General features: G+C 70.7%; 98 protein-coding genes, 3 tRNA genes and 1 pseudogene (2 of these 102 only partly in view). 50 read left to right on the forward strand and 52 right to left on the reverse strand.

Annotated features, from left to right (window positions below; all coding sequences use genetic code 11):
* The 3 genes from ACFY10_RS04170 to ACFY10_RS04180 form a co-directional block, all read left to right on the forward strand.
* Positions 1 to 560 carry the 3' portion of an AAA family ATPase gene (locus tag ACFY10_RS04170; protein ID WP_390663485.1) on the forward strand. It extends 445 nt beyond the left edge of the window, so only the last 560 of its 1005 coding nucleotides appear in the window; the start codon falls outside the window, past its left edge; it ends in the stop codon at positions 558 to 560.
* The gene (locus ACFY10_RS04175; RefSeq protein WP_390663486.1) at positions 550 to 4650 is read left to right on the forward strand and encodes an SAV_2336 N-terminal domain-related protein; all 4101 of its coding nucleotides are present in this window, start codon (positions 550 to 552) and stop codon (positions 4648 to 4650) included. Before ACFY10_RS04170 ends, ACFY10_RS04175 begins: the two co-directional genes overlap by 11 nt.
* A 145-nt stretch (positions 4651 to 4795) precedes the next feature.
* The gene (locus tag ACFY10_RS04180; protein ID WP_390663487.1) at positions 4796 to 5833 is read left to right on the forward strand and encodes a rod shape-determining protein; all 1038 of its coding nucleotides are present in this window, start codon (positions 4796 to 4798) and stop codon (positions 5831 to 5833) included.
* Positions 5834 to 5854: 21 nt separating this feature from the next.
* On the opposite strand, the gene ACFY10_RS04185 is transcribed toward ACFY10_RS04180, so the two are convergent.
* The 5 genes from ACFY10_RS04185 to ACFY10_RS04205 all read right to left on the reverse strand — a co-directional run bounded on the left by ACFY10_RS04185 (position 5855) and on the right by ACFY10_RS04205 (position 11449).
* The gene (locus tag ACFY10_RS04185; protein ID WP_390663488.1) at positions 5855 to 7156 is read right to left on the reverse strand and encodes a hypothetical protein; all 1302 of its coding nucleotides are present in this window, start codon (positions 7154 to 7156) and stop codon (positions 5855 to 5857) included.
* A 57-nt stretch (positions 7157 to 7213) separates the two neighbouring features.
* Positions 7214 to 8443, reverse strand: a complete 1230-nt coding sequence (locus ACFY10_RS04190; protein ID WP_390663489.1) for a sensor histidine kinase — start codon at positions 8441 to 8443, stop codon at positions 7214 to 7216.
* Positions 8433 to 9110: a response regulator transcription factor gene (locus tag ACFY10_RS04195; RefSeq protein ID WP_390663490.1), complete on the reverse strand. Its 678-nt coding sequence runs from the start codon at positions 9108 to 9110 to the stop codon at positions 8433 to 8435. Before ACFY10_RS04195 ends, ACFY10_RS04190 begins: the two co-directional genes overlap by 11 nt.
* A 331-nt stretch (positions 9111 to 9441) precedes the next feature.
* On the reverse strand, positions 9442 to 10560 hold the full coding sequence (locus ACFY10_RS04200) for a DUF2235 domain-containing protein (RefSeq protein ID WP_390663491.1): 1119 nt from the start codon (positions 10558 to 10560) through the stop codon (positions 9442 to 9444).
* 13 nt (positions 10561 to 10573) lie between these two features.
* Positions 10574 to 11449: a DUF6424 family protein gene (locus tag ACFY10_RS04205; protein WP_390663492.1), complete on the reverse strand. Its 876-nt coding sequence runs from the start codon at positions 11447 to 11449 to the stop codon at positions 10574 to 10576.
* Between the two features lie 182 nt (positions 11450 to 11631).
* Between ACFY10_RS04205 and ACFY10_RS04210 the strand changes: the two genes are divergently transcribed.
* Genes ACFY10_RS04210 through ACFY10_RS04230 form a run of 5 tightly spaced genes read left to right on the forward strand, consistent with a single transcriptional unit; the run spans position 11632 to position 15987 of the window.
* Positions 11632 to 12261 (forward strand): hypothetical protein, encoded by a 630-nt coding sequence (locus tag ACFY10_RS04210; RefSeq protein ID WP_390663493.1) that lies wholly within the window; start codon positions 11632 to 11634, stop codon positions 12259 to 12261.
* Positions 12258 to 12857, forward strand: a complete 600-nt coding sequence (locus tag ACFY10_RS04215) for a toxin (RefSeq protein WP_390663494.1) — start codon at positions 12258 to 12260, stop codon at positions 12855 to 12857. Before ACFY10_RS04210 ends, ACFY10_RS04215 begins: the two co-directional genes overlap by 4 nt.
* On the forward strand, positions 12857 to 14059 hold the full coding sequence (locus tag ACFY10_RS04220) for an MAB_1171c family putative transporter (RefSeq protein ID WP_390663495.1): 1203 nt from the start codon (positions 12857 to 12859) through the stop codon (positions 14057 to 14059). The genes ACFY10_RS04215 and ACFY10_RS04220 overlap by 1 nt, the downstream gene beginning before the upstream one ends.
* Positions 14052 to 15455, forward strand: a complete 1404-nt coding sequence (locus tag ACFY10_RS04225) for an NAD(P)/FAD-dependent oxidoreductase (protein ID WP_390663496.1) — start codon at positions 14052 to 14054, stop codon at positions 15453 to 15455. The genes ACFY10_RS04220 and ACFY10_RS04225 overlap by 8 nt, the downstream gene beginning before the upstream one ends.
* 43 nt (positions 15456 to 15498) lie before the next feature.
* Positions 15499 to 15987 carry a hypothetical protein gene (locus ACFY10_RS04230; RefSeq protein ID WP_390663497.1) on the forward strand — a complete coding sequence of 163 codons (489 nt, stop codon included), beginning with the start codon at positions 15499 to 15501 and terminating at the stop codon, positions 15985 to 15987.
* Between the two features lie 8 nt (positions 15988 to 15995).
* On the opposite strand, the gene ACFY10_RS04235 is transcribed toward ACFY10_RS04230, so the two are convergent.
* The 4 genes from ACFY10_RS04235 to ACFY10_RS04250 form a co-directional block, all read right to left on the reverse strand.
* Positions 15996 to 16160, reverse strand: coding sequence for a hypothetical protein (locus ACFY10_RS04235; protein WP_390663498.1), 165 nt, complete (start codon positions 16158 to 16160; stop codon positions 15996 to 15998).
* Between the two features lie 381 nt (positions 16161 to 16541).
* Positions 16542 to 16618 (reverse strand) — tRNA-Ile (locus tag ACFY10_RS04240).
* Positions 16619 to 16784: 166 nt separating this feature from the next.
* Positions 16785 to 16857, reverse strand: a tRNA-Asn gene (locus ACFY10_RS04245).
* A 5-nt stretch (positions 16858 to 16862) separates the two neighbouring features.
* Positions 16863 to 16935 (reverse strand) — tRNA-Asn (locus tag ACFY10_RS04250).
* A gap of 135 nt (positions 16936 to 17070) precedes the next feature.
* Between ACFY10_RS04250 and ACFY10_RS04255 the strand changes: the two genes are divergently transcribed.
* The 4 genes from ACFY10_RS04255 to ACFY10_RS04270 all read left to right on the forward strand — a co-directional run bounded on the left by ACFY10_RS04255 (position 17071) and on the right by ACFY10_RS04270 (position 22711).
* The gene (locus ACFY10_RS04255) at positions 17071 to 17376 is read left to right on the forward strand and encodes a YtxH domain-containing protein (RefSeq protein WP_390663499.1); all 306 of its coding nucleotides are present in this window, start codon (positions 17071 to 17073) and stop codon (positions 17374 to 17376) included.
* A gap of 89 nt (positions 17377 to 17465) precedes the next feature.
* Entirely contained in the window at positions 17466 to 18908 is a 1443-nt protein-coding gene (locus ACFY10_RS04260; protein WP_390663500.1) for an FGGY family carbohydrate kinase, read from the forward strand.
* Between the two features lie 114 nt (positions 18909 to 19022).
* Positions 19023 to 20756 (forward strand): ABC transporter ATP-binding protein, encoded by a 1734-nt coding sequence (locus tag ACFY10_RS04265; RefSeq protein WP_390663501.1) that lies wholly within the window; start codon positions 19023 to 19025, stop codon positions 20754 to 20756.
* Positions 20756 to 22711, forward strand: coding sequence for an ABC transporter ATP-binding protein (locus tag ACFY10_RS04270; RefSeq protein WP_390663502.1), 1956 nt, complete (start codon positions 20756 to 20758; stop codon positions 22709 to 22711). Before ACFY10_RS04265 ends, ACFY10_RS04270 begins: the two co-directional genes overlap by 1 nt.
* 233 nt (positions 22712 to 22944) lie before the next feature.
* Here ACFY10_RS04270 and ACFY10_RS04275 read toward each other — a convergent pair whose 3' ends face one another.
* The 5 genes from ACFY10_RS04275 to ACFY10_RS04295 all read right to left on the reverse strand — a co-directional run bounded on the left by ACFY10_RS04275 (position 22945) and on the right by ACFY10_RS04295 (position 30111).
* Positions 22945 to 24246, reverse strand: coding sequence for an RNA polymerase sigma factor (locus ACFY10_RS04275; RefSeq protein ID WP_390663503.1), 1302 nt, complete (start codon positions 24244 to 24246; stop codon positions 22945 to 22947).
* A 258-nt stretch (positions 24247 to 24504) separates the two neighbouring features.
* On the reverse strand, positions 24505 to 26403 hold the full coding sequence (dnaG, locus tag ACFY10_RS04280; RefSeq protein WP_390663504.1) for a DNA primase: 1899 nt from the start codon (positions 26401 to 26403) through the stop codon (positions 24505 to 24507).
* A 47-nt stretch (positions 26404 to 26450) separates the two neighbouring features.
* A complete protein-coding gene (locus ACFY10_RS04285) occupies positions 26451 to 27716 on the reverse strand; it encodes an NAD(P)/FAD-dependent oxidoreductase (RefSeq protein WP_390663505.1) in 1266 nt (421 codons plus the stop codon).
* A gap of 168 nt (positions 27717 to 27884) precedes the next feature.
* A complete protein-coding gene (locus ACFY10_RS04290; protein WP_390663506.1) occupies positions 27885 to 29138 on the reverse strand; it encodes a deoxyguanosinetriphosphate triphosphohydrolase in 1254 nt (417 codons plus the stop codon).
* Positions 29139 to 29208: 70 nt separating this feature from the next.
* Complete coding sequence (locus tag ACFY10_RS04295) at positions 29209 to 30111, reverse strand: sirohydrochlorin chelatase (protein WP_390663507.1); 903 nt, start codon at positions 30109 to 30111, stop codon at positions 29209 to 29211.
* A gap of 230 nt (positions 30112 to 30341) precedes the next feature.
* On the opposite strand from ACFY10_RS04295, the gene ACFY10_RS04300 reads away from it, so the two are divergent.
* Positions 30342 to 31031 (forward strand): vancomycin high temperature exclusion protein, encoded by a 690-nt coding sequence (locus ACFY10_RS04300; protein ID WP_390663508.1) that lies wholly within the window; start codon positions 30342 to 30344, stop codon positions 31029 to 31031.
* Here ACFY10_RS04300 and ACFY10_RS04305 read toward each other — a convergent pair.
* From ACFY10_RS04305 to ACFY10_RS04315, 3 genes are read right to left on the reverse strand one after another with little or no spacing between them, the layout of a single operon-like run.
* Complete coding sequence (locus ACFY10_RS04305; RefSeq protein WP_390663509.1) at positions 31018 to 31785, reverse strand: enoyl-CoA hydratase-related protein; 768 nt, start codon at positions 31783 to 31785, stop codon at positions 31018 to 31020. The two genes, ACFY10_RS04300 and ACFY10_RS04305, sit on opposite strands and share 14 nt — an antisense overlap.
* A 21-nt stretch (positions 31786 to 31806) precedes the next feature.
* Positions 31807 to 33054: a hypothetical protein gene (locus ACFY10_RS04310; protein WP_390663510.1), complete on the reverse strand. Its 1248-nt coding sequence runs from the start codon at positions 33052 to 33054 to the stop codon at positions 31807 to 31809.
* Positions 33051 to 34574, reverse strand: a complete 1524-nt coding sequence (locus ACFY10_RS04315; RefSeq protein WP_390663511.1) for an amino acid adenylation domain-containing protein — start codon at positions 34572 to 34574, stop codon at positions 33051 to 33053. The genes ACFY10_RS04310 and ACFY10_RS04315 overlap by 4 nt, the downstream gene beginning before the upstream one ends.
* Before the next feature lie 343 nt (positions 34575 to 34917).
* Between ACFY10_RS04315 and ACFY10_RS04320 the strand changes: the two genes are divergently transcribed.
* Positions 34918 to 37002: a molybdopterin oxidoreductase family protein gene (locus ACFY10_RS04320; protein WP_390663512.1), complete on the forward strand. Its 2085-nt coding sequence runs from the start codon at positions 34918 to 34920 to the stop codon at positions 37000 to 37002.
* Here ACFY10_RS04320 and ACFY10_RS04325 read toward each other — a convergent pair.
* Complete coding sequence (locus tag ACFY10_RS04325; RefSeq protein WP_390663513.1) at positions 36995 to 37405, reverse strand: gamma-glutamylcyclotransferase family protein; 411 nt, start codon at positions 37403 to 37405, stop codon at positions 36995 to 36997. The genes ACFY10_RS04320 and ACFY10_RS04325 overlap by 8 nt on opposite strands.
* Positions 37406 to 37535: 130 nt before the next feature.
* Between ACFY10_RS04325 and ACFY10_RS04330 the strand changes: the two genes are divergently transcribed.
* Positions 37536 to 39191 carry a M4 family metallopeptidase gene (locus ACFY10_RS04330; RefSeq protein WP_390663514.1) on the forward strand — a complete coding sequence of 552 codons (1656 nt, stop codon included), beginning with the start codon at positions 37536 to 37538 and terminating at the stop codon, positions 39189 to 39191.
* Positions 39192 to 39253: 62 nt separating this feature from the next.
* On the opposite strand, the gene ACFY10_RS04335 is transcribed toward ACFY10_RS04330, so the two are convergent.
* Positions 39254 to 39838 (reverse strand): NADPH-dependent FMN reductase, encoded by a 585-nt coding sequence (locus ACFY10_RS04335; RefSeq protein ID WP_390663515.1) that lies wholly within the window; start codon positions 39836 to 39838, stop codon positions 39254 to 39256.
* A gap of 279 nt (positions 39839 to 40117) precedes the next feature.
* Between ACFY10_RS04335 and ACFY10_RS04340 the strand changes: the two genes are divergently transcribed.
* Positions 40118 to 40639, forward strand: a complete 522-nt coding sequence (locus ACFY10_RS04340; protein WP_390663516.1) for a hypothetical protein — start codon at positions 40118 to 40120, stop codon at positions 40637 to 40639.
* A 135-nt stretch (positions 40640 to 40774) separates the two neighbouring features.
* Positions 40775 to 41395, forward strand: coding sequence for a class F sortase (locus ACFY10_RS04345; protein ID WP_390663517.1), 621 nt, complete (start codon positions 40775 to 40777; stop codon positions 41393 to 41395).
* Here ACFY10_RS04345 and cpt read toward each other — a convergent pair.
* A complete protein-coding gene (gene cpt, locus ACFY10_RS04350) occupies positions 41379 to 41912 on the reverse strand; it encodes a chloramphenicol phosphotransferase CPT (protein WP_390663518.1) in 534 nt (177 codons plus the stop codon). The genes ACFY10_RS04345 and cpt overlap by 17 nt on opposite strands.
* Before the next feature lie 270 nt (positions 41913 to 42182).
* Between cpt and ACFY10_RS04355 the strand changes: the two genes are divergently transcribed.
* The 5 genes from ACFY10_RS04355 (at position 42183) to ACFY10_RS04375 (ending at position 47850) form a co-directional block, all read left to right on the forward strand.
* Positions 42183 to 43409, forward strand: coding sequence for an NAD(P)/FAD-dependent oxidoreductase (locus ACFY10_RS04355; RefSeq protein ID WP_390663519.1), 1227 nt, complete (start codon positions 42183 to 42185; stop codon positions 43407 to 43409).
* Entirely contained in the window at positions 43409 to 45997 is a 2589-nt protein-coding gene (nirB, locus tag ACFY10_RS04360) for a nitrite reductase large subunit NirB (RefSeq protein WP_390663520.1), read from the forward strand. Before ACFY10_RS04355 ends, nirB begins: the two co-directional genes overlap by 1 nt.
* Positions 45994 to 46344, forward strand: coding sequence for a nitrite reductase small subunit NirD (gene nirD, locus ACFY10_RS04365; RefSeq protein ID WP_390663521.1), 351 nt, complete (start codon positions 45994 to 45996; stop codon positions 46342 to 46344). The genes nirB and nirD overlap by 4 nt, the downstream gene beginning before the upstream one ends.
* Positions 46345 to 46412: 68 nt before the next feature.
* A complete protein-coding gene (locus ACFY10_RS04370; RefSeq protein WP_390663522.1) occupies positions 46413 to 46997 on the forward strand; it encodes a TetR/AcrR family transcriptional regulator in 585 nt (194 codons plus the stop codon).
* Between the two features lie 67 nt (positions 46998 to 47064).
* On the forward strand, positions 47065 to 47850 hold the full coding sequence (locus ACFY10_RS04375) for an SDR family NAD(P)-dependent oxidoreductase (RefSeq protein ID WP_390663523.1): 786 nt from the start codon (positions 47065 to 47067) through the stop codon (positions 47848 to 47850).
* A gap of 4 nt (positions 47851 to 47854) precedes the next feature.
* Here the strand turns inward: ACFY10_RS04375 and ACFY10_RS04380 are convergent, their stop codons facing one another.
* Positions 47855 to 48781, reverse strand: a complete 927-nt coding sequence (locus ACFY10_RS04380; protein WP_390663524.1) for an oxidoreductase — start codon at positions 48779 to 48781, stop codon at positions 47855 to 47857.
* A 188-nt stretch (positions 48782 to 48969) separates the two neighbouring features.
* Here ACFY10_RS04380 and ACFY10_RS04385 point away from each other — a divergent pair, with 188 nt between their 5' ends.
* From ACFY10_RS04385 to ACFY10_RS04395, 3 genes are all read left to right on the forward strand, one after another.
* Positions 48970 to 49503, forward strand: a complete 534-nt coding sequence (locus ACFY10_RS04385) for a DUF4232 domain-containing protein (RefSeq protein ID WP_390663525.1) — start codon at positions 48970 to 48972, stop codon at positions 49501 to 49503.
* A gap of 215 nt (positions 49504 to 49718) precedes the next feature.
* On the forward strand, positions 49719 to 51053 hold the full coding sequence (locus tag ACFY10_RS04390; protein ID WP_390663526.1) for a S8 family serine peptidase: 1335 nt from the start codon (positions 49719 to 49721) through the stop codon (positions 51051 to 51053).
* A complete protein-coding gene (locus ACFY10_RS04395; RefSeq protein WP_390663527.1) occupies positions 51050 to 51298 on the forward strand; it encodes a hypothetical protein in 249 nt (82 codons plus the stop codon). The genes ACFY10_RS04390 and ACFY10_RS04395 overlap by 4 nt, the downstream gene beginning before the upstream one ends.
* A 135-nt stretch (positions 51299 to 51433) precedes the next feature.
* On the opposite strand, the gene ppdK is transcribed toward ACFY10_RS04395, so the two are convergent.
* Both ppdK and ACFY10_RS04405 read right to left on the reverse strand, forming a co-directional pair.
* Positions 51434 to 54154 carry a pyruvate, phosphate dikinase gene (gene ppdK, locus ACFY10_RS04400; RefSeq protein ID WP_390663528.1) on the reverse strand — a complete coding sequence of 907 codons (2721 nt, stop codon included), beginning with the start codon at positions 54152 to 54154 and terminating at the stop codon, positions 51434 to 51436.
* A gap of 405 nt (positions 54155 to 54559) precedes the next feature.
* The gene (locus tag ACFY10_RS04405; RefSeq protein ID WP_390663529.1) at positions 54560 to 55756 is read right to left on the reverse strand and encodes an ROK family protein; all 1197 of its coding nucleotides are present in this window, start codon (positions 55754 to 55756) and stop codon (positions 54560 to 54562) included.
* Between the two features lie 120 nt (positions 55757 to 55876).
* Here ACFY10_RS04405 and ACFY10_RS04410 point away from each other — a divergent pair, with 120 nt between their 5' ends.
* The 3 genes from ACFY10_RS04410 to ACFY10_RS04420 all read left to right on the forward strand — a co-directional run bounded on the left by ACFY10_RS04410 (position 55877) and on the right by ACFY10_RS04420 (position 61281).
* On the forward strand, positions 55877 to 57340 hold the full coding sequence (locus tag ACFY10_RS04410) for a trehalase family glycosidase (RefSeq protein WP_390663530.1): 1464 nt from the start codon (positions 55877 to 55879) through the stop codon (positions 57338 to 57340).
* On the forward strand, positions 57337 to 59274 hold the full coding sequence (locus ACFY10_RS04415; protein WP_390663531.1) for a glycogen debranching N-terminal domain-containing protein: 1938 nt from the start codon (positions 57337 to 57339) through the stop codon (positions 59272 to 59274). The genes ACFY10_RS04410 and ACFY10_RS04415 overlap by 4 nt, the downstream gene beginning before the upstream one ends.
* 255 nt (positions 59275 to 59529) lie before the next feature.
* A complete protein-coding gene (locus ACFY10_RS04420) occupies positions 59530 to 61281 on the forward strand; it encodes a CDP-alcohol phosphatidyltransferase (RefSeq protein ID WP_390663532.1) in 1752 nt (583 codons plus the stop codon).
* A 16-nt stretch (positions 61282 to 61297) separates the two neighbouring features.
* Here ACFY10_RS04420 and dusB read toward each other — a convergent pair whose 3' ends face one another.
* On the reverse strand, positions 61298 to 62464 hold the full coding sequence (gene dusB / locus ACFY10_RS04425) for a tRNA dihydrouridine synthase DusB (protein ID WP_390663533.1): 1167 nt from the start codon (positions 62462 to 62464) through the stop codon (positions 61298 to 61300).
* Between the two features lie 98 nt (positions 62465 to 62562).
* Here dusB and ACFY10_RS04430 point away from each other — a divergent pair, with 98 nt between their 5' ends.
* Positions 62563 to 64008, forward strand: a complete 1446-nt coding sequence (locus ACFY10_RS04430; RefSeq protein WP_390663534.1) for a DHA2 family efflux MFS transporter permease subunit — start codon at positions 62563 to 62565, stop codon at positions 64006 to 64008.
* Positions 64009 to 64094: 86 nt separating this feature from the next.
* On the opposite strand, the gene ACFY10_RS04435 is transcribed toward ACFY10_RS04430, so the two are convergent.
* Entirely contained in the window at positions 64095 to 64976 is an 882-nt protein-coding gene (locus ACFY10_RS04435) for a helix-turn-helix transcriptional regulator (RefSeq protein WP_390664132.1), read from the reverse strand.
* A gap of 110 nt (positions 64977 to 65086) precedes the next feature.
* Here ACFY10_RS04435 and ACFY10_RS04440 point away from each other — a divergent pair, with 110 nt between their 5' ends.
* From ACFY10_RS04440 to ACFY10_RS04455, 4 genes are all read left to right on the forward strand, one after another.
* Positions 65087 to 66514 (forward strand): MFS transporter, encoded by a 1428-nt coding sequence (locus ACFY10_RS04440; RefSeq protein ID WP_390663535.1) that lies wholly within the window; start codon positions 65087 to 65089, stop codon positions 66512 to 66514.
* A 109-nt stretch (positions 66515 to 66623) separates the two neighbouring features.
* Complete coding sequence (locus tag ACFY10_RS04445) at positions 66624 to 66830, forward strand: hypothetical protein (protein WP_390663536.1); 207 nt, start codon at positions 66624 to 66626, stop codon at positions 66828 to 66830.
* An 81-nt stretch (positions 66831 to 66911) separates the two neighbouring features.
* Positions 66912 to 68066 (forward strand): serine hydrolase domain-containing protein, encoded by a 1155-nt coding sequence (locus tag ACFY10_RS04450; RefSeq protein WP_390663537.1) that lies wholly within the window; start codon positions 66912 to 66914, stop codon positions 68064 to 68066.
* Positions 68067 to 68189: 123 nt separating this feature from the next.
* Positions 68190 to 68933, forward strand: coding sequence for a hypothetical protein (locus ACFY10_RS04455; RefSeq protein WP_390663538.1), 744 nt, complete (start codon positions 68190 to 68192; stop codon positions 68931 to 68933).
* 27 nt (positions 68934 to 68960) lie between these two features.
* Here the strand turns inward: ACFY10_RS04455 and ACFY10_RS04460 are convergent, their stop codons facing one another.
* Both ACFY10_RS04460 and ACFY10_RS04465 read right to left on the reverse strand, forming a co-directional pair.
* Complete coding sequence (locus ACFY10_RS04460; protein WP_390663539.1) at positions 68961 to 69551, reverse strand: TetR family transcriptional regulator; 591 nt, start codon at positions 69549 to 69551, stop codon at positions 68961 to 68963.
* Positions 69552 to 69576: 25 nt separating this feature from the next.
* Complete coding sequence (locus tag ACFY10_RS04465) at positions 69577 to 70587, reverse strand: aldo/keto reductase (RefSeq protein WP_390663540.1); 1011 nt, start codon at positions 70585 to 70587, stop codon at positions 69577 to 69579.
* A 165-nt stretch (positions 70588 to 70752) separates the two neighbouring features.
* On the opposite strand from ACFY10_RS04465, the gene ACFY10_RS04470 reads away from it, so the two are divergent.
* Complete coding sequence (locus tag ACFY10_RS04470; protein WP_390663541.1) at positions 70753 to 71799, forward strand: chitinase; 1047 nt, start codon at positions 70753 to 70755, stop codon at positions 71797 to 71799.
* On the opposite strand, the gene ACFY10_RS04475 is transcribed toward ACFY10_RS04470, so the two are convergent.
* Positions 71796 to 72407 (reverse strand): LysE family translocator, encoded by a 612-nt coding sequence (locus ACFY10_RS04475; protein ID WP_390663542.1) that lies wholly within the window; start codon positions 72405 to 72407, stop codon positions 71796 to 71798. The two genes, ACFY10_RS04470 and ACFY10_RS04475, sit on opposite strands and share 4 nt — an antisense overlap.
* Before the next feature lie 246 nt (positions 72408 to 72653).
* Entirely contained in the window at positions 72654 to 74036 is a 1383-nt protein-coding gene (locus ACFY10_RS04480) for a glycine--tRNA ligase (RefSeq protein ID WP_390663543.1), read from the reverse strand.
* 183 nt (positions 74037 to 74219) lie between these two features.
* On the opposite strand from ACFY10_RS04480, the gene ACFY10_RS04485 reads away from it, so the two are divergent.
* The 4 genes from ACFY10_RS04485 to ACFY10_RS04500 all read left to right on the forward strand — a co-directional run bounded on the left by ACFY10_RS04485 (position 74220) and on the right by ACFY10_RS04500 (position 77367).
* The gene (locus ACFY10_RS04485; protein WP_390663544.1) at positions 74220 to 75182 is read left to right on the forward strand and encodes a metal ABC transporter substrate-binding protein; all 963 of its coding nucleotides are present in this window, start codon (positions 74220 to 74222) and stop codon (positions 75180 to 75182) included.
* Entirely contained in the window at positions 75179 to 75976 is a 798-nt protein-coding gene (locus ACFY10_RS04490) for a metal ABC transporter ATP-binding protein (protein ID WP_390663545.1), read from the forward strand. The genes ACFY10_RS04485 and ACFY10_RS04490 overlap by 4 nt, the downstream gene beginning before the upstream one ends.
* A gap of 10 nt (positions 75977 to 75986) precedes the next feature.
* Positions 75987 to 76889, forward strand: a complete 903-nt coding sequence (locus ACFY10_RS04495; protein ID WP_390663546.1) for a metal ABC transporter permease — start codon at positions 75987 to 75989, stop codon at positions 76887 to 76889.
* A gap of 61 nt (positions 76890 to 76950) precedes the next feature.
* The gene (locus ACFY10_RS04500) at positions 76951 to 77367 is read left to right on the forward strand and encodes a Fur family transcriptional regulator (RefSeq protein ID WP_390663547.1); all 417 of its coding nucleotides are present in this window, start codon (positions 76951 to 76953) and stop codon (positions 77365 to 77367) included.
* A 3-nt stretch (positions 77368 to 77370) separates the two neighbouring features.
* Here the strand turns inward: ACFY10_RS04500 and ACFY10_RS04505 are convergent, their stop codons facing one another.
* The 6 genes from ACFY10_RS04505 to ACFY10_RS04530 form a co-directional block, all read right to left on the reverse strand.
* On the reverse strand, positions 77371 to 77871 hold the full coding sequence (locus tag ACFY10_RS04505; protein WP_390663548.1) for a YcxB family protein: 501 nt from the start codon (positions 77869 to 77871) through the stop codon (positions 77371 to 77373).
* Between the two features lie 79 nt (positions 77872 to 77950).
* Positions 77951 to 79291, reverse strand: a complete 1341-nt coding sequence (locus ACFY10_RS04510) for a histidine-type phosphatase (RefSeq protein ID WP_390663549.1) — start codon at positions 79289 to 79291, stop codon at positions 77951 to 77953.
* A gap of 37 nt (positions 79292 to 79328) precedes the next feature.
* Positions 79329 to 80180 carry an isoprenyl transferase gene (locus ACFY10_RS04515; protein WP_390663550.1) on the reverse strand — a complete coding sequence of 284 codons (852 nt, stop codon included), beginning with the start codon at positions 80178 to 80180 and terminating at the stop codon, positions 79329 to 79331.
* Positions 80181 to 80213: 33 nt separating this feature from the next.
* On the reverse strand, positions 80214 to 80963 hold the full coding sequence (gene recO / locus ACFY10_RS04520) for a DNA repair protein RecO (protein ID WP_390663551.1): 750 nt from the start codon (positions 80961 to 80963) through the stop codon (positions 80214 to 80216).
* 205 nt (positions 80964 to 81168) lie between these two features.
* A complete protein-coding gene (locus tag ACFY10_RS04525; RefSeq protein WP_390663552.1) occupies positions 81169 to 81792 on the reverse strand; it encodes a DUF1266 domain-containing protein in 624 nt (207 codons plus the stop codon).
* A gap of 15 nt (positions 81793 to 81807) precedes the next feature.
* Positions 81808 to 82023, reverse strand: coding sequence for a hypothetical protein (locus ACFY10_RS04530; protein WP_390663553.1), 216 nt, complete (start codon positions 82021 to 82023; stop codon positions 81808 to 81810).
* Positions 82024 to 82179: 156 nt separating this feature from the next.
* Between ACFY10_RS04530 and ACFY10_RS04535 the strand changes: the two are divergent.
* Positions 82180 to 82272: pseudogene (locus ACFY10_RS04535) on the forward strand (transcriptional regulator); the annotation flags it as partial.
* Between the two features lie 90 nt (positions 82273 to 82362).
* Here the strand turns inward: ACFY10_RS04535 and ACFY10_RS04540 are convergent.
* From ACFY10_RS04540 to ACFY10_RS04565, 6 genes are all read right to left on the reverse strand, one after another.
* Complete coding sequence (locus ACFY10_RS04540) at positions 82363 to 83355, reverse strand: DUF6879 family protein (RefSeq protein ID WP_390663554.1); 993 nt, start codon at positions 83353 to 83355, stop codon at positions 82363 to 82365.
* Positions 83356 to 83434: 79 nt separating this feature from the next.
* Positions 83435 to 84406, reverse strand: a complete 972-nt coding sequence (locus tag ACFY10_RS04545; protein ID WP_390663555.1) for an SCO2521 family protein — start codon at positions 84404 to 84406, stop codon at positions 83435 to 83437.
* Position 84407: 1 nt separating this feature from the next.
* The gene (locus ACFY10_RS04550; RefSeq protein ID WP_390663556.1) at positions 84408 to 85394 is read right to left on the reverse strand and encodes an SCO2522 family protein; all 987 of its coding nucleotides are present in this window, start codon (positions 85392 to 85394) and stop codon (positions 84408 to 84410) included.
* Positions 85391 to 86308 carry an SCO2523 family variant P-loop protein gene (locus ACFY10_RS04555; protein WP_390663557.1) on the reverse strand — a complete coding sequence of 306 codons (918 nt, stop codon included), beginning with the start codon at positions 86306 to 86308 and terminating at the stop codon, positions 85391 to 85393. The genes ACFY10_RS04550 and ACFY10_RS04555 overlap by 4 nt, the downstream gene beginning before the upstream one ends.
* A gap of 4 nt (positions 86309 to 86312) precedes the next feature.
* Positions 86313 to 88166: an SCO2524 family protein gene (locus tag ACFY10_RS04560; protein ID WP_390663558.1), complete on the reverse strand. Its 1854-nt coding sequence runs from the start codon at positions 88164 to 88166 to the stop codon at positions 86313 to 86315.
* A gap of 104 nt (positions 88167 to 88270) precedes the next feature.
* Positions 88271 to 89065: an SCO2525 family SAM-dependent methyltransferase gene (locus ACFY10_RS04565; protein ID WP_390663559.1), complete on the reverse strand. Its 795-nt coding sequence runs from the start codon at positions 89063 to 89065 to the stop codon at positions 88271 to 88273.
* Positions 89066 to 89341: 276 nt separating this feature from the next.
* Here ACFY10_RS04565 and ACFY10_RS04570 point away from each other — a divergent pair, with 276 nt between their 5' ends.
* The gene (locus ACFY10_RS04570) at positions 89342 to 89881 is read left to right on the forward strand and encodes a GNAT family N-acetyltransferase (RefSeq protein ID WP_390663560.1); all 540 of its coding nucleotides are present in this window, start codon (positions 89342 to 89344) and stop codon (positions 89879 to 89881) included.
* Here the strand turns inward: ACFY10_RS04570 and ACFY10_RS04575 are convergent.
* Entirely contained in the window at positions 89847 to 90509 is a 663-nt protein-coding gene (locus tag ACFY10_RS04575) for a response regulator (protein ID WP_390663561.1), read from the reverse strand. The two genes, ACFY10_RS04570 and ACFY10_RS04575, sit on opposite strands and share 35 nt — an antisense overlap.
* Positions 90506 to 91702: a sensor histidine kinase gene (locus ACFY10_RS04580; protein ID WP_390663562.1), complete on the reverse strand. Its 1197-nt coding sequence runs from the start codon at positions 91700 to 91702 to the stop codon at positions 90506 to 90508. The genes ACFY10_RS04575 and ACFY10_RS04580 overlap by 4 nt, the downstream gene beginning before the upstream one ends.
* A 133-nt stretch (positions 91703 to 91835) precedes the next feature.
* On the opposite strand from ACFY10_RS04580, the gene ACFY10_RS04585 reads away from it, so the two are divergent.
* From ACFY10_RS04585 to ACFY10_RS04595, 3 genes are all read left to right on the forward strand, one after another.
* Complete coding sequence (locus ACFY10_RS04585; protein WP_390663563.1) at positions 91836 to 92750, forward strand: ABC transporter ATP-binding protein; 915 nt, start codon at positions 91836 to 91838, stop codon at positions 92748 to 92750.
* The gene (locus ACFY10_RS04590) at positions 92747 to 93580 is read left to right on the forward strand and encodes an ABC transporter permease (RefSeq protein ID WP_390663564.1); all 834 of its coding nucleotides are present in this window, start codon (positions 92747 to 92749) and stop codon (positions 93578 to 93580) included. The genes ACFY10_RS04585 and ACFY10_RS04590 overlap by 4 nt, the downstream gene beginning before the upstream one ends.
* A gap of 92 nt (positions 93581 to 93672) precedes the next feature.
* Positions 93673 to 95148 (forward strand): alpha/beta hydrolase, encoded by a 1476-nt coding sequence (locus tag ACFY10_RS04595; RefSeq protein WP_390663565.1) that lies wholly within the window; start codon positions 93673 to 93675, stop codon positions 95146 to 95148.
* Here ACFY10_RS04595 and ACFY10_RS04600 read toward each other — a convergent pair.
* Positions 95136 to 96254 carry an abortive phage infection protein gene (locus ACFY10_RS04600; RefSeq protein ID WP_390663566.1) on the reverse strand — a complete coding sequence of 373 codons (1119 nt, stop codon included), beginning with the start codon at positions 96252 to 96254 and terminating at the stop codon, positions 95136 to 95138. The two genes, ACFY10_RS04595 and ACFY10_RS04600, sit on opposite strands and share 13 nt — an antisense overlap.
* Before the next feature lie 107 nt (positions 96255 to 96361).
* Between ACFY10_RS04600 and bla the strand changes: the two genes are divergently transcribed.
* Positions 96362 to 97279, forward strand: coding sequence for a class A beta-lactamase (gene bla / locus ACFY10_RS04605; RefSeq protein WP_390664133.1), 918 nt, complete (start codon positions 96362 to 96364; stop codon positions 97277 to 97279).
* On the opposite strand, the gene ACFY10_RS04610 is transcribed toward bla, so the two are convergent.
* Both ACFY10_RS04610 and ACFY10_RS04615 read right to left on the reverse strand, forming a co-directional pair.
* Entirely contained in the window at positions 97276 to 97728 is a 453-nt protein-coding gene (locus tag ACFY10_RS04610; protein WP_390663567.1) for a protein-tyrosine phosphatase family protein, read from the reverse strand. The two genes, bla and ACFY10_RS04610, sit on opposite strands and share 4 nt — an antisense overlap.
* Positions 97725 to 98423, reverse strand: coding sequence for a FadR/GntR family transcriptional regulator (locus ACFY10_RS04615; RefSeq protein ID WP_390664134.1), 699 nt, complete (start codon positions 98421 to 98423; stop codon positions 97725 to 97727). The genes ACFY10_RS04610 and ACFY10_RS04615 overlap by 4 nt, the downstream gene beginning before the upstream one ends.
* Positions 98424 to 98563: 140 nt before the next feature.
* On the opposite strand from ACFY10_RS04615, the gene ACFY10_RS04620 reads away from it, so the two are divergent.
* The 5 genes from ACFY10_RS04620 to ACFY10_RS04640 are packed head-to-tail and all read left to right on the forward strand — an operon-like array spanning position 98564 to position 105233.
* The gene (locus ACFY10_RS04620; RefSeq protein ID WP_390663568.1) at positions 98564 to 100222 is read left to right on the forward strand and encodes an ABC transporter substrate-binding protein; all 1659 of its coding nucleotides are present in this window, start codon (positions 98564 to 98566) and stop codon (positions 100220 to 100222) included.
* A gap of 10 nt (positions 100223 to 100232) precedes the next feature.
* Positions 100233 to 101195, forward strand: a complete 963-nt coding sequence (locus ACFY10_RS04625; RefSeq protein WP_390663569.1) for an ABC transporter permease — start codon at positions 100233 to 100235, stop codon at positions 101193 to 101195.
* A complete protein-coding gene (locus tag ACFY10_RS04630) occupies positions 101192 to 103249 on the forward strand; it encodes a dipeptide/oligopeptide/nickel ABC transporter permease/ATP-binding protein (protein ID WP_390663570.1) in 2058 nt (685 codons plus the stop codon). Before ACFY10_RS04625 ends, ACFY10_RS04630 begins: the two co-directional genes overlap by 4 nt.
* Entirely contained in the window at positions 103246 to 104298 is a 1053-nt protein-coding gene (locus ACFY10_RS04635) for an oligopeptide/dipeptide ABC transporter ATP-binding protein (protein WP_390663571.1), read from the forward strand. Before ACFY10_RS04630 ends, ACFY10_RS04635 begins: the two co-directional genes overlap by 4 nt.
* On the forward strand, positions 104298 to 105233 hold the full coding sequence (locus ACFY10_RS04640) for a dihydrodipicolinate synthase family protein (protein ID WP_390663572.1): 936 nt from the start codon (positions 104298 to 104300) through the stop codon (positions 105231 to 105233). Before ACFY10_RS04635 ends, ACFY10_RS04640 begins: the two co-directional genes overlap by 1 nt.
* Positions 105234 to 105476: 243 nt before the next feature.
* Here the strand turns inward: ACFY10_RS04640 and ACFY10_RS04645 are convergent, their stop codons facing one another.
* The 6 genes from ACFY10_RS04645 to leuA form a co-directional block, all read right to left on the reverse strand.
* Positions 105477 to 106667 (reverse strand): exo-alpha-sialidase, encoded by a 1191-nt coding sequence (locus ACFY10_RS04645; protein WP_390663573.1) that lies wholly within the window; start codon positions 106665 to 106667, stop codon positions 105477 to 105479.
* Between the two features lie 38 nt (positions 106668 to 106705).
* Positions 106706 to 107371, reverse strand: a complete 666-nt coding sequence (locus ACFY10_RS04650; protein WP_390663574.1) for a response regulator — start codon at positions 107369 to 107371, stop codon at positions 106706 to 106708.
* Complete coding sequence (locus ACFY10_RS04655; RefSeq protein WP_390663575.1) at positions 107368 to 108603, reverse strand: sensor histidine kinase; 1236 nt, start codon at positions 108601 to 108603, stop codon at positions 107368 to 107370. The genes ACFY10_RS04650 and ACFY10_RS04655 overlap by 4 nt, the downstream gene beginning before the upstream one ends.
* Positions 108603 to 110684 carry an MMPL family transporter gene (locus tag ACFY10_RS04660; protein WP_390663576.1) on the reverse strand — a complete coding sequence of 694 codons (2082 nt, stop codon included), beginning with the start codon at positions 110682 to 110684 and terminating at the stop codon, positions 108603 to 108605. The genes ACFY10_RS04655 and ACFY10_RS04660 overlap by 1 nt, the downstream gene beginning before the upstream one ends.
* 159 nt (positions 110685 to 110843) lie before the next feature.
* Entirely contained in the window at positions 110844 to 111539 is a 696-nt protein-coding gene (locus tag ACFY10_RS04665; protein ID WP_390663577.1) for a TerB family tellurite resistance protein, read from the reverse strand.
* A gap of 196 nt (positions 111540 to 111735) precedes the next feature.
* Positions 111736 to 113457 (reverse strand): 2-isopropylmalate synthase, encoded by a 1722-nt coding sequence (leuA, locus tag ACFY10_RS04670; RefSeq protein ID WP_390663578.1) that lies wholly within the window; start codon positions 113455 to 113457, stop codon positions 111736 to 111738.
* Positions 113458 to 113776: 319 nt separating this feature from the next.
* On the opposite strand from leuA, the gene ACFY10_RS04675 reads away from it, so the two are divergent.
* A protein-coding gene (locus tag ACFY10_RS04675) for a M4 family metallopeptidase (RefSeq protein ID WP_390663579.1) crosses the window boundary here: on the forward strand, positions 113777 to 113999 show its 5' portion. 854 nt of this gene lie beyond the right edge of the window; 223 of the gene's 1077 nt are visible here — the first part of the coding sequence; it begins with the start codon at positions 113777 to 113779; its stop codon lies beyond the right edge, outside the window.

The raw sequence follows: 113999 nt of genomic DNA on the forward strand, positions 1-113999 counted from the left end.
CCCTGGGCACCGCCCTCCTCCCCTACGCCCGCCCCCGCGCCCTGCTCATCGACGAGATCGACAAGAGCGACCTGGACCTGCCGAACGACCTGCTGAACGTGCTGGAGGAGGGCCAGTACGAGATCCCGGAGCTGGTCCGCACCGCCCGCAGCACCCCCGAGGCGGAGGTGCTGGTCGACGGCACCGACGAGCGCGTCCCCGTCCGGCGCGGCCGGGTCCGCTGCAAGGCGTTCCCCTTCGTCGTGCTCACCAGCAACGGCGAGCGCGAGTTCCCGCCCGCCTTCCTGCGCCGCTGCGTCACCCTGCGCCTGCGCCAGCCCGACGACAGCCGGCTCGCCGACATCGTCCGCGCCCACTTCGACGAGGAGCCCGACGCGGACGCGCAACGGCTGATCGGCCGGTTCCTGTCCCGGGTGGGCGGCGGCGACCTGGCCACCGACCAGCTCCTCAACGCGATCTACCTGGCCCGCTCCTCCGACCTGCCCGCCGAGAACCTCGACGAGCTCGCCGAGCAGCTCATGCCCTACCTCGGCGAGAGCCCGCAGAGCGATGCCTTCTGAGCCCTCCGGCGCCCCGGAACCCCTCGCCCGCCTGGCCGACGTACTGACCCAGGCGGCCGACGGCACCCGCCCGACCCCGCTCGAACTCGCCGAACTCCTGTGGCTGGCCGGCCACATGGAGCCTGCCGCCGAGCCCGGCCCACCCCCGACGCCGGAGCCTCCCGCCCCGGAAACCCGCCCCACCGAGACCGCAGAACCCCCGCCCCCACCACGACCACACCACCGCGACCCGGCCACCACCCCGCCGTCGCAGCCCCGCCGCGTCCCCCTGCACCTCCCCGGCCCCGGACCGGCGACGAGGCCGCACGCCGCCCTCCTGGCCCCCGCACCCCCGATGCTGCGCCACCCCCTGCCCCTGCAGCGCTCCCTGCGCCCCCTCAAGCGCCGTATCGACGCCCCCGTACGCCTCGAACTGGACGAGCAGGCCACCGCCGACCGCATCGCCCGCCTGGGCGCGGCCCCCGAATGGTGGCTGCCGGTCATGCGCCCCGCCCGGGAACGCTGGCTGCGCCTGAACCTGGTCTACGACGACGGGCCCACGATGCCGGTCTGGCGCCCCCTGATCCATGAACTGCACACGGCGCTGGCCCAGTCGGGCATCTTCCGCACGGTCGTCCTCCACCGCGCCGACCCCGACGGCACGGTCCGCCCCACCACCCCGATACCCACCGACGGCCGCACGGTCACCCTCCTGGTCAGCGACTGTATGGGCCCGCAGTGGCGGGAGGGTCCCGCGGGCAGCCGCTGGTACGGCATGCTGCGCCGCTGGGCCCGGCGGATGCCGCTGGCCGTCGTACAGCCACTGCCCGAGCACCTCTGGCCGGACACCGCCCTGCCGACGGCACCCGGACGGCTGTCCGCTCCGTACCCGGCGGCCCCCACCGCCGCGCTCGCCTTCACGCCGTACGACACGACGGTCGGCTCCGATGGGGACGGCGCCATCGCGCTCCCCGTGCTGGAACCGGGCCCGGAGTGGCTGGCGAACTGGGCGGCGCTGATCGCGACACCGGGAGGAACGGAACACCCCGCCTCGGCCGCGCTGCTGACCGGCCCCCTCCGGGGGGACTGTGACGACCGCACGGATGTCGCCCTCCTCTCCGCCGAGGACCTGGTGCTCCGGTTCCGGGCGACCGCCTCCACGGAGTCCTTCCGGCTGGCCGGGCACCTGGCCCTCGGCCGCCCCGACCTGTCGGTCATGCGGCTGGTCCACGCGGCCCTCGAACCGCGGCCGCGTCCCCAGCACCTCGCCGAGGTGATCCTGAGCGGCATGCTCACGGCACTCCCCAGCTCGCCCGGTTCGTACGCCTTCCGCCCCGGCGTGCGCGATCTGCTGCTGCGCGGCCTGCCCCGGACGGCCCGGGTGCGCACGGCCCAACTGCTCGCCCGGATGGGCGAGTTGATCGACGAGCAGGCCGGGTCGGCGCCCGGGAAGATCCCGGGCGCGGTGCCCGTGGCGAACGGGACACCGACGGCCGTGGACCACGAGCCGTTCGCGACGGTGAGTCCGGAGAGTGCACGGCAGCTGACCGGGGAGGGCAGGGCACAGTTCCCGGTCCCGGAAGGCCTCGGCAGCCGCTACCGGGTGATACGGCGGCTCAAGCCCGCCAAGTCCCTGTGGCTGGCGCAGGACACCGAGGAGAACCGTACGGTGGCGCTGCGCCTGCACGAGCCGGTCACGGATCCCGCCTGGCGCGAGGCGTTCCTCCGGGACGCGGGGCGGCTGCGGGACCTGCACCACCCCAATGTGGTCACCGTCCACGACTTCGGCATCGACGACGACGTTCCGTACATCGTCATGCAGCACTTGGACGGTCTCGCCCTGAACAGCCTTGCGGCGCCCAACGGTTACCGCCTGCCGACGCCGCTGACGGTGTCGATCGGGAGCCAGCTCGCCGACGCCCTATCGGCCATCCACACGGCAGGAATCACGCACGGCGCTCTCGGTATGTCCCGAGTGGTGCTCCTTTCCGACGGAACGGCGAAACTCAGCCTCTTCGAACCGGGGCAGACCTCGGGCCCGCCGGGACGTGCGGAGGATCTGCGGGCACTGTGCGAGCTGCTGCTGCAACTGGCCTCGGGCACGTCACGGCTGACGCCGCCCATCGAGCACAACTGGCTGGGACACGTGCCGTTCGCCGTGCAGGGGACGTACGCACGTGCCTTCAACATGCTGATGGCCCGGTCCCTGTGGACCCAGCAGCAGGGCCTGAAACTGCTCATGGATCCGGAGTTGCGGCCCAGCGCCCGGGAGGCGTACGAGCAGCGCTTCTACTACGTCCTGGGCCCGCTGAGCGTTGAGCTTCCGCACCGGTCTCCCGTTGTCGAGTTGAAGCCGGATGAAGGGGCCATGCTCGCCATGCTGTTGCTCAAGACCGGCCACACCGTGACCCACGACGACCTCAGGGCGGGCATCTGGAACCGCGGCGAAGAGCCGAAGGACGCCATGGCTGCCCTCGGCCGGATCGCGTCCCGGCTGCGGACGGTGCTGGGCCCCGGCGTACTGGCGACCCGCCCCGACGGCTACGCCGTGCACACCAGCGCGGACTACGTGGACCTGGTCCACTGCGACGAGTTGGTGTGGCGGGCCGACGTGCTGCGCACGGAGAACGCCCTCACCGAGGCGCACGAGGCGGTCACCGAAGCCCTGAGCCTGTGGCGCAGCGGCGATCCGCTGGCGGGTGTGCCCGGCCCCGCCGCCAGAACCGCCCGTACCCGCCTCCTCCAGCTCCGCCTCGGCCTGCACCGCACCCGCGCCGAACTCGACCTGGACCTGGGCGAGTTCGAGCGAGCAGCACACGACCTTGCCGAACTCGTCGACGCCCACCCGTCCCGCGAGGACTTCCGCCGCCTGTACCTGATCGCCCTGAAGCGCCAGGGCCGTATCGCCGAAGCCCTGGAGGTGTACGAGGAGTACCGGCTCTCCGGCGGCACCAACCCCGAACTGGTCCTCCTGGGACGGGAACTGCGCGAGGAGTTCGGCGAGACCCCCGACGACGCGCCGGAGCCGGAGTACGAGCCGGGCCCGGACCAGAACACCAGCTTCGGCCTCTTCGCCCCGGACGAGACACCGGAGGGCAGCTTCCACCCGGAGGAACTGCCTTCGCTGCTCTATCCCGACGAGGAGTCCACGCTCCGTACCGGCCATCCCGACGAGGAGTCCGCCGAGTCCTCGCCCGGCCGGGCGGCTTTCGCCGTCTTCGACCTCGCCGACGGCCCCGAGGACCAGGACTCCCTTCCGGCGCTGGGCCGTTGGGTGCTGCGGCTGCTCACGGCGAGCGGAGGACTGCAGGGGACGCGCTACGTGAGCATGCGCGAGAAGGGATACGCCGTGTCCCTGGATTCCAGTGCCGTACAGCCCCTTCTCCGCGCCACCTTGGGTCAGTTGGGGAACAGGCTCGTCGAACTGTTCGACGCTCGGCTGGCCATCAGCTTCCACACCGAAGAGGACGAAGAGCCCGACTGGGCGGCGGCCCGGCAGCTCCTGGACAGGGCCGGTGCGCCCGGCGTCATCACCGTGTCGCCCGCCCTCCGTGCCGAGCTGGGCGAGGCCTCCGACCCGGTGCCCGGCTGGCGGTACCTCCCCCATATGCCGAGCACGTCTCACGACGGCACCCTTCCCCCGTCTCCCGCGCTGGGCCCCTACCCCCTGCCCACCGCACAGCCCCTCCCCAAGCCCCACGGCATGACACGGAACGTCGTCTACGCCCTCCCCGGCGGCGAGCTGAGCCTCACCCGCACCCCGGAGGCCGAGAGCTACTACGAGGTCGACCTCACCATCCACCACGCCGCCCGCGAGGTCCCTCTGCCGAGCTTCGGAGGCGGCACCTTCGTCGCCTCCGTCGAACTGTCCTGGCACGTCGACGACCCGGTCGCCCACGTCCGCGGCGCGACGACGGACGTCCCCGAACGCCTCCTCGCCCACTTCACCGAGGAAGCGCGCCGCATCACCCGCCGCCACCCGGTCACCCGCGCCGGGGCGGCCCAGAGCGCCGTACGCAACGCACTGCACGACTGGCCGGTGCCGGGGCTTTCGGTGGCGTGCTCGATTCGGCTGACGGCGCTCGGCGAGACGCCAGGACCCCCGTACTGACGGGCATAAACCACAGAACGCCCATTCAGCTGCACCCCGACCGGCCCCCCACAAAAGGCGCCACCCGCCTCCGGCACCGCACGATGCCAGTGGGACCCGCTGCCCGGCGGCCCCTCACGGTCTGCGTTTTTCTGGAGGACCCTGCATGACCGCACGTCTGGAGCAGCTGCGGCGCTGCCATTTCGCCGTTGACCTGGGGGCGTCCCGGACCCGCGTCTATGTCAGGGGCGCCGGCCTGGTCGTCGACCAGCCGTCCGTCGCCGCCGTGAACACCCGGACCGGCGCGCTCATCGCCGTGGGCGAGTTCGCCGAGCGGATGAAGGGCCGTACTCCGCACTACATCCGTGTCGTGCGCCCGGTGTCCGGCGGCACCGTCGTCGACATCGAGATGGGGCAGCGCATGCTCCGGGGCCTGCTCGGCGACAAGATCCGACGTGCCCTGCGCCGCAAGCCCTACCTGCGGGCCGCGGTCTGCACCCCGCACGAGGCCGACCCGCTGGCCCGCCGGGCGGCCGTCGAGACGCTCGTCGGGCTGGGTGCACGGCGGGTGGAGCTCGTCGACACGCTCATCGCCGCCGCCGTGGGGTGCGGACTGCCCGTGCAGCAGCCCGAGGCGACCATGATCATGGCGTGCGGGACCGCGACCACCCAGGTGGCGGTGCTCTCGCTCGGGTCGAGCGTGGCCGCCGAACGCATTCCCGTCGGCGGCGAGGCCGTCGACCACGCGATCGTCCAACACCTGCGCCACCAGCACGAGTTGGTGCTCCCCGGCCAGTCCGTACGTCCCCTGCACATCGCCCTGTCCAACATGGGGCTCACCCCTCAGGGGCCGGCCTCGACGGAGATCCGGGGGCGGGACGTCGTCACCGGGCTCGCCCGTTCGGTGCAGGTCGACACCGCCGCCGTGCGCAACGCGATCGAGACCCCGCTGACCGCCGTGCTCGACGGCATCGGACGGGTGCTGCGGGAGTGCCCGCCCGATCTGGTCGCCGACCTCGTAGACCGGGGGATCATGATGGTGGGCGGCAGCGCGCTGCTGCCGGGCCTCGACCAGATGCTGCGGGAGGCCACCGGGATGCCGGTGCACATCGCCGAACAGCCCGACGTGTGTGCCGTGCGGGGCCTGGGCTACATGCTGGAGGGCAGGATCGAGCCGCTGGTGCTCGCCCCGATCGGAGCCTGAGCCGCGGACAGACACCGGCCGTCACCGAAGCGCTGCGATGTCCACGGTCAGTTGCCGTGCGATCCGTCCCGCATCCGCAGTGTCCTTGCGGTCCGCCGCCTCCCTGGCCTTCTTCAAATCTGCTGTGAGAGCTGCCGACTTGGGGGTGTCGCCCCGCTGAAGGACGAGTTCGAGGCCGGTCACGTCCCCGGCGACGGAACCCGCGTCACGCGCCCGGGCGTCGATCCCCGACTGCCGTGCCCACATGCCGAGTCGCGCCCGGTCGACGGTCTGCAGCGGCTCGTAGCGCAGCAGCAGATCCGTCGTGTTCTGCTCGGCCCGCAGCGCCGCCGCCCGGTCCTGCGGCGCCTTGCGCCAGGTGTCCAGGTCCCGTGTCATCTGCCGTACCAGCAGCGCCGGTACGGCGTCGGAGGCGCGGTAGGCGTCCCAGGCTTCGCGCACCGCGCGGACCGTCGCGGGCGCAGGGCCGGCGTGGGCCGTGCGGACCGCCTTGTCGAGCGCGGACAGCCCGGCCGGCACCGGTGCCCGCTTCGCGTCCGTCGGTACGGCGAGCGACACCGCCTCCAGGTCGCCGCCCCCCGCGCCGGTGGAGAACTCGCCGTACCCGGGGGCGAAGACCTTGTCCTCGGTCGTGCCGTCCATGTGCAGCTCGTGCACGGTGATCGCGTTGCTGATCTTCCCGTACGGCCCGTCGACGGTCTGCCCGACGGCCCTGACCGTGACCTGTTCGAAGACGACTCCGGGGTCGTTCTCGGTGCGGTAGACATCGCCCTTGTGCGGGTGGGCGGGCATGATCATCGCGCCGGGGGCGTGCTTGTGGCCGGCCTGCCAGGTGCCCTCCGTGTCCGCGACGACGCCGTCCGCGTAGTTGAAGACGTCCTCGCCGAGGTACCAGACCGAGCCGTCGTCGGCCTGGGCGTAGTAGTCGTCGGCGACCTCTTCGACGCGGCCGGCGGAGAAGGCGACGTACTGCGAGGTCACGGCGTGGATGGTGCGGTCGCCCCAGCTGATGGTCTTCGTGCCGGGGAGGAGGGTGACCTCGGTGCGGAAGGGTTTGCCGGACTCCTGGCCGCCGTAGACGGTCTGGGTGACCTCGGCGGTGGGGTGGGTCGGGTTGGTGATCCGGGTCGGGTGGGTGAAGCGTGGTTGCGCGAGGTCGACCCGGTCGCTCTTCGGTGCGAGCGGCAGGCAGGATGCAGCCGTCTTCCCGGTGCTCTCGTCGACGACGTGGACGCAGTCGCCGTGGTGCGCCTGGTTCCCGGAGCAGGCGCCGGCCAGTAGCACGGCAGCTCCCAGAACGGGCCAGATGGTCTTGTTCCTCATGCCGGCCAGCGTCCCGCGGCACCGCTGAACGGAGGCTGAACACACCTGACGGAGCGTTCAGTTCCGCTCCCCCGACGGCAGGGTCACCACGAACCGCGCCCCGTCCTCCACCCGCACGCTCCCGCCGTGCGCCGCCGCCACCTCGGCGACGATCGCGAGGCCCAGCCCGGCGCCGCCCGCCGCGCGCGAACGGGACTCGTCGAGCCGTACGAACCGCTCGAAGACCCGCTTCCGGTCGGCGGCGGGAATCCCGGGGCCGTCGTCCTCGACGACCAGCCGCACCCGCCCGTCCCCCGTGTCGGCCAGCGTGAACGCCACGCGCGTGCGTGCGTGACGTGCCGCGTTCTCCCCGAGGTTGCGCACCAGGCGGCGCAGCGCGTCCTCGTCCCCGGACACCCGGGCCGCGCCCACCGCGGTGCCGTCGATGCGCAGACCGGTCGCCGAGCGCAGCCGCCGCAGCTCCTCCAGGACGAGGTCGTCGAGGTCCACGGGCCGCCTGGGGGCGGCCGGTGCGCCCTCGTCGGCGCGGGCGAGCAGCAGCAGGTCGTCGACGAGGCGCTGCATGCGTACGGCCTCGTCGTGCACGGTGGCCGCGAGCGCGCCGGCGTCGGTGCGCCCGGGGTGGGCGAGGGCGACCTCGGCGTGCTGGCGGACGGCCGCGACGGGTGAGCGCAGCTCGTGCGAGGCGTCGGAGACGAAGCGGCGCTGGGCCGCCTCGGCGCGGGCCACCCGGCGCAGGGCCAGGCCCACGGCCGCCCAGGTCGCGGCGGCCGCGAGCACCAGCAGCACGGGCAGGCCGATGAGCAGCAGCCGGGTGACCGTCGCGCTGGCCTCCGCGACCCCGGCGGGCGCCCGGCCGTCGAGCACGACGAGCTTGCGGTCGCCGTCCTGTGCGCCGACGGCGGCCACGAGGAAGGGGTCCTCGTCGAGCGGGGTGCGCACGGACGCGCTCCGCCCCGGGCTCAGCCGGGCCAGCGCCGGCTCTCCCCTGACGTTGCCGCTGGCGGCGACCACGTTGCCCGCCGCGTCCACGATCTGCAGGAACTCCTCGGCGGGATCGGTCACGGTCGGCGCGGGCACCCCGCGTCCCGCGTCGATCACCCGGGCCACCTGCTGCGCCCGGGCCCGCGCCGCGTCCCGTACGTCCCCGGAGAGTTCGGAGCGCAGCCCGAGCACCAGCGCCGTGCCGCCCGCGACCAGGGCGATCGCCACGGCCAGCACGGCGATGAGCGTGGCCCGCACGCGCACGGCCCGCAGGCGCCGCTGCTGACGCTGCTCACCCGTCATCGGGCACCAGCCGATACCCGTGCCCCCGCATCGTCAGCAGCGACTGCCTCCCGAAGGGCCGGTCGACCTTGTTGCGCAGCCGTCGTACGTACACCTCGACGATGTTCGGATCGCCCTCGAAGTCGTCGCCCCACACATGGTCGAGGATGGTCCGCTTGGACACCGCCTCGCCGGCCCGGCGCAGCAGGAACTCCAGGACGGCGAACTCGCGCGCGGTGACCTCGACGCCGCGCCCGGCCCGGCTCACGGTGCGGGTCGCGGGGTCGAGTTGCAGGTCACCGGCGGCGAGGACGGCGGGCCGCTCCCGCGCCTTGCGGCGCAGCAGCGCCCGAAGGCGGGCGAGGAGGACGCCGTACGAGACCGGTTTGGTCAGATAGTCGTCGGCGCCGGTGTCGAGGCCCTCGATCTCGTCCCACTCGCCCTCCTTGGCGGTGAGCATGAGGATCGGCGTCCAGTCGCCCTCGCCGCGCAGCGCCCGGCAGACCCGGTAGCCGTTGAGGCGCGGCAGCATGATGTCGAGGACGATCGCGTCGTAAGCGTTCTCCCGGGCCAGCCACAGCCCGTCCACACCGTCGGGCGCGACGTCCACCGCGAAGCCCTCGGCCTCCAGCCCGTCCCTGAGCCCGGCCGCGAACCGCTCCTCGTCCTCGACGACCAGCACGCGCATACCCTCACGCTACGTCCGTACCGGCCGAGCCGGTGGGTGCGAGGTCCAGGTGCGGTCCGGGTGCGGCATCAGTACGGCAGGATCCGTCCCGAAGGTGTCCTGCGGTCGATGGTGGTGTCGCGGGGCGTGGCGGGCCGGCGGCTGACACGGACGCGGGTCTGACGGTTCATGACGCCCTCCTCGGACCTGCTGGCTGACGTGAACCAGCCTGGTCCGCGCGCCACTTGGGCACATCGTTCCCCCGGAGGCACCTGCCATGCCTCCGCAGCACGACCCGGGGCAGGGCTTGCTACTCCCCGGGGAGGAGGACGACCCCTAGAAACCCATGAGATCACTGGGCCCGGGCCGGTTTGAACCAGTCGGGATCGGCCCAGCGTTCGCGTCCGGCCAGGTCCGGGCGGTAGCCGGGGTCCCGTTCCCTGCGCAGCCGGACGCTCCAGTGGAGTACCGCCTGAGGAGGTACGGGACGCGCACGCCTGCCCACGAGGATCCACAGCGGGCCGTTGTGGTGGACGGGGGCGTCGGCGAAGGCCTCGGTCACCGCGGTCGCCTCGGCGTAGGCGCCCGGCCGGAAGTCCAGGTCGTCGCAGACACCGTCGGTGATCCACTTGAGGGTGATGGTGGAGAGCAGGGGTGCGTCCGGGGCGTGGTCGAAGGTGCCGCCGACGTCGCAGTGCACCCCGGCGAACCACACCTCCTCCGCCGTGCTGGTGTCCGTGTCGGGACCGGGGTTCCGCGGCTTGACCAGGAACTCACGGTAGGGGCGCCGCGTCTCGTCGAGGGACACGGCGTGCCGGATGCGGGCGGCGTTGGGCAGGGAGTGGGTGTACGGCCAGCGCAGGTCGCCGAGGCGGAGGAGGCCGGCCGCCTTCACGGTGTCCCAGACGCCCAGGTAGGCCACCGGCAGGGCGTGGTGCGAGACCTGCCGGGGATCGTTGCGCTTCACCTGCGCCCACAGCGGCTCACCCTCGGTGCGCAGGCAGAAGGCGTGCGAGAAGCGGGCGACCTCCTGCTCGCTCTTGTCGATGTCCTGGTTGAAGGCGTATTTCGACACGGCGTACGGCACCAGGTTCTCCGTACCGGGACGCATCAACCCCGGCTTGTTGAGCATCCCGACCAGCGCACGGGCCGTGTAGGCACCGCGGCTGAACCCGAAGACGTACACCGCGTCCCCCGGCTGCCAGTGCTGCATGAGGTACGTGTACGCCTCGGCGAGATTGGCCCTCAGCCCCGTCCCGAAGGCGAGGCCGCCGAGCCGGGAGAGGCCCCGGCCCAGCGGCCCGCGCGCGGTGGCCGACGACATGGTGCCGACCCCGGGGTCGTAGTAGAGCAGCTGCCTCGACGGGTCGCCCGCCTCCAGCATCTCGTACAGCCTGACCACGTTGGTGGGGTTGCGGGCGCCGACCTGGTTGCCCGTGCCGTCCAGGCAGACGACGATCCTGCGCGGCATGACCACTGCCCGCCTAACCGGCCCGCCGGGTGCTGCCGCGGGTGGTGCGGGACCGCGGCCGGCCGGACGCGGTGCGCGCCCCCGGCGCTATCTGCTGCTGGAACGCCTCGAGCGCCATCGGGCTGTCCGGCGGGAGTACGGCCATGACGCGGCGCCGCTGCGCCTTGGCCAGGACGTCTCCGGCCGGTGTGCCGTGCCGGGCGTGGACGATGCGCAGGCGTCCGTCGCCGGAGCCGCGGGCGGCCACGGGGGCGACGCCGGCGTGGGTGCCGTCGGGCAGGGTCACCCACAGGTTGAAGTCGTCGTACCGGATGTAGTCGGCGCCCTTGATCGGCCAGGGGTAGTGGTGCTCGCCGGCTGCCCTGGGCAGGATCCCCTGGTGGTTTCCGCGGGTCAGCGGCACGCAGGCGTTGAACAGCGAGTCGGTCCAGGCCGCGACACCCTCGGCGTCCGTGATCGGGGTCTCGAGCAGCTTGCGGGCCCGCTTGTAGCCGAGGGCCTCGAGGGCGGGGAGGGTCTCGGGGAAGGCGGCGACCAGGTCGGCGGCCTCCTGCCGGAGCCGGTCGACCTTCGCGGGGTCGGCGCAGAACTGCATGCTCCACTCGATGCCGACCCGGGCCCGGAACATCCGCCAGCCCGCGTCCGTCTTCACCCAGAGGCTGCCGCCGTGGTGCATCTCGTACGGCCCCGGCCCGTACGGCCGCTCGGTCTTCCCAAGCTCCTGAAGGATCTTGTTCACGGCCACCTTCGCGGCGCGGAACTCCGCGGACTCGGTGCGTTCCTGGTGCTTGACGAGCTGTATCTCCCAGGGGTGGTCCTCCCGTTCGGTCTTGCCGAAGGTGAGGGAGGGAGGGGTCTTCGTCGCCGTCGCGGATCGGTCGTTGGCCATGGCTGCCTCCTTCTGTCGGCACCTCTGTTCTCATCGTCCTCCCGGGGCTCATTTCTCGCTCTGCGTAACACCTGGACCGTTCAACCGGACCGTTCAACGACGTAACAGCTGACCGTTCAACGATCGTTTTTTGGCCGATAAACGATCGTTGAGAGACGCGGGTGTACCCATAGGCTGCGGGCATGGTGGAGCCACCCACGCACCTCCCCGAGACCCTTCGGCGTCTCGACGCACTCGCCGAAGAGCAGGGCCTGACCCGCTCGGACCTGCTCGCCCCGCGGGAACTGGCGGCCAGGACGGCCCTGCCCGAGCGCACCGTGCGCACCCTGCTCAAGGGCGGCACCGCTCCGGCCGACAAGGTCAACGACCGTGTCTGCGCGCGCATCAGGACCCTCGCGGACGCCCATCTGGCGCGTACGGGCGGCCGTATGTCGGATCTCGCCGCCGACATCCGCGAACGCCTGGGCGTCTCCGACTACTGGGCGCGCCAGGTGTGCGCCGGCAAGAAGGTGCCCAGCGTCGAATTCCTGCACGGCCTGGTGGAGTTCTTCGACGTCGAGGGAGGCGAGGCCTTCTTCACCGCACCCGCCGCCGACGCCCTCGACCGCGTACTGCTGCCCGTCCTGCGGGAGTTGGCGGGAGAGGCCGAACAGCAGGATCCGATACGGGCCCTGATGGACCGTTACGGCGTGAAGGCCACGGACCTGCGGCGCCACGGCGCGATGACGCCGGAGCAGCTGGACCGCCTCCTGGAGGGCGTCATCAGATCGGCCGTCCCGCAGGAGGCAGGCGAGGGGGACACCGCCCGATGACCACCAAGGCGATGAAGTCCCTGCTCGCCGAACTGGGCCGGGAGGCATCGAAGTCGATCGCCCGGCCGGCCGAACCGCGGGCCGTGATGGAGGGGTTCTGCCGGGCCATGAGCGTCCGCGTCGGGCGGCCGATCCAGCTGCTGTTCCGGGCGTTCCCGCCGGACATCCCGGTGTCGGGCCTGCGCCTGGACTGCGGCGACCGTTCCATCATCGTGGTGGAGGAGGGCACCGTCCCCGAGGCCCAACTGGTCATCCTGGGCCATGAGTTGTGGCACGAGGAGCAGGGCGCCTGCGGCGACCACGCCATCGGCCCGGCGGCCGCCCGCGCCCACGGCCGGCCCCCCGAGGCACTGGGGCGGGCCGCGCAGCGGATCCTCGCCTCCGAGGAGGTCCCCCGCGAGGTCTGCCGCACGGTGGCGGCCCGGTCCGCCTCCGCCGACGACCACGAGGTGGACGCGGAGACGTTCGGCCTGCTGTTCGCCCGCGAGGTCCGCACCTGGATGAAGGGGCGATACGCACAGGGCCCGGTGACGCCGGCCACCGTGGAGGGCCGGATCAACCTGTCACTGGGCAGCCGCGGCGGACGCATCCTCTGATGGCGCTGCTGGTGGACCTCCACTTCCACATCCCCTATGCCGTGCCCACCGCACTGCTGGCGACGGCGCTCGTCGTCAAGCTCCCGACGTTCGTGCGCGCCTGGCGCGACCCCGACGTACGGGCGACCACCGTGCTGCTGGCCTCCGCCACGGCCGTCCTGGTCGTCATCACACCGGTCAACATCGAGCGCCTCAACAAGCTGACGGGCGTGCCCAACATCGCGTCGCCCTGGGCCTATTCGTTCCTGACCGCGTTCTGCGCCACCGGCCTGACGATGATCATCCGCTGGCGGGAGGAGCCGTCCGAGCGCCGCCGCCGCAGGATGCGCCGTATCTACTGGGTCTACGCCGGCGTGGTCGTCGCCCTCTGGGTGACATTCCTGCTGGCGCACGCGCCCGAGCCGCGGATCTACGACCTGGACACCTACTACGCCTCGACCCCGTGGATGCGGGAGCACATCCTGCTCTACCTGACCGCGCACATGGTGTCGTGCCTGGTCGCCGCCGCCATGCTCTGGAGGTGGTTCCCGGAGGTCGAAAACCGCTGGCTGAAGTCGGGAGTCGTCCTCCTCCAGCTCGGCTTCGCCTCGGGCCTGCTCTTCGACGCGGCGAAGCTGACGGCGCTCGGCGCCCGCTGGTCGGGCCACGACTGGGACGCGCTCAGCACCAAGGCCGCCCCGCCCTTCGCGCTCCTGGAGGCGGCCCTGGTGGCGCTCGGGTTCCTGGTGCCGCAGGTGGGACCGCTCCTGCAGAGGTGGGTCCGCGACCAGCGCGAGCACCGGCGGCTACGGCCCCTGTGGCGGGCGGTGCGCGTCCTAGGCGCCTCGGCCGCACCGGCCCGCCTCGGCTTCTGGGCACCGCTGGACCTGCGCCTGATGCAGCGCCGCCAGCGCATCCACGACGGACTGCGCCTGCTCAACCCGTACTTCGACCAAGGCCTCTACCAACAGGCCTACGAGGCCGCGCGCGCCGCCCGCGGGGAGGGGAGGGCGCGCGGAGTGGCCGGAGCGGTCACGGTCCGCGCCGCCCTGGACACCCGGAACGCGGGAGCCCCGCCCACGGCCGACGCCGGATCCGCGCAGACCGGCACCCACATCACCGGCGACATCGAGTCCGTCTCACGGGCACTGCGTCGCCCGCACACCGTCGACGCCCTCCGCCGACGGCTGACCAGCACAGAAAGCACGATCACCCATGCCTGACAGACTCACCGCCCGCCGGCCCCGCGCCGTCGTCGTCGGCGGCAGCATCTGCGGCCTGTTCGCCGCGGCCGCGCTCGCCGAGTTCGCCGACGTCACCGTCGTCGAGCGCGACACCCTCCCCGAGGGGCCCGAGCCCCGCCGCGGCGTCCCCCAGGCCCGGCACGCGCACCTCGTGTGGAGCGGCGGAGTCAAGGCCTTCGACGAGCTGCTGCCCGGCCTGACCGCGGAGCTCGTCGCGAACGGCGCCCGCCTGGTGCACATCATGGGCGACATGGTCTCCCGGGCCCCCAACGAGATCTGGTTCCGCCGCTTCACGTCCACCCACCACCGCAACCTGGTGTGCTCCCGCGACCTGCTCGACGCGGTGATACGCACCCGCGTCCTCGCCGACACCCGCATCACGCTCCGCCAGAACACCACGGCCGAGGCGCTGCAGGGCGACTCCACTCGCGTCACCGGCGTCCATGTGCGCACCGGCGACGAGGAACTCACCCTGCCCGCCGACCTGGTGGTCGACGCCTCCGGCCGCGGCTCCCACGCCCCCCGCTGGCTGACCGACCTCGGCCTGCCCGAGGTCACCGAACGCGAGGTGAACGCCGGCGTCGCCTACGCCACCCGCCTCTACCGGGCCCCGGGCTCGACCGCCGACATCGCATTCCCCCTCGTCAACGTCCAGGCGAACGCCGCGAAGGCCCCGGGCCGGGGCGGCATCATCGTGCCCATCGAGGGCGACCGCTGGATCGTCACGCTCTCGGGCACCCGCGGCGGCGAACCGGGCCCCGACCCCGACACCTTCACGGACTTCGCCCTCGCCCTCGGCGACCCGATCATCGGCGAACTGATCAAGGAAGCAGAGCCGCTCGGCGAGGTGGCCACCACCCGCAGCACCGCCAACCGCCGCCGCTACTACGAGAAGATGCGGCACTGGCCGGACGGCTTCACGGTCCTCGGCGACGCGATCGCCGGATACAACCCGGTCTACGGCCACGGCCTCACCGTCGCCGCCCAGTGCGCCCTCACCCTCCGCACCGTCCTGCGCTCCACCGCCCTCACCGCCCCCGGCACCGCCCGCCGCCTCCAGCGCGCCGCGGCCCGCCCGGTCGCCGCCGCCTGGGACCTGGCCGTGGGCCAGGACGCGTTCTACCCCGGCGCCACGGACACACCCCCCACCGCCCTGGAACGCTTCCTCGCCCGCTTCGTCGACCAAGCCGTGGCCACCGGGGCCCGCAGCCCCCGCGCCCTCGGCGCCCTCCTGGACGTGATGAGCCTGGAGAAACCCGCAACCCGCCTCTTCTCGCCCGACATGCTGATCCCCATGCTCTTCGGCCCGAAGAAACCACACCTGCAGGGCCCGCCCCTGACCGAGCCGGAACGCAAAACAGCCGCCCCCTACTGACAGAGCCGACCGACTCCCGGCGTTCGCGGCGCACACTGGAGCCATGCGCATACGCACACCCCCGGGCACCGTCCGGTGGCACCGTGCCGTGCGGACGCTCGCCCGCCTCCACCACCACCCGGCCCCCGCCCGCCCCTCACGCCCGGCCCAGCTGCTCGCACTGGTCGCCGTCCTGGACGAGGCGGTGGCCGCCCAGACACCGGCCGACGCGGCGGTGGCCGCCTGCGGCGAACCGGGTCCGGTCTCCCGCCAGACGGCACGCATGTGCAGCCGCCAGAGCATCACCCTGCACCGCCTGCGCACCCGTCTGCAGGACCTCGAACTCACCGACCCTGACCTCGTACGGGCCCGGGCCCATGCGGCACGGCTCCTCGCCTACGACCTCTGGATGCTGCGCGAGTCCGTCAACCTCGCCTTTACGCTCCGCCCCGACCCCCGCACCGAGGCCACCCGCCTGCGCTTCAACGGCCTGGGCCGCCACGCCGACGACCTGCGGCGCCTGCGCGACGGGCTGCGCGAGGAGGCGGGCTGAGGACTGCCCTACCCGAGGACGGACGACGTGCTCGAGGGGGGATCGGTCGGCTTGGGCGAGGTCGCCTCACCGGAGTCGGCCTGGATCACGAGAACAACCGCTATGACCGCCATGGTCACGGCCGTCAGCGTGACCAGCCACCACATCCTGATCGGTTTCGCGTGCCCGCCCATGGCGCCCTCCTTCGGCGCGAGCGTACGCGCAATGCCGACGCCTCGGCCCCCTCTTCACACCACACCGACAACCACAACACCGCACCGCCTGCTGCCGTCGGGCCCGGCGATCGTGAGATGCAGATCGGGCGCGCGGCCACCTTCTCCGCGTGACCGTGCATCAACTCCGCGCGGGCCTGCACCTCCCCCGGGTCCAGCGCCAGTGCGGCGACAGCAACGGCAGGGCAAACACTCGCCGTTGATACGTCCAACCGCCTCGACCGACCCACCGGCCGCCCACTGGTTCCTGGTCTGAACAGCCGAACGGGGGTCACCACCTTCGAGTGGCGCCCCCCGCTGCAACGTTTACGCAGGTCAGAACGATTCTTCTCGCGTAGCGAGTGGTGGGGCGGGTGGGACTCGAACCCACGGCCGACGGATTATGAGTCCGCTGCTCTAACCGGCTGAGCTACCGCCCCATAGCGGCGTGTCGCGCACATTTGTGCGCGCCGTCTGCCGCAGCATAGCCGCTCATACGATCTCCTGCTTCGGATGGTCGACTTCGCACGCCCATGGAGACTGCGCCGCCGCCTGCGCGGTTCCCGCCGACATGAAAAAGGACCCCAAGGGGGTCCTCTTCTTGTGCTCCCCCGACTGGACTCGAACCAGTAACCTGCCGGTTAACAGCCGGCTGCTCTGCCAATTGAGCTACGGAGGACCGAGCTCCCCCGACTGGACTCGAACCAGTAACCTGCCGGTTAACAGCCGGCTGCTCTGCCAATTGAGCTACGGAGGAATGCCTCGTTGCATCGAACGTACCTCCCTGGGTATTCGCCAGGGGGCGGGCGCTCGCTGCGACACATACATTAGCGCAAGCAGGGGGGTGCTCCGCCAATCGGTACTCCCCCACGGACGGAAGGGTGGCTCCGCCATGCGCTACAAGCTCACGTTCGTCGTCGGACTGGCTCTGGGTTACGTCCTGGGCACGCGTGCCGGTCGCGAGCGCTACGAGCAGCTGAAGAAGTCCGCACGTCAGGTCGCGCAGAACCCGGCGGTCCGCAACACCGCGGAGTCCGCCGCGCAGCAGGGCCGCGAGTTCGCCGGCAAGGCGTACCACGCGGTGAGCGACAAGGTCGGCGACCATGTCCCCGACTCGGTGGCCCAACGGGTCCGCTCCCTGCGGGAGCGCAACACGAACGGCGCAGCAGAGGACGACTGGGGCACCAGCAACACCTAGCAGCAGGGACGGCCAACCACGACGCACCGGCACCCGCACCCGGCGAAGCGCACACACCTCTACGGCGCATGGCCCATAGAATTTTCGCCATGGGGATAGTCGCCGGGTTGGACAGTGCACCCGATTTCACTCGCATCGTCGTCTGCGACACGGACACGGGCGCCGTGCTCAGGCAGGGGTACGCCCCGCATCCGGTGGACGGCGATCGGCCCGCCGACGTCGACCCGCAGGCCTGGCTGCTCTCCCTCGGTGAAGCGGCCGGCGGCGGACTCCTCGAGGGCGTGCAGGCCATCGGCGTGTCGGCGCAGCAGAACGCGGTCGTGCCGCTGGACGCGCAGGGCGGCACTGTGCGCCCGGCGATGGTCGGCGGTGACAAGCGTGCGCAGGTCGCGGCGGCCGATCTGATCGACGCGCTCGGCGGGCGGGAGGCCTGGGCGCAGGCCGTGGGGTGTGTGCCGCAGGCCGCGCAGCCGGTGACCAAGCTGCGCTGGCTCGCCAAGAACGAACCCGATGCCGCCCTGCGCACCGCGATCCTGATGCAGGCACACGACTGGCTGGTGTGGCAGCTGCTGGGGAGACCGGTCAGGAGGACCACCGACCGGGGCGGCGCCTCCGGCACCGGGTACTGGTCGGCGGCGACCGGCAACTACCGTTCCGATCTCGTCGAGCTGGCGCTCGGCCACCAGGCGATGCTGCCCGAGGTGATCGGTCCTGCGGACGCTGCCGGTACGACCCCCGAGGGGCTGCTGATCTCCGCCGGGACCGGGGAGACCATGTCCGCCGCCTTCGGGCTGGGCATCGGACTCGGTGATGCGGTGGTCTCGCTCGGCGCCTCCGGGTCGGTCATGGCCGTACACCCCGAGGCTCTTGTCGACAGCACCGGGATGATCACGTCCCTCGCCGACGCGACGGGCATGCATCTGCCGGTCGTCACCACGCTGAATGCCGTACGGACCCTGCGCGGGACCGCCGAGCTGCTCGGGCTGCCCGATCTGGAGAGCCTGTCCGAGCTGGCTATGAAGTCGACTCCGGGCGCCCACGGACTCGTACTCCTGCCTTATCTGGAGGGTGAGCGGACGCCGAATCTGCCGCACACGGCGGGGTCGCTGGCCGGGCTGCGGCGGGAGTCGATGAAGGCGGAGCACCTGGCGCGGGCGGCGTTCGAGGGCATGCTGTGCGGGCTCGCGGACGCGCTGGACGTGCTGCGCGGCCGGGGAGTCGAGGTGCGGCGGATCTTCCTGCTGGGGGCGGCCGCCGAGCTGTCCGCCGTGCAGGCGGCGGCACCGATGCTCTTCGGCGCGCAGGTCGTCGTGCCGCAGCCCGCGGACTACGCGGCGATCGGTGCCGCCCGGCAGGCCGCCTGGGCACTCGGTGTCTCGCAGGGCACGCTCGACCCGCGCAACCCGCCGGTCTGGCAGGGCGCGACCGGGCAGGTGCTGGAGCCCGGCGACGAGCTTGCGGTGGGGCAGGCGGTGCGGCAGCAGTTCGTTTCCGTCCGGGAGCAGACACATCCGGGCGCGTTCCGCCCGTAAGGCCGTAAAGAACACTGCTGTCGGCTTAATCGGGGAGGTAACACGGGTGGAGTGTCCGACGATAGGAGCCTGGGGCATCAAGCCCGCCCCACCGCCGACTCCGAGAGACGTAGCGTGCTCATACGACTTCTGCGGACCTACCTCAGGCCCTACAAGAAACCCATAGCCCTGCTGGTGCTGCTGCAGTTCCTGCAGACCTGCGCCACCCTCTACCTGCCCACGCTGAACGCGCACATCATCGACAACGGCGTCGTCAAGGGTGACACCGGCTACATCCTCTCCTTCGGCGCCCTGATGATCGGCATCTCGCTGGTGCAGGTCGTGTGCAACATGGGTGCCGTGTACTACGGCGCCCGGACCGCGGCAGCGCTCGGCCGGGACGTCCGGGCTGCCGTGTTCGACCGGGTGCAGTCCTTCTCGGCGCGGGAGGTCGGGCAGTTCGGGGCGCCCTCGCTGATCACCCGTACGACCAACGACGTACAGCAGGTCCAGATGCTGGCCCTGATGACGTTCACGCTGATGGTGTCGGCGCCGATCATGTGCGTGGGCGGCATCGTGCTGGCGCTCGGCCTGGACGTGCCCCTGTCCGGGGTGCTGGTCGCCGTGGTGCCGACACTGGGCATCTGCGTGACGCTGATCGTACGGCGGCTGCGACCGCTGTTCCGGGCCATGCAGGTACGGCTGGACACGGTGAACCGGGTGCTGCGGGAGCAGATCACCGGCAACCGTGTGATTCGGGCCTTCGTGCGGGACGAGTACGAGAAGGACCGTTTCCGCAAGGCCAACGCCGACCTCACCGAGATGCAGCTGAAGACCGGCAACCTGCTCGCCCTGATGTTCCCGGTGGTCATGACCACGGTGAACCTGTCGTCGATCGCGGTGGTGTGGTTCGGCGCGCACCGCATCGACAGCGGTGGCATGGCGATCGGTGACCTGACCGCGTTTCTCGCCTATCTGATGCAGATCGTCATGTCCGTGATGATGGCCACCTTCATGTTCATGATGGTGCCGCGCGCGGAGGTGTGTGCCGAGCGGATCGAGGAGGTCCTCGGGACGTCGTCGAGTGTCGTTCCGCCGGTGGCGCCGGTCACGGAACTGCGGCGGCACGGGCATCTGGAGATCCGGGGTGCCGGGTTCCGCTATCCGGGCGCCGAGGAGCCCGTGCTCAAGGGCATCGACGTGGTGGCACGGCCGGGCGAGGTGACCGCCGTCATCGGCTCGACCGGCAGCGGCAAGTCCACGCTGCTCGGGCTGGTCCCCCGCCTCTTCGACGCAACGGACGGCGAGGTCCTCGTCGACGGGACGGACGTGTCGACCCTCGAACCGAAGCTGCTGGCGAAGACGGTCGGGCTGGTGCCGCAGAAGCCGTACCTGTTCGCGGGGACGGTGGCGACCAATCTGCGCTACGGCAATCCGGACGCCACGGACGAGGAGTTGTGGCACGCGCTGGAGGTGGCGCAGGCCAAGGGCTTCGTCGAGCAGCTGGAGAACGGCCTCGACTCCCCCATCGCGCAGGGCGGTACGAACGTCTCGGGTGGTCAGCGGCAGCGGCTCGCGATCGCCCGGACGCTGGTGCAGCGCCCGGAGATCTACCTCTTCGACGACTCCTTCTCCGCCCTCGACTACGCGACCGACGCGGCGCTGCGTGCGGCGCTGGCCGAGGAGACCGCCGAGGCGACCGTCGTGATCGTCGCCCAGCGGGTGGCGACCATCCGGGACGCGGACCGGATCGTCGTACTCGACGAAGGGCGGGTCGTCGGGACCGGCCGCCATCACGAGCTGATGGCGGACAACGAGACCTATCGGGAGATCGTGCTCTCCCAGCTGACGGAAGCGGAGGCTGCCTGATGGCCGGGCCTATGGGGCGGATGATGGCCGGGGGCGGCCCCGACCAGCGCTCGATGGACTTCAAGGTGTCGGGCAAACGCCTGATCGCCCAGTTCAAGCCGGAACGTCTCACCATCTGCCTGCTGCTGTTCTGCGTGGTCGTCAGCGTCGGTCTGAACGTGGTCGGGCCGAAGATCCTCGGCAAGGCCACCGACCTGGTCTTCGCCGGCATCATCGGGCGGCAGATGCCGGCCGGGGCGACCAAGGAGCAGGTCCTCGACTCCATGCGGGCGCGGGGGCGCGGCCAGATCGCCGACATGCTCCGCAGCACCGACTTCACGCCGGGCAAGGGCATCGACTTCGGCGCGGTGGGGAACGTACTGCTGCTCGCGCTGTGTACGTTCCTCGTCGCCGGTCTGCTGATGGCGGTGGCGACCCGCATGGTCAACCGCGCCGTCAACCGGACCATGTACCGGCTGCGCGAGGACGTGCAGGCGAAGCTGTCGCGGCTGCCGCTGTCGTACTTCGACAAGCGGCAGCGCGGTGAGGTGCTGTCCCGGGCGACCAACGACATCGACAACATCGGGCAGACGCTCCAGCAGTCGATGGGCCAGCTCATCAACTCGGTGCTGACGATCATCGGTGTGCTGGCGATGATGTTCTGGGTGTCGTGGCTGCTCGCGCTCGTGGCGCTGGTCACCGTGCCGCTGTCGTTCGTGGTCGCCACGCGCGTCGGCAAGCGGTCGCAGCCGCACTTCGTGCAGCAGTGGCGCTCCACCGGCAAGCTGAACGCCCACATCGAGGAGATGTACACCGGTCACACGCTGGTGAAGGTGTTCGGGCGGCAGGAGGAGTCGGCGAAGCAGTTCGCCGAGCAGAACGACGCGCTGTACGAGGCCGGGTTCAAGGCGCAGTTCAACAGCGGGGTCATGCAGCCGCTGATGATGTTCGTGTCGAACCTCAACTATGTGCTGGTGGCTGTGGTCGGCGGTCTGCGGGTCGCGTCCGGCGCGCTGTCGATCGGTGACGTGCAGGCCTTCATCCAGTACTCGCGGCAGTTCTCGATGCCACTGACGCAGGTGGCGTCGATGGCGAACCTGGTGCAGTCGGGCGTCGCCTCGGCCGAGCGGATCTTCGAACTCCTGGACGCGGAGGAGCAGGAGGCGGATCCGGTGCCGAGCGAGAAGCCCGACGGGCTGTCGGGGCGCGTGGAGCTGGAGAAGGTGCGCGGGCGGGTGGAGCTGGAGAGCATCTCCTTCCGCTACGACCCCGAGAAGCCGCTGATCGAGAACCTGTCCCTGAAGGCCGAACCGGGGCACACGGTCGCAATCGTCGGACCGACGGGGGCGGGGAAGACCACGCTGGTCAACCTGCTCATGCGGTTCTACGAGGTCTCCGGCGGGCGGATCACCCTCGACGGCGTCGACATCGCGACCATGTCCCGGGACGAACTCCGGTCCGGGATCGGCATGGTGCTGCAGGACACCTGGCTGTTCGGCGGCACGATCGCGGAGAACATCGCGTACGGGGCGTCTCGCGACGTCACCCGGGGCGAGATCGAGGAGGCGGCGCGGGCCGCGCACGCCGACCGGTTCGTGCGGACGCTGCCCGACGGGTACGACACCGTGATCGACGACGAGGGTACGGGCGTCAGCGCCGGTGAGAAGCAGCTCATCACCATCGCGCGGGCGTTCCTGTCGGACCCGACGATCCTGGTGCTGGACGAGGCGACGTCGTCGGTCGACACCCGGACCGAGGTGCTGATCCAGAAGGCGATGGCGAAGCTGGCGCACGGGCGTACGTCGTTCGTGATCGCGCATCGGCTGTCGACCATCCGGGATGCGGACACGATCTTGGTGATGGAGAACGGGTCGATCGTCGAGCAGGGGGCGCATGCGGAGCTGCTTGCCGCCGACGGGGCTTATGCGCGGTTGTACAAGGCGCAGTTCGCGCAGGCTGTGGCTGAGGTGGACTGAGCACGTTGCCCGGCGCCGGGGCTGGGGACGGGTGGGTGCGCTTGCCCGCGCTTGCGGGGTGCCGCTGCGCCCACCCGTGCCGCCCCAGCGGCACGACTGCCCGCAGCTACGGCAGATGTGCGGCGCCGACTGCCCGCAGCTACGCGGGCTGCAGCGGCACCCTGCGTTCAGGCCCGCGTCCTGAAGGGGCGCGGGGAACTGCGCGACAAGCCCCCACCGACCCGCAGACGGCGTCAGTCCAGGTAACCCCTCAGCTGATCCGCAAACGCATGGTCCCTCAGCTTGTTCAGGGTCTTCGACTCGATCTGCCTTATGCGTTCCCTTGTGACGCCGAAGATGCGGCCTATCTCCTCCAGCGTGCGCGGGCGGCCGTCCACCAGGCCGTACCGGAGCTGTACGACCTTCCGCTCGCGCTCGCCGAGCGTCGAAAGCACCGCCTCGAGGTGTTCGCGCAGGAGGAGGAAGGCTGCCGACTCCACGGGGGACGTCGCGTCGCCGTCCTCGATCAGGTCGCCGAGGGCCACGTCGTCCTCCTCGCCCACCGGGGCGTGCAGGGAGACCGGTTCCTGGGCCAGGCGGAGAACCTCGCTGACCCGCTCGGGGGGCAGGTCGAGGTGGTCGGCGACTTCTTCCGGCGTGGGCTCGTAGCCGCGTTCCTGCAGCATGCGGCGCTGGACGCGGACGACCCGGTTGATCAGCTCGACGACGTGGACCGGGACTCGGATGGTCCGGGCCTGGTCGGCGAGGGCCCGGGACATGGCCTGGCGGATCCACCAGGTGGCGTACGTGGAGAACTTGTAGCCGCGCGCGTAGTCGAACTTCTCAACTGCCCTGATCAGGCCCAGGTTTCCCTCCTGGACCAGGTCGAGCATGGTCAGCCCGCGGCCGACGTACCGCTTGGCCACGGACACGACGAGCCGCAGATTCGCCTCGATGAGGCGCCGCTTGGCCATACGGCCCATGACGACGAGGCGGTCCAGGTCGAGGGCGAGCTGGCTGTCGAGGGAGGGTGCGGTGCTGAGCTTTTCCTCGGCGAACAGGCCGGCCTCCACGCGGCGGGCGAGGTCGACCTCCTCGGCCGCGGTCAGCAGAGGGATGCGGCCGATCTCCCGCAGATACTGGCGGAACAGGTCCGAGGACGGACCGCTGGTGTCTGCGGCACGGGCGCGCGGCGGCTCCACGGGCTCGGGGGCCTCCGCGGCCTCCAGCACCTCTGCGGGCGGCTCCGCCGGCTCGGGCGGGCCCTCGGAGTCCGCCTCGGGGTGGTGCACGACACGGGTCTGCGGGGGGACCGCGACGAGAACGTCGGTCTCGGCGTCCGGCTCCGTGCCGTCCGTACTGGTGTCGGTCTGGGTGAGGGTCTGGGTCTGCACGGGGGCGACCTCCAGGATGATCGCTGCTGAGGTGTGCGGCAGCGCTGCTTCGGGAGCGGAGTCGACGGCCTCGCCGCTGTCCGTCCCGTACGCGATGAGCGGAACCGCGGGGTTGTGCGACCCGTGTGGGACGGATCGGCCGCGCTCCGAGGACTCAGGCACCGGAACCCAGTGTGGAGTACGACACATCGCCGCCACGAGGGGCGTGCGGTGACTTTTTGCAATCGGGCCGTGACCGGGTGGTTACCCTGGCGGAAACCCCGATGCCTGTGTCCGCCCTGATCTGGCACGATCCCCGCGGAGCGGCAGCGCGGGTGGGCGGCCGCCGCCGGTTCCGTTCCGCTTTTCGAGTGCCCACTCCTACGTCGCCGAATCGGCCCGGGCGCACGGCGTACCGGCGCGGCTGGGGGCGGACGGCTCCTAGAGAGCGGCGGCCCCGTGCACCTTCAGTGCCTGGTCGTACTGCTGGAGGACCCAGAGTTCGTTCTTGGCCGCGGCCAACTGAGCTGGATCGCCGCCGGCTTCCAAGCGCCTGACGGTGACCTGGACCTCCTGGATACGGCGCTCCACGGCGCGGCGGCGGACCGTGACGAGCTGCTCGCCCGCGTAGTTCTCGTCGACCGTGCGGCGCATGATCGCCTCGACGGCCAGTTCCGTGACCATCGCGCGGACCGTGTCGTCCGGGGCGGCCTCGCGGACGCGGACGAGGTAGTCCTGCGCGTCCTGGACGCCGTACTCCGCGCCGCCCGCCTCCATGATCGCCTGGCGTACGGCGGCGTAGGGCACGGCGGTGAACTCGTCGATGCCGTATGCGTCGAAGGCCGGGGAGACCAACTCGGGGCGCTGGAGGGCGAGTTTGAGAAGTTCGCGCTCGGTGGCGTAGACGGGGTTGCGGAGGTTGAGGGCCGGGCCGGAGGCCATGGGGCGCGGGGCGGCGTCGTACGACTGCGGGCCGCGGGCCGGGGCCGGGCCCTTGCCGCCGCGGTCGCGGGCCCAACGGGCCAGCTGGGCCACCCGCTTGACCACGAACTGTGTGTCGAGGATGCCGAGCATGCCGGCGAGCTGGACGGCGACCTCGTGCTGGGCGCCGCTGTTCTTGATGCGGGCGACGATGGGGGCCGCCTCGTCCAGGGCGGAGGCCCGGCCCGCCGGGGTGTCCAGGTCGTAGCGGACGACGATCTGGCGGAGGGCGAACTCGAAGAGCGGCGTGCGGGGTTCGACCAGGTCCGACACCGCCTCGTCGCCCTTCGCCAGGCGGAGTTCGCAAGGGTCCATGCCGTCGGGGGCGATCGCGATGTAGGTCTCGGCGGCGAATTTCTGGTCGTCCTCGAAGGCACGCAGGGCCGCCTTCTGTCCGGCCGCGTCGCCGTCGAAGGTGAAGATCACGCGGGCCGAGCCGTTGTCCATCAGCAGGCGGCGGAGGATCTTGATGTGGTCGCCGCCGAAGGCCGTGCCGCAGGTCGCGATCGCGGTCGTGACGCCGGCCAGGTGGCAGGCCATCACGTCGGTGTAGCCCTCGACCACCACCGCGCGGCTGGCCTTGGCGATGTCCTTCTTCGCCAGGTCGATGCCGTAGAGGACCTGGGACTTCTTGTAGATCGCCGTGTCGGGGGTGTTGAGGTACTTGGGGCCGTTGTCCGCCTCGTACAGCTTGCGGGCGCCGAAGCCGACGACCTCGCCGCCGATGTCGCGGATCGGCCACATCAGGCGGCCGCGGAAGCGGTCGATGGGGCCGCGGCGGCCCTCCTGGGAGAGGCCGGAGAGGAGGAGCTCCTTGTCGGTGAAGCCCTTGCCGCGGAGGAAGCGGGTGAGGTGGTCCCAGCCCTGGGGGCTGTAGCCGACGGAGAAGTGCTCGGCGGCGGACTGGTCGAAGCCGCGCTCGGCGAGGAACTTACGGCCGGTGTCCGCCTCCGGGCTGGTGGCGAGCTGCTCGACGTACCACTGAGCGGCGGTCTTGTGGGCCTCGACCAGACGGATCCGCTCGCCGCGCTGGTGGGCGGGGTTGTAGCCGCCCTCCTCGTAGCGGAGGGTGATGCCGGCCTGACCGGCGAGGCGCTCGACCGCCTCGGAGAAGGTGAGGTGGTCGACCTTCATCACGAACGTGATGGTGTCGCCGCCCTCCTGGCAGCCGAAGCAGTGGAAGAGTCCCTTGCTCGGGCTGACCTGGAAGGACGGCGACTTCTCGTCGTGGAAGGGGCAGAGGCCCTTGAGGTTGCCGCCGCCCGCGTTGCGCAGCTGGAGGTACTCGGACACCACGGCGTCGATCGGGACCGCGTCCCGTACCGCCTTCACGTCCTCGTCGTTGATCCGTCCTGCCACGCGTGAATTCTACGGGGGTGGTGTGACAGTGGATCGCCCTCGTCAGGTCACGAGGCCAGACCGTCCAGCGGAACATGTGGGTCCGCAAGCGCCTCCGTGTCCACCTGAGCCCTGGAACGAATCAGCTGCTGGATCGGCTCTGTGACGTCCCACACGTTCACGTTCATCCCGGCCAGCACCCGGCCCTGCCCCACCCAGAACGCGATGAACTCACGCTTTCCGGCGTCCCCTCGGATCACCACTTCGTCGTACGTTCCCGGAGGCGCCCAGCCGCTGTACTCCATCCCCAAGTCGTACTGGTCGGAGAAGAAGTAGGGCACGCGGTCGTAGGTGACATCCCGGCCCAGCATGGCTCGGGCCGCCGCGGGGCCGCCGTTGAGCGCGTTGGCCCAGTGCTCGACGCGGAGGTGGGTGCCGAAGAGGGCGTGCGGGAAGGACGCCACGTCGCCGGCCGCGTAGATGTCGGGGTCGGAGGTGCGCAGGTGCTCGTCGACGACGACGCCGGCGCCGTGTGCGCGGTCGGCGATCTCCAGGCCGGCCGCCTCCGCGAGGCCGATGCGGGGGGCCGCGCCAATCGCCGCGAGGACGTCGTGCGCGGGGTGCTCCTCGCCGTCGTCGGTGCGGGCCGCCAGGACCATGCCGTCCTGGCCGACGATCTCCGTCAGCCTCGCGCCGAAGTGGAAGCGGACGCCGTGCTCCCGGTGCAGATCCGCGAAGACGCCGCCGAGTTCGGGGCCGAGGACCGCGTGCAGCGGGGTCGCCAGGGGTTCGACGACGGTGACCTCGGCGCCGTACTCGCGGGCCGCCGCCGCGACCTCCAGGCCGATCCAGCCGGCCCCCGCGATCACGATGTGCCCGTTGTCCCGGCCGAGGGCGGCCAGCACGTGCTTGAGCCGTTCGGCGTGGGCGAGGCGGCGCAGGTGGTGGACGCCCGCCAGGTCGGTCCCCGGGATGTCCAGGCGGCGCGGCTCCGCGCCCGTCGCCAGCAGGAGCTTGTCGTAACGGACGAGCGTGCCGTCCTCGCCGAAGCGGACCGTCTTCGCCTTGCGGTCGATGGCGTCGACGGTCTGGCCGAGGTGCAGCTCGATGTCGTTCTGTGCGTACCAGGCCGGCTCGTGGACGAAGACGCTGTCGCGCTCCTCCTTGCCGAGCAGATAGCCCTTGGAGAGGGGAGGGCGCTCGTAGGGGTGGTCGCGTTCGTCGCAGATCAGTATCACGCGGCCGGTGAAGCCCTCCGCTCGGAGCGTCTCGGCCGCCTTCGCGCCGGCGAGGCCGCCTCCGACGATGACGAATGTCTGATCCGCGTCGACCACTTGATGCCTCCTACGGGGGGTCTGGGGGGTGTCTCCCCAGAAAACACAGGGGGTACCGCCATATGCGAGCGTCCCGCACGGAGCGTGATGGGGGAAGAGGGAGTGGCCCGATCAGGCCACGGAGGGTCACATTCGGGCTCGTTCGGCGTCACCCGCGTTCCGTAAGTCTCACAGATGCCCCGTCAGCCGCGCATGAAGCGAACGGGCCGAGGCGTCGGTGAGCGAGGCGATCTGGTCGACGATCACCCGCTTGCGGGCGCGGTCGTCGCCTGCCTGGTCGAACAGGGCACGGAACTGGGGGTCCAGGCCGTCCGGGGCGCGGACGGTGAGCGCCTCGGCCAGCTCGGCGACCACGATCCGCTGGTCGGCCCGCAGCCGCTCCTGTTCGGCGCGCTGCATGACGTACCGGTCCGCGACGGCCTTGAGGACCGCGCATTCCAGCCGCGTCTCGTGCGGTACGACGAGTTCGGCGTCGTAGCGGGTGAGGCGGCCGGTGCCGTACGCCGCGCGCGTGGCGGTCTCGGCGGCGAGGCAGAAGCGGCCGATGAGCTGGCTGGTGGCGTCCTTGAGGCGGGCCTGGGCGACCGCGGTGCCGTCGTAGCCGTGCGGCCACCACTCCTGGTCCTGGAGGCGGTCCAGGGCGGCGGCGAGTTCGGCCGGGTCGGTGTCCGCGGGGACGTAGCGTCCGACGGCGACCGCGAAGACCGCCTGGCGTTCCAAGTGCGCATGCAGGCAGTTGGGGTCGATGTGGCCCGCGTGCAGGCCGTCCTCGACGTCGTGCACCGAGTACGCCACGTCGTCGGACCAGTCCATGACCTGGGCCTCGAAGGTGGTGCGGGCGCCCGGGGCGTCCTTGCGGACCCAGTCGAAGACGGGGCGGTCGTCCTCGTAGACGCCGAACTTGGAGGAGGCCGGGTCGGTGGGGTGGGCGCCTCGGGGCCAGGGGTACTTGGTGGCGGCGTCCAGGGCGGCCCGGGTGAGGTTGAGGCCTACGGAGCCTTCCGGGGTGAAGCGTTTGGGCTCGATGCGGGTGAGCAGGCGCAGGGACTGGGCGTTGCCCTCGAAGCCGCCGCAGTCCTCGGCGAATTCGTTCAGGGCCTGTTCGCCGTTGTGGCCGAAGGGGGGGTGGCCCAGGTCGTGGGAGAGGCAGGCGGCTTCTACCAGGTCGGGGTCGCAGCCGAGGGCTGCGCCGAGCTCTCGGCCGACCTGGGCGCACTCCAGGGAGTGGGTGAGGCGGGTTCTGGGACTGGCGTCCCATGCTTGGCTGCGGGTGCCTGGGGTGACTACCTGGGTTTTGCCGGCGAGGCGGCGTAGAGCCGATGAGTGGAGTACGCGTGCGCGGTCACGCTGGAAGGCGGTGCGGCCGGGGCGTTTGTCGGGCTCAGGGGCCCAGCGTTCGGTTGACTGCGCGTCGTAGGACATGTCTCGACAGTAAGCGCAGGCAGTGACAATCGGTGGGCAGCGGGGCGCCTGCTCGTCTGCCGGCTTCTGTTCAGGCCGATGCCAGTTCCGGTGCCGTGCTGATCGGGGTCGCGAGTGTCTGGTCGTAGCGGTGGAGTACGAGCTCGGCCATTGCGGGGTGTGTGCCCAGCGGGGCCGACGCGATCCACGGGGCCGCCTCCGCGCACTCCGTCGCGAAGCGGCCAGGGGCTGTGAAGTACGAAGCCACCGCCACCCGGTGTCGGCCCCTCGCCGCCAGGGCGCGGAGGGCGTCCGGGACCGTCGGGGCGGCGGTGGTGGCGTAGGCGGGGACCACGGGGACGCCGAGGCGTTCCGCCAGGAGTTGGGCCGTGCGGTTGGTGTCGACCTTCGACTCCGGGTCGCGGGAGCCCGCGGCGGCGAGGACGACGGCGCTCCTGCGGCGGGTGGTGTCGTCCGTGCTCGTGCGCCAGCCGGCCTCGACCAGGCGGTCGTAGAGGGCCTCCACGAGCAGCGGGTGCGGGCCGAGGGCGCCGGCCACGCGCGCGCGTACCTGCGACTCGGCGGCCATCTCGGGGATGTCCCGCTTGATGTGGTAGCCGCGGCTGAGGAGGAGGGGCACGAGGACGGCCTGCCGGGTGCCGAGGCCGGCCAGTGTGTCGGGGAGCAGGGGGTCGTTCAGCTCGATGTGACCCAGGTGGACCGGCAGGCCGGGGCGCTGCTCGCGGATGCGGTCCAGGAGCGTGCGGACGGTGCTCAGTGCGCGCGGGTCGCGGCTGCCGTGCGCCACGACGACGAGCGCGGGCGGGCCGGGGCGCCGTCTGCCGTTGAGGGAGACGAGGCTGAGCTGGCTGGCGAGCTGGCTGCTGATCCGGTTCATGAGGTGCGCCGTACTGTCGAGGTGGGCCGCCTGGGGCGGCAGGACCGCACCGGGCTTGGTCGTGGACTCGTCGCGAAGAGGGTTCGACGGCGTCATGGACCGATGGTGGCGGCGGGACGTTGCCGCCCCGTTGCACGAGAATGACGGGTGTTTTCCGGCGGTTCACGGTGGGGGGTGTGGGGTCTGTGAGGTGGGGTGACCTGCGGTTTCGCCGTACGGAGTGAAGCTCGTCACGTAGTGTGCGACGAACCGGTCGGGCTGACAGGACGTCTCTGACTGTCGAAAAAGAGCGCCTGGAGACAGGGCCGAAGAGGGGGGACCGTCCGATGCGCCGACCCAAGCTGCCGCGCAGACCGCGCCTGCCACGCACGCGTGCCGGGTGGCGAAGGCTGGTGCAGGCCGTGATGGCCGGGTGCGTGGTGGCCCTGCTTCCGGTCACGTGGCTGTACCTCTCCACGGCCGACCGGCTGCGTACGACGGCCGACGCGCCCCGCACCGAGGTCGCCGTCGTCTTCGGCGCCGGCCTGTGGAACGGCGAGCCGTCCCCGTACCTCGCGAACCGCCTGAAGGCGGCGGCCGAGCTGTATCGCGAGGGCCGTATCAAGGTCGTCCTCGTCACCGGCGACAACAGCCGCAAGGACTACGACGAGCCCGACGCCATGCGCGCGTATCTGAAGAAGCACGGCGTCCCGGACGGGCGGATCGTCAGCGACTACGCGGGCTTCGACACCTGGGACTCCTGCGTCCGCGCCAAGAAGATCTTCGGCGTGGACAAGGCGGTGCTCATCAGCCAGGGCTTCCACATCCGGCGGGCGGTCGCCCTGTGCCGGGCGGCGGGCGTCGAGTCGTACGGCGTCGGGGTCGACGCCAAGCACGACGTGACCTGGTACTACGGCGGCACCCGTGAGATCTTCGCGGCCGGCAAGGCGGCCGTGGACGCCGTGTTCCACCCGGACCCCCGGTTCCTCGGGCCGAAGGAACCGGGGGTGTCGAAGGCTCTGGCTAGCGCCCGGTGAAGCGGGGGGCGCGCTTCTCCAGGAACGCGTTCATGCCTTCTTTCTGGTCGTGCGTCGCGAACAGGGCGTGGAACACGCGGCGTTCGTAGCGGATGCCGTCCCGCAGGCCGGTCTCCAGGGCGCGGTCGACGCACTCGCGGGCGGTACGGATCGCCGTACGGCCGTACGCGGCGACGGTGGCGGCGGCCTGCAGGGCCTCGGGCAGTACGCGCTCGTCGGGGACCACCCTGGACACCAGGCCCGACTGCTCCGCCTCCCGTGCGTCCATGGTGCGGCCGGTAAGGACCAGGTCCATCGCCTTGGCCCGGCCGACCAGGCGGGTCAGGCGCTGGGTGCCGCCGATGCCCGGGATCACGCCCAGTCTGATCTCCGGCTGCCCGAAGACCGCCGACTCCCCCGCGATCACCAGGTCGCACATCATCGCCAGCTCGCAACCACCGCCCAGGGCATGCCCGTTGACGGCTGCGATCTTCGGGGTACGCAGGTCGGCGAAGTCCTCCCAGGCGGCGAAGTAGTCCTCCGCGGCCATGTCCACGGCCGTCTTCGTCGCCATCTCCTTGATGTCGGCGCCCGCCGCGAAGACCTTTTCCGAGCCGGTGACGACGAAGCAGCCGACCTCGGAGTCCTCGTCCAACGGGCGCAGGGCGCCGAGGAGTTCGCTCAGCAACTCGCTGCTCAGCGCGTTGAGGACGTGCGGGCGGTGCAGACGGACGGTCACGACGCGGCCGTCACGCTCGATCTTGAGGTTGTTCATCTTCCCCTCCAGTGCGCAGAGTTACGAGTCCCAGATCGCGCCGTACGCCGGAATGCCGCGCCGCTCCAGGCCGTGCACCACCTGCCAGGTCAGCTTCTTGTTGGAGATGCAGATCACCGCCTCGGCCCCGAAGTCGCGGTACGCGGCATACGCGAGGCGCACCATGTCGGGCTTGCCGTGCCGGGAGGTGTCCCAGACGAGGGCGTGCGGCTGGACGGCGAGGATCTCGTCGACGAGGGCGTCGCCGTAGGTGGTGCGGGGGTCGCGGGTCGCCCAGACCAGGCGGGAGGGGACCTCGGCGGCCAGCAGATGGGGCAGGCAGGGGCCGATGCCGCTGCCCGTCGCCACGTATACGACCTTCGTGAACAGCGTCTCGATGTTGGCGACCCCGGCCGTCGTGATGCCCTTGACCCAGACGCGCTTCGGCAGGTCGTCGATGAAGGAGCCCGTCCAGTCGCCGGCCCGGGAGATGGTGAGCCGGAACCCTGGCTGGCCGGGGGTGGGGACGTTGGCGAAGGAGTGCCATTCCTTGAGCGGGCTGCGGCTGATGGCCGTGGAGGAGCCCGCGAAGGGGGTCTCGCCGTGGTCGAAGCGGGCCAGCACCACGTGCGGGGAGGGGCGTTCGAGGCGGACGTCGACCTTGCGCAGCCGCAGCCAGGGCAGCGCGACGCTGAAGGTGACGACCGCGAGGACGGTCACGGAGCCGGGACCGGCTCCGGACAGCAGGGTGTGCGCCCAGAACAGGACCAGGGCCGTCCAGCCGCCGAATCGGTGGATCTTCTCGAAGTGGTCGTGGTGGCGGGAGCGGAAGGACGGCAGGGCGGTGGCGACGATGACGGTCAGGAGGGCCATCAGGGTCCAACCCACCGCCGACGACTGCCCGTTGGGCTCCGTCGCCACCAGCGCCAGGAACCAGGCCGATCCCGCCAGCGCCCCGCCCACGTGCAGCCCGCCGAAGTGGTACACCTTGCCGAGCGTCCAGCGGATCTTCAGCGGCCAGGTCGTGGGGGCCCAAGTGGCCAGCCGGAAGAGGAAGTTGATGACGTACTGCTGGCGGACGACGACGGCGAGGGCGAGGTTGGCGAGGGAGGCGTGCGCGAGGGCTGCCGTCGACAGAGGCCAACTCGCCGCCGCGTACGCCGCGTTGAGTGCCAGGAGCAGCCCGGCCAGCCGGTTGTAGTGCATCAGCCGTGGGTGCTTGAGGAGCCGTCTGGGTGCGGAGGTGGGCTGCGGGAGTTCGACGGTCTGCTGTACCGGTGCCGTCGTCATCGGGCCACCGCCGTGCGCTCCTCGGCCAGCCGTAGCAGCGCCGTTTTGTCGATCTTGCCGCGGTCGGTCTCGGGGAGGAACGCGAGCGGCAGGATCTCCGACGGCACGCAGTAGTACGGCAGTGCGTCCGCCACCGCGCGGCGGGCCGCGTCCGGGTCGACATCGGCCGGGCAGACGAAGGAGACGAGGCTGCGGGCGTCCCGCTTCAGGGTCACCGCGCGCACGCAGCCGCGGACCGACTCCAGCACCGAGGAGACGGAGTCGAGTTCGACCCGGAAGCCGCGCACCTTGACCTGGTCGTCGGTGCGGCCGAGGTGTTCGAGCTCGCCGTCGGGGGTCCAGCGGCCGAGGTCCCGGGTGCGGAACATGCGGTGGCCGGGGCCGAGGAAGGGATCGGGGGCGTAACGCTCGGCATTCAGGCGGTCGTTGCCGAGGTAGCCGGCCGAGACGCAGTCGCCGCCCGCCCACATCTCGCCCACCGCGCCGATGGGGAGCGGGCGGCGGTCGGCGTCGAGGACGTACACGGTGTTGTTGGGGGTCGGGCGGCCGATGGTGAGGAGCGGGGCCGCCGGGTCGTGGCGGCTCATCGTGTTGACGATCGTCGTCTCCGTCGGGCCGCAGCAGTTGAAGAAGGCGGCTCGTTTCGCCCAGCGGTCGGCGAGCGGGCGCGGGCAGGGCTCACCGGCCACGGCGACCGTGCGGACGCGCGGGCAGGCCGCCGGGTCGATGCCGGACAGGACGGTCGGGGTGGCGATGAGGATGTCCGCCGTACGGGCGGCCGCCGCGATGTCCTGGCCGCGGATGACGAGGGTGCCGCCGTGCGCGAGGCAGCCGAGGATCTCCCAGGCCGCCATGTCGAAGGCGATGTTGAGGAGTTGGGGCACGCGGTCGCCGGGGCGGATGCCGAGGTCGCCGGGTTCGGTGAGGAGGATGTTGGCGACGTTGCGGTGGGTGACCTTGACGCCGTTGGGGCGGCCGGTGGTGCCGGAGGTGAACAGGACGTAGCAGCCGTCGTCGGGGTGGATCGCCGGTCGCAGGTTGGGCGTGTGCGGGAGGGGTTCGGTGTCGAGGGCGATCAGACGGTGTCCGGCGGGCAGCGGCACACGGGACGCGTGATCGGCGACGGTGAGGATCACCCGGGTGCGGGCGGTGCGGATGATGTGGGTGAGCTGGGGCGGGGGTGTGAGGGCAATGTCCTGGGGGACGTAGGCGGCGCCCGCCTTCAGGATGCCGAGCAGGCCGACCAGCATCGGGATCGAGCGGCGCACGAAGAGGCCGACGTGATCGCCGGGGTGCACGCCCTCGCGGATCAGACGGGCGGCGAGGGCGTCGGCGTAGCGGTTCAGTTCGCCGTAGGTGATCGTCGCGCCGTGGTGCTCGGCGGCGACGGCGTGCGGGGTGGCCTCGGCCCGCCGTTCGACGGCGTGGTGGATGAGCGGGTCGGGGACGTCGGCGGCGAGGCCGCGGCCGTACTGCCGGAAAAGTTGCTGGTCGCGGGGGGTTAAGTGACGCAAGGGCATGATCGGGGGACCCTCCTGGCTGTTTCGAGACGGTTTGCTGCCGGTCCGGGATGAGCGGCGGGCATGCCCGGTATGTCGAACGCCGTGCGGAGTGGTGCGCGAAGCCAGACTGTAGTCCTGGTTTTTCAACTCTCAACAACGCGTGACCGGCCAAGTACGGTACGGAACGAGCCACATGTGGCGTCTTTCACACCAGAGGCAACTTGCGACCCGCCCCGCGGCGACTTGAGGTGGGCAGTCGTGTGCGCCTCACGACCTCCGGCGCCCGGCGGGGAGGTCGCCGTCCCGCCCGTGTAACAGGGGGCCGCCCTGCACGTAACACGCCCGAAGCACGCTGAGGAGCATGCAGATCTCCGCGACGCCCACCCACTGCCCGTACTGCGCCCTGCAGTGCGGGATGAACCTGACGCCCGCGACGGACGGCACGGTCGAGGTGAGCGAGCGCGCGGACTTCCCGGTGAACCGGGGTGCGCTGTGCAGCAAGGGCCGTACCGCGCCGGCCGTGCTCTCGTCCCGGGTGCGCCTGACCTCCCCGTTGGTGCGTTCCGAGGGCGCTCTGGTGCCCGCCACCTGGGACGAAGCGCTGGACCGGATCGCCGAAGGACTGCGCCGAACGCGTACGGAACATGGCCCGGACGCGGTCGGCGTCTTCGGCGGCGGCGGTCTGACGAACGAGAAGGCGTACACGCTCGGCAAGTTCGCGCGCGTGGTGCTCGGTACCTCGCAGATCGACTACAACGGGCGGTTCTGCATGTCGTCGGCCGCGGCGGCCGGCATCAAGGCCTTTGGGCTCGACCGGGGGCTGCCCTTCCCGCTGGAGGACATCCCGAAGACGGGCTGCGTGATCCTGGTGGGGTCGAACCTCGCGGAGACCATGCCGCCGTCGCTCAGGTTCTTCAACGAGCTGCGCGAGAACGGCGGCACGTTGATCGTCGTGGACCCGCGCCGCACGAAGACCGCCGAACAGGCCGATCTGCATCTGGCACCGCGGCCCGGTACCGATCTCGCGCTGGCGCTCGGTCTGCTGCATCTGGTCGTCGCCGAGGGGCGGGTCGACGAGGAGTACGTGGCTGAGCGCACGGTCGGCTGGGAGGACGCGCGGGCCGCGGCGATGGCGCACTGGCCGGAGTACGTGGAACGGATCACGGGGGTGTCCGTCCCCCAACTGCGGGAAACGGTGCGGCTGTTCTGCGAGCCGGAGAACGCGATGGTGCTGACCGCGCGCGGCCCCGAGCAGCAGTCCAAGGGCACGGACACGGTCGGCGCGTGGATCAACCTCTGCCTGGCGACGGGGCGCGCGGGACGGCCGCTCAGCGGTTACGGCTGTCTGACCGGGCAGGGCAACGGGCAGGGCGGTCGCGAACACGGCCAGAAGGCCGACCAGCTGCCCGGCTACCGCAAGCTGGACGACCCGGCGGCGCGGCGGCATGTGGCCGAGGTGTGGGGCGTCGACCCGGACTCGCTGCCCGGGCCGGGACGCAGTGCGTACGAGCTTCTCGACGCCCTCGGCACGGACATCAAGTCGCTGTTGCTGATGGGGTCCAACCCGGTCGTCTCGGCGCCGCGTGCCGGGCATGTCGAGGAGCGCTTCAAGTCCCTTGATTTCCTTGCCGTCTGCGATGTCGTGCTGTCGGAGACGGCAGCGCTCGCGGACGTCGTGCTGCCGGTGACGCAGTGGGCGGAGGAGACCGGTACGACGACCAACCTGGAGGGGCGTGTACTGCTGCGGCGGCGCGCGATCACGGCTCCCGAGGGTGTCCGCAGCGACCTCGACGTCATGCACGAACTGGCCGACCGGCTCGGCGTGGAGAAGGGCTTCCCGACCGACCCGCAGGAGGTCTTCGAGGAGCTGCGGCGGGCGAGCGCGGGCGGGCCGGCGGACTACTCCGGGATCACGTATCAGAGGCTGGCGCAGGAGAACGGGGTGTTCTGGCCGTGTCCCACTGCCGACGCCGATACGGAAGTGGGACACCCCGGCACCCCCCGTCTCTTCCTCGGCCGTTTCGCCACCCCGGACGGCCGGGCCCGCTTCGTCCCCGTCTCGCACCGGGCGTCCGCGGAGGAGCCGGACGACGAGTACCCGGTGCTGCTGACGACCGGCCGGGTCGTCGCCCAGTACCAGTCCGGCGCCCAGACCCGCCGCGTGGACGAGCTGAACGCCGCCGCGCCCGGCCCCTTCGTGGAACTGCACCCGCGGCTCGCCGAACGGCTCGGCGCGGCCGAGGGCGACCCGGTGGCCGTGATCTCCCGGCGGGGCCGGGCCGTGGCACCGGCCCGGATCACCAACGGCATCCGCCCGGACACCGTCTTCATGCCCTTCCACTGGTACGGCGAGGGCCGCGCCAACACCCTCACCAACCCGGCCCTCGACCCGACCTCCCGCATGCCGGAGTTCAAGACGTGCGCGGTGCGGCTGGAGCTCACCTGACCCGCCAGTCCCCGCTCTCGATCAGCTTCCCGCGGGCGCGCAGGCGTGCGGCGACCGCGGGGGCGGCCACGTACACCCAGGCGCGTACGGCCGTGTCGTGGCCGTCGCGGATCACCTGGCGTTCGACGCGCTCGTAGAGGTTGCGCGGGTCCCCGGGGGCGTAGTCCTCCAGCCGGTCGAGGGCGATGAGCAACTCCTCGTACTCGTCCGGCAGTGCGGTCACGAGCTCGCCGTAGACCACCCCGCCCCACTCCTCCACGGCGTACGGATAGCCGGGACCGTCGTACAGGACCGCGCCGTTCAGCCGTGCCGGCTCCTCATGCCCTGTGCGGCCGCGCAGGAACAGGTCGTGGTTGGCCTCGCCGGGGAGGAGGGTGCCGTAGACGAAAAACGGGAGTCTCACAAAAACGATTCTCTCTCCACACATACCTCCTCGTACTCGCCATGGACCTCGCCCTGTCATGGCCCCTTAAATCTTCGTCAACACCTGCGCCGACCCGCGCGCCCTTCGGCGTGCCTTCTCGAGGAGATCGATGAGCCGGATACGTATCGACGTCCGAGGTTCCCGTCGTCTCGCCGCTCTCGGCGTGGCCGCCACCACCACCGCCACTCTGCTGGCCGCGGCGCTCTCCCCCGCCGCCGTGGCGGACGAACAGCCGACCAGGGCAGGCGCGATCGCGAACGCGGCGTCGGCGCTCCTGGCACACGCCGCGAGCCTCGGGCTCACCTCCGACGAGGGCACGAAGGTGCGGGACGTGATCGTCGACAAGGACGGCACGCAGCATGTGCGCTACGACCGGACGTACCGTCAACTCCCGGTGCTCGGCGGCGACTTCGTGGTCCATCTGGCCTCGGACGGGACGTACCGCAGTGCGAACCGGGCGACGCGGAGCAAGATATCCCTCGCCTCGATCGTCCCCTCCATATCGGCCCCGAAGGCCGCCGATCTCGCGGCGAACGCCCTGCGCGCGGTCAACCTCGGCGAGACGCTGAGGAAGCTGACGGCCAGGCCGGAGCTGGTCGTCGACGCCCTGCACGGAACGCCGAAGCTGGCCTGGCGGACGAGCGTCGCGGCAAAGGACTCCCTGGGCAACCCGGTCTCCCGCACCGTCATCACGGACGCCCGCACCGGCTCGCAGATCGACGCCTGGGACGACATCGAGACGGCGACGGGCGACGGCAAGTCGCTGTACAGCGGCACGGTGCCGCTCAACACGACGCTGTCGGGGTCGACGTACCAGCTCAAGGACCCGTCGCGCGGCGGCACTTACACGGGTGACGCGGCGAACCAGACGGACCTGTGCTTCCTGACCAGCATCTGCGTCAGCCGCGCCCCCTCGACGGTGTTCACCGACGCGGACAACCACTGGGGGACGGGAACGACCGCCGACCGCGCCTCCGCCGCGGTTGACGCGCAGTACGGCACCGACATGACCTGGGACTTCTACAAGAACTCCTTCGGCCGCAACGGCATCGCGAACGACGGCAAGGGCTCCTACAACCGCGTCCACTACGGCAACAAGTACAACAACGCCTTCTGGGACGACAGTTGCTTCTGCATGACGTACGGCGACGGTGACGGCACGAGCCTCGGCCCGCTGGTCGGCCTGGACGTGGCCGGCCACGAGATGACGCACGGCGTCACCTCCAAGACGGCGGCGCTGACGTACTCGGGCGAGTCCGGCGGCCTGAACGAGGCGACGTCCGACATCCTCGGCACGCTGGTGGAGTGGTCCGCCAACAACCCCTCCGACCCCGGCGACTACCTGATCGGCGAGAAGATCGTCCGCTCCGGCTTCGGACGGGATGCGCTGCGCTACATGGACAAGCCGTCGAAGGACGGCGCCTCGGCGGACTACTGGAGTTCGTCGGTGGGCAATCTCGACGTCCACTACTCCTCGGGCGTCGCCAACCACTTCGCGTACCTCCTGGCGGAGGGCAGCGGCGCGAAGACCATCAACGGCGTCAGCTACAACTCCCCGACGTCCAACGGGAAAACGGTGACGGGCATCGGCCGGGAGAAGCTCGGCCAGATCTGGTACCGGGCGCTGACCGTCTACATGACCTCTTCGACGAACTACGCGGGAGCGCGTACGGCGACCCTGAACGCGGCGAAGGATCTGTACGGGGCGGGGAGCACGGAGTACAACGCGGTGGCGGCGGCCTGGAGTGCCGTCAATGTGAACTGACCGCGATTAGGGTGGCAGCGGTGCCGGGCACAAAGCCAGCCTCCGCTGCCGCCCAGACACACCTACGCCCCGTACGGCCGCTTCTCCCGCGCCTCCCTCAACCCCCTCCCCCACCACACCAACTGATCCAGCATCACCTTCGCCGCCGCCTCCGGACCCGACGGATCCTTGAGCCGTCCCTCGCCGAAGGACGCCCCCGCGTTGTGGAAGGACACCGTGTCGCGGAGCGTGACGGCGTGGAGTTCGGCGAAGACCTGGCGGAGGTGTTCCACCGCGCGCAGGCCGCCCGAGAGGCCGCCGTAGGAGACGAGGCCGACGGGTTTGGCCTGCCATTCGGTGAAGTGCCAGTCGATGAGGTTCTTGAGGCCGGCCGGGTAGGAATGGTTGTACTCGGGAGTGAGGACCACGAAGGCGTCCGCGGCCGCGAGTTTCGGGGTGATGGAGGAGCGCACCGCGGCCGCCTCGGCGGTCGGGGCGAACGTCGTGGGCAGGTCCGCGTCGGCCACGTCGACGACCTCGGGGAGCAGGTCGTCGCGGTCGCGCATACGGTCCAGGAGCCAGTCGGCCACGACGGGGCCGAAGCGGCCGTGGCGATTGCTGCCGATGACGAGGGTGACGGCAAGGGGGGCATCTGCTGTGGTCTGCATGCGCCACAGCCTGATACCTCAACCTTCCTTGAGGTCAAGCCAGCACCCCGATCACCGGGTCACCCGTTCACACGCGCGCCCTGCGCCCTTCGGGTGCTGTTCCGCGCAATCCCCGTCCTACGCCGGTGACCTGCTGAAAGTCCGCCCGAGCGGCCGCGCGGCGCCCGGATCTGACACCCATTCACCGCATTTCTGACGCACCTTCAGGGAGCGCGCTCGCCCCGCTGCCACTTACCTCGGAAGGGCAGGGGACACCGACGAGAGCTCGAAGGAGCACCGATGCGACGTACCGCCCGTCTGCTGACCGGTACCGCACTCGCCGTCGCAGCCGCGGGTTTCGTGGCCGCGCCCGCATACGGCGACGACGGCGACGGAAGCCTGGAGGTGTTCCCCTCCCAGGCCGTACCGGGCACCCAGGTCACGGTGAACACCGCGCAGTGCGGGGCGGAGGGAACGGCGGCGGGCGACGCCGGCGCGGTGGGGGCCGGTGCCTTCACGCTGGCGCCGAGCGCACACGACGGCGAGGCGATCGGGCAGTTCCGGGTGCCGCCGAGCGCGCAGCCGGGGACGTACGAGATCGTCGCGAAGTGCGCCGAGGGCGGCCGGCAGGTCAAGGGCGACCTGGTGGTGACACTGACCGCGGTGCGCGGGCAGGAGCCCCGGGGAAGTGTGAAGACGGGGGTCGGCGGCGCCCTGGGCCCCGATCCCGTGCAGACCGCGGCCGGCGTGGCGGCTCTCGCCGTCGCCGCCGCGGGCGGTACCTGGCTCCTGCATCGCCGGGCGAGAGGCGACGGGATCTGACGGACACCCTCCGCTGTCCGTCCGCCGGTACCGCATGTCCCTCCCCCTCCGGGTCCGACGCCCCTCGCGGCCCGGAGGGGGCCGGGTCCACCCGCTCCACCGGAGTCCACCCGCTCTGCCAGGCAGGAGGCTCGCGTGCGCAGAGTCAGCAACACCGCGATAGGGACCGTCACCGTGGTCGCCCTGTGCTCGGGCGCCTGGCTGCTCGGCGGCGCCGGGACGCACGCCCCGCCGCAGCCGTCGGCCGCGCAGGCGGCCCGCACCGGCCAGGGCGGCGAACCGCGCGGCGCGCCCGTGCTGCCGCCCTCCCCGCCCGACCGCATCCGCATCCCCTCGATCCACGTGAACGCCGCCCTCATGGGTCTCGCCCTCACCCCGTCCGGCAGCCTCGACGTACCGCCCGCCGCGAAGCGGAACCTCGCCGGCTGGTACGAGGCCGGCACCACCCCCGGGGAGAAGGGGACCGCCGTCGTCGCGGGCCATGTCGACAACGCCGACGGCCCCGCCGTCTTCTACGACCTCGGCGCCCTGAAGAAGGGCAGCCGCATCGAACTGGACCGGCGGGACGGCAGCACGGCGCTCTTCTCGGTGGACGCGGTCGAGGTGTACGACGCCGCGCACTTCCCCGACGAGAAGGTGTACGGCGCCGCGGACCGGCCCGAACTGCGGGTGATCACCTGCGGCGGGGGATATTCGCGGTCGACGGGCTATCAGGGGAACGTGGTCGTGTTCGCGCATCTCACGGGGAGCCGGTGACAACCGCCTTCGCGATGGTCCGCGCACACTCCAGGGACTCGGTGTGTGTGGTGTCCACCTCAAGGTCGTAGATCACGCCCCTGTGGACCAGCTCCGCCTGCTGCTCGGCCATGCCTCGCACCCGGTCACCCCGGCCGATCTCCCGGCCCGCGGCCACCGCGGCCTCGCACCGCACGCCGACCCAGAGCACGTCCAGGCCTGACAGTGCCTTGCGCCACCCCTCCTGCGAATGCGGCCCGCCGAGAAAGACATCGTCGACAACGATCCGGGCACCCGCCCGCGCCGTCGCCGCGACCCCCTCCCTCCAGGCGTCCTGCAGCTTCCCGAAATCCGGCCCCACGTTCACCGCACCGTCCGGCGAGACGAGCGTGGCCTGCATCGACGCGGGCATCGACTCGACGAACGTGTCGATCGCGAAGGCCAGCCACGGCTCCGGCAGCACCGCCTGCAGACACCGCACGATCCCCGACTTGCCGGAGCTGGAGCCGCCATTGAGCACGATCACCTGGGTCGCCATCGGGCCACCGTAAAGGAACCTGCCGAACGGTCCCCACGCGTTTTCAGGCGTGCACAACCGCCGGAAACGCACGTCGTAGACGATCGTGCCTGCGCGCAGCCCTGGGCCGGTCAGCCGTACCGAGCCCGGCGCCACCCCCCACCTCACACCACACCCCCGCCGTGCACGCCGAACCCTCACACCCTCGGCGAGCCTCTGCTGAGGGCAGCGTTCCTCGCGGGAAACAGAGGTGATGCTGCCGGGTAACACCGGCACCGCACGCTCCTAGGCATGACCTCGAATACGCGTGTGGTGGTGATCGGCGCCGGGCTCGCGGGCGTCCGTCTCGCCCGGCGGCTCGGCGAGCTCGGCACGCCCGTGACGCTGATCGGCGAGGAGGAGCACCGCCCGTACAACCGGGTGCTGCTCGCCGAGGTGCTGGCCGGGCGCTACAACCCGGATGTGATCGCGCTGCCCGCGCCCGCCGAGCTGCTCCGCGGCCGGGTCACGGGCATCGACCGCGAGGTGCGAGCCGTACACCTCGCGGACGGCTCGGAGATCGCATACGACACGCTGGTCCTGGCGACCGGTTCGAACCCCGTACTCCCGCCCCTGCGCGGCCTGTTCACTTCGGACCACGTGCTGCCCGAGGGCGTGCACGCGTTCCGGACGATGGACGACTGCCTGGGTCTTTCGAAGGCCGTACGGCCGGGGGTGCGGGCGGTCGTCATCGGCGGCGGGCTCCTCGGGGTCTCCGCGGCCCGTGCGCTCGCCCAGCGCGGCGCGCAGGTGGTGCTGGCCCAGCAGGGCGAGCGGCTCATGGAGCGCCAGCTCGACCCGGGCGCATCAAAGCTGGTCAAGCGGCACCTCAAGGACCTCGGCGTCGAGATCCACACCGAGTGCCGGGTGCGTGACGTGCGCTGCGTCGGCGGTGCGGTCCGCTCGGTCGAGATGTCCGACGGATACGCCCTCGACGCCGACATCGTGGTCCTGGCCTGCGGGGTGCACCCGCGTGTGGGCCTCGCCCAGATCGCCGGGCTGGACGTGCGCAAGGGCATCGTCGTCGACGACGAGCTCCGTACCTCCGACCCGCACATCCGGGCCGTCGGCGACTGCGTCCAGCACGACGGCACCGTGTACGGACTCGCCACCCCGGCGCTCGAACAGGCCGAGGTCCTGGCCGAGTTGCTGGCGGGGGAGGCCGGCAACTCCAACGCCCGTTACACCGGCACCCGTTCACTGACCCGGCTCACGCTGGTCGGGCACGACTCTCCCTTCGACCTCGCCGCCTTCGGCGAGACGGAGGCCCGCCCGGGCGACGACGTCGTACAACTCACCGACGCCACCCGCGGCACCTACCGCAAGGTCGTCGTCCGCGACGACCGCCTGGTCGGCGGGGTCCTCGTCGGCGAACTGGGCACCGTCGGCGCACTCGCCCGCGCCTGGGAGGGGGCAGAGCCGCTCCCCGCCGACGGTGCCCCCCTGCTCCACCTGCTCACCAACGATGGAGGCTCCTGATGTCCACCGGCACCCCCACGATCGTGCTCGTCGGCCACGGCATGGTCGGCCAGCGCTTCCTCGAAGCGCTCGCCGAGCGCGGCCTGACCGCCACGCACCGCGTGGTCGTGCTGTGCGAGGAGCCGCGTCCGGCGTACGACCGCGTAGCGCTCACCTCGTACTTCTCGGGCAGGACGCCCGAGGAACTCTCCATGACCGACATGGAGTTCATCAACGACCACGGCATCGAGCTGTACGTCGGCGACCCGGCCGAGACCGTCGACCGCGAGGCGAAGCAGGTCACGGCGAAGTCCGGCAAGGTCTTCGAGTACGACACCCTCGTCCTGGCCACCGGCTCGTACCCCTTCGTTCCGCCGGTCCCGGGCAAGGACGCCGAGGGCTGCTTCGTCTACCGCACGATCGAGGACCTGCTTGCGATCGAGGAGTACGCGAAGACGAGGGCGACGACCGGTGCGGTGGTCGGCGGCGGTCTGCTGGGACTTGAGGCCGCGGGTGCGCTGAAGGGTCTCGGACTCACCTCCCACATCGTGGAGTTCGCGCCGCGTCTGATGCCGGTTCAGGTCGACGAGGGCGGTGGCGCTGCCCTCCTGCGGACCATCGAGGAGATGGGCCTGTCCGTCCACACGGGCGTCGGCACACAGGAGATCGTCGTCGGCGAGGACGGCGCCGTCACCGGCATGAAGCTCTCCGACGGCTCCGAACTCGCCACCGACCTGGTGGTGTTCAGCGCCGGTGTCCGCCCCCGCGACCAGCTGGCCCGCGACTGCGGCCTGACGGTCGGCGAGCGCGGCGGCATCACGGTCGACGAGCAGTGCCGCACGGTCTCCGACCCGCACGTGTTCGCGATCGGCGAGTGCGCGCTGGCCTCCGACGGCCGGGTGTACGGCCTGGTGGCCCCCGGTTACGAACAGGCGGAGACCGCGGCCGCGACGATCGCCGCCGACGAGGCGTCCTTCACCGGCGCCGACCTCTCCACCAAGCTGAAGCTCCTCGGAGTCGACGTAGCCTCCTTCGGCGACGCACACGGCGCCACCGAGGACTGCCTGGACGTCGTCTACTCCGACTCCCGCGCCGGCCTGTACAAGAAGCTGGTCATCGGCCGTGACGGCACGCTGCTCGGCGGCATCCTGGTCGGCGACGCGGAGGCCTACGGCACGCTGAAGGCCTTCACCGGTTCGGTCCCGCCGGTCTCGCCCGAGTCCCTGGTGCTGCCCGCCGGCGCGGGCGAGTCCGCCCAGCTCGGCCCGACCGCGCTGCCGGACGACGCGATCATCTGCTCCTGCAACAACGTCCGCAAGGGCACGATCCGCGGCGCCGTCACCGAGCACAACTGCACCACCGTGCCCGAGGTGAAGAAGTGCACCAAGGCCGGTACGACCTGCGGCAGTTGCGTCAAGGTCCTCGGCCAGCTGGTCACCGCCGAACTGGAGGCGAGCGGCGTCGAGGTCGACAAGGGCCTGTGCGGCTGCTTCGGCCAGACCCGCGAGGAGCTCTACGAGATCGTCCTCGCCCTGCGCATCAACACCTACCAGGACCTGCTGGACCGCTACGGACGCGACGAGGCCAAAGGCGGCGACGGCTGCGAGATCTGCAAGCCGGCGGTGGCCTCGATCATCGCCTCCCTCGCCCCGACGATCGGCGCGAGCGGCTACGTCCTGGACGGCGAGCAGGCCTCCCTGCAGGACAGCAACGACCACTTCCTCGCCAACCTGCAGAAGAACGGCTCGTACTCGGTCGTCCCGCGCATCCCCGGCGGTGAGATCACCCCCGAGGGCCTCATCGTGATCGGCGAGATCGCCCGCGACTTCGGCCTCTACACGAAGATCACGGGTGGCCAGCGGATCGACATGTTCGGCGCGCGGGTCGAGCAACTCCCGCTGATCTGGGCCAGGTTGGTGGACGCGGGCTTCGAGTCCGGCCACGCCTACGGAAAAGCCCTGCGCACCGTCAAGTCCTGCGTGGGCCAGACCTGGTGCCGCTACGGCGTCCAGGACTCCGTCCGCATGGCGATCGACCTGGAGCTGCGCTACCGGGGGCTGAGGTCGCCGCACAAGCTCAAGTCGGCGGTGTCGGGCTGCGCCCGCGAGTGCGCCGAGGCCCAGTCGAAGGACTTCGGCGTCATCGCCACCGCGAGCGGCTGGAACCTGTACGTCGGCGGCAACGGCGGCGCGACCCCGCGCCACGCGGACCTGCTCGCCCAAGACCTCTCCGACGCCGAACTGGTCCGTCTGATCGACCGTTTCCTGATGTTCTACATCCGCACCGCCGACCGCCTGGAGCGCACCTCCACCTGGCTGGAGCGCATCCCCGGCGGCCTGGACCACGTACGCGACGTGGTGGTGGAGGACTCCCTCGGCATCTGCGAGGAGCTGGAGTCCCTGATGGCGGACCACGTGGCGAACTACGCCGACGAGTGGGCGACCACCATCAACAACCCGGAGAAGCTGGCCCGGTTCGTGTCCTTCGTGAACGCCCCCGACACCCCCGACCCGGTCGTCGGCTTCGTCCCCGAGCGCGACCAGATCAAGCCCGACCTGCCGCTGCTGACCATCGGCCACCGTCCCCTGGAAGGGAGCGCCCAGCGATGACCCTGGCACCCGAAACGACCGACCTGAAGGTCCAACTGCAGCTCGAGGACGGCTGGTTCACGGTCTGCGACCTCGGCGCGCTGCTGCCGGGCCGCGGTGTGGCGGCCCTGCTGCCGGACGGGCGCCAGGTGGCCCTGTTCCGCGACCGCGCGGGTGAGCTGTACGCCATCGACAACCGCGACCCCTTCGGCGGCGCGGCGGTCCTCTCCCGCGGCCTGACCGGCACCCACCAGGGCCGCTCGTTCGTCGCCTCGCCGCTGCTCAAGCAGCGCTTCGACCTGCGCTCCGGGGAGTGCCTGGACGACGAGACGGTGCGGGTGGCGACGTACGAGGTCCGCGCAGGCTGACCACGAGCACACAGACGCACACCAGCCTTTCTTGACCGATCGTTCCCATTGATTTTAGGCTGCTATACGTGGCCAGGACCAAGGAGTTCGATCCGGACGCCGCGCTGCAGGCAGCCCTTGAGCTGTTCTGGCAGCGCGGCTACGAGGCGACGTCGATGTCCGACCTGGTCGACCACCTCGGCATCGGACGCGCCAGCATCTACGCGACCTTCGGCAGCAAACACGAGCTCTACCTGAAGGCACTGGAGCGCTACGACCGGGCCGGACTCCCGCCGATCGTGCGCGAACTGTCCCGGCCGGGCCCCGCACTGCCCGCCGTCCGAGCGCTCGTACGCCGCTATGCCACCGAGGCGTCCGACGCCCAACTCCGCCTGAACGGCTGCCTGGTGACCAACACGGCCAGCGAACTCGCCCCGCACGACCCGGCCGCCGCCAGGCGCGTGGAGCGCAACTGGGACCACCTCGAAACCGTGCTCCACTCGACCCTGGTCCGCGCCCAGGCCCAGGGCGAACTGCCCGCCGACCGCGATCCGCTCACCCTCGCCCGCATGCTGCTGGTGCTGTTGCAGGGGCTGCGGGTGGTCGGCAAGGCGTCCGACGATCCGGCCAGGGTCCGGGACGCGGCGGAACAGGCGCTGGCGCTGCTGGACTGACACCCCTCATCAAGGGGCCTCTTTCACGCCCTCATACTGAACCGATCGGTCAAGAACAGGGGAAATCATGACCACCACCGCTCGCACCACCGGCAGCCGCTTCTCCGACCGGACCGCCCTCGTCATCGGCGCCGGCTCCGGCATCGGACGGGCGATCGCGCTCGCGTTCGCAGCGGAGGGCGCCCGGGTCGTCGTGGCCGGCCGCCGCCGGGAACCGCTCGACGAGACGGTCCGCAGAATCGAGGACCAGGGCGGCAAGGCGCTGGCGGTCACCGCCGACGTGTCCGATGCCGCCGCCACACAGGCGCTGGTGGAGGCGGCCGTCGAAGCCTTCGGCTCGCTCGACGTGGCCGTCAACAACGCGGGCGTCTTCCGCGGCGGCGGCCCGCTGGCCGACCTGTCCGAGACCGACTGGCACACCCAGCTCGACATCAACGTCACCGGCGTCTTCCTGGCGCTGCAGGCGCAGATCCGCCAGATGCGCACCCAGCCGTCCGGCGGCGCGATCGTGAACGTCGCCTCCACCTTCGGTGCGCACACCCGCATCCCCGGAGCCGCCGCGTACGCCGCTTCCAAGGCCGCCGTCGCCGCGCTCAGCAAGGGCGCCGCCCTGGACCACATCCGCGACGGCGTCCGCATCAACGTGGTCAGCCCCGGCGCCACCGACACCCCCATGTCGCTGCGCCCCGGCGAGACGGAGGCGGACCGCGCCGAGCGGGTGAGGACCGCGCTCCCCCTCGGCCGCATCTCGGCGACGGAGGAAGTCGCCGCCGCCGTCCTGTACCTGGCCTCGGACGACGCGGCGTCGGCGGTGGGCACCGACCTGGTGGTGGACAGCGGGGCGACAGCCTGACGGCTCACGCCTTCAGCTGGTCGTACACCACCCCGGTGAGCCGCTCGGACGCCGCCCAAAGCCGTTCCCCCGCCGTGTCGTTGAGCGTCCACGGCGCCCGCCAGGACGGTGCGGGCGCCCCGCGCCACATCATGAACGACGGCCCCGTGAAGGAGTCCGGCCGCACGTCGGGCGCCGTCGCGGCGTACAGGACGGGCAGCGCCCCGGCCTGCGCCGACTGCGCGAAGACCCGGTTGCCGAGCTCCATCACCCGCCCGGTGAGCCTGCGCCCCTCCATCCGGGGCGCGGCACCCTGCAGATTGGTGGCCGCGTACCCGGGATGGGCCGCGGCCGCCACCACGTCCGCGCCGTGCGCCGCGAGCCGGCGCGCGAGCTCGTGGACGAAGAGCAGATTGGCCGTCTTGGACCGGGCGTACGCGATCCAACGCCGGTACCGGCGCTCGCTGTTGAGGTCGTCGATGTCGACGTTGGCCACCGCGTGCATCTCACTGGAGACGGCCACGACCCGGGAGCCGGGCGTGCCGAGCAGCACGGGCAGCAGCAGCCCGGTGAGCGCGAAGTGCCCCAGGTGATTGACCCCGAACTGCGTCTCGAAGCCGTCCGCCGTCGTCCCGTAGGGCAGCGCCATCACCCCGGCGTTGTTGACGAGCAGGTCGAGGTAGTCGTACGGGTACGACTCCGCGAACTCCCGTACGGAGCCCAGGTCCCCGAGATCCAGCCGCGCGAACTCGGCGATCGCCCCCGGCACCTCACCCACGATCCGGTCCGCCGCAGCACTCCCCCGCACCTCGCTCCGGCACGCGAGCACCACTCGCGCCCCCTTGCGCGCCAGCTCCCGCGCGACGACGTACCCGAGCCCGCTGTTGGCCCCGGTGACGACGGCGATGCGCCCGCTCTGGTCGGGGACGGCCTTCTCGTTCCAGCCGGACATGGACGGGCTCCCTCCGTGAGCGGGTGAATTCCCAGCGTAGGGGAGGGGTCCCGGCATGTCGCCGGAGGGTTCGCCACCCCGGTACCGCACCCGCACACGGTCCACGACCAGGTACAACTTTTTCCGCTGGGCACTCATCTAACAGAACACCCACATCCACCCATTCGCCCGACGGAGGCGGATATGCCATGTCTCTCCACTCTCGACGACCTTCCCGACGCGGCCTAGCCGCCCTCCTGTCCGCCGGCCTCCTCGGTCTCGCGGGCGCGGGAGCGGCATGGAGCGCGACGGCGACGACGGCCACGGCGGCGCACCGACTGCGCACCTGCGCCGTGAGCGACCTCTACGTCTCCATGGGGCGCAAGGAGGGCGCGGCCGGCTCGGTGTACTGGCCGATCCGGTTCACCAACACCAGTACGACCGGCTGTGCCCTGCGCGGTTATCCGGGCGTCAGCGCCCTGGACACGGCGCACCGGCAGATCGGCCCGGCCGCCACCCGCACCGGCCAGTCCTACTCCACCGTCACGCTCGCCCCCGCCCACTCCGTCTCCGCGGTCATCCGCACCACCAACGGTCCGATCGGCGGGCCCTGCCTGCGCACGGGCACCTACCTGCGGATCTATCCGCCGGCCTCGCTCGAAGCGGTCCTCGTCCCGGCTTCCTGGACGATCTGCTCCGGCAACTTCCAGGTCGGTCCGGTCAACACCCAGGGCACTTTCTGAGGAGGCGAAGGAGGCCCGTGTTGCGGGCCTCCACGCTCGATGCGAACGTGGACGAGGGGGCGATGCCGACGGCCTGGCAGAGGACATCCTTGCAGGTCACGGCAGTACGTGTCGATCCACGACCCATCCGCGCCCCCTCTTGTCGGCGCTGATTCTCCGTGCCTCGACGCGTGTCCACGAACCGGGGGAACAGCGCACAGAAAGCGGGAAATTCAATGGCGAATGGACCCATGGACAGGCGCGCCTACGGCGAGCACCCCGATCGGCCGAGCGGCCCCCTCACGGGCCAGAGCTCGGAGTACACCGGTCGGTACGTGGTCCTGCTCGACCCGAAGAACCAGGAAGGCGGCCTGGACGCACTGCGTTCCAACGCCGACATCGCGTCCGTCGAACGTGTCCGAGGAGCCGACGTCACGAACGTGGCCGAACTCCTGGAGCGCCCCGACGTCTCGGTGCACTTCGAGGAACTCGCCGCCGCCGTCGTCGAGGTGCGGCCCGATCAGCGCCACGCGCTGGTGACCACGGCCGAGGCGGAGTCGTCGATCATCGCAGCCGAGCCGGAGCGCATGGTCTACGCCATGCCTGTCACTGCTCCGCACCAGGCGCCGACCGAGTTCTTCCCGGCCTACCGCAGCGACGAGGATGTGGTCAGCCGTCACACCGAGGCCGAGATCGCCATGGGCCATGGCCCGGCCTGGCACGAGAAGGAGTGGACCTGGGGCCTGCAGGCCATCCGGGCCAACCTGTCCCAGATGACCGGAAAGGGGGTGAAGATCGCCGTCCTCGACACCGGCGTGGACACCGAGCACCCGGACTTCGCGGGGCGCATCGCGGCGACGGTCTCCTTCGTCCCGGGCGAGAAGGTCGACGACGGCAACGGCCACGGCACGCACTGCATCGGCACCGCCGCCGGTCCGACCAACCCCAGGCAGGGACCCCGCTACGGCGTGGCACCCGAGGCGCAGATCCTCGCGGGCAAGGTGCTCAACAACGAGGGCTTCGGCAACGACGGCCAGATCCTGGCGGGTATCGCCTGGGCCATCTCCCAGGGCGCGAAGGTGATCTCCATGTCGTTCGGCTCCCGGGTCCGGCCGGGTGAGCTGTTCCCGCAGACGTACGAGAACCTGGCCAAGCGCGCGCTCAAGCTCGGAACGGTGCTCGTCGCCGCCGCGGGCAACGACAGCAACCGGCCGGGTTCCATCATCCCCGTCAGCCGGCCGGCCAACTGTCCCTCCATCCTCGCGGTGGCCGCGCTCGACAAGGCGCTCAACCCGTCGTTCTTCTCCAACGGCGCCATCAACGACCAGGGCGGCGAGATCAACATCGCCGCGCCCGGCCGGGACGTGCACTCGGCTGCCCCTGACGGCGGGTACCGGGTCCTGAGCGGCACGAGCATGGCCACCCCGCACGCAGCGGGTGTCATCGCACTGCTCGCCCAGGCGGCCCCCAAGGCAACCGCGGCGCAGCTCATGGCCAGCCTGAAGGCCACTGCGTTCCCGATGGTGCAGCCGGTCAGTGACGTCGGCTCGGGCCTGCTCCAGGCCCCGTGAGCGAGTCGTCTCCTTCCGCTCCGGTCGGGGTCGTCCTCGCGGTCGACCCCGACCGGTTCGCGCAGGTGGTCCAGGCCCTGCGGCGGGCCGGTCTCACGGTCACGGGCGAGCAGCCGATCCTCGGCACGCTCTCCGGCACCGTCGCTGAAGACCGGATCCCCGCCCTGGAGGCGCTCGACGGAGTCGATTCCGTCGACCGGGAGGTCACCATCCAACTCCCGCCGCCCGACGCACCGATCCAGTGAGGGAGAGGGCGGCACCCCCGCACGGGTGCCGCCCTCTTTCGTGATCCGGAACCGCCGCCCATCGGTGTTGAGGGTCGGGGACGGGCGACGGTTCCGGGGTTCAGGGGCCATACGGCCCAGCAGTGGCCGTATGCCCTACCGGTGGTCGCTGCCCGCCGACTGCGTGGCCGCGCGCCCCGCCTCCAGGCGGGCCACCGGGATCCGGAACGGCGAGCAGGAGACGTAGTCGAGACCCACCTCGTGGAAGAAGTGGACCGACTCGGGGTCACCGCCGTGCTCGCCGCAGACGCCGAGCTTCAGGTCGGGACGGGTCTCGCGGCCCGCCTGCACCGCCGACCTGACCAGCGAGCCGACGCCGTCCTTGTCGATCGTCTCGAAGGGCGACACTCCGAAGATGCCCTTCTCCAGGTAGGCCGTGAAGAAGGAGGCCTCCACGTCGTCCCGGCTGAAGCCCCACACCGTCTGGGTGAGGTCGTTGGTGCCGAAGGAGAAGAACTCCGCCGCCTCCGCGATCTGGCCGGCCGTGAGGGCGGCGCGCGGGAGCTCGATCATCGTGCCGATGGCGAGCTTGAGCTGCGTGCCCGTCGCCGCCTCGACCTCCGCGATGACCTGGTCGGCCTCCTCGCGGACGATCTCCAGCTCCTGGACCGTGCCGACGAGCGGGATCATGATCTCGGCCCGCGGGTCGCCCTTGGCGTTCTTGCGCTCGGCCGCGGCCTCGGCGATCGCCCGTACCTGCATGGTGAACAGGCCGGGGATGACCAGGCCGAGGCGTACACCGCGCAGACCCAGCATCGGGTTCTGCTCGTGCAGCCGGTGCACCGCCTGCAGCAGGCGCAGCTCGTTCTCGTGCGGGTCCTTGCGGGACTCGGCGAGGGCGACGCGCACCGACAGCTCGGTGATGTCCGGCAGGAACTCGTGCAGCGGCGGGTCCAGGAGACGGACCGTCACCGGCAGACCGTCCATCGCCGAGAACAGCTCGACGAAGTCCTGCTTCTGCAGCGGGAGAAGCTCCTTCAGGGACTCCTCGCGCTCGGCGTCCGTGTCCGCCAGGATCAGGCGTTCCACCAGCTCACGGCGGTCACCGAGGAACATGTGCTCCGTACGGCACAGGCCGATGCCCTGCGCGCCGAAGCGACGGGCGCGCAGCGCGTCCTCGGCGTTGTCCGCGTTGGCGCGCACCCGCAGGCGGCGCTTGCGGTCGGCGAACGCCATGATCCGGTGCACGGCCTCGACGAGTTCGTCGGCGTCGTTGGCGCCGGCGTGCATCCGGCCCTCGAAGTACTCGACGACCGGGGAGGGGACCACCGGGACCTCGCCCAGGTAGACCTTGCCGCTGGAGCCGTCGATGGAGATGAGGTCGCCCTCCTCCACCACATGCCCGCCGGGCACGGTCATCCGCCGCCGCTTGGTGTCGACTTCCAGCTCCTCGGCACCGCACACACAGGTCTTGCCCATGCCGCGTGCGACGACGGCCGCGTGGGAGGTCTTGCCGCCGCGCGAGGTCAGGATGCCCTCGGCCGCGATCATGCCGTCGAGGTCGTCGGGGTTGGTCTCACGGCGGACCAGGATGACCTTCTCGCCGGAACGCGACCACTTCACCGCGGTGTACGAGTCGAAGACGGCCTTGCCGACGGCCGCACCCGGCGAGGCCGCGATGCCCCGGCCGACCTGCTCGGTCTTCGCCTCCTCGTCGAACTTCGGGAACATCAGCTGCGCGAGCTGGGCGCCGGTGACCCGCTGCAGGGCCTCGGTCTCGTCGATCAGCCCCTGGTCCACCAGCTGCGTCGCGATACGGAAGGCCGCACCCGCCGTGCGCTTGCCGACGCGGGTCTGCAGCATCCACAGCTGCCCGCGCTCGATGGTGAACTCGATGTCGCAGAGATCCTTGTAGTGGTTCTCCAGGGTCTCCATGATCTGCATCAGCTGGTCGTACGACTTCTTGTCGATCTGCTCCAGCTCCGCGAGCGGGACCGTGTTGCGGATGCCCGCGACCACGTCCTCGCCCTGCGCGTTCTGCAGGTAGTCGCCGTAGACGCCCTGGTGGCCGGAGGCGGGGTCGCGGGTGAAGGCGACGCCCGTGCCGGAGTCGGGGCCGAGGTTGCCGAAGACCATCGAGCAGACGTTGACGGCCGTGCCGAGGTCGTGCGGGATGCGCTCCTGGCGGCGGTAGAGCTTGGCGCGGTCGGTGTTCCAGGAGTCGAAGACCGCGTGGATGGCGAGGTCCATCTGCTCGCGCGGGTCCTGCGGGAAGTCCCGGCCGGCCTCGGTCTTGACGATCCTCTTGAACTTGGTGACCAGCTTCTTGAGGTCGGCCGCCTCGAGCTCGGTGTCGACGGTGACCTTCTTGGCCGTCTTCGCCGCCTCGAGCGCGTCCTCGAAGAGCTCGCCGTCGACGCCGAGGACCGTCTTGCCGAACATCTGGATGAGGCGCCGGTAGGAGTCCCAGGCGAACCGCTCGTCGCCGGCCTGGTCGGCGAGACCCTTCACGGACTTGTCGGAGAGCCCGATGTTCAGGACGGTGTCCATCATGCCGGGCATGGAGAACTTCGCGCCGGAACGGACGGACACCAGGAGCGGGTTGTCGGCCTGGCCGAGCTTCTTACCCATACGGGCCTCGAGCGCGTCGAGGTGTGCACTCACCTCGTCACGCAGTGCCGCCGGCTCCTCGCCGCTGTCGAGGTAGACCTTGCAGGCTTCTGTCGTGATCGTGAAGCCGGGGGGAACGGGGAGTCCCAGGTTGGTCATCTCGGCGAGGTTCGCGCCCTTGCCACCCAGGAGGTCCTTGAGGTCCTTGTTTCCCTCGGTGAAGTCGTAAACGAACTTCGCTACGTGGGGTTCTTTGTTTTCCGACACGGTCTCGACTCCCTCGAGGACGCGGTGGCTGCCCTGACGGCGAGGAACATACCCAGATCAAAGGCGTCTGGGTACGTCTACTCACGCGTCATGCGCCTGTAACCACTCGTCCGCCAGCGGATCGAAAGTCAAAGCTTGGCAAGCGGTGACGCGCGGATGTTTTCACTTCTTGAACGCACGGGTGCCCGGAGGTGGGGTTTTTCGCTCAGATGAGCGGAGTCCGGCGCGTCTGATTTCGATCGATGAACGATCAAGGGGTGGCACCCAGTGCCACCCCTTGGAGAAGTGCAGTCGCCCAAGATCCGCTCATCTGAGCGCAACCCTTATCAAGGGTGGCAAGAATCACGCTGCCACAGAGGCCCGGATTTCACCATGCGGACGTGTCCTGGGACAGAAACACGGACGTCACACGCCCATCGCCAGCAGCCGTTCCTCCACCCGCTCCGGCGCGTACAGGTACTCCACGACCAGCGCACCGGCCCCCACCAGCCCGGCCCGCTCCCCCAGCCGTGAGGTGACGACGTCCAGGTGGGCCGTGGACCGGGGCAGCGCCCGCTGGTACAGCAACTCCCGTACGCCGGTGAGGAATGCAGTTCCGGCCAGATCTCCCGCGATCATCAGCACCCCGGGGTTGAGCAGCGTTACGACGGTCGCCAGTACGTCGCCGACCTGCCGCCCCGCCTCCCGCGCGAGCCCGAGCGCCTCCGGATGCCCGGCCGCCAGCAGATCCCGCACATCCGAGCCGGACGCCGCCGGCACCCCGGCCTCCGCCAGCCGCCGCGCCACGGCGCCACCACTGGCGACGGCGGCCAGACAGCCGTACGACCCGCACCGGCACAGCGCCTCCGCGCCCACCCGGATGTGCCCGATGTCGCCGGCGCCCCCGTCGATGCCCCGGTAGATCGCCCCGCCGACCACGACGCCGGCACCAATACCCGTCGACACCTTGACCAGCACGAACGCCGAGCAGTCGGCGTATCCCGTGCGCTGTTCGCCGTACGCCATGAGGTTCGCGTCGTTGTCCACCTGCACCGGCACCGGTCCGGCGCCCGTGTGCTCGGTGAAGGCTCTGGCGAGGCGGCCTCTTATGTCGTAGCCGTCCCAGCCCGGCATCATCGGCGGCTGCACGACCCGCCCGGTCTCGCTGTCGACGGGCCCCGGCACCGCGAGTCCGATGCCGCAGACCGATTCCGCCCGGTGCCCGGACTTCTCCAGCAACTCGGCGAACCAGCGGCCGAGTTCGCCGAGTACGGCGTCCGGGCCGTCCTCGATGACGAGCGTGCCGGAGTGCTCGGCGTGGATCTCGCCGGTCAGGGACAGGACGGCGGCGCGGGCGTGGCGGGTGTCGAGGTCCGCGGCGAGGACCACGGCGTGCTCGTCGTCGAACTCCAGGGTGATGGAGGGGCGGCCGCCGAGGGGCGAGTCGACCGGGCCGCCGGCGCCCTCGCGCAGCCAGCCCGCGCGGAAGAGCCGGTCGAGGCGCTGGCCGACGGTGGCGCGGGAGAGTCCGGTGGCCTGCTGGAGCGCGCCGCGCGTGGTCGCGCGCCCGCTTCGTACCAGTTCGAGCAGATCGCCCGCGCGAGCCTGGCCGCGTCCAGTCATGCGCACCCCCTTGTGTTTCTCAAGCCTGCATTACATCCTGAGTTTTGCGTGTTAAATAGACGTAACTCTACGGTAGCCATGACCGAACCGGTCGACCGCACGTCTTTCGGGGAGCCCCGAGTGGATCGCACTGCCCAACTCACCAGCCGTGCCGCACAGCACCCCATTGCATACGATCCACCCCCCACGCCGGGTTCGCTGCACCTCAGAGCCGTCCGCGTTCTGGAGGACAACTGGACGGGTGCCTCCACCGTCCCCTCGCGCAGCCTGTATCCGCACCAGTGGTCCTGGGACTCCGCGTTCATCGCGATCGGCCTGCGGCACCTGTCGCCGTTACGGGCACAGACGGAGTTGGAGACGCTGCTGGCCGCCCAGTGGGAGGACGGGCGCATCCCGCACATCGTCTTCAACCCCTCCGTACCGCTCGACGCGTACTTCCCGAGCCCCGACTTCTGGCGCTCCTCGACCGCGGGGCGCGCTGCGGGCGCCCCGCGCACCGTACAGACCTCCGGCATCGTGCAGCCACCGGTGCACGCGCTGGCGGCCTGGCTGGTGCACTGCGCCGACCCGGGGCTGTCACGTGCGCGCGGCTTCCTCACCCGGATGTATCCCCGGCTGGCCGCCTGGCACCGCTATCTGCTGCACCGGCGGGACCTGGGCGGCGGCGGCCTGGCGTCCGTCGTGCACCCCTGGGAACAGGGCATGGACAACAGCCCTTGCTGGGACGCGCCGCTGGCCCGCATCACGCCCGCTCCGGCCCGCTCCTTCCGCCGCGCCGACCTCGACCACGGGGCTGCCGAGGACCGGCCGACGGATCTGGACTACGGACGGTACGTGCGGCTGGCGACGGACTACCGGGATCGCGGATACGCCGACGGGGGCGGGGAGTTCGCGGTCGAGGACCCGTCCTTCAACGCCCTGCTCATCGCCTCCGAGCACGCCCTGGCCCGGATCGCGCGCGAGCTCGGCGCGACGGGCACGGCTCGCCATGCGCGTGCGGAGCGACTGACGAGCGCCATGCTCGACCGGCTCTGGGATCCGGCGGAGGGGATGTTCTTCTGCCGGGACGTGCGCGGCGGGCAGCTGATCCCGGAGCGGAGCGTCTCGGGCCTCGTCCCCCTCCTCCTGCCCACGCTCCCGCGCGAGACGGCCGCCGTCCTCGTCCGCACGGCCTGCGGACCGCACTTCGGACTCGGCGGCGCGACCCGCCTGGCCCCCTCCTACGACCTCCTCGGCGAGGCCTTCGACCCGCACCGCTACTGGCGGGGTCCGGCCTGGTTCAACACGAGCTGGCTGCTGGAGCGCGGTCTGCGCACCCACGGCGAGCAGACGCGGGCCGACGTGCTGCGGGAGGCCGTCCTGGACATCGCCGGCAGCTCCGGGTTCGCCGAGTACGTGGACCCGTTCACCGGCGAGGCGTGCGGCGCGAGCGGGTTCAGCTGGACCGCCGCGCTCGCGCTGGATCTGCTCCATGAGCGCCCCGGACACGGCGTGTCCGGCACGGGCATCGGCACGTTCGACAGAAGTGACTTCGGCAGAAGTGACAAGAGTGACAAGGCAGTCAGGGGAGGCGACCGGGCATGACGGACCGGCATCATCTGCTCGTGCACGGCGGGACGTTCGCGGCCGTCGGCGACGGCGGGGACATCAGCGGCGTGAGGGGGTCGGGCTCCCCGGACGGGTTATTCGTACGGGACGCCCGGCATCTGAGCCGCTGGCAGCTGACGGTCGACGGCGCGGTGCCGGAGTCTCTCACGCCGGTCGCGGACGGGGACACGGCGCGCTGTGTCCTGGTCCCGCGCGGCGGACGCCAGGAGCCGCCCGCGCACACGATCTTCCGCGAACAGGCCGTCGGCGACAGTGCGTTCGTCGAGTCCCTGCGGGTGACCAGCAACCGCCCGGTGCCGACCACGATCCGCCTCGCGGTCACCGCGGACGCCGACTTCACCGACCAGTTCGAGCTGCGCTCCGACCACCGTACGTACACCAAGATCGGCGCCACCCGCTCCCGCCGGATCCTGGACGACGGCGTGGAGTTCAGCTACCAGCGCGGTGAATGGCGTTCCTGTACGACGGTGACGGCCGAGCCCGCCCCGGACGGCGTCGAGGAGACGGGCACGGGCGCCCGGCGCCTGGTCTGGACGCTGGAACTCGAGCCGCACGGCACCGCCGAACTGGCGCTGCGGGTGGCCGCCCGTCCGCACGGGGCGACACAGGACCCCCGTGTCCCCGACTCGCCTGCCGCCGCCAACGCCCAACTCCTGGCACTGGAGGGCGAGTTCGTGGAGGGCGTGCCCTTCCCGACCGGCTGGCCCGAGCTGGCGGCGGCCTGTGCACGCGGTCTCGCGGACCTGGCCTCGCTCCAGGTCACCGCGACCGGCCCGGACGGCGAGGAGCTGCGCGTACCGGCCGCCGGGGCCCCCTGGTTCCTGACCCTGCTGGGCCGCGACGCCCTGCTCACGTCCCTCTTCGCCCTCCCCTACCGCCCGCAGCTCGCCGCCGCCACGCTGCCGGCGCTCGCCGCCACCCAGGCGACCGAGACCGGCACGGACTCGGTGTCCCAGCCCGGCAAGATCGTGCACGAGGTACGGCACGGCGAGCTGGCGCACTTCGGACAGGTTCCGTTCGGGCGCTACTACGGCTCCGTGGACGCCACACCGCTGTTCCTCGTGCTGCTGGGTGCGTATGTCGAGCAGACCGGGGACCTGGCACTCGCGCGCCGGCTGGAGCCCCACGCCCGTGCGGCGATCGGCTGGATGCTGGATCACGGCGGGCTCACCTCGCGCGGCTATCTGGTCTACCGCGCCGACCAGGGCGGCCTCGCCAACCAGAACTGGAAGGACTCCCCCGGCGCGATCTGCTCCGCCGACGGGACGCGGGCCAGCGGGGCGGTGATGGCGGCGGGCGCCCAGGGGTACGCCTACGACGCGCTGCGCCGGACGGCCTGGGTCGCGCGCACGGTCTGGGAGGACGAGGTGTACGCGGCGCTGCTGGAGCAGGCGGCCGGCGATCTGCGGGACCGTTTCCAGCGGGACTTCTGGATGCGGGACCGGTCCTTCCCGGCGCTGGCTCTGGACGGCGAGGGCAACCAGGTGGACGCGTTGGCGTCGGACGCCGGGCATCTGCTGTGGTCGGGGCTGCTGGACAAGGAGTACGGCGAGTTGGTGGGCCGGCGGTTGCTGGAGCCGGACTTCTTCTCGGGGTGGGGTGTGCGGACGCTGGCGGCGGGCCAGGCGGCGTATCACCCGTTGTCGTACCACCGGGGTTCGGTGTGGCCGCACGACAACGCGCTGATCACGTTGGGGCTGGCGCGGTACGGGCTGCATGACGAGGCTCGGGCGGTGGCGCATGCGCTGGTGGATGCGGCGACGGCAGCCGGGCATCGGCTGCCGGAGGTTATTGCGGGGTATGGGCGCGACACCCATGCCGAGCCAGTGCCTTATCCGCATGCGTGCGTGCGGGAGTCGCGGTCTGCGGCCGCCCCTCTTGCTTTGCTGACGGCGGTTGGGGGCGCGTAAGAGCTCGGTCGGGGCGGTTGTGTGGCGGGTGCGGGTTCGTTGTGGTTGATCGCGCCCACGCGGCGGAGCCGCAAATTGATACAGCCCCGCGCCCCTAAAAGCACAATCGGCACCGTTGACCGGGCGTTTGCCCGGTGTTTGCCTCACGCCGTGAACAGGTCCCGCGGGCCCGCCGTACGTCATGTCGGCGGGCCCCCAGCCTCCCCAGCGTTGGCCCGCCGCCTTTCCACGGGTCTCGCACGGAAGGACCTTCGGGTGCCTGTCTTCACGCGCGTTCGTCAGCAGCCGGATACGGCCGACACCATCACGGAGGGCACGTCACCCGAGGCCGGTCTCCGCTCCCGCCTCTCCGGCTGGCGCGACCGGCACCCCACGGCCGTCCGTAACGCACGGTGGACGATCACGATCCTCGCCGCCGTCGTCGTCCTCGGTGCGCTGCTGCTGCCGAACCGTCTGACGACGCTGCAGGCCGGCCGGTGGTTCACGCGGATACCCGTGGAGGCCATCATCGGGGCGGCCGTCGCGCTGGCATTGCCGCGTCGGCCCCGGCTGGTGGTGGCGGTGCTGTCGGGGGCGGCGCTCGGGGCGATGGTGGTCCTGAACCTCCTGGACATGGGGTTCGTGGAATACCTGGGGCGGCCCTTCAACGTCGTACTGGACTGGGAGCTGCTGCCCGACGCGCAGTCGTACATCGCGGACTCGATGGGCAAGGCGGTGGAGGTCGGGGCGACCATCGGGGTCTTCGTGCTCATCGTTGTGGTCCTCGGCGTCATGGCGCTGGCGATGGTGCGGCTCAGCAACCTGCTCGCGGGGAACAAGCAGATCGCAACCCGGGGGACCCTGGCCGCCACCGTCGTCTGGGTCACCTGCTCCGCCCTGGGGCTGCAGATCGCCGGGGTTCCGCTCGCGTCCGACCGTACGGCCGGGGCAGTCGCCGTCCAGGCGGGCCGGGTGCGGGACACCCTCCGGGACGAGGCCGCCTTCCAGAAGGTGGCCAAGGTCGACGAGTTCGGCAACACACCGCCGAGCCAGCTGGTGCCCGATCTGCGCGGCAAGGACATGATCTTCACGTTCATCGAGAGCTACGGCCGCAGCGCGATCGAGGACCCGGTCGAGGCGCCCGGCGTCGACAAGACACTCGACGTGCGCACCAAGGCGCTCGCCAAGGCCGGCTTCCACGCCAAGAGCGGCTGGCTCACCTCGGCGACCTACGGCGGCAGCAGCTGGCTGGGCCACTCCACGACCATGTCCGGCCTGTGGATCGACAACCAGCAGCGCTACCGCACGGTGATGGCGAGCGACCACCTCAGCCTGACCAAGGCCTTCGCGAAGACAGGCGACTGGGACACAGTCGGCATCATGCCGGGGGTCCAGAAGAGCTGGCCGGAGTCGAAGTTCTACGGCCTGGCCAAGTACCGCAACGCCTTCCAAATGGGCTACAAGGGCCCGAAGTTCAGCTGGTCGACGATGCCGGACCAGTACGCACTCCAGCAGTTCCAGAACCTGGAGCACAGCAAGAAGCGCAGCAAGCCACTCATGTCGCTGGTCATCCTGACCTCCAGCCACCAGCCCTGGGCGCCGATCCCCAAGATGGTCCCCTGGAACGACCTGGGCGACGGCTCGATCTTCAAGGCCATCCAGAAGGCCGGCAACAAGCCCTCGGACATCATCGCCAGCTCGCCCAAGTCCCAGGCGGAGTACGGCAAGTCGGTCCAGTACTCGGTGACGGCCCTCACCCAGTGGCTCGAGCGCTACGGCAACGACAACACCGTCCTGGTCTTCCTCGGCGACCACCAGCCCATCGCCCGCGTCAGCGGCAACCACGCCAGCCGTGACGTACCGATCTCGATCGTCGCCAAGGACCCCAAGGTCCTGGACAAGATCGACGGCTGGGGATGGACGGACGGTCTGCGGCCCGCGCACAACGCCCCGGTGTGGAAGATGAGCGCGTTCCGCGACAGGTTCCTGACGGCGTACGGCTCGACTCCGCACCCGAAGAAGGGCTGACGGCCGCTGCGGGGCCTCAGCCGCCGGAAGTATCCAGCTCCGCTTCCTCGCCGATCCCCGCGCAGTCGTACGGGTCCTTCAGCCAACCGTCCGGCAGCACCACCCTGTTGTTGCCGGACGTGCGGCCGCGGGGGCCGTCGGCGCCGGTGGGCCAGGGCTGGTCGAGGTCCAACTCATCGAGCCCGGCGCGGAGTTCCTCCAGGGACGACGTGATCGCGAGGCGCTTGCGCATCTCGCTGCCGACCGCGAAGCCCTTCAGATACCAGGCCACGTGCTTGCGGAAGTCGACGACGCCCTTGGACTCGTCGCCGATCCACTCGCCGAGGAGGGTGGCGTGGCGGACCATGATGTCGGCGACCTCGCGGAGCGCCGGGCGCGCACTGCATCCATCAGTGCCTCCGGCACGGGCCCGTGTACGACCCTCGAACGCCGCCACCAGGTCCGCGAAGAGCCACGGCCGGCCCAGGCAGCCGCGGCCCACGACCACCCCGTCGCAACCCGTCTCCCGCACCATCCGCAGCGCGTCCTCCGCGGACCAGATGTCGCCGTTGCCGAGGACGGGGATCTCCGGCACGTGCTCCTTGAGCCGCGCGATCGCGTCCCAGTCCGCCGTGCCGCCGTAGTGCTGGGCGGCGGTGCGGCCGTGCAGGGCGATGGCCGTCACGCCCTCCTCGACGGCGATACGGCCGGCGTCGAGGTAGGTGATGTGGTCGTCGTCGATGCCCTTGCGCATCTTCATGGTGACCGGGAGGTCACCGGCGCCCGAGACGGCCTCGCGGAGGATCGCGCGGAGCAGGTTGCGCTTGTACGGGAGGGCCGAGCCGCCGCCCTTGCGCGTCACCTTCGGCACCGGGCAGCCGAAGTTCAGGTCGATGTGGTCGGCGAGGTCCTCCTCCGCGATCATGCGGACGGCCTTGCCGACGGTCGCCGGGTCGACGCCGTACAGCTGGATCGAGCGCGGCTTCTCCGTCGCCTCGAAGTGGATCAGCTGCATGGTCTTCTCGTTGCGCTCGACCAGCGCCCGGGTCGTGATCATCTCGCTCACGAACAGCCCCTTGCCACCACTGAACTCCCTGCACAGGGTGCGGAAGGGCGCATTGGTGATCCCGGCCATCGGGGCCAGGACGACGGGCGGCTCGACGGTGTGCGGGCCGATCTGCAACGGGGACACGGGCGTGGACATTGGCCCATTGTCGCGCATCGACAGTGATCATGTAGCAGCCATTAGTTAGGCGCACTATTAGTTAGACGCACTATCGAAGTCGGCGTACAGTGAAATGCATGCCCGAGCTCAGCCCTCGCCGACGTCTGCTCGTCCTCGCGATCTGCTGCATGAGCCTGCTGATCGTGAGCCTGGACGTCACCGCCCTGAACGTCGCCCTGCCGTCGATGCAGCGGGAGCTGCACGCGAGCACGGCCGGCCTGCAGTGGACCATCGACGCGTACACGCTGGTCCTGGCCTCGCTGCTGATGCTCGCCGGCTCCACGGCCGACCGCATCGGCCGCAAACGCGTCTTCATGGCGGGCCTGATCGTCTTCGCGGCGGGCTCGCTGCTGTGCTCCCTCGCCCCGAACCTCGACTCGCTCATCGCCTTCCGCATGATCCAGGCGGTCGGCGGCTCGATGCTCAACCCGGTCGCCATGTCGATCATCACCAACACCTTCACGGACCCGGCCGAGCGCGCCCGTGCGATCGGCGTCTGGGGAGGCGTCGTCGGTATCTCCATGGCCGCGGGGCCGCTGGCCGGCGGGCTGCTGGTGGAGTCGGTCGGCTGGCGCTCGATCTTCTGGGTCAACCTGCCGGTGGGCCTGGCGGCCCTGTTGCTCACCCTGCGCTACGTCCCCGAGTCCCGCGCCCCCAAGGCCCGCCGCCCCGACCCGGTCGGCCAGCTCCTGGTGATCACCCTGTTCGGCGCCCTGACGTACGCCATCATCGAGGCCCCGAACTCGGGCACGGCCTACGTGCTCCCCTTCGTCGCGATCGCGCTGGCCGCACTGGTGGGGCTGCTCCGGTACGAGCCCCGACGCGCCGAACCACTGATCGACCTGCGGTTCTTCCGGTCGGTGCCGTTCAGCGGGGCGACGGTGATCGCGATCAGCGCGTTCGCCGCCCTCGGGGGGTTCCTGTTCCTGTCGACGCTGTATCTGCAGAACGTGCGCGGGTACGACGCCCTGCACGCGGGCCTGTGGATGCTGCCGATGGCCGTGCCGACGCTCCTGTGTGCGCCGCTGTCCGGGCGGCTGGTGGGGAGCAGGGGGCCGCGGCTGCCGCTCCTCGTCGCCGGCACCGCGATGACGGCGAGCGCGGTGTTGTTCGCCGGGTTCGAGGCCGAGACGTCGAACGTCACGTTGTTCGTCGCGTACGTGCTGTTCGGCATCGGGTTCGGGTTCGTGAACGCGCCCATCACCAATACCGCGGTGTCGGGGATGCCGCGCGCCCAGGCCGGGGTTGCCGCCGCCGTTGCGTCCACCAGCCGGCAGCTCGGGCAGACGCTCGGCGTCGCGGTGGTGGGGGCGGTGTTGGCATCCGGTGTGGGGGCCTCGTCGTACAAGGACGTGTTCGTCTCGGCTTCCGTGCCGGGGTGGTGGATTCTCGTCGTGTGTGGGGCGGCGGTGCTTGTGCTCGGGGCGCTGACCAGCGGGCGTTGGGCTCGGCGGACTGCTGAGCGGACGGCTGAGGAGCTTTCGTCTGCAGAGGTGCGCCAACCGACCGGGGTCCGTGCGTAGTTCGGCGGGTGCGGGTTGGTGGGGGCTGGTCGCGCCCACGCGGCGGAGCCGCATATCGATACAGCCCCGCGCCCCTTATGGGGCGGTCATCTCCCCAGCGCTATCTTGTGCAGCTTCTCCATCCGCGCCCTCGACTCGTCGTCCGCCGGGACATACGTCACCATGCGTGAGCCGACCTCCGGGCCCAGCCAGAGCTCGGACTGGTCCACTACCAGGCGGCCCACCAGGCGGTTGAGGAACTCCTTGCGCTTGCTGTGTGCGACGACCACCTCGTGGCGCTCCCAGGCCTCGCGGAAGTCCGGGTATTCACGGAGTCGCTTCAGGAGCATCTTCCAGGCGGGCTCGGTGAGATGGCCGGCCATGGAGGCGCGCAGGCGGGCCGCCATCAGGCGGCGGGTCTCCTCCAGGTGCACGATCGAGTTGCGCCAGTCCTCGTTCGTGTAGGACAGCAGGACGCAGTTGCGGTCCTCGGGCGGCACCTCCTCCAGGTCGCACAGCAGCAGTCCGAGCGTGCGGTTGTGGGCGAGGATGTCGTACCTGCTGTTCTGGATGCTCGCGGCGTACGGCTCCAGCTGCTCCAGCATGGCCCGTAGGGCGGGCGTCACCGACGGACAGATCAGGGCCGGTGTCGGGTCGACCGCGCCGGCCAGCTGGAAGAGGTGGGCGCGCTCGGTGGCGTCGAGCATCAGGGTGCGGGCCAGGGCGTCGAGGACCTGGACGGAGACCTGGATGTCACGGCCCTGTTCGAGCCAGGTGTACCAGGTGACGCCGACCGCGGAGAGCTGGGCGACCTCCTCGCGGCGCAGCCCGGGCGTGCGGCGCCGGCGGCCGCGCGGGAGCCCCACCTCCTCCGGGGTGATGCGCTCGCGGCGACTGCGCAGGAAGGCTGCCAGCTCGTGGCGCCGTACCTGGGCGCCCTCGCCACGCGAGGACGGGGTCACCGTCTCCTGGTTCGTCACCTGAGCCATCGTCGCCATGCCTCCAGCCTGCCGTCCGCCGGATCCTGTTTCCAGGTAGTGCTTCTACCAGGATAAAGAGACTCTGGTACCAGCCTGGGCGGAGGCGCACGCTCGAAGGCGTGACCGAAACCATCGCTACACGCACCGTCCGCTCGCCGGCCGCGCCACCCTCGCTCGGCGGCCTCGGACTCTTCACCGTGCTGCTGGCAGCGGCACTGCCTCTCATCGACTTCTTCATCGTCAATGTCGCTCTGCCGACCATCGGCAAGGACCTGCATGCCGGCGAGTCCGTTCTCGAGCTTGTCGTCGCGGGGTACGGGCTCGCGTACGCCGTCCTGCTCGTCCTCGGGGGACGGCTGGGCGATCTGTTCGGGCGGCGGCGGTTCTTCCTCGGCGGGATGGCGGCCTTCGGGCTCACCTCGCTGGCCTGCGGACTCGCGCCCACTGCCTGGACGCTGGTCGCGGCGCGGGTCGCGCAGGGCGCCTCGGCGGCCGCGATGCTGCCGCAGGTCCTCGCCACCATCCAGGCGGCGACCTCGGGACAGCGCCGGGCGAAGGCCATGGGCCTTTACGGCGCCACGGCCGGACTGTCCATGGTGGCCGGGCAGATCCTCGGCGGGGTGCTGGTGGCCGCCGACATCGCGGGCACCGGCTGGCGCTCGGTCTTCCTGGTGAACGTCCCCGTGGTCGTCGTAGGGCTGGTCCTGGCGGCCCGCGGTGTTCCCGAGACCCGTTCCCAGCGCCCGGAGCCGGTGGACGGACCCGGCACCGTCCTGCTCACCGTGTCGCTCCTCGCCCTGCTGGCCCCGCTCACCGAGGGCCGATCGGCGGGCTGGCCGCTGTGGACGTGGCTGTCGCTGGCGGCGTTCCCGTTCCTCGTGGCGGCGTTCTACGCGGTGGAGCGCCGGGCGGACCGGCAGGGCCGTACGCCACTCGTCCCGCCGAGCCTGTTCGCGCTCACCTCGCTGCGGCGCGGTCTGGTGATGATCCTGCCGTTCTCCATCGGCTTCAGCGGCTTCATGTTCGTGATCGCGGTGGCGCTGCAGCGGGGCGCGGGGCTGGGGCCGGTCCCGGCGGGGCTGGCGCTCGCGCCGATGGCCGTCGTGTTCTTCTTCGTCTCGCTCGCCGGGCCGCGGCTGGTCGCCAGGTACGGCACCCGGGTCGTGACCGCGGGCGCGCTGCTCCAGGGCATCGGCATCGGTCTGATGGCGCTGGCGGCGTGGCGGTCCTGGCCGGACCTCGGCCTGGTCGAACTGCTCCCCGGAGCGGTGTTCGCCGGCGGCGGCCAGGCGCTCCAACTCCCCATCATCTACCGGGTCGTTCTCTCCGAGGTGGAGCCCGTGCGGGCCGGCGTCGGCAGCGGCGTGATGATGACCACTCAGCAGTCCGCTCTCGCCCTCGGCGTGGCCGCCCTCGGCACCCTCTTCCTCTCCCTGATCCCGGGGATGGGCATGCGGGACGCCCTGGTCGTCACGTTGCTGACCCAGCTGGGCTGCATCGCACTGACCGGCCTGCTGAGCCTGCGCCTGCCGCGCACCATCGGATGAGTGCCGCCCCTGCGGGCCGGACCCTGCTCACGGATTGGCCAACTCGCTGTGAAGATTCTCCTGTTGATGTTGGTCTTGCTGCACACTCCTTAGCCGGAGGCGAGACATCATGCTGGAGATCAACACGAGCAAGGTGAGCCGCTGGGACCAGCACGGACGTGAGCACGTCGTCCGGGTGCAGCGCGCGGGAGTGCAGCGCACGATCAGATGCGACACGTGCGGCTGGCGCAAGGGCGCGCAGTTCCTGCCCTGGCTGAAGGCGGAGGAGCATCTGGCCGAGGTGCACCAGGCGACGGTGGATCCGTCGGAGGCCTGACTTTCCCCGGCCGCGGGCGATGACTTCCCGCCGCCGTGGGAGTCGTACGTAGGACGACCGCCCCGACCGGAAGGCCTACCGATGAGCGCTCCGCGCCTGCACGACATCCTGCGACAGCACGTCGACCGGGGCACCGTCCCGGGCGCCGTCGCCCTCGTGGCCTGCGGCGACGACGTCGAGGTGGTGACCGTCGGCTCGGTGGACACCGAGGGCACCGCACCGATGGCACGGGACTCGATCTTCCGTATCGCGTCCATCACCAAGCCGATCACGGCGGCGGCCGTACTGACGCTGGTGGAGGACGGGGTGCTGACCCTGGACGCACCGGTGGAGGAATGGCTCCCGGAGCTGGCGAAGCCGGTGGTGGTCCGCGCGCCCGAGGCCCCCGTGGAGGACGTGGTGCCGGCCTCCCGCCCGATCACCGTCGAGGACCTGCTCAGCTCCCGCACCGGCTGGGGCCTCTCCGAGAACTTCTCCGTGCCCGCCATGCAGGCCCTGCTCTCGGTGCAGCAGCACAACCGCCCCTTCCGGGAATGGCCGGACCCGGACGCCTGGCTGGGCCTGCTCGCCCAGGTGCCGATGCTGCACCAGCCGGGCGAGGCCTGGCTGTACGGCACCTCGTCCGCCCTCCAGGGCATCCTGGTCGCCCGGGCCTCGGGCCGTACGCTCCCCGACTTCCTGGCGGAACGGATCTTCGAACCGCTGGGCATGCGGGACACGGCCTTCGAGGTACCCGCGGCGAAGCGCCACCGCTTCACCTCGTCCTACGCCCCGGCCGCGGACGGCACCCTGAACCTGACGGACACTCCGGACGGCGACTGGAGCAGCGTCCCGCGCTTCCCCTCGGGGGGCGGGGGCCTCGTCTCCACGGCCGACGACTGGCTCGCCTTCGCCCGCCTGCTCCTGAACGCCGGCACCACCCCCGACGGCCACCGTCTCCTCTCCCCCACCTCGGTCAGCCGCATGACCACCAACCACCTCACCGCCGAGCAGCGAGCCGCCGCCACCCTCTTCCTTGAGGGCCAGGGCTGGGGCTACGGCGGCCAGGTCGACGTCACCCCGGCCGACCCCTGGAACGTCCCCGGCCGCTACGGCTGGATCGGCGGCACCGGCACCACGGCCCACATCACCGCGCCCACCGGAACGGTGGCGATCCTGATGACACAGGCGGGGATGACGAACCCGTCACCGACGCCGGTGATGCGGGACTTCTGGCGGAGCGCGGCGGGCGGCTGAGCGCTCCGCCGGCCGTGCCGGTTTGCGGCTCCGCCGCGGGGCCGCGATCGGCTGTCGATCGCCTTACGTGCTTGGACCGGCCCGGCGGCTGGGTTCCGGAGGGCCGGCTCTACGATCCCGCGCATGACCAAGTTCATCGCCACGGTGTGCCTGCCACCGACCAGACTTCGCAAGCTCGGGCAGGCGATAGTGGCCGCCATGGCGCCGTTCGACCACAACCTCACCGACGACTGGAACCCGGTGGGCCAGTGGGACTGGTGGGCCATCGACGCCAATACACAGAGCCCCTACCTCGTCCTGCCGGCCCACCAGGGCAGCCGCAAGCTCATCAGGGCCTCCACCGTCCCCAACAGGGACTCCGGTCTCGCTCCCCTGGGGCCACTGGAGTGCTACGGCGGTCCCCGGGGCCTGCTCGACCTCGACGCCATGCGGCAACAGGCGGCGCACCGGCACGACGCCCTGTGCGCCGCCTGGGAGGAACTGACCGCGCTGCATCCTCCGGCCCGCCCGCTGACCGAGTTCGTGGCCCGCCACGAGTCCGATCCCGACGGCTACTCCATGGCGGACGCCAAGGAGGACCACCTGCTCCAGCCGCTGGTGCAGGACGTGGCGCAACGGGCCGTCACGGGCGACGACCCCCACTTCGGGATGTCGTTCCTGCTCAACGACCCGGTCGCGTACTTCGCGCAGCAGCGCGACGACGCCCGGGAAGCGGCGATCCGGTGCGCCGTGCCCGGCTTCGCCCTGCTCTCCCTCGACGGCACATGGACGGACGCGGGCACCGACGGCTACTGGGAGCGGGCCAACAGCTACCTCGACGGCCTCCCCGCCGAGGCGGTCGTCGTCGACGTGCTCTGCCACTGCTAGGCGCTCCGCGCCCCTCTTGGGGCGCCCCTAGGGGCGCAGCCCCCGCACCAGCAGGTCCACGACCGCCTCGAACTCCGCCTCCACGCCCGGCTGTTCCCACTCCTTGGCGTAGCCCGGGTCGTGGAAGCGGCCAGTGGCCTGGAAGAGGGCGCGGGCCGCGGTGGCCGGGTCGGCGACCGCGAAGGTGCCCGCTTCGACACCGTCACGCACGATGGCCGTCAGCTGGTCGGTCAGTTCGGTGATGTGGGCGCCGACCACCTCGCCCGCCTCGACGGCCAGGACCGAGTACGTGGCGAACAGCTCCGGGTCGATCCCCGCCTTCCGGCGCTTGGCGGCGAAGAGCGCCGCGAGCCACTCGCGCACCCGCACCTCCGGGTCCCGGCCGGTGTCGGCGGCGATCCCGGCGAGCAGCTCCGTCGTACGGTCCAGCCACTGCTTCGTCACCGCCGCCCGCAGCGCCGCCTTGGTCCGGAAGTGCCGGTAGACGCTGCCGTGGCTGACGCCGAGCGCGCGGGCCACGTCGACCACGGTGGCCTTGGCCGGGCCGTAGCGGCGCAGCACCTCCTCGGTGGCGGCGAGGATGCGCTCGGCGGTCAGGGTCTCGGTGGTCGGAGGCATGGCTAGACCGTACCTGGCACCGCGATCAGCGCTCGCTGTCGAGCATGGCCATCTGGGCCGGGGCGTAGCGCTCGCCGGCCGCCGCATCCGCCGGTACGGCCGCCTCGATGGCGGCGAGGTCGGCCGCGTCCAGGGTCACGTCCAGCGCGCCCAGCGCCTCGCCGAGCCGCTCGCGGGTTTTGGCGCCGACCAGCGGCACGATGTCCTCGCCCCGCGAGAGCACCCAGGCGATGGCGATCTGCGCGACGGAGACACCCTTCTGTTCGGCGATCTTGCGCAGGGACTCGACCAGCGTGAGGTTGTGCTGGAGGTTGTCGCCCTGGAAGCGGGGCGTGTGGGCGCGGAAGTCGTTCGCGGCGAACCCCTGGCCGGGCGTGACATGGCCGGAGATCAGCCCGCGGGAGAGCACGCCGTACGCGGTGACGGAGATGCCCAGCTCACGCAGCGTGGGCAGGATCTCCCGCTCGGGGCCGCGGGAGATGAGCGCGTACTCGATCTGGAGGTCGGCGATCGGGGCGGTGGCGGCGGCCCGGCGGATGGTCTCCGCGCCGACCTCGCTGAGCCCGATGTGCCGGACGTACCCCTTCTCGACGAGTTCCGCGATCGCGCCGACGGTCTCCTCGATCGGCACGTTCGGGTCGAGCCGGGCGGGACGGTAGACGTCGATGTGGTCGACGCCGAGGCGCTGGAGGGAGTACGCGGCCCAGGTCTTCACGGCGGCCGGGCGCGCGTCGTAGCCGAGCCACTCGCCGTCCGGGGCGCGATGGGCGCCGAACTTCACGCTGGTCAGCGCGTTCTCCCGGAGGGCGGCCGGGGCGGTGCGCAGGGCCTCGGCGATCAGCAGTTCGTTGTGGCCCATGCCGTAGAAGTCGCCGGTGTCGAGCAGGGTCACGCCGGCCTCCAGGGCGGCGTGGATGGTGGCGATGGACTCGGCGCGGTCCGCCTCGCCGTACATGCCGGACATGCCCATGCAGCCGAGGCCGAGGGCGGAGACCTGGGGGCCGGTGGTTCCGAGGTTTCGGGTTCGCATCGTCATGCCCTTCACCCTCCCATGACAGCTGACAGATTTCAATATCTGTCAGCTGTCACTCCAACTTTCCCACTCACCCCGCCTTACTGGTCCAGACCTATTGACGAGAGGTCTGGACCAGAGCACTGTCATGCCTACGACACCTCACCGCACCCCCACCGGGAGGCCCGTATGTACCGCCGCGCCCTGCGCCTGCTCGCCGCCGCGCTGACGACCGCCTGTCTGACCCAACTGCCCGTTGCCACTTCCGCCTCCGCCGCCGACACCTGCGCGGTCAAGTCGAAGCCGTCCGGCAAGGTCCTCCAGGGCTACTGGGAGAACTGGGACGGCTCGGCGAACGGTGTCCACCCGCCCTTCGGCTGGACCCCGATCACCGACTCCCGCATCGCCGCCCACGGCTACAACGTGATCAACGCGGCCTTCCCGGTGATCCGTTCGGACGGCACGGCGCTCTGGGAGGACGGCATGGACTCGGGCGTGAAGGTGGCGACGCCCGCGGAGATGTGCGCGGCGAAGGCGTCGGGCCAGACGATCCTGCTGTCGATAGGCGGCGCGACGGCCGGCATCGACCTCAACTCGACCGCCGTAGCGGACAAGTTCGTCGCGACGATCGTCCCGATCGTGAAGAAGTACAACTTCGACGGCATCGACATAGACATCGAGACGGGCCTGGTCGGCAGCGGCAACATCACCCAACTCTCCACGCCCCAGGCCAACTTGATCCGCATCATCGACGGGATCCTGGCCCAGATGCCGTCGAACTTCGGCCTCACCATGGCCCCGGAGACGGCCTACGTCACCGGCGGCAGCGTCACCTACGGCTCGATCTGGGGCGCGTACCTCCCGATCATCAAGAAGTACGCCGACAACGGCCGCCTGTGGTGGCTGAACATGCAGTACTACAACGGCAGCATGTACGGCTGCTCGGGCGACTCGTACCAGGCGGGCACGGTGCAGGGCTTCACGGCCCAGACCGACTGCCTCAACAAGGGCCTGGTCGTGCAGGGTACGACGATCAAGGTGCCGTACGACAAGCAGGTCCCGGGCCTGCCCGCCCAGTCGGGCGCGGGCGGCGGCTACATGTCACCGAGCCTGGTCTCCCAGGCGTGGAAGCACTACGGCACCGCACTCAAGGGCCTGATGACCTGGTCGATCAACTGGGACGGCTCGAAGAACTGGACGTTCGGCGACAACGTGAAGTCGCTCCAGGGCCGCTAGTGCGCGGTCAGCGCCAGCTTCGCGCCGAGCGCCACGAACGACCCCGCGAAGCTCCGCCGCAGCCACGCCATCACACGCGGCCGTGAGGTGACGTGGCTGCGGACCGAGGCGGCGAGGATCCCGTACGCGGCGAAGACGACGAAGGTGGCCAGCATGAACACACCGCTCAGCCATAGCATCCGCGGCAGCGCGTGCGGTGCGCCCGGGTCCACGAACTGCGGCAGGAACGCGAAGAAGAAGATCGTCAGCTTCGGGTTGAGGATGTTGATGAGCACGCCCCGGACGACCACCCGGCCCGCCGAGCTCGGGGCGGTCTCCTCGTCGACGGCGATCGCCTCCTTGTCCCGCACCGTCGCCCACGCCATATAGAGGAGGTAGGCGACACCGGCGTACTTGAGGATCTGGAAGGCCGCCGCACTCGCGTTCAGCAGCGCGGCGAGACCGGTGACCGTGGCCAGCACATGCGGCACGATCCCGAGCGTGCAGGCGAAGGCCGCGACGACACTCGCACGACGGCCACGGGACAGGCCTGCGGCGAGGGTGTAGACGACGCCGGTACCGGGAGTCGCGACGACAACGAGGGTGGTGAGGAGAAAGGCGAGGCTCATGAGCCCAGCCTGGTCATGGAGCGGCCCCCGACACAGGACCAATGGGGGACCGTTATCGAGAGCCAATGTGGGGCGCCAATGTGGGGCGCAATGTCGGCAGCCAATGTCGAGGGCCAACATCGAGGGCCAACATCAAAGCGCCGGACGAGCATTCTCAGCCCGTCCGGCGTTTGAGGACGAGGCCCCTTAAGGGCCGAAGCGGGGGGCTGGGGGCGGCAGCCCCCAGAGACGCCCGCCCCAGTGGACCTAGGCGCCGACGAGACGCCCGGCGAGGTACCCCTCGATCTGGTCCAGCGACACGCGTTCCTGCTTCATGGAGTCACGCTCACGCACCGTCACTGCATTGTCGTCCAGCGTGTCGAAGTCGACCGTCACGCAGTACGGCGTACCGATCTCGTCCTGGCGCCGGTAGCGGCGGCCGATGGCGCCGGCGTCGTCGAACTCGATGTTCCAGTTCTGCCGCAGCGCCTGGGCGAGACCCTTGGCCTTCGGGGACAGCTCGGGGTTGCGGGACAGCGGCAGCACCGCGACCTTCACCGGAGCCAGGCGGTGGTCGAGGCGCAGCACCGTCCGCTTCTCCATCTTGCCCTTGGCGTTGGGCGCCTCGTCCTCGACGTAGGCGTCGAGAAGGAAGGCGAGCAGCGCACGGCCGACACCGGCCGCGGGCTCGATGACGTACGGCGTCCAGCGCTCGCCGGCCTCCTGGTCGAAGTAGGAGAGGTCCTGGCCGGAAGCCTTGGAGTGCGAGGAGAGGTCGTAGTCGGTGCGGTTGGCGACACCCTCCAGCTCGCCCCACTCGTTGCCGCCGAACTGGAAGCGGTACTCGATGTCGGCGGTGCGCTTGGAATAGTGGGAGAGCTTCTCCGCCGGGTGCTCGTACCAGCGCATGTTCTCCTCACGGAGACCAAGGCCCGTGTACCAGTTCCAGCGCTGCTCCATCCAGTACTCCTGCCACTTCTCGTCCTCGCCCGGCTTGACGAAGAACTCCATCTCCATCTGCTCGAACTCGCGGGTGCGGAAGATGAAGTTGCCGGGCGTGATCTCGTTGCGGAAGGACTTGCCCATCTGCGCGATGCCGAACGGCGGCTTGCGGCGCGAGGTGGTCTGCACCTGGGCGAAGTTGGTGAAGATGCCCTGAGCGGTCTCCGGGCGCAGATATGCGATCGAGCCGGAGTCCTGCGTCGGGCCGAGGTGCGTCGAGAGCAGACCCGAGAACTGCTTGGGCTCGGTGAACTGGCCCTTGTTGCCGCAGTTCGGGCAGTTCACGTCCGCCAGGCCGTTCTCCGGCAGGCGCTTGTGCTTGGCCTCGTAGGCCTCTTCCAGGTGATCCGCTCGGAAACGCTTGTGGCAGGAGGTGCACTCGGTCAGCGGGTCCGTGAAGGTGGCGACGTGACCGGAGGCCACCCAGACCTCGGGGGCCAGGATCACGGACGAGTCGACACCGACCACGTCCTCGCGCGACGTCACCATGTAGCGCCACCACTGGCGCTTGATGTTCTCCTTGAACTCGACACCCAGCGGCCCGTAGTCCCAGGCGGCGCGCTGGCCGCCGTAGATCTCACTGCAGGGAAATACGAAGCCACGGCGCTTGCTCAGGCTGACGATGGTGTCGATCTTGTCGGCGGCCACGGTGCTCTCTTCATTACGACGACGGGCGACGAAGCGAGACGCTTCAGAGCGAATGCTTCAGGGTACCGGCGGGGGCTCCCTCCCAATCAAATCGGTTCGGCTGAGGGTCCTCGCAGTGGGCTTGGACGAGCCTTTACCGAGCTTTGTTGACAACGGTTTCCATGTTTGTTGAAAATGACTGTCATGAACGTACGACGACAGCACATATCCGCGATCGCGATCGCGGCAGCCACCACCCTCGGCCTCGGCACCCTCTCCGCCTGCTCGACCGACAGCGCGGCCGCGGGCAATACGGACAAGTTCGACGTCGTCGCCTCGTTCTACCCACTGGAGTTCCTCGCCGAGCAGATCGGCGGGAGCCATGTGCACGTCACCAACCTGACCCAGCCCGGGCAGGAGCCGCACGACCTGGAGATCAGCGCCCGGCAGACCGCGCAGCTCCAGGAGTCCGACGCGGTGCTCTACCTCAAGAACCTCCAGCCCGCCGTCGACGACGCGGTGGCCCAGTCCGAGGTCAAGACGAAGATCGACGCCGGCTCCCTCACCTCGCTGGAGAAGCACGGCAACGAGGTCGGCGGCCACGCGGCCCAGCACGACGACTCGCACGGCGGGGAGGAGTCGGGCGGCATGGACCCCCACATCTGGCTCGACCCGGTGCGGTACGCCCAGGTCGCCAAGGGGGTCGGCGCGGCCTTCGAGAAGGCCGACCCGGACCACGCGGCCGACTACAAGAAGAACACCGCGGCCCTGGTCAAGAAGCTCGACGAGCTCAACACCCAGTTCAAGGAAGGCCTTTCGGGCTCCAGGTCCAAGGTCTTCATCACCACACACGCCGCCTTCGGCTACCTCGCCGAGCGCTACGGCCTGACCGAGGAGGCCATCAACGGCCTCGACCCCGAGTCCGAGCCGAGCGCGGCCCGGGTGAAGGACCTTGAGAAGATGGCGAAGGCCGACGGCGTCACCACGGTGTTCTACGAGACGCTCGTCAGCGACAAGACCGCGAAGACCATCGCTGCCGACGCCGGACTGAAGACGGACGTCCTCGACCCGATCGAGGGCATCACGTCGAAGTCCCGCGGCAAGGACTACTTCTCGGTCCAGGAGGCCAACCTCAAGGCGCTGCAGACGGCCCTGGGATCCAAATGACGTTTACGGAGGACGACATGGGCGCCTTGGGCGAGCCCGTCATAGCGCTGCGCGGGGTCCGCGCCGACCTGGGCTCGCGCCCCGTCCTGCGCGGAATCGACCTCACCGTGGCACGCGGTGAGGTCGTCGCGCTGCTCGGCGCCAACGGCTCCGGCAAGTCGACCGCGATCCGCACGATCATCGGCCAGGTGCCGGTGAGCGCCGGTGGGATCGAGCTGTTCGGCACGGAGCGGAAGCGGTTCCGGGACTGGGCGCGGGTGGGGTACGTGCCGCAGCGCACGACCGCCGCGGGCGGCGTCCCCGCCACCGTCACCGAGATCGTCTCGTCCGGCCGGCTGTCCCGGGCCCGCTTCGGCGTGCTGCGCAAGGCGGACCACGCGGCCGTACGCCGGGCGCTGGAACTGGTCGGCATGGCGGACAGGGCCAAGGACTCGGTGAACGCCCTCTCCGGCGGCCAGCACCAGCGCGTACTGATAGCCCGCGCGCTCGCCGCCGAACCCGAACTGCTGATCATGGACGAGCCGATGGCGGGCGTCGACCTGGCCAGCCAGGAGGTGCTCGCGCAGACGCTGCGGGAGCAGGTGGCGGCCGGCACGACGGTCCTGCTGGTGCTGCATGAACTCGGGCCCCTGGAGCCCCTGATCGACCGGGCGGTCGTCCTGCGCGACGGCTGCGTCCTGCACGACGGCCCGCCCCCGCAGGCGGTCGGCCAGCACGCGCTGCCGGGCCACGACCACGTACACCCCCATGCTCCGGCGGGCGCGGAACCGCTCCGCACGGGCCTGCTCAGCTGAAGGACCTGAGATGGACTTCCTCGACTACGCCTTCATGCAGCGGGCCCTGCTCGCCGCCGTCCTCGTCGGCATCACGGCCCCGGCGATCGGCATCTACCTCGTGCAGCGCCGCCAGGCCCTGATGGGCGACGGCATCGGCCACGTGGCGATGACGGGCGTCGGCCTCGGCTTCCTGCTCTCCGCGTCCCCGGTGTGGATGGCGACCCTCACCTCCGTGCTCGGCGCGGTCCTCATGGAGCTGATCCGCTGGTACGGCCGCACCCGCGGCGACATCGCCCTCGCGATGCTCTTCTACGGCGGTATGGCCGGCGGCGTGATGTTCATCAACCTCGCGCCGGGCGGCTCGAACGCCAACCTGACGTCGTACCTGTTCGGCTCGCTGTCGACCGTCTCGGATTCGGACGTGACGGCGATCTGCCTGCTCGCGGGCTTCGTCGTGCTGGTCACGCTGGGCCTGCGCCGTCAGCTCTTCGCGGTCAGCCAGGACGAGGAGTTCGCGCGGGTGACGGGCCTTCCGGTGCGCGCCCTGAACCTCCTGACCGCCGTCACGGCGGCGGTGACGGTGACGGTCGCGATGCGAGTGGTGGGCCTGCTGCTGGTGAGCGCGCTGATGGTGGTGCCCGTGGCGGCGGCACAGCAGTTGACCCGCAGCTTTGCGGCGACGTTCGCGATCGCGGTGGCGATCGGGGTCTCCGTGACCATCGGCGGCACGATCACGTCCTACTACCAGGACGTGCCGCCCGGCGCGACGATCGTGCTGCTGACCATCGGGGCCTTCATGGCGCTGACCGCGCTGGCGGCCCCGCTGGCCCGCCGCCGCGCCCGCGCCGCAGCGGCCGGACAACCCGCGGGCGACCCGGCGGAGTGCGCAATTCCGGCCGGCCGGGAGCCCACCGGCAAGGTCGGCGTCTGACTGCGCACAGGCCGGGCTGGCACAATGGCCCGGCAAGCGCAGACGTAGGAGGAGGCAACCGGTGACGACCGCTGGACCGCCCGTGAAGGGCCGCGCCACCCGGCAGCGTGCCGCTGTGGCGGCGGCGCTCGACGAGGTCGACGAGTTCCGCAGCGCGCAGGATCTCCACGACATGCTCAAGCACAAGGGCGACTCGGTCGGCCTGACCACGGTCTACCGCACCCTCCAGTCCCTCGCCGACGCCGGCGAGGTCGACGTCCTGCGCACGTCCGACGGCGAGTCCGTCTACCGCCGCTGCTCCACCGGTGAGCACCATCACCATCTCGTCTGCCGGGTGTGCGGCAAGGCGGTCGAGGTGGAGGGGCCCGCGGTGGAGAAGTGGGCGGAGGCGATCGCGGCGGAGCACGGGTACGTCAACGTGGCGCACACCGTGGAGATCTTCGGTACGTGTGCCGACTGCGCGACGACGGCGGATTGACCGTCAGACGCGGGTGAGGTGCCGGTTCAGAAGGTCCCGCAGACGGTCCACGTCGGCCGGATCGGCTGCGCCGCCCTTGGGAATGACCGTCACGCCGCGTCCGCCCCGGTCCGGGGTGCGCAGGATGAAGACGCGGTCGCCCTCGGCGTAGCTGCCGAAGTACCCCCATCGCATGCGCGCGTCGGCCTGCGCTCCGGCCAGTAGCACGCCTTCCTCGTCCAGGGTCACGCGCATGCGGCCCTGGTGCTCGCTCACCCTGCGGGCGTTGCGCGCCCCGATGTGCGGCCAGTAGTACAGCAGCACCGCGTAGAACAGGAGCAGGACCGCTCCGGGGTTCACGCTGTGGCCGCCCAGCAGGTCGAGGGCGATCAGCGCCACCCCCAGCAGCCCGAGGGGGATGATCGAGGACAGCCGGAAGATGAAGAGCGAGCGCTGCTTGGCCACCTTGAGCCGGACGGCTTCCAGGAAGTCTGCATGCTCCTGGTCGAACTCCAGGACGATCACGGCCCCCCACTTTCTCTCTGTCCAGGTGCTGAGGCCGCGATCGTATTGGCTGAAACCGAGCACAGCCGAGCCGGGTCGCTCACGCCCGCCCGAAGCAGCGCTCCAACTCGTCGAGGTCGTAGAACTTGCTGCCGCCCTTGGAGACCGGACGGCAGCCCGCCCTGAAAGCCGTCTCCCGCTCGTTGTAGAGCATGCGGACCAGGTAACGGCCGTCCTTCTCGAAGACGTCCCACTGGATGTTCGCGCCGAGGGGAGACACTGACGCCCCGCGCCACGGGTTGTCGGCGTACGTGTACGGCTCCCCGGGCGTGGCCGGTTCCGTACTGCCCGGCAGCCCCATCAGGGCGGCCAGCGGGATGATCTCCTCGGCGTGGGTGAAGCGGAGTTCGGCGCCGAGGTCGCTGGTGCCGGCCTTCTTCGCCTCGACCTGCTTGAAGAAGTCGGCGAGCAGGACACCGGCCATCTTGTACGTGATGTCGCTGTCCGAGAAGCCGGGGCCCTTCTCGTAGAAGTCCTCGGCGTCTGACAGGTAGCCGAACCAGGCGGCGTCGGAGCGGGAGATGTACCGCTCCATGCCCCAGCCCGCCCCGTCCGGGCTCTCTTCGACCATCGCGGGCGCGATCGCGTAGAGGTTGTACACACCCTGCGCGGCGGCGACCTGGTCCGCGTCGGCGAGCGCTGCCACGAAGTCGGCCTTGAAGAGCCGGCGCAGGACGCTGCGGGCGGCCTCGTGCGTCCTCGGCCCGCCGGTGATCGACTTCAGGGTGTCGGCGAGCCGCTGGTCGTGCGCGATGTAGTCGCGGTACGCCGCACCGCCCGCCGCCTTGTGGAAGTAGAGCAGGTCCTTGTCGGTACGGATCGGGCCTATCAGCGGCTTCAGGTCGGGATCGGCGGCGGCGAGGGCACCGGTGAACTCGTTGCCGCTGTCGATCGCCCTGCCCTGCCCGGAGCTGACGACGTCGATCTTCTCGCCGTCAGCGGCGATCTTCGAGAAGAGGGACGGCAGCCGCTCGGCCATCCGGTCGGCCGTGTCCCGCATCTCCTGCTCGCCGCGCCCGCTGAGGTTGCCGTAGCCCACCTGCGCCATCACGGCCTGCAGCGCGCGCACCTTCGGCCCGAACTCCTCGCCCCTGCCGGTGAGTTGGCCCGCCGTCTGCGCCTTGTCCCAGACGGCGAGGACCAGGTCGCCGTCCTCGCTGTCCGTCGCAGCGCGGGAGCCGTGCCGGGAGACGTTCTCCGTGAAGACGGGCGTGAAGCCGGCCGGGGGCTGCTGGTAGGTGCCGGGAGCCTGCTCGGGGGCGTACGGCGCCTTGGTGCCGTAGCTCTCGCGGTGTGCGGGCCGGTGCTGGCCGGCGGCCTGCGCGGGCAGGGCCGCGACCAGCAGGGTGCACAGAGCGAGGGTGCGGGTGACACGCTTCATGGCCGGATCTTCGGCGATCTCCATGAACCCCCGGTGGCTACGAGGTGGCCGGGCCGCCCTGCATGTCCCGCTCCATGGCGAGCAGTTCCTCGTTCGGGACGGCGCCGCCGAAGCGGCGGTCGCGCGAGGCGAACTCGACGCAGGCCCGCCACAGGTCGCGCCGGTCGAAGTCCGGCCACAGCACGTCCTGGAAGACCATCTCGGCGTACGCGCTCTGCCAGAGCAGGTAGTTGGAGGTGCGCTGCTCGCCGCTCGGCCGCAGGAACAGGTCCACGTCCGGCATGTCCGGGTAGTAGAGGTACTTGGCGAGGGTCTTCTCGTTGACCTTGGACGGGTCGAGGCGCCCCGCCTTCACGTCCTCGGCCAGGGCCTGCGCGGCGTCGGCGATCTCCGCGCGCCCGCCGTAGTTCATGCAGAAGTACAGCGTGAGGAGGTCGTTGCCCTTGGTCTGCTCCTGAGCGACCTGGAGCTCCTTGGCGACCGACTTCCACAGCTTGGGCATACGGCCCACCCAGCGCACCCGGATGCCCAGTTCGTCGAGGGTGTCGCGGGTCTTGCGGATGAAGTCGCGGTTGAAGTTCATGAGGAAGCGGACCTCTTCGGGCGAGCGCTTCCAGTTCTCGGTGGAGAAGGCGTAGAGGGAGATGTTGCCGACGCCCATCTCGATGGCGCCCTGCAGCACGTCCAGCACCCGCTCGGCGCCGACCTTGTGCCCTTCCGTCCGCGGCAGGCCCCGCTCCTTCGCCCAGCGTCCGTTCCCGTCCATGACGATCGCCACATGGTTCGGGACCAGCTCGCCCGGCAGCTTCGGCGCGCGGGCGCCGGACGGGTGTGGCTCCGGTGCCTTGTACTCGCGGCGCTGGCGTCCCAGGATCCCGCGTACGACCATGTGCTTCTCGTCTCCTCTGTTCCTCTGTGCCGCTTACGACTTTTCCACGTATCGAAGTGAGCGCAGGCCGCGCTCCAGATGCCAGTGCAGGTACGCGGACACCAGTCCGCTCCCCTCCCTGACGTACCGCGGCTCGCACGCGTCCGCGGTCTCCCAGTCTCCCGTAAGCAGTGCGCCCAGCAGTTCCAGGGTCTGCGGCGAGGGTACGACGCTGCCGGGCACCCGGCAGTCGACGCAGACGGCTCCGCCGGAGGCGACCGAGAAGAACCGGTTCGGCCCGGGCATCCCGCACTTCGCGCAGTCGCTGAAGGTGGGGGCGTAGCCGTTGACGGCGAGGGAGCGCAGGAGGAAGGCGTCGAGGACGAGGTGCGGGGCGTGCTCGCCGCGGGCGAGGGTGCGCAGGGCGCCCACGAGCAGCAGGTACTGCTGCACCGCCGGTTCGCCCTCGTGGTCGGTGAACCGCTCGGCGGTCTCCAGCATGGCGGTGCCCGCGGTGTAGCGGGCGTAGTCGGCGACGATCCCGCCGCCGTACGGCGCGATGGTCTCGCTCTGCGTGCAGAGGGGCAGGCCGCGGCCCACGAGCTCGCTGCCGCGCGCGAAGAACTGCACGTCGACGTGGGAGAAGGGTTCGAGCCGGGCACCGAACTTGGACTTGGTGCGCCGCACACCACGGGCCACAGCCCGTACACGACCGTGACCGCGGGTGAGCAACGTGATGATGCGGTCCGCTTCACCGAGCTTCTGGGTGCGCAGGACAATGCCGTCGTCCCGGAAAAGACTCATCGTGCACCGCCACGGGCTTCCGGCCGGGGGTCCGGGGGTTGGCCCCCGGGCGAACACAGCATGATGCGGTCCGCCTCACCGAGCTTCTGGGTGCGCAGGACAATGCCGTCGTCCCGGAAAAGACTCATGGCCGACCCCCGCGGGGTTCCGGCCGGCCGTCGTCGCGGAACAGACTCATGGAATCCATTCTCCCGTACGGCCGGAGTCAGCGGGCACGGTCGGGGTGACTGATGGTGTTCCAGGGGGCCAGGTTCCAGGGGCTGGCCCGGTTCGCCGGGTCCAGCAGGGCGCGCAGATGTGCGTCGGCGGCGGACTGCGGCGCGGGGAAGGCCGCGTCCTGGGTGCCGCGCAGCCCGTCCCGCCACACGGTCCGCCCGAGCAGGTAGTGATCGGCGTACTCCTGCCAGGAGGCGTACGTCCCCACGACCGCCGGCACGATGTTCTTCAGCGCGGTCCAGGCCTCGGCCTCGGTGACCATCCCGCATCCGAAGCCGAGCCGGGCTATGTCGGCGTACAGGGCGGCGTCCCAGGCGAGCGGTGAGACGCCGAGGAGTTGCTGGGCACGCGCGCGGTAGCCACTGCGCGACAGCTCGTCCAGCCGGTCGGTCAGCTCGGCGCGCGAGGTGATCTCCCACTGCTCGGCCAGCCAGCTGCGGGCGCTGTCGTCGTCGATCCGCGTGAACGGGTACAGGGTGGTCCGCGAGGCGCTGCGGTCCCGGCTGACCGGCGCGCTCAGCGACACCATCCAGAGCTGGTGTGCCGTGAGCGGGTCGGGGTACCGCCGCTCGGCCCGCGGCCTCCGCCATCTCCACATGCTCGACAGACTCATGCGCCCGCACCTTACTCAAGGCACTTCACCCCGGCTGCGGGCATTGGCGTACGCGGTCGCCGCGCTGAGCCGCTCGGCCTGGGTGGCCCCGCGCACGGCACTCGGATCGGCGTCCCACTCCCTGCCCCCGCCGTACGGTCTCAGTTGCACGTACGGCCCTTCGTGCCCCATGACGATTCCCACCTTTCCAGTACGCGTGTCCACGACATGAGCGCCGACGGGGGGTTTCATTTCCTCTCCTTAACGACCGTAACGAACACGACCCACAATTCATGGCGCCGGGTCCGTTGCGCCTCCAGCGTGCTCCCCTTTCTTTTTGGGTTTCACGCTTTTCCTCTCCAGCATGGACCGTTCCGCCTAGACTCGGCCGGAGTCTGCGCTCTACAAGTGGCGCAGGCGGCCTGGGAGTTCTTCGGGACGGAGCTGAAGAGGTGGAGGAAGGAAACGAGGTTCACTCAGGTGGAAGTGGGGGCCAGAGTTTTAGCGGAATGACAACGCGCATGGCGACGTGCATGACGATGCGCTGCAAAACCGATGGTTTTTTCGAGCGCCTTTGCCGAAAACTCATCGTCACTCGGCAACCCGGCGCAGTCGGCGGCGCACACTCCCCTGCTCCGGCTCGGGCTCGTTCTCCGGCTCTGTCGCCGCCCACAGCTCGTTGAACAGGTTGACGCGGTCCTCGACGTGCTCGTGTTTCATCCTCAGCATGGTCATGTCCGGCCTGACGTGATTGTCCGGCCGGGTCTCGTAGCAGAGTTCCCCGTCGAAGATGATGAAGTCCATCACCGTGCCGCCCGGATCCAGCTGGGACTGCACGCCGATACGCGCGTCGATGCCGTACCTGCGCTGCCGCACACAGAGCTGCTCGAGGGCTTCGGTGACCTCCTCCGGCTCGTCCACGAGGAACAGTCGCCGCACCTCCACACCCCGGGTCTTGATGGCCTTCTCCTGTGCGCTCAGATACCGCTTGGCGGGCTCACTGGACCAGAAGTCCCGGTCGACGGTCGTGCTCGTGGCGTACAGGGTCTTCTTGACGCATGTGGCGAGGTCGATCAGCCATTCGTGGTTCTCGAACGAGGAGTCCGCTCTGCCGCTGATGAGGTCCTCCATCAGCTCGGCGAGACGCTTCAGTTCCTCCTCGGCGAAGCTCTTGACGATGCCCGGCGCCTCGTCACCGACCTGGGTGTACGCCTTGACCAGCCGGGTCACTTCCTCGGAGCGGAGGACGGAACCGTCCACCTTGCTGAACAGCTCCGTCGCCTCGTTGATCTTGGCGAAGCTCTGGTCGACCGCCGCGCGCATCTCCGCGTGGTGGTTGGCCAGACTCTGCTTCATGTCGTCGATGTGCCGGCGCTGGCTCTCCTCGACCACCTCGAGGCGTTCCCCGAAGTCCACGAGGTACTGGACGATCAGCGTGGCGCTGCCGAGGACGATGGACGCCACCCACTGCCAGATGTCGTTGTTGTCCCCGTTCAGCAGGATGGTCAGCAGGAAGGCGCCGCCCGCCGCCGACGCTGTGATCAGGATCTTCCAGAACAGCTTGGGTATGCCCTGCCGCTGCATCCCCGCTCCGTTGTCCCCTGCCCCTAACGACGCTCCGCTCATGTGTCTCCCCCGTCGGGTATGTGGTTGGTGCCGCCCCTCAGCTCGTGCTCAGTGCCTGGTGCAGCAACGGTATGGCCTGGACGGCCAGTTGGTCCCGGATGCGCTGGACCAGGTTCTGCCATTGGCGAATGAACCCTGCTTCCCGTTCCAGCACTTCCCACAGGTGGACCAGTGAGCGGTCCACGTGCGCGTGCGGCATCCACAGATGCAGCAGATGGTCGACGGCCGGGCGCAGCGCCAGGACCGCGGCGCGCCCGTCCGCCGCGGCGAGCCGACTGCTGTCCAGCATGTGCACCACCGTCGTCAAAAGCCAGTCGTGGAGCGCGAGGTCTTCGCACAGACCCGCGGCCGCGGCGACCGGTGTGTCCTCCGGCAGCCGCAGCTCCAGGGTCCGCAGCCCGTCCTCGGCCAGCGTGAACCGGGTCAGTGCCGCCCGCTCCCCCTCGGGGATCCGGCGGGCGACCCAACGCAGCTGCGTGCGACGGGACTTGAAAGGGACCTTGCGATCCAGGAGTGGGTGGCGCAGCAGCCGCGCCAGCAAGGACTCGGCGATCATCCCGAGGTCGAGTTCACCGCGCCCGGCGCCGCGCAACACGCCCTCCGCGGTGGCCTGTTCGGGCAGTTTGCCGAACGGTTCGACCACACCGGGCCGTACGAGGTAGTGGCCCCAGGGGCGGCGCGTGTCGGGGCCCGCGGCCGGTGCGCTGAAGTACGCGGTGGACTGCAGCAGTCGGCCCTCGGTGAGCGCCGCGCGGGTGGCCACCGTGCCGACCGCCCGGACCTTGGCGCCGTTGGAGGTGGGCAGCCGGCAGTCCACTCCGGTCAGCGTCTCCGGGGACAGGGCGTACATGTTGGGCCGCTCGGAGACCCGGACGTGTTCGTCGGCGCGCAGCCTGAGCAGCTGGGCGGCGGCCCGCCCGTCCAGCGCCTGGAAGGACGGCAGCAGACAGGTACGGACCTCACCACAGGCGAGGACCGGGCGCACGGGCTGTCCGAGGGCCGTCGTCATGTCAACTCCCGTCGCTGGAAAGGGCGTTGACCGGCTCCTCGTAGAAGACGTACGTCGCACGCTGGGCGACCGCCGCCGGGACCGCGAGCCCTTCCCTGGCCGAGCGCTCGGCTACCTGCCCGAGCGCCCCGGAGTCGACTTCCGTCTGGTCGAGGATGAGCCGCACGGCGTCCTCGACGGCCAGGAACCGGTTCGGCATCAGCGTGCAGGTGCGGTAGGCGCTGAAGGCCGCGGCCCGCGGGTTGAGCTGGAGCAGGGGTGGCAGCCGGTCCCAGTCGTGCGGGAAGTCCTCGCCGGTCCAGGGGCGCGGGACCAGCACCGGCTCACCGAGGTGCCGTAGCAGTCCGAGCCTGGCCAGCTGCCATACGGCGGCCAGGAACGGGCAGGACCACAGCCGCCGGCCGTCCTTCTCGGACCACAGCTCGACGTCCATGAAGACGGAGTGGTTGCGGGCCGCGGTCTCCTGGGGCGGCTGCCAGCCCCTGACCTCGCCCAGCGCGGCGCGCTTCGTGGTGGGCGTGCGCTGTCCGTTGGCGAGCCAGCCGGTCTGGCTGACGGACGGACGGGAGCCGTAGCTGCCGGGCGGCGGCGATTCGACCAGGCGGTGCATGACGGACTCGGCGAGTTCGATCCGGTCGGCGACCGCGCAGCCCGACTCGCGGGCCAGGTAGTCGATGACCAGGCCCGCCTTCTCGGCCTCCTTCAGCACCAGCGGGACGAGTTCGGCGGGGGTGGAGAAGCGTGTGAAGTAGTCGTCGATCAGGAAGCAGGTGCTGATGCGGGGTCGCTTGCCGCCGATGCGCCGGGCGGCGGAGGCGCGGGCGGCGTCCACCCACAGCCGTACCTCGGCGAAGTGCTCGCGCAGCCGCTCGGGGCCCGCCTCGAAGTCCTCCATGTAGAGGTGGCCCAGCTCCAGGGAGAGGTGGGACAGCGGCACGGACTGGGTGCGGAGCTCCGCGGTGGTCTCCCGGAAGACGGCCTCGGTCACGCCTGCTCCCAGTACTTGTCGTCGGTGAGCCGGGCGGCCAGCCGGTTCAGCGCCCGCCAGGTCTCCATGTTGGCGATCTGGCTGTCCAGCACGTCCTCGTCGGTGATGAGCTGCTCACGCCATTGCAGGACCGGTTCGAGGGGAATGGAGCCGAGGACCTGGCTGTAGCCGATGCCGTGCGTGGAGGCGAGCTGCTTGAGGTCGCTGTCGGTCTTGCGCATCCACGCCGACTGGGTGGGCGAGACCTGCGACCACAGCGGCGACTCGGGATCGGGTACGGCGGCCCGTACGAAGCGGATGGCGCCGCGCAGCGCCTCCTCCTCGTGGCCGCGGTCGACACCGCCGGCGACGATGCCGCGCTCGCCGAAGACCAGGCTCGCGGCGGCCGCGACATGCTGGCGGGTCCAGCGGTGGAAGACCAGCCAGCGGGACGTGATCTCCCGCATCTCGGGCTGTGCGGTGGCCTCCAGGACCATGTCGACCGCGTAGGAGCGGCCGGCGCTGAGATCCACGACGACCAGGTCGAACTCGTAGTACAGCTTCATCAGCAGGTCGACGCAGAGCCGCACGTGGTCGCCGGTGGTGGCGAACTCGCCGCCGCTGACGTCGCCGGGCATCAGCACCAGACGGCCGCAGCCGGGCGGCGGGTCGCGCAGCACCTGGTGCTCGGTCCTGGCCCACACGTCGATGCGCTCCGGCTCGGCGACCTCCCCTATGAGGTAGGAGTGCAGGCCGCGGTCCTCGACGGCCTCGCGGGCATCGGCCACGTCGAAGACGGCCGAGGCGGTGGGCGAGCCGAAGTCGAAGTCCAGGTAGCAGACGTCGTCCCCGGCCAGCGCACGGTGGTAGGCGAGGTTGGCGCTGGTGACGGAGCGGCCCGTGCCCCCCTTGTCGGAGGCGGCGAAGATCAGCACCGTGTCACCGTCCCTGGGCCGCGGCTTCGCGGGCCCGGGTGAGCGAGTCGAGCTGTCCCAGCACGTCGAGCGCCAACGCGTAGGCCGTGCCCGGCTGTTCGCCCAGGAGGCTGCGGGCGCGGCGCAGCTTGACCTCGATGTTCCTGAGTTGCATCCCGTGCCGGCCGTCGTCGCTGGGCGCGGGTTCCATCTGTTCGTTGCCCAGCAAATGCGCGGACTCGCTGAGCAACGCCCCTGCCAGCTCGGTGAGTTCGAGGCTGCGAACCGGTGGCTGCCGGTACATGTCGTAGGCCTGGACCATGACCTCGGCGACCCGCTCGGTGATGCTCCACGACACCGGCACCTTGCGGGTGATGATCTCCGCCTCGGGATAGGCGGCGTGGACGTTGTCCCACAGGCCGGTGCCCTCGCCGTCCCGGATGCGGCGGCGCCACATGTGGTCGAAGATGTCCTCGGCGAGGGTGAGCAGCCGGTCGTGCGAGGCGAGGTTGCGCGAGAGCGCGCGCAGCTGGATGGTCCGCTTCAGCAGCTGCGCCGAGAAGTCGTGCATGGACCACGTCAGCGGCGGGCCGAGCCGCTCGCTGCCCTGCAACGGCAGTTTGACGCCCGCGTTGTGCAGCTCGTAGACCGTGCGGTCGTCGCGCGTCATGCGGCTGGTGATACGGCCGCGTTCGGCGAGGCGTTCCATGACGGTGACGGTGCGGGCCAGGTCGTCGTCGGTGGCCCGGCGGCGCATCAGGTCGTGGACGAGGATGGCGGCGACGGAGAGGGAGAAGTACTCGGACTCCAGCTCCTGTCCCGTCGTACGCCAGGGAATGTCCTCCAGGGGCCAGCGGTCGGGGTCGAAGCGGGCGATGCCGGACCAGTACTGCTGGGTCAGCTCCCAGCGCAGCCGGAGCGCCTCGGCGAGCTTCTGCTGTTCGGTGTTGAGCAGGCCCAGGGTGAGGGTGCGCTCGGAGAACAGGTCCTGGATACCGTCGAGGGCGACCACGGTGAAGTAGAGATATGGCACCGGAGCGGCGGTGCCCCCGGGCTGCGGCCCGACGGGTTCGTCGGTCTCGACCTCGGGGGCGTCCTTCACCAGGCTCCACGCCCAGCCGCACTCGAAGAGCTGGTTCTCGTCCTTGAGGCCTTCCTGGACGTCGATACCGAGGGACAGGCTCTCCACGATCGCGGCGCGCAGGGCGCGGAAGCGGCTCTGGAACATGGTCAGCACCTGACGCTGCGACAGCCGCCCCTGGCCGAGGAGTTCGCAGAGGTTGCGGCCCTGGCTGGAGTCGGTGTCGAAGGCGTTGACGGTGAAGGAGCGCAGCAGGCTCACCATGGCGGCGGTGAGCCGGTTGCTGGTGGCCGCACGCAGTTCGGCGATCGTCTCCTGGATGTCGCTGCGTCTGGTCCTGGTCTCGTAGATCTTGAGGAAGCCGAGCGTGGCCAGGCACAGGGTGATCGACATGGAGAAGGAGTCGACCACGCCGAGTTGGCGTTGTTCCTCGGTGGGCTCCCCCAGGGCCTTGTCTGCGGATCCGAAGTAGTAACCCCCGGAGAAGGTGGGCCTCTTGTCCTCGCCGGTGTGGGTGCGCATGAACTCGGAGGCGGCCTTGACGAGGTTGGCCGGGAGGTCGAGCCGCCCGCCCGCCTTCCTCAGGGCCTGCTGGACGTCCTCCTGTGTGGTGTCCGGATCGTCCAGCCGGAAGGCGGGGATCTCCGTGGCCGGGTACAGCAGGCAGAGCAGCCGCTCGGCGTCCGCGACGCTGCTCTGTCCGCCCCACTCGCCCCAGGCCCACTGCTCCCGCTCGAACGAGTGGCGGGCGATGGCCTGCCAGATGTCCAGCAAATGCTGGCGTGGCTTGATCTGCATCCCATGCCCCTCACACAGGCCGCACTGCCGTCATTTGAGGAATGTCCCTCTTCTTTTGTGAAGACTCTTCGCCGTGGCGAACCACCGGGCCGGACAACCACTGATCAGACGGCCGGAATGCCTGCGTCCGTATTCCGCCGCCAACCGTAGGCCAGGATCATTCCCGAATACCCGTCGCGCACACCTGCCGCAGACTTGAGCCGCCGCACCTCGAAGTCGCCCGCGAATGGTTCGAGGCTCGTACGCACCTCGAATTCTTCCACGTCACAGGCCGGGAAGAACTGTTTCCCGGCGTGATAACCCTTCGAATGTTCCATGAAGGCGGCGACGAAGGGGGCACCGGGGGCCAGGGCGCGCATGAAGCGCTCGACACCCAGCCGAAACTCCTGGTGGGAGGTGGTCATCGACTCGGCGACGAAGAACATGGTCCCCACGGACCAGCGCCCGCCGAAGCGCTCCAGCCCGAAGATGTTGCCCTGCTCGACCTTGACGACCTTGCGGAACCGCTCACGGGGGTCCAACTCGAGGGAGCCGTACGCCTCGTGCTCGCACAGGGCGTTCCAGAACTGGTCCCAGTTCCCGCCGTAGGAGGCGACCTGACCCTCGAGGTACTCCACGTTCGCGGACGAGTGCTCGAAGAGGGTGATCTCGTTGCACCACGGCATCATGGAGAGTGCGGGATAGAGATTCGCCCCGGCACCCACGTCGATGCCGTAAACCGGCCCGACGCCCTGGTTCCGGAAATGACCGCCGAAATGATCCCCGACGATATGCAGGATCTCCGCGTCCTCTGCCTGTAAGTCGCGGTAGTTGTGATCAACGTAGGCGATCGGGTCGAATGAGCTCCAGGGTGCGTCCGCATTCTTCACCTGGGCATCCCCCGACGATCTCAAGGTCATTTACCTACGGTACCAACACGGGAGGCCCTCCGGATCCCCCTGAGGTCAATGTCCCGAGAATTACGTCATGTCCCGGCAGCGGGACGGGGCGCACTGGGGGCGCACCGTGGCGAATGCATTCGTGCGACCTGATCCGGCCTTGAACGGCCGGATTGTCCCGCTCAAGATGGTCGGAACTCTGCCGAACACACCAGAAAAGGCAGACAACAGGCGTCTCACCCGTACCACCCGTACGGGTGTCAACGTGCCCTTGACTCCCAACCCGCAGGGGGCGGTATGACGGCTCTTCCAGAGAAACGTTTACCTTCCACGGCCGACCGCACCACCGATCGCCGGCTGACGATGAGGGGCGTCGTCGAGGCCGATCTGCCCGAACTCCACCGCGTCGACAGGGAGGCCTTCCCCGAGGAGCCGTACCACTACTTCGAACTGCGCCAGAGCTACGACATCCACGGCGACCGCATCCTCGTCCTCGACGACGGCGAGAGCCTGCACGGCTACGTCCTGTTCGTCACCACCTCGGACGGGTACGTGAACTGGGTCAAGAGCCTCGCCGTCACCCCCGAACTGCGCGGCCGCGGGCTGGGCCGCCGGCTGATGCTCGAGGTGCTGCGCCGGTTGCGCGCCGAGGGCGTCCACCAGGTCCGCCTGACGGTGGAACCGACGAACGCGACCGCGATCACCCTGTACCGGTCACTGGGCTTCGCGTTCGAGGGAGGGGTGCGCAAGGGCTATTTCGGGCCCGGGGAGGACCGGTTCATCATGACGCTGGGGCTGCAGGTCAGGGGGACACCAGCCCCGCCTCGTACGCCATGATCACCAGCTGAACCCGGTCTCTCGCATCCAGCTTGGTCAGCAGGCGGGTGAGGTACGTCTTCACCGTGGCCACGCTGATGCACAGCTCGGTGGCGATCTCGGTGTTGGACAGGCCGCTGCCGACCAGGGTGAGGACCTCGCGTTCGCGGTCCGTGATGCCCTTCAACTCCCGGCGTTTCACGGCCGGTTCGGGGCGGGACGCGAAGTCCTGGATCAGGCGGCGGGTCACGCTCGGCGCGATGAGCGCGTCGCCTGCCGCCACCACCCTCACGGCCGCGATGATGTCGTCCAGCGCCATGTCCTTGACCAGGAAGCCGGACGCGCCGGCGCGCAGCGCCCCGTACACGTAGGCGTCGTCGTCGAAGGTGGTCAGGACGACCACCCGCACATCGGTCCGTGTCTCCGTGATCCGCCGCGTCGCCTCGATGCCGTCCATCCCCGGCATGCGGATGTCCATCACCACCACGTGGGGGTCGAGTTCGCCGGCCAGCCGTACCGCGTCCTTGCCCGTCGCCGCCTCGCCGATGACCTCCACGTCCTCGATGTCGGCCATGACCATGCTCAGTGCGGTGCGGATGAGTTCCTGGTCGTCGACGAGGAGGACGCGGACCGTCGGGGCCTCGGTCATCGGACGGCCACCGGGAGCGGCAGACGGGCCGTCACGCGGAAGCCGCCCTCGGGACGCGAGGCCGCCGTGAACTCGCCGTGCAGCAGGGCCACTCGCTCGCGCATGCCGGCCAGGCCGAACCCGGTGTCGGTCGAGCTGCCGGACCCCGCGCCGTCGTCCGTGATCTCCAGAGTGAGCTCGTCGTCGCGGTAGTCCAGGGTGACCCGGCACGCGCGCGTACCCGCGTGCCGTACGACATTGGTGACGGACTCCTGGATGATCCGGAACGCCGACAGGTCGATGTCGGGCGGGAGTTGGCGTGCCTCGCCGAGCCGCCGTACCTCCACCCGGACGCCCGCGGCCGTCGTCGTGGCCGCCATCCGGTCGACGTCCGCCAGTCCCGCGGGGGCGAGGTCCGGGTCCTGGCCCGCGTCCGCCGCGCGCAGGGCGACCAGCATGCGGCGCAGGCCGGCCAGGGTCTGGCGGCCCTCGTTCTCCACCGCCCGCATCGCCGTCAGCGCCGCCTCGGGATGCGCGGTCGCGACCCGGGAGGCCGCCCCGGCCTGCAGGGCGATGATGCCGATGCTGTGCGCGACCGTGTCGTGCATCTCGCGGGCTATGCGCAGGCGTTCGGCGGTGACCGCCTGGGCCGCGTGCTCGGCGCTGAGCCGCTCGGCGTGCACGCGGGACTGGTGCGCGGAGCTGCCGAGGAGCCAGACGATCACGGTCACCAGGGCGACGGCCAGTTCGGCGGAGGTGCTGACGATCCAGTTGTGCAGCATGCGTATGACTATGTACGCGATCAGGGTGCCGACCGCCATGGCCAGGGCGATGAGCGCGGTGCGCCGTGGATAGGCGGACGCGACGAAGTACAGGGCCACCATGGTCGCGAGGTACTGCGCCATCGGCAGCCCGGCGACGCCGAGGGTGGTCGTCTCGAAGACCGCCGCCAGGATCGTCATGGCGGTCGCGAGCAGCGGCCTGCGGTGCAGCAGCCTGCCGCCCTGCAACGCCATCGCGGTCGACAACAGGAGGAACGTGAGCCCGTCCCAGCGGTACAACTGGGCCGCCGGCCACTGCGCCGGCATCATCTCGCCGGGCAGCCGGAAGGTCGTCAGCAGGGTGAACAGCACGCTCGCGCACCACACGATCGCCGTCCACCCGGCCGGCGACACGCGTTTGACCAGGGGCGGCGGAGGCGAAGTGGCGGGCATGCCGCGATCGTAGGCCGGGCGCCGGGCCCGGTCATCGGCCCGTGGACGTACAACCAGGGTCGACAGCCGGACCGTACGAGTGTCAGCCCCCGCCCGATGCCCCGCACCCGCCGCCCGCGCGACCGTGGTCCGCATGATCGAAGTCGAGCAACTCACCAAGCGGTACGGCCCTACGACCGCCGTCCGCGACCTGTCCTTCACCGTCCGCCCCGGCCATGTCACGGGCTTCCTCGGCCCGAACGGCGCGGGCAAGACCACGACCCTGCGGATGCTGCTCGGGCTCGTCGAACCGAGCGGCGGCACCGCCACGGTCAGCGGCCGCTCGTTCCGCCGCCACCCGCGCGGCCTGCGCCACGTCGGCGCCCTCCTCGACGCCCATGACGTGCACGGCGGGCGGAGTGCGCGGGCGCATCTGCACGCGCTGGCCCGCAGCAACCGCATCCCGAAGGCGCGGGTGGACGAGGTGCTCGCCGAGGTGGGGCTCACCGGCTCCGCGGCCCGGCGTCGGGTCGGCACCTTCTCCCTCGGCATGAAGCAGCGGCTCGGCATCGCGGCCGCGCTGCTCGGCGATCCGCCGGTGCTGATGTTCGACGAGCCGCTCAACGGACTTGATCCGGAAGGGGTGTTGTGGGTACGGGGACTGTTCCGCAGGCTCGCCCACGAAGGCCGTACCGTCTTCGTCTCCAGCCATCTGATGTCGGAGATGGAGAACACCGCCGACGAGCTGATCGTCATCGGGCGCGGGGAGCTCATCGCCGCCGAGAGTCTGGTGCAGTTCGCCGCGCGCGGGACGGCGCCCACGGTGACGGTGCGGTCGCCGGACGCCGGGGCGCTGGCCGTCGTACTGGCCGCGGAGGGTGCGGTGGTGGCGCCGTGCGGCGAGGAGACGCTGAAGGTCGACGGGCTCGACGCCGTCCGGGTCGGCGAGCTGGCGCACGAACACCGCTTCCTGCTCTGGGAGTTGGCCACGCAGACGGCCTCGCTGGAGACCGCGTTCATGGAACTGACCGCCGACAGTGTCGAGTACCTCGCAGGAGAGCCCCGATGACCACCGCCCTCGCCCTGCCGGCCGCCCGCTTCACCGACCTGCTCGCCGCCGAGTGGATCAAACTCCGTTCCCTGCGCTCCACTTACTGGGCCTTCGGCTGCGGTGCCCTGGCCGTCGTCGGCTTCAACGCGAACGCGGCCCGCGCCGACTACGTCAACTTCCCGCGCTACGGCGGGCCGATCCGCGAAGGCTTCCTGTACTGGGCGCTGCGGGACGCCTTCACCCCCGGTTCCGCCATGATCCTGGTGCTGGCGTGCGCGGGCATCGGCGCGATCACGATCGTCGGCGAGTACGCGACGGGCCTGGTCCGTACGACCTTCACCGCCGTGCCGGACCGGCGTGCCCTGATGGCCGCGAAGGTGGTAGTACTGACGGCGGTGATGACGGCGTTCGGCGCGGTCGTCGCCGGCGCGTCCTACGCCGCGTCGCAGGCCATCCTCGACGGCCGTGGCCTGGGCGTACCGATCGGCCACCCGGGCGCCTGGCGAGTGGCGGTGGCGTCGGCGCTGCTCGCCCCGGTGAGCGCGCTGATCGGCATGGGCATGGGGGCACTGATCCGGCACAGCGCCACGACGATGGTCCTGACGACGGGCATCCTGCTGCTCCTGCCGTCCTTCATCACCGAGCGCTACCACTGGACGGCGTGCGTCAGGAACGCTCTTCCGTTCAACGCCTGGGTGCGGCTCGTCGACGTGGGCTACGGGCACGAGCCCTACACCCTGGTCCCGAAGTATCCGACGACCGTCGCGGGCGGGTGGGTCGTGTTCGCGGTGTGGGCGGCGGTCGCGGCCGTCGTGGCGGTGGTGGCCGTGGACCAGCGGGACGTATGAGAAACCCTGCGCCCGGACGGGGGTAAACCCCCCTGCCGACAAGGCTGTTGACCGGATGTGATGCGCGGGCGGCGTCCGGGAGCCTCGTACCCATGAAGGAGATCACGAAGAGCGCAGCCCTGATAGCCGCCGCCTCCGGCATCGTCTTCGGTGCCGTCACGCCCCTCACCGCGTCCGCCGCCGACACCTCACTGAAGTGGACCAAGTGCACGGGCAGCGGCCTCGACCCCCGCCAGCAGTGCGCGACCCTCGAAGTGCCCATGGACTACGCCCGCCCCGGCGGGCCGAAGATCGACCTGGCCCTCTCCCGCATCCCCAGCGAGAAACCGTCCGCCCGCCGGGGCGCGCTGCTGCTGATCCCCGGCGGCCCGGGCGGCACCAGCCTCGGCGACCCCTCCGGCAAGGGGCAGAAGCTGCCGCAGGCCGTGCGGGACACGTACGACCTGATCGGGTTCGCGCCGCGCGGCAACGCGCCCTCCACGGCCCTCAGTTGCGGCCTCGACCGTGCCGACCTGGCCCTGTCGAAGCTGCGCCCCTGGCCCGCCCCCGACGGTTCCGTCACCGAGAACATGAGCAACGCCCGGCGGCTGTCCGGCGACTGCGCCCGCAACGGCGGCGAGCTGATGCGACACCTCACCACCAAGAACAACGCCCGGGACATCGACCGCATCCGCGCCGCGCTCGGCGAGCGCAAGCTGTCCGCGTGGGGCGTCTCGTACGGCACGTATGTCGGCGCCGCCTACAACGAGATGTTCCCGCAGCACACCGACCGCATCGTGCTGGACAGCAACGACAACCCCGACCCGGTCCGGGCGGAGCGGGCCTGGCTCGCCGCGTACGAGGCGGGCGTCGAGGACAACTTCCCCGAGTTCGCCAAGTGGGCGTCCGCACCCGGCAATCCGTACCGGCTGGCCGGAACGGCCGCCGAGGTCCGCCCGCTCTTCCTCCGCCTCGCCGCCCGTCTGGACCGTGAGCCGATCCCCTGGCCCGGCGCCAGCCCGGAGGAACTGAACGGCAACGTGTTGCGCCAGACGATGCTGGACAGCCTCTACGACCCCGACGAATACCCCACCCTGGCCAAGCTGATCGCGGCTGCCCGCAAGGGCACCGTCCCGCCCGCGCCGCCGTCCCCGCCGGACGCCGTCATGCAGAACGTCGTCGCGGTCGGCGCCGCCACCGTCTGCAACGACGCCGCGTGGCCGCGCGATGCCGCCACTTACCAGAAGGGCGTCGACGCCAGCCGCGCCAAGTACCCGCTGACCGCGGGCCTGCCGAGGAGCGCGATGGTGTGCGCCGCCTGGCCGTGGCAGCCGAAGGAGAGTCCGGTGCGGATCACCGACCGGGGCCCGTCCAATGTCCTGCTCGTACAGAACAAGCGGGACGTGGCCACGCCCCTGAGCGGCGCCCTGAAGCTCCGCGCGGCCCTCGGCCGCCGTGCCGTCATGGTGACCGTGAACTCCACCGGGCACGAGGCCTATCTCGAGAACGGCAACGCGTGCGGCGACGAGACGGTCTCGCGGTTCCTGGCCACGGGCGAGCGGCCGCGGCGGGACGTCTACTGCAAGTGAGCACACCGGCTGTAGCGGCGGGCGAGCGCATGGAACGCCTCCTTCGGCTCCCAGTGCCAGCCCGAACGGGGGTCGTCGGGGCGGTCCTTGATGGTCTTCGTGATGCTGTAGCTCGCCATGTCGAGGTCGTAGCGCGGGTTGTCGGTGCAGTGCGGGGCGTCCGGGGTGACGAACTCGAAGGCCATCGCCGCGTACAGGCCCATGGACTCGAAGACCTCCAACAGGTCTGCCAGGTAGGCGGCTTGGGTGTGTTCGCTGCGGACGAGGTGGCCCTTGATCTCCTGCGGGTCCTTGTCGTAGTCGACGACGTTCCAGCCCATGCCGCCCGCCTGGGGAGCGCCCTTGTAGGTACAGGTTCCGAACTCGGTGATCGCGAGGGGCTTGCCCCAGCGCAGGTAGCGCCTCAACTCCCGTACATAGTCGGTGTGATGACGGAAGTACGAGTAGTAGTCGATGCCGACGACGTCGAAGAGCCGCCAGTCCACCTTGTCGTCCTGGGCGGCGGCGTAGCTGAGGTTCCCGTGGAAGACGGACCGGCCGACGGCCGCCGCCCTCGCGGTGAAGCGGTCGAGGCGGCGCTGCATCTGCACGGGGTCGAAGGTGCCGTTCAGCATGTTCTGCACCCGCTCCAGGACCGTCTCCCCCGGCACGATCCCGGGCACGAAGAGCCAGAACTCGCAGCCCACGCTGAAGTCGACGCTCGCGCCCTGCCGCCGCAGCCGCTCCGCGAACCGGCCGCACTCGGCCAGGTGCTCGAGGGTGTCGCGCTGCGGGGCGTCCGCGAGGGTCGGCTGGAGCCATACGTGCAGCCCGCGTTCGGCGGCCTCGGCGGCGGTGGCGGTGAGGCGTTCGACGCCGTCGCCGGTGACGTCGACGGTGTCGGCGTGCAGTTCGTCGCGGATGGCGCGGATGTCCCGGCGCATCCGGGCGGCGCTCCACGCGGTCCCCGGGGTCTCCCCCTCGCCGACGGTGTACACGACGCCACGGTGGCGCAGTCCACGGCCGGTTGCCGCGGCCGGGCGGGACGGCAGCACCGCCGCCGACAGACCGAGGGCCGCCGCCCCCGCGAGGAACTGCGCCCGATTGATCCCCTTCGTCTTCTCCATGCCTCCCACTGTGGCGAGGACGGGCCCGCGCCGCCGTCCGCCGATGGTCTACGGCACGGCAACCAAGGGATGACGTACGGCGTCGATCATTGAAAGGACGATCAGAGATCGTCGCACCGTATCGAGCGAAGTATCGAGCGAAGGAGAGCAAGATCTTAGGCCGACGCACCCTGCTCACCGCAGGCACCGCCACCGCCGCGGCGCTCCTCACGAGCGCCCCCGCCCTCGCCGCCGGCAGAGATGTCACCGACCGCCTGCGCGAGCTGGAACAGCAACACGGCGCCCGTCTGGGCGTGTTCGCGCACAACGTCCGTACGCAGCAGACCGTCACCCACCGCGCCGACGAACGCTTCCCCCTCTGCTCGCTCTTCAAGACCCTGGCCGCGGGAGCCGTTCTGCGCGACCTGGACCGGCACGGCGAGGTCCTCGCCCGCCGCATCCACTACACCGAGGCCGACCTCGTCGACGGCTCGGACAAGACCAGGGAACACCTGGCGGACGGCATGACCGTCGCCGAGCTGGCCGACGTGGCCATCCGCTACAGCGACAACACCGCCGGCAACCTGCTCCTGCGAGAGCTGGGCGGCCCCACCGCCATCACCCGGTTCGCCCGCTCGATCGGCGACCCGGTGACCCGACTCGACCGCTGGGAGACCGACCTCAACTCGGCGGAACCGTGGCGGATCACGGACACGACGACCCCGCGCGCGATCGGACACTCGTACGCCCGACTGGTCCTGGGCGACGCCCTCTGCCGACCGGACCGCGAACTCCTCACCCACTGGCTGCTGTCCAACACCACCAGCGGCAACCGCCTGCGCGCCGGCCTCCCGAAGACGTGGACGGTCGCCGACAAGACCGGCGCGGGCTCCTACGGCACGAACAACAACGTGGGCATCGCCTGGACCCCGGACGGCACCCCGGTCGTGCTCGCCGTGCAGGTGACGAAACCGGACCAGGCCGCGGAGTGGGACCACCCACTGATCGCCGACACGGCGGCCCTGCTGGCGGAGGTCCTCGGCTAGAACCTCCGGACGTACCGCTTCTGCCACGGCGTCTCCACCGCGCGCCGGTCGTAGTGACGCCGTACGAAGTCCACGGCCTCCTCGGCCGGTACGCCGTCCAGGACCGCCAGACACGCCAGCGCCGTGCCGGTCCGCCCGCGCCCGCCCCCGCAGGCGACCTCGACCCGCTCGGTCGCCGCCCGCTCCCAGGCCTCGGTCAGCGCCGCGCGGGCGGCCGGGCGGTCGGCCGGCAGGCGGAAGTCGGGCCAGCGGACCCAGGTGAACTCCCAGGGGACGGGCGGGGGTTCGCTGCCGAGGAGGTAGAGGGCGTACGAGGGCGTGGGCGCGCCCGGGTCGAGGGGGTGCCGCAGCCCGCGGCCCCGCACCAGCCGGCCCGAGGGCAGCCGCAGCACACCCGGGTCCGTGGGGTGCCAGGTGCCTGTGTGCTTGCCCTTGTCGGCGTCCGTCACCGGGTCAGCGTACGGGCCTCGATCCCGCGGAAGTGGTGTGCCATCGCGCGCTGGGCGCCCTCGGCGTCCCCGGCCCGCAGGGCCGTCACGATGTCCCGGTGGCGGCGGACCGTCACCTCGGGTGCCGGGTCGTCCGTCCAGCCGCGGGCGCCCGCGACCCTGCGGAACACGGTCCAGAAGGCCCCCAGCAGCTGGGGCACGAACGCGTTGCCAAGGGAGGCGTAGAGCAGCTCGTGGAACTCGCGGTCGAGTTCGGGGAACGGGCGCTCCGCCCGGACCGCCGCCTCCATCCGGGCCACGACCGCTTCCAGCGCGTCCAGCTCCGCCTCGGTGACCGTCCCCGCGATCCGCCGGACCAGCCCCTCCTCCAGCACCTCCCGCACCTGCAGGATCTCGGCGAGCGCCCCGGTGTCGTCGTCGTGCCGGGCCAGGGTGCGGAAGGTGAGGCCGTCGACGAGGGGGGTCAGGGACGCCTGGCCGACATACGTGCCGTAGCCGTGTCTGATCTCCACGATGTCCAGCGCCTGGAGTGCCTTGAGGGCCTCGCGCACGGAGTTGCGGCTGACGCCGAGGCCCTCCATCAGTTCGGCCTCGGTGGGCAGCGGGGCGCCGGGGCCGAGCCTGCGGTCGAGGATCAGCTGCACGACCTCGCGCCGTATCCGGCTGTTCCTCGACTCCTCGGACATGCGCGGCATCGTACGCGCGCCGGACGTCCCACGTCCCATGTCCGGCGGTGACATGCGCCAACTCCCGCCATTTCATACCGCCATTGGCCCGACCTCTGGCGGCTACGCCATTCGTGTTCGATCCCTTGACCGCCCTCGAAGCCCCTCTTATGGTCGCGGCTGACGCAGGACGTAGGACGTCGTATCTCCTCACTCTCGCTGGAGGAACCGTGCATCGCCGGACCTTCCTGAAGTACACCGGCGCGCTGGGTGCGGCCACCGCCGTCTCCGCGTCGCTGTCGGCCTGTTCGTCCGGGCCCCAGTCCACCAACGACACCGGCGGCGGGGGCGGCAAGGACCGCACGCTGACGGCGGTCATCGGCTACGGCAACGACGGCACCTGGGATCCCACACAGACCGCGTCCGCCTTCTGCATGGCCGCCAACAACCACATCTACGAGGGTCTGCTCGACACCGACCCGATCTCCCGCAAGCCGTACGCGGCGCTGGCGACCCAGGTGCCGACGGACCTGAACGCCACCTCCTGGAAGTTCACCCTGCGGGCGGGTGCGAAGTTCCATGACGGGAAGCCCGTCACCGCCGACGACGTCGTCTTCGTCTTCGACCGCATCCTCGACCCGAAGACCCAGACCCTCGCCAAGGGCTTCTTCGCCAGCTGGCTGAAGGAGGTCCGGAAGATCGGCGCGCAGAGCGTCGAGCTGGTGCTCAAGTTCCCCTTCCCGGACGGGCTTTCCCGGCTCACTCTCGCGAAGATCATGCCGAAGCACGTCTTCTCGAAGCCGGGCGCCTGGGACAAGGCCATCACGGGTCTCGCGATCGGCTCGGGACCGTACGAGCAGACCGCGCACCACCCGAAGTCGAACACCACCTTCGAGGCGTTCGCCGACTACAACGGCCCGCACCCGGCGGCCTTCAAGAAGATGAACTGGCTGACGATCGTGGACGCCGCCCCGCGCGTCGCCAGGATCTCGGGCTCCAGCGCGGGCGCGCAGATCTCCGACAACATCCCGTACGCCAACATCGAGCAGCTCAAGAGCGGTGGGCTGACGGTCGCGGGCGGGGCCGGCATGAACAACCTGTTCCTGATGTTCAACACCAAGCACAAGCCGTTCGACGACGTACGGGTGCGGCAGGCGCTGCACTACGCCATCGACACCGAGAAAATGGTGCAGGTCGCGCTGAAGGGGCACGGGAAGCCGTCGTCCTCGTTCCTGAACGAGGGCAACCCCAGCTACCGGCGGGCGAAGACCGTCTACGACTACGACCCCGAGAAGGCGAAGGCCCTGCTGAAGGCGGCCGGGGTCAAGAACCTCAGCATCAACATCCTCGCCGTGAACGTGAGTTGGATCGTCGACTGCCTGCCGACCATCAAGTCCTCCTGGGACGCGATCGGGGTCCGCACGACCCTCTCGCCGCAGGAGACCACCGCCGTCTTCACCAAGATGGACCAGAAGCAGGACTACCAGGTCGTCGCCGCGGCCTCGAACCCCAACCAGTTCGGCCTCGACGCCGACCTGATCATGCACTACAACTACGGGCCCACCAACCTGTGGATGGGATACGCACGTTGGGCGGACAACGCCGTCGCCAAGCAGCTCTTCAAAGACATGGACCGGGCCACCCAGGAGCCCGACCCGGCGAAGAAGAAGGCGATCATCCAGGACTACCTCGACGTCGTCGCCGAGCAGGCCGTCCTCTACCCGGTCGTCCACAACGAGCTGATGACCGCCTGGGACCCGAAGAAGCTGACGGGGATAAGGGCACAGCCGTATCCCGGGATCAACCTGTTGCAGGCCAAGTGGGTCTAGGAGCGGGCTCGTGATCGCCGTCGTCCGGATCCTGCTCCGCCGTATCGCCCTGCTCGTGCCGCTGATGCTCGGCATCGTGCTGTTCGTGTTCCTGGTGATGCGCTTCTCGGACGTCGACCCGGCGTCCGCGTTCTTCCAGGGCGCGAACCCCACCCCACAGCAGCTGCACGACTTCCGCGAGCAGAACGGCCTCCTCGACCCGCTGCCCGTGCGCTACGTCCACTTCGTCGGCGACCTGCTCCACGGCGACATGGGCACCAGCGCCCTGACCCGCGCCCCCGTGATCAACCAGGTCACCACCGCGCTGCCGCTCACCCTCCAGCTCACCTTCCTGGGCCTCGGCATCGCGGTGGTGCTGTCGCTGGTCGGCGGGGTGACCGCGGCGATCTACCGGGACCGGCTGCCCGACCAGATCATCCGGGTGGTCTCGCTGACCGGCGTGGCGGCCCCCGGCTTCTGGCTGGCGCTGCTGATGATCCAGTACCTGGCGGTCGACCTGGGCTGGTTCCCGACCGGCGGCTACATCAACCCCGCCGACTCCTTCACCGGCTGGCTCAAGACGATGACCCTGCCGGCGCTGGCGTTGTCCCTTCCGGTGGCGGCCCAGCTCACCCGCGTCGTGCGGACATCCGTGGTCGAGGAACTGGACAAGGACTACGTCCGCACGGCGATCGGCAGCGGACTGCCGCCGCGGGTGGTGGTCGGCCGGAATGTGCTGCGCAACGCCCTCATCAACCCGCTCACCGTCCTGGGCCTGCGCGTCGGGTATCTGCTCGGCGGTGCGGTCGTCATCGAGACGATCTTCTCGCTCCCCGGCATGGGCAAGCTGATGATCGACGCCGTGAAGAACGGCGACCCGGCCGTCGTCCAGGGCGTCGTGCTGACCACGGCGACCGGCTTCGTCGTGGTCAACCTCGTCATCGACATCCTCTACCTGCTGGTCAACCCGCGACTGAGGGATACGACCGCATGATCACGCAGTTCACGCGCAAGAGCCTCACCGAGGCACTGTCCCGGCCCGGCATCCGCCTGCGCGGCCGGCGCCGGCTGCCGCCGCTGTCGAAGGTCGCGGTCTGCTTCCTGGCCGTCGTGCTCCTCGTGGCGCTCCTCGCGCCGCTGCTCGCACCGGACGACCCGCTCGACCAGCAGGCGCCCGTCGACGGCACCGGGCACCCGTCCGCCGACCACTGGATGGGCCAGGACAGCCTCGGCCGGGACATCCTCAGCCGGCTGATGTACGGCGCGCGTTGGTCGCTCGCGATCGGCCTCGGCGCGACGGCCCTCGCACTGGTGGTCGGGGCGCTGATCGGGGCGGTCGCGGCCACCTCCCGCAAGGGTGTCGACGAGACGCTGATGCGCTGCCTGGACGTGGTGATGGCGTTTCCCGGCATCGCGCTCGCGGCCGTCCTGGTGGCCGTGTTCGGCGGCGGGATCACGGTCCTCATCTGCGCGATCGCGTTCCTGTTCATGCCGCCGGTGGCAAGGGTCGTACGGGCGAACGTCCTCGACCAGTACGGCGAGGACTATGTGACGGCGGAGCGGGTGATCGGCGCCCGGACGCCGCACATCGTGCTGAAGCATGTCGCCGTCAACTGCGCCGCGCCCGTGCTGGTGTTCTGCACGGTGCAGGTCGCCGAGGCCATCGTCTTCGAGGCGTCGCTGTCCTTCATCGGGGCGGGGGTGCGTCCTCCGGACCCGTCGTGGGGCAGTGTCATCGCCGACGGCAAGGACATGGTGCTGACCGGGGGTTGGTGGGCCACGGTCTTCCCGGGTCTGCTCATTCTGGTGACCGTGCTGTCGCTGAACATCCTGTCGGAGGGGGTGTCGGACGCGTGGGCGGCACCGCCGGCCCGGGAGGTCGACGTACGCCAGGACGACGACCGGCTGGAGGCCGCGGAGCCCGGCAGCGGTGAGGTGTTGCAGTTGCCTGGGCTGGCGGCTGCGGGGGCGCGGCTGCGGGCTCGGAACGCCGAAGGGGGTGCCGCGACAGGCCGTCGGGCGGGTGCGGCTGCATCTGGGCTGGTCGCGCAGTTCCCCGCGCCCCTTCGGGGCGCTGCACAGCCGCCCGTCCTAGCAGTCGAGGACCTTGCCATCGGGTTCGAAGGGCGGCACGGCGGGGTCGACATCGTCGACGGGATCAGCTTCGAGGTGCGGGCCGGGGAAGTGCTGGGGCTGGTCGGTGAGTCGGGCTGTGGGAAGTCGCTGACCGCGCTGGCGATCATGGGACTGGAGCCGAAGGGCGCCCGGATCCGCGGCCAAGTCCGCTTCAACCAGCGGGAGTTGCTGGCCGAGACGATGAAGGCGCGGCGTCGGCTTCTCGGTCACGAGATGGCGATGATCTATCAGGACGCGCTGTCGTCCCTCAACCCCGCGATGACGATCCGGGCCCAGCTGAAGCAGGTCGTACGGCGTGGAGGGCGCCGTACCCCCGCCGAGCTGCTGGCGATGGTCGGCCTCGACCCCGACCGCACCCTGCGCAGCTATCCGCACGAACTCTCCGGCGGCCAGCGCCAGCGCGTGCTGATCGCCATGGCCCTGTCCCGCGACCCGAAGCTGATCGTCGCCGACGAGCCGACGACGGCGCTGGACGTGACGGTCCAGGCGCAGGTCATAGAGCTGCTGCTGCGACTGCGCGAGGAGCTGGGCTTTGCGCTGATCCTGGTCTCGCACGACCTGGCGCTGGTCGCGGACGTCACCGACCGGGTGGTGGTGATGTACGGCGGGCAGATCGTGGAGACGGGCGTGACCGCCGACCTGGTGGAGGCGCCGGCCCACCACTACACGCGCGGCCTGCTCGGCAGCGTGCTGTCGCTGGAGTCGGCGGCCGAGCGGATGACGCAGATCAGAGGCGTGGTCCCCTCCCCCGCGGACTTCCCGGCGGGCTGCCGCTTCGCCGACCGCTGCCCGCTCGCGACCGACGTCTGCCGCACCACCCCGCCCGACCTGCTGGGCACGCCGACGCACACGGCGGCCTGTCACCATCCGGCGGTCGAGCTCGTCACGTCGGAGCCGGAGGCTGTGCAGTGAACGCGATCGTGGAGCTGTCCGACGCCCATGTCGTCCACAAGGCGCGCAGTGGCGGCCTGTTCACCCGGGACAAGGTGTACGCGCTCACCGGCGCCGACCTCGGCATCGCGCCCGGCGAGACGGTCGGCGTCGTCGGCGAGTCCGGGTGCGGCAAGTCGACGCTGGCGAAGGTGCTGGTGGGCGTGGTGCGGCCGACCTCCGGCACGGTGTCCTTCCAGGGCCGGGACCTGTGGTCGATGCCGGCCGCCGAACGCAGGGCGGCCGTCGGCGGCAGCACCGGCATGATCTTCCAGGACCCGTCGACGGCCCTGAACCGGAGGCTGCCGGTACGGCAGATCCTGCGGGACCCGCTGGACGTGCACAACCGGGGAACCAGGCCCCAACGCGAGGACCGGGTAAGGGAGTTGATGTCCCTGGTTGGCCTCCCCCGGGCCCTGGCAGACGCCCTGCCCGGCCAGCTGTCGGGCGGCCAGCGCCAACGAGTCGCGATCGCGCGGGCGCTGGCGCTGGACCCCGGCCTGGTGGTGGCCGACGAACCGACGAGCGCCCTGGACGTGTCGGTACGTGCCCAGATCCTCAACCTGCTCCTGGACCTGAAGGAACGCCTGGGCCTGGCGCTGGTCTTCGTCTCGCACGACATCCAGACGGTACGGCGGATGAGCGACCGCGTGATCACCATGTACCTCGGCCGGATCGTCGAGGAGTCCCCGGCCGCGGACGTCACGGACCGCGCCCGGCACCCGTACACCCGCGCCCTGTTCTCGGCGACCCCCGGCCTCCTGAACCCCATCGAACCCATCCCCCTTACCGGCCCGGTGCCGTCGGCGACGCGACCGCCGAGCGGGTGCCCGTTCCGTACGCGGTGCTGGAAGGCGGACGAGATGTGCGCGGCGGAAATGCCGGACTTTTCCGCCGCGTCGAGCCCGGGCCACCGGTTTCGCTGCCACCATCCTGTAGAGGAGGACGCCTCAACCCGCGACCTCGTACGACAGAACCACCAGAACCACGAGAACCACGAGAGTCACCCCAGTCATCCCAGGGAGCCTTGATGACCTTTCCCGCCCCGCTCACCGGTGTCGTCCCGCCCGTCTGCACGCCCCTGACACCGGACCGCGAGGTGGACGTCCCCTCCCTGCTCAGGCTGGTCGACCACCTGGTGGGGGGCGGGGTGCACGGGCTGTTCGTGCTGGGGTCGTCCTCGGAGGCGGCGTATCTGACGGACAGTCAGCGGAGGCTGGTGGTGGAGGCGGTGGTGGCCCATGTGGGCGGTCAACTGCCGGTACTGGCCGGGGCGATCGACATGACGACGCCGAGGGTGCTGGATCATGTGGCGGCGGTGACGGCTGCCGGCGCGGACGCGGTGGTGGTGACGGCACCGTTCTACGCGGGGACGCATCCGGTGGAGATCGCGCGGCACTACCGCGTGATCGCGGCCGCGTCGCCGGTGCCGGTGGTCGCGTACGACATCCCGGCCGCCGTGCACACGAAACTGCCCGCGGACGTCGTCCTCGACCTGGCCGCCGAAGGCGTGCTCGCGGGGCTCAAGGACTCCAGCGGCGATCTGGCCGGCTTCCGCGCCGTCGTCACCGGGGCCCGCAACCGGTCCGACATCGGTGGTTTCAGTGTCCTCACCGGCTCGGAACTGATCATCGACGCGGCGCTCGCGGTGGGCGCGGACGGGGCTGTGCCCGGGCTCGCCAATGTCGACCCTCATGGGTACGTCCGCCTCGACGGGCTGTGCCGGTCGGGGGACTGGGAGCGGGCTCGGGCCGAACAGGAGCGGTTGTGTGCGCTGTTCGGGATGGTGCGGGTCGGGGATCCGGGGCGGATGGGGGGTAGTTCGTCGGCGCTGGGGGCGTTCAAGGCGGCGCTGCATCTTCGGGGGGTGATCGGCTGTGCGGCGACGGCGGAGCCTCAGGTGCCGTTGTCGGCGGAGGAGGTGGAGCGGGTGGGGAAGTTCCTGGCGGCGGCGGGGCTCCTGTAGGGGTTTTTTCGCCCCCGCCGCCCCTACCCGTCCCGTACCGGGGGCCAGCCCCCGGACCCCCGCTCCTCAAACGCCGGAGGGGCTGAATTTTCGCCGACCGGGCCTGATCTTCTTCGCCGGCCGGGGCTTGATCTTTCAGCCCGTCCGGCGTTTGAGGACGAGGCCGTTCAGGCCGAAGCGGGGGTCTGAGGGCGGCAGCCCCCAGGGACGGGACGGGTAGGGGCGGCGGGGGCGAAAAAACCGCTACCCCAGGTCGGACACCGGCACCCGGCGGAACTCGATCGTCTCGTACGGCCCCGACACACCCGTCTCGTACAGCAACCCCACCGTGCCCCGATCGACCTGCACCAGGTCGGAGTACGCCGCCGGCTCCGCCGACACCGTCAGCACCTTCGCGAAGGTCTCCCCGCCATCCTCACTCCGCCAGATCGCCATCACCCGCCGAGCGGTCGGCACGGACGGGCCCGAGAACAGCAACGGGGCGCGAAACCCGACGAGTTGGAGAACACTGCCCTGCACCACCGGCACATCGTCCAGCATGGACTGCACGGCGTACGGACGGTCGAGGGACTCACCACCGTCACCGGAGTACGTGTCCAGCCGGTTGCCGACACTCGTCCCGTTCTGGTCCCGGGCGCTGAAGTACAGCCTGCCGTCGGGGAGTTGGGCGGCCGCGGACTCATTGGCGTTGTCCACACCGTCGTAGGAGGAGTCGACGAAGCCCAGCCGCCAGGTCCGCCCGCCGTCGTCGCTGTAGATGGCGTGGGCGCCGTAGTACTTGGCCTCCTGGCCCGTGTCCTGCGAGCCGGCGGGCGGCGCGGCGGAGTGGTTGGCCGGGACGACCAGTCGGCCGGCGTGCGGGCCGCGGGTCAGCGCGACCGCGTGGCCCGGCCCCGTCGCGTACCAGCGCCAGCCCGCCGGCTTCACCTCGTCCGTGATGTCCCGCGGAGGCGTGAAGTGCCGCCCGTCGTCCCAGCTGTGCTGCACGAACACCCGGCGACCTTCCTCCGGAGTGACCTCGCCCCGCATTATCTGCGCCTCGGTGACGGCACCGCTGTTGTAGGAGGTGACGAGGACGACCGCGCCGGTGCGCGGGTCGACGACGGGGGCGGGGTTGCCCCGGGTGTCCCCGTTCCCGGCGGCCACCACGTGCAGCGGGCCCCAGGTGCAGCCCCCGTCGCCGGAGCGTCTGAGGACGACGTCGATGTGCCCGGTGTCCCCCGCACCGTTGTGCCGACCCTCGGCGAACGCGAGGACCGTGCCCCGGCGGGTGGTGACCGTCGCCGGGATGCGGTAGGTGTCGTAGCCCCCTTGGCCCGAGACGTAGGGGACGGAGGACGTGCAGGGGGCCGTCGCGGCGGAGGCGGGTGCTGTCACGGCGAGGGGTGCCAGGAGCACCGCGGCGACTACGAGAGTGCGGCTCAGGGTGGTCATCGATCTCCCTCACGGGCCGTCAGACGCTGACCTGTCCGTCACATCGTCCCCGGAGTCACCAGTCCCGACTCGTACGCCACCATCACCAGCTGTGCCCTGTCCCTCGCCCCCAGCTTCCCCATGATGCGGCTGACGTGGGTCTTCGCCGTCAGCGGGCTGAGGCCCAGCGTCTCCCCCACCTCGGTGTTGTTGAGCCCACGGGCGACGAGGGTCAGCACCTCCCGCTCGCGCTCCGACAGGCACTCGGGACCGCTGTCGGCCACCGGGACGGACGGGCTGCGCAGGAAGCGGGCGATCAGGCGTGCCGTCGGTCCCGGTGACAGCAGTGACTCTCCGGCGGCCACCGTGCGGATCGCGTCCAGGAGTTCGGCCGGTCGGGTGTCCTTCACCAGGAATCCGGAGGCCCCTGCCCGTAGCGCCTCCACGATGTTCTCGTCGGTGTCGTAAGTGGTGAGGACCAGGACCCGCACGCCCGCCAGGTCCTCGTCGGCAGCGATCAGACGCGTCGCCTCGATGCCGTCCAGGTCCGGCATACGGATGTCCATCACCACCAGGTCGGCACGCTCGCTGCGGGCCAGCGCCACGGCCTCCCGGCCGGTGCCCGCCTGCCCGACGACCTCCATGTCCCGCGCCGACTCGACGAGCATGGCGAACGCGGCCCGGACGAGGGTCTGATCGTCGGCCAGCAGTACTCGGATGGTCATCCGTTCTCGTCCCCCGTGGTCGTCAGCGGCAGTACGGCCGTCACCTCGAAACCGCCCTCCGCCCGCGGCCCGGCGTCGAGTGTGCCACCCACGCTGCGGGCCCGCTCCCGCATGCCGACGAGCCCGAAGCCGGGCGCCCGGCCGGGGGTGGGCCCGGTGCCGTCGTCGGTGACGGACAGGCGCAGGGCGCCTTCCTCCTCGTACAGGTCGACGTGTACGGCCGGTTCGGGGCCGGCGTGCCGTACCGCGTTGGTCAGCGCCTCCTGGACGATGCGGTAGGCGGCGGCGCCGACGGCGGGCGGGGCCTGCCCCACCCGTACCGTCTGCTCGACACGGGCGCCCGCGAGCCGTGCCGTCTCCGCCAGGTCGGGCAGTCCGTCGAGGCCGGGGAGCGGGCCGCGGCCGTCTGCGGAGTCGTTCTCGCGGAGCACCTCCAGCGTCGTACGCACCTCTCCCCGCGCCGTCCGGCAGGTCTCCGCGATGTCGTCCAGAGCCTTCGCCACCGTCTCTCTGTCCAGGCGTTCGGGGTCGGCGGCCAGGACGTGTGCGGCGACGGAGGTCTGGACGCCGATGAGGGTGATGGTGTGGGCGAGCAGGTCGTGCAGGTCGCGGGCGATGCGCAGACGTTCCTCGGCGACCCGGCGGCGGGCCTCCTCCTCGCGGGTGCGTTCGGCGCGCTCGGCGCGCTCGACGATCGCGGTCACGTACTGGCGGTAGTAACGGACGTCGACGCCGCAGAACAGCGTGGCGATCACCCAGCCGGAGACCCGGAGGAGTTCGAGGCCCTGGTGGTAGTCGACGGCGAACATCGCGGTCACCGTGACGCCGAGGACGGCGACGGCGGTCAGGACGGTCCGCAGGGGGCGGCCGGTGACGGCGACCGTGTACAGGGCGACGCAGGTGGCCGGGACGGGCGCGCCGTGGTTGTTGTCCAGCGCGTGGTACGGCGCGACGAGCAGCACCACCGCTGCCAGCACGAGCAGCGGGTGGCGCCGCCGCCAGACGATCGGCACGTAGGCGGCGAGCAGCAGTGTCCAGCCGAGCGCGTCGGGACGGTCGTGCGGGGCGGTGAACAGCGCCAGGCACACCCCCGCCACGGCCAGGACCGCGGCGAGGATCGCGTCGTTGCGGGTGCCGTGCGGGGCGGTGCGGGGGTCGCGGTTGACCACCGCCATGATCCGCTCGCCCCGGCGGGATCCCGTCACTGTCGTCTGCTGCACGGGGCTCAGCATCACACCGTCTCCGGCTGCCGTTCCACCCGCACCGGCTCCGGCACCCGCGACAGCCGCCCCGGCCACCACACCCGCCGCTTCAGCAGCACGCTGGCCGTCGTCACCAGGTACGTCCGTACGAGGAACGTGTCCAGCAGCACGCCCACCGCGATCACGAACCCGAGCTCGACCAGCCCCACCAGCGGCAGCGTGGTGAGCACGGCAAAGGTGGCGGCGAGTACGACACCCGCGGAGGCGATGACCCCGCCGGTGGTGCGCAGGGCGGTGAGCGCCGCCGCCTCGGGCTCGGCACCCGCGACGGACTCCTCGCGCATGCGGTGCATGAGGAAGATGCCGTAGTCGACGCCGAGGGCCACCAGGAAGACGAAGGACAACAGACCCAGCCCCGAGTCCGTGCCCGCGAAGCCCAGTACCGGCCCGAACACCAGCCCACCGATCCCGAGGGCCGCGCCCCACACCGCGACCACCGCGACGAGCAGCATCAGCGGCGCCACGAGGCTGCGCAGCAGTCCTACGAGGATCACGAACACGGCGGCGAGGACCAGCGGCACGACGACCTCGCGGTCCCGGGCCTGACCGTCGGTCAGGTCGAGCTGCTGGGCGCTGGGGCCGCCGACGTAGGTGCCGTAGGTGCCGTCGAGCCCCGCGCGCAGGGCCTCGATGGTGCGGGTCTCCCCCTTCGACTCCGGGGCCGCAGTGGCGTAGACGGAGATCTCCGTCCAGCCGGAGCCGGTGCGGCCGGCCGTCGCCTGGGCGACCCCGTCGGTCGTACGGGCCTTGGCCAGCGCGACGTCGGCCTTCCCGGTGGGGGCGATGACGGTGATCGGCTGGCTGCTGCGCCCGGGGTAGGCGCGGGCCAGGGTCTGGCTCGCGGAGATCGACTCGGGTTTCTCGGTGAAGGAGTCCTCCTGCTTGAGCGTGCCGGGCAGGTTGAGCGCGCCCAGCGCGAGCGCGCCGATGAGGACGGCACCGCCGACGAGCACGACGACCGGGCGGCGCGTGGCCGAGCTGCCCATCGCCGCGAACAACGACCGTCGCGCCTTGGGCTCGCTGCCGAACGCCGGGATCAGCGGCCAGAAGACGCGGCGGCCGAGGAGGACCAGCAGGGCGGGCAGCAGGGTGATCATCGCGGCGAGGGCGGCGAGCACACCCACCATGCCGACCGGGCCCATGCCGCTGCTGCTGTTGAGGTCGGCGGCGAGCAGACACAGCAGCCCGGCCGCGACGGTGCCTGAGGAGGCGAGGACCGCGGGACCGCAGCCCTTCAGCGCGGCGCGCATGGCGTCGTACGGCCGCTCGTGCCGCCGTAGCTCCTCGCGATAGCGGGAGACGATCAGCAGCGCGTAGTCGGTGCCCGCGCCGAGGACGAGGACCGTCATCACGCCGCCGCTCTGCCCGGTGACGGTGACGCCGAAGGCCTCGTGCAGGCCGTACGCGGCGGCCATCGCCATGCCCGCGGCGACCCCGGCGACGGCGAGGGGCACCAGCCACAGGAAGGGGCTGCGGTAGATGAGGATCAGCAGGGCGGTGACGACGGCGAGGGTGGCGTAGAGGAGGGTGCCGTCGATGGAGCCGAACACCTTGCTCATGTCGGCGTTCAGGGCGCCGGGCCCGCCGACCTCCACGCTCAGCCCCGAGCCGCCGTCGGCGATGCCACGCACGCCGTCGACGAAGGCGTCGCGCGCCTTGTCGTCCTGGCCCGGCCGGGTGCTGGAGACCGGGTACATGAGGGTGCTGCCGTCGCGGGACGGAACCGCCTTCGGAGTACCGGTGAGCTCGTACTCCGCCCCGACCTCGGCGACCTGCGCACCGGCCCGCTGCCTGTCGGCCGCGGTGAGGCCGCCGTCGCGGTGATAGACGAGCACCAGGTCGGTGGCCTCGCCGCCCGGCAACTTGTCCTGAATACAGGCCACTTGGGTGGAGTCGGCGCTGTCGGGCAGGTAGTCCACGGACCGGTTCTGCTGGATGTCGCCGAACTTCCCCGCGAACGGCCCGGCGAGCACGAGTGCCGCCAGCCACAGCCCGAGCACCACCCAGGGCACGGCACGCCGTCCCCGTGTTCCTGTCCTTGCGGCCCCCATGGACGGGCCTCCCTCCGGTCGGGATGTCTGGTTCGGTTCCAGACTCCCGGCGTGCGGGGGACGGTTCGTCGGGCGTGAGGGCGAGTTGAGGGGTACTGCCGGGGGTGGCCCGGCGGCGCCGTTACTCCCGCGGGAGTAACGGCGGGAGCAGCAGCCGGCTCAGGACGGTGTACGCGCCGCCGCCAGCAGCCTCGTCACGTCGTCCGAGCAGATGGTGAGGGCGGCGCCCACGGTGGACAGGACGTCGCGTTCGGCGGGGGTGTACGGGCCGTCGGCCAGGGCGATACGGGCGCCCTGCAGCAGGATCGATTCGCGGCCGACCGGAGCGAGGTGTGGGGCCAGCGGGTCCAGGGCCTCGTGCAGCTCTATGGCGAGTCCGGCGCCGCAGGACTGGCCGTAGACCCGGCCGGTGTCCGCGGCCAGCGCCTCGACGAGCGCGCCCAGCTGTTCCTCGGTGCAGTCGTCGAAGCCGGCCGCGCGGACCGTGCCGGCGGCGGCCTCCAGGGCTGTACGGGAACAGGTGCCGCCCGCGGCCAGCACCGCCAGGGTGACGGTGTGGACGGCGTCGCGGAGCATCGCCGAGAAGCGGGTGGTGGTGGGGTGGTCGAGGACGTCGGTGCCGAAGTGACGGCGGCAGGCGGCGCATTCCACGACCGGCGCGGTCTCGCCGCGCGGCAGCACGGGCACCCCGAGCAGGATGAAGCGGCGGTGGCCGGTCAGGCGCTGGTAGTTGCGGTCGCCCCCGCAGCCCGGGCAGAAGAACTCGCCGTCTCCCACGGGCGTCCACGCGGTGCGGGTACCCAGGAGGCGCGCAGGCCTGGCGGCTCGGCCGTTTCGTCCCCGTACTGGCAGCACGTCGCACCTCCTTAACACCGCGGCAACATCGTCGCGGTGTCCGTGATGTTAGCCACATCGGTAAGGCGTAGTCAGCACCCTGGACGAGACCTCTCCGTGACCTCCATGAACAGATGGCCGATAAACGACGGGGCCCTGACCGCCGTATACGACGGTCAGGGCCCCGAAATGCCCGGTCAGAGCCTGGTCAGAGGCCTCAGCGGGTCGCGCGGTTCACCGCGGAGACGACCGCCTTCAGCGACGCACGCGTCGTGTTCGCGTCGATGCCGATTCCCCACAGGACCTTGTCGTCGATCGCGCATTCGATGTAGGAAGCGGCCTGCGCGGAGGCGCCCTCGCTCATCGTGTGCTCCTGGTAGTCCAGCAGGCGGGCGTCCACGCCGACGGCGGCCAGGGCGTCGAAGAAGGCCGAGATCGGACCGTTGCCCGAACCGGTCAGGACGGTGTCCTCACCGTCGACCGTCGCCTCGACCCGCAGCGTGTCCACGCCGTCGGTGTCGGTCGTCGACTGGCCGTTGCGGACCTGGATGCGGCCCCACGGGTTCTCCGGGTTCGGCAGGTACTCGTCCTGGAAGACCGCCCAGATGTCGCCGCCGGTGACCTCGCCGCCCTCGGCGTCCGTCTTCGCCTGGATGATCTTCGAGAACTCGATCTGCATCCGTCGCGGCAGGTCCAGCTTGTGGTCGTTCTTCAGGACGTACGCGATACCGCCCTTGCCGGACTGCGAGTTGACGCGGATGACGGCCTCGTAGGAGCGGCCGACGTCCTTCGGGTCGATCGGCAGGTACGGGACCGCCCACTCGATGTCGTCGACCGTGACGCCCTTCGCCCTGGCGTCCGCCTCCATGGCGTCGAAGCCCTTCTTGATGGCGTCCTGGTGGGAGCCGGAGAAGGACGTGTAGACCAGGTCGCCCACGTACGGGTGGCGCGGGTGGACCTCCATCTGGTTGCAGTACTCCCACGTACGACGGATCTCGTCGATGTCGGAGAAGTCGATCTGCGGGTCGACGCCCTGGGAGAACAGGTTCATGCCCAGGGTGACCAGGTCGACATTGCCGGTGCGCTCGCCCTGGCCGAACAGGCAGCCCTCGACGCGGTCGGCGCCGGCCATCAGCGCCAGCTCGGCGGCGGCGACGGCGGTGCCGCGGTCGTTGTGCGGGTGGATCGACAGGACGACGTGCTCGCGGCGGGTCAGGTTGCGGCCCATCCACTCGAAGCGGTCGGCGTGCGTGGAGGGGGTCGAACGCTCAACGGTGGCAGGCAGGTTGAGGATGATCTCGCGGCCCGGGCCGGGCTGCCAGACGTCCATGACCGCCTCGCAGACCTCCAGCGCGAAGTCCAGCTCGGTGTCGGTGAAGATCTCGGGGCTGTACTGGTAGCCGAACTCCGTCTCCGGGCCCAGCAGCTTCTCGGCGTACTCCATGACCAGGCGCGTGCCGTCGACCGCGATCTGCTTGATGTCGTCCTTGGAACCGCGGAAGACGACCCGGCGGAAGACGGGCGCGGTGGCGTTGTACAGGTGGACGGTCGCCCGCTTGGCGCCCTTGATGGACTCCACGGTCCGCTCGATCAGGTCCTCGCGGGCCTGGGTCAGTACGGAGATGGTGACGTCGTCGGGGATCGCGCCCGGCTCTTCGATGATCGACCGTACGAAGTCGAAGTCCGTCTGCCCCGACGCCGGGAAGCCGACCTCGATCTCCTTGTAGCCCATCTTGACCAGCTGGTCGAACATCCGCCGCTTGCGCTCGGGCGACATCGGGTCGATCAGGGACTGGTTGCCGTCACGCAGGTCGGTGGAGAGCCAGCGGGGCGCGGAGGTGATCCGCTGCTCGGGCCAGGAGCGGTCGGAAATCGCGACCTGCTCGTACTGGCCGTACTTGTGGATCGGCATGGTGCTGGGCTGCTGGCGGTTCGCCATGATGACTCGGGCTCCTCAGGATGTCCGGAAGGACGGCCGACGACGCAACGCCAAGCTCCGCGGGGAGGGAGTCGACCTGGACTACAGGCCCTCGCCGCGGCAGCTAAGAAGAAGCAGCCCGAAACGCATGATGCGAAGCATGCTAGCCGAGCCCCTTCGGATGCGGGGCGCCGTATCAGTATGCGGGACCGGGGGATGAATGGGACAAAAAGTGTGCCATACCACTCCGTCACGGAGAGTGCGCCCCGCTGTCCCGATATTTCATCAATCATGGTTGCGGGTAGTGACACGGGCATAACTCAGTGCAAGTGTGCCGGGCATGACGAAGACCAACGGGGGCTTCGAGCCCGTCTTCTGCACCGTCGTGCCACCTCACGTCCTCGACAAGCTGGCCCAGCACGAGGACCCCGCGCTGGCGAATCCCGCGCGCAAGACCCTGGAGCGCGACGCCTACGAGCGCACCCACCGGCGCCTGACCACGGTCATCGGCGCCCCGACCGTCGCCCCGCCCGCCGGAGCGGAGGCCGACAAGCCGCACCGCA

The sequence above is a fragment of the Streptomyces sp. NPDC001401 genome (assembly GCF_042895385.1).
GTDB lineage: Bacteria > Actinomycetota > Actinomycetes > Streptomycetales > Streptomycetaceae > Streptomyces.

Coding starts and splice junctions, on each gene's coding strand:
- ACFY10_RS04175 (WP_390663486.1), top strand. CDS start 550: ATGCCTTCTGAGCCCTCCGGCGCCCCGGAACCCCTCGCCCGCCTGGCC.
- ACFY10_RS04180 (WP_390663487.1), top strand. CDS start 4,796: ATGACCGCACGTCTGGAGCAGCTGCGGCGCTGCCATTTCGCCGTTGAC.
- ACFY10_RS04185 (WP_390663488.1), bottom strand. CDS start 7,156: ATGAGGAACAAGACCATCTGGCCCGTTCTGGGAGCTGCCGTGCTACTG.
- ACFY10_RS04190 (WP_390663489.1), bottom strand. CDS start 8,443: ATGACGGGTGAGCAGCGTCAGCAGCGGCGCCTGCGGGCCGTGCGCGTG.
- ACFY10_RS04195 (WP_390663490.1), bottom strand. CDS start 9,110: ATGCGCGTGCTGGTCGTCGAGGACGAGGAGCGGTTCGCGGCCGGGCTC.
- ACFY10_RS04200 (WP_390663491.1), bottom strand. CDS start 10,560: ATGCCGCGCAGGATCGTCGTCTGCCTGGACGGCACGGGCAACCAGGTC.
- ACFY10_RS04205 (WP_390663492.1), bottom strand. CDS start 11,449: ATGGCCAACGACCGATCCGCGACGGCGACGAAGACCCCTCCCTCCCTC.
- ACFY10_RS04210 (WP_390663493.1), top strand. CDS start 11,632: ATGGTGGAGCCACCCACGCACCTCCCCGAGACCCTTCGGCGTCTCGAC.
- ACFY10_RS04215 (WP_390663494.1), top strand. CDS start 12,258: ATGACCACCAAGGCGATGAAGTCCCTGCTCGCCGAACTGGGCCGGGAG.
- ACFY10_RS04220 (WP_390663495.1), top strand. CDS start 12,857: ATGGCGCTGCTGGTGGACCTCCACTTCCACATCCCCTATGCCGTGCCC.
- ACFY10_RS04225 (WP_390663496.1), top strand. CDS start 14,052: ATGCCTGACAGACTCACCGCCCGCCGGCCCCGCGCCGTCGTCGTCGGC.
- ACFY10_RS04230 (WP_390663497.1), top strand. CDS start 15,499: ATGCGCATACGCACACCCCCGGGCACCGTCCGGTGGCACCGTGCCGTG.
- ACFY10_RS04235 (WP_390663498.1), bottom strand. CDS start 16,160: ATGGGCGGGCACGCGAAACCGATCAGGATGTGGTGGCTGGTCACGCTG.
- ACFY10_RS04255 (WP_390663499.1), top strand. CDS start 17,071: ATGCGCTACAAGCTCACGTTCGTCGTCGGACTGGCTCTGGGTTACGTC.
- ACFY10_RS04260 (WP_390663500.1), top strand. CDS start 17,466: ATGGGGATAGTCGCCGGGTTGGACAGTGCACCCGATTTCACTCGCATC.
- ACFY10_RS04270 (WP_390663502.1), top strand. CDS start 20,756: ATGGCCGGGCCTATGGGGCGGATGATGGCCGGGGGCGGCCCCGACCAG.
- ACFY10_RS04290 (WP_390663506.1), bottom strand. CDS start 29,138: ATGTCCTACGACGCGCAGTCAACCGAACGCTGGGCCCCTGAGCCCGAC.
- ACFY10_RS04295 (WP_390663507.1), bottom strand. CDS start 30,111: ATGACGCCGTCGAACCCTCTTCGCGACGAGTCCACGACCAAGCCCGGT.
- ACFY10_RS04300 (WP_390663508.1), top strand. CDS start 30,342: ATGCGCCGACCCAAGCTGCCGCGCAGACCGCGCCTGCCACGCACGCGT.
- ACFY10_RS04305 (WP_390663509.1), bottom strand. CDS start 31,785: ATGAACAACCTCAAGATCGAGCGTGACGGCCGCGTCGTGACCGTCCGT.
- ACFY10_RS04310 (WP_390663510.1), bottom strand. CDS start 33,054: ATGACGACGGCACCGGTACAGCAGACCGTCGAACTCCCGCAGCCCACC.
- ACFY10_RS04315 (WP_390663511.1), bottom strand. CDS start 34,574: ATGCCCTTGCGTCACTTAACCCCCCGCGACCAGCAACTTTTCCGGCAG.
- ACFY10_RS04320 (WP_390663512.1), top strand. CDS start 34,918: ATGCAGATCTCCGCGACGCCCACCCACTGCCCGTACTGCGCCCTGCAG.
- ACFY10_RS04330 (WP_390663514.1), top strand. CDS start 37,536: ATGAGCCGGATACGTATCGACGTCCGAGGTTCCCGTCGTCTCGCCGCT.
- ACFY10_RS04335 (WP_390663515.1), bottom strand. CDS start 39,838: ATGCAGACCACAGCAGATGCCCCCCTTGCCGTCACCCTCGTCATCGGC.
- ACFY10_RS04340 (WP_390663516.1), top strand. CDS start 40,118: ATGCGACGTACCGCCCGTCTGCTGACCGGTACCGCACTCGCCGTCGCA.
- cpt (WP_390663518.1), bottom strand. CDS start 41,912: ATGGCGACCCAGGTGATCGTGCTCAATGGCGGCTCCAGCTCCGGCAAG.
- ACFY10_RS04355 (WP_390663519.1), top strand. CDS start 42,183: ATGACCTCGAATACGCGTGTGGTGGTGATCGGCGCCGGGCTCGCGGGC.
- nirB (WP_390663520.1), top strand. CDS start 43,409: ATGTCCACCGGCACCCCCACGATCGTGCTCGTCGGCCACGGCATGGTC.
- nirD (WP_390663521.1), top strand. CDS start 45,994: ATGACCCTGGCACCCGAAACGACCGACCTGAAGGTCCAACTGCAGCTC.
- ACFY10_RS04375 (WP_390663523.1), top strand. CDS start 47,065: ATGACCACCACCGCTCGCACCACCGGCAGCCGCTTCTCCGACCGGACC.
- ACFY10_RS04380 (WP_390663524.1), bottom strand. CDS start 48,781: ATGTCCGGCTGGAACGAGAAGGCCGTCCCCGACCAGAGCGGGCGCATC.
- ACFY10_RS04385 (WP_390663525.1), top strand. CDS start 48,970: ATGTCTCTCCACTCTCGACGACCTTCCCGACGCGGCCTAGCCGCCCTC.
- ACFY10_RS04390 (WP_390663526.1), top strand. CDS start 49,719: ATGGCGAATGGACCCATGGACAGGCGCGCCTACGGCGAGCACCCCGAT.
- ACFY10_RS04405 (WP_390663529.1), bottom strand. CDS start 55,756: ATGACTGGACGCGGCCAGGCTCGCGCGGGCGATCTGCTCGAACTGGTA.
- ACFY10_RS04415 (WP_390663531.1), top strand. CDS start 57,337: ATGACGGACCGGCATCATCTGCTCGTGCACGGCGGGACGTTCGCGGCC.
- dusB (WP_390663533.1), bottom strand. CDS start 62,464: ATGTCCACGCCCGTGTCCCCGTTGCAGATCGGCCCGCACACCGTCGAG.
- ACFY10_RS04430 (WP_390663534.1), top strand. CDS start 62,563: ATGCCCGAGCTCAGCCCTCGCCGACGTCTGCTCGTCCTCGCGATCTGC.
- ACFY10_RS04435 (WP_390664132.1), bottom strand. CDS start 64,976: ATGGCTCAGGTGACGAACCAGGAGACGGTGACCCCGTCCTCGCGTGGC.
- ACFY10_RS04445 (WP_390663536.1), top strand. CDS start 66,624: ATGCTGGAGATCAACACGAGCAAGGTGAGCCGCTGGGACCAGCACGGA.
- ACFY10_RS04450 (WP_390663537.1), top strand. CDS start 66,912: ATGAGCGCTCCGCGCCTGCACGACATCCTGCGACAGCACGTCGACCGG.
- ACFY10_RS04455 (WP_390663538.1), top strand. CDS start 68,190: ATGACCAAGTTCATCGCCACGGTGTGCCTGCCACCGACCAGACTTCGC.
- ACFY10_RS04460 (WP_390663539.1), bottom strand. CDS start 69,551: ATGCCTCCGACCACCGAGACCCTGACCGCCGAGCGCATCCTCGCCGCC.
- ACFY10_RS04465 (WP_390663540.1), bottom strand. CDS start 70,587: ATGACGATGCGAACCCGAAACCTCGGAACCACCGGCCCCCAGGTCTCC.
- ACFY10_RS04470 (WP_390663541.1), top strand. CDS start 70,753: ATGTACCGCCGCGCCCTGCGCCTGCTCGCCGCCGCGCTGACGACCGCC.
- ACFY10_RS04475 (WP_390663542.1), bottom strand. CDS start 72,407: ATGAGCCTCGCCTTTCTCCTCACCACCCTCGTTGTCGTCGCGACTCCC.
- ACFY10_RS04485 (WP_390663544.1), top strand. CDS start 74,220: ATGAACGTACGACGACAGCACATATCCGCGATCGCGATCGCGGCAGCC.
- ACFY10_RS04490 (WP_390663545.1), top strand. CDS start 75,179: ATGACGTTTACGGAGGACGACATGGGCGCCTTGGGCGAGCCCGTCATA.
- ACFY10_RS04495 (WP_390663546.1), top strand. CDS start 75,987: ATGGACTTCCTCGACTACGCCTTCATGCAGCGGGCCCTGCTCGCCGCC.
- ACFY10_RS04510 (WP_390663549.1), bottom strand. CDS start 79,291: ATGAAGCGTGTCACCCGCACCCTCGCTCTGTGCACCCTGCTGGTCGCG.
- ACFY10_RS04515 (WP_390663550.1), bottom strand. CDS start 80,180: ATGGTCGTACGCGGGATCCTGGGACGCCAGCGCCGCGAGTACAAGGCA.
- recO (WP_390663551.1), bottom strand. CDS start 80,963: ATGAGTCTTTTCCGGGACGACGGCATTGTCCTGCGCACCCAGAAGCTC.
- ACFY10_RS04525 (WP_390663552.1), bottom strand. CDS start 81,792: ATGAGTCTGTCGAGCATGTGGAGATGGCGGAGGCCGCGGGCCGAGCGG.
- ACFY10_RS04530 (WP_390663553.1), bottom strand. CDS start 82,023: ATGAAACCCCCCGTCGGCGCTCATGTCGTGGACACGCGTACTGGAAAG.
- ACFY10_RS04540 (WP_390663554.1), bottom strand. CDS start 83,355: ATGCAGCGGCAGGGCATACCCAAGCTGTTCTGGAAGATCCTGATCACA.
- ACFY10_RS04545 (WP_390663555.1), bottom strand. CDS start 84,406: ATGACGACGGCCCTCGGACAGCCCGTGCGCCCGGTCCTCGCCTGTGGT.
- ACFY10_RS04560 (WP_390663558.1), bottom strand. CDS start 88,166: ATGCAGATCAAGCCACGCCAGCATTTGCTGGACATCTGGCAGGCCATC.
- ACFY10_RS04565 (WP_390663559.1), bottom strand. CDS start 89,065: ATGACCTTGAGATCGTCGGGGGATGCCCAGGTGAAGAATGCGGACGCA.
- ACFY10_RS04570 (WP_390663560.1), top strand. CDS start 89,342: ATGACGGCTCTTCCAGAGAAACGTTTACCTTCCACGGCCGACCGCACC.
- ACFY10_RS04575 (WP_390663561.1), bottom strand. CDS start 90,509: ATGACCGAGGCCCCGACGGTCCGCGTCCTCCTCGTCGACGACCAGGAA.
- ACFY10_RS04580 (WP_390663562.1), bottom strand. CDS start 91,702: ATGCCCGCCACTTCGCCTCCGCCGCCCCTGGTCAAACGCGTGTCGCCG.
- ACFY10_RS04585 (WP_390663563.1), top strand. CDS start 91,836: ATGATCGAAGTCGAGCAACTCACCAAGCGGTACGGCCCTACGACCGCC.
- ACFY10_RS04590 (WP_390663564.1), top strand. CDS start 92,747: ATGACCACCGCCCTCGCCCTGCCGGCCGCCCGCTTCACCGACCTGCTC.
- ACFY10_RS04595 (WP_390663565.1), top strand. CDS start 93,673: ATGAAGGAGATCACGAAGAGCGCAGCCCTGATAGCCGCCGCCTCCGGC.
- ACFY10_RS04600 (WP_390663566.1), bottom strand. CDS start 96,254: ATGGAGAAGACGAAGGGGATCAATCGGGCGCAGTTCCTCGCGGGGGCG.
- ACFY10_RS04615 (WP_390664134.1), bottom strand. CDS start 98,423: ATGCCGCGCATGTCCGAGGAGTCGAGGAACAGCCGGATACGGCGCGAG.
- ACFY10_RS04620 (WP_390663568.1), top strand. CDS start 98,564: ATGGTCGCGGCTGACGCAGGACGTAGGACGTCGTATCTCCTCACTCTC.
- ACFY10_RS04630 (WP_390663570.1), top strand. CDS start 101,192: ATGATCACGCAGTTCACGCGCAAGAGCCTCACCGAGGCACTGTCCCGG.
- ACFY10_RS04640 (WP_390663572.1), top strand. CDS start 104,298: ATGACCTTTCCCGCCCCGCTCACCGGTGTCGTCCCGCCCGTCTGCACG.
- ACFY10_RS04645 (WP_390663573.1), bottom strand. CDS start 106,667: ATGACCACCCTGAGCCGCACTCTCGTAGTCGCCGCGGTGCTCCTGGCA.
- ACFY10_RS04650 (WP_390663574.1), bottom strand. CDS start 107,371: ATGACCATCCGAGTACTGCTGGCCGACGATCAGACCCTCGTCCGGGCC.
- ACFY10_RS04655 (WP_390663575.1), bottom strand. CDS start 108,603: ATGCTGAGCCCCGTGCAGCAGACGACAGTGACGGGATCCCGCCGGGGC.
- ACFY10_RS04660 (WP_390663576.1), bottom strand. CDS start 110,684: ATGGGGGCCGCAAGGACAGGAACACGGGGACGGCGTGCCGTGCCCTGG.
- leuA (WP_390663578.1), bottom strand. CDS start 113,457: ATGGCGAACCGCCAGCAGCCCAGCACCATGCCGATCCACAAGTACGGC.